At 65.5% G+C, this 113,459-nt stretch carries 106 protein-coding genes (1 of these 106 running past the window's edge); 55 read left to right on the forward strand and 51 right to left on the reverse strand.

Annotation, left to right across the window (positions count from 1 at the left end; all coding sequences use genetic code 11):
- Nucleotides 1–593 precede the first annotated feature (593 nt).
- Nucleotides 594–1,511, reverse strand: a complete 918-nt coding sequence (locus HH110_RS15245; protein WP_176990457.1) for an oxygenase MpaB family protein — start codon at nt 1,509–1,511, stop codon at nt 594–596.
- A 317-nt stretch (nt 1,512–1,828) separates the two neighbouring features.
- Between HH110_RS15245 and HH110_RS15250 the strand changes: the two genes are divergently transcribed.
- A complete protein-coding gene (locus tag HH110_RS15250; protein ID WP_176990458.1) occupies nt 1,829–2,443 on the forward strand; it encodes a hypothetical protein in 615 nt (204 codons plus the stop codon).
- Nucleotides 2,444–2,482: 39 nt separating this feature from the next.
- Here HH110_RS15250 and HH110_RS15255 read toward each other — a convergent pair whose 3' ends face one another.
- From HH110_RS15255 to HH110_RS15290, 8 genes are all read right to left on the reverse strand, one after another.
- On the reverse strand, nt 2,483–2,827 hold the full coding sequence (locus tag HH110_RS15255; RefSeq protein ID WP_176990459.1) for a hypothetical protein: 345 nt from the start codon (nt 2,825–2,827) through the stop codon (nt 2,483–2,485).
- Between the two features lie 22 nt (nt 2,828–2,849).
- A complete protein-coding gene (locus HH110_RS15260) occupies nt 2,850–3,623 on the reverse strand; it encodes a LytTR family DNA-binding domain-containing protein (protein WP_176990460.1) in 774 nt (257 codons plus the stop codon).
- The gene (locus HH110_RS15265; RefSeq protein WP_176990461.1) at nt 3,613–4,872 is read right to left on the reverse strand and encodes a histidine kinase; all 1,260 of its coding nucleotides are present in this window, start codon (nt 4,870–4,872) and stop codon (nt 3,613–3,615) included. The genes HH110_RS15260 and HH110_RS15265 overlap by 11 nt, the downstream gene beginning before the upstream one ends.
- A gap of 202 nt (nt 4,873–5,074) precedes the next feature.
- Entirely contained in the window at nt 5,075–6,724 is a 1,650-nt protein-coding gene (locus HH110_RS15270) for a M28 family peptidase (RefSeq protein ID WP_176990462.1), read from the reverse strand.
- A 69-nt stretch (nt 6,725–6,793) separates the two neighbouring features.
- Complete coding sequence (locus tag HH110_RS15275; protein WP_176990463.1) at nt 6,794–8,047, reverse strand: RNA polymerase sigma factor; 1,254 nt, start codon at nt 8,045–8,047, stop codon at nt 6,794–6,796.
- Between the two features lie 55 nt (nt 8,048–8,102).
- Complete coding sequence (locus HH110_RS15280; RefSeq protein ID WP_176990464.1) at nt 8,103–8,513, reverse strand: VOC family protein; 411 nt, start codon at nt 8,511–8,513, stop codon at nt 8,103–8,105.
- Between the two features lie 27 nt (nt 8,514–8,540).
- Nucleotides 8,541–8,963, reverse strand: coding sequence for a VOC family protein (locus tag HH110_RS15285; RefSeq protein WP_176990465.1), 423 nt, complete (start codon nt 8,961–8,963; stop codon nt 8,541–8,543).
- Between the two features lie 28 nt (nt 8,964–8,991).
- A complete protein-coding gene (locus HH110_RS15290) occupies nt 8,992–9,411 on the reverse strand; it encodes a YciI family protein (protein WP_176990466.1) in 420 nt (139 codons plus the stop codon).
- A 211-nt stretch (nt 9,412–9,622) separates the two neighbouring features.
- On the opposite strand from HH110_RS15290, the gene HH110_RS15295 reads away from it, so the two are divergent.
- Nucleotides 9,623–9,997: a YciI family protein gene (locus HH110_RS15295; protein ID WP_176990467.1), complete on the forward strand. Its 375-nt coding sequence runs from the start codon at nt 9,623–9,625 to the stop codon at nt 9,995–9,997.
- A 6-nt stretch (nt 9,998–10,003) separates the two neighbouring features.
- On the opposite strand, the gene HH110_RS15300 is transcribed toward HH110_RS15295, so the two are convergent.
- Complete coding sequence (locus HH110_RS15300) at nt 10,004–12,082, reverse strand: NHL repeat-containing protein (protein WP_241696594.1); 2,079 nt, start codon at nt 12,080–12,082, stop codon at nt 10,004–10,006.
- Between the two features lie 133 nt (nt 12,083–12,215).
- Between HH110_RS15300 and HH110_RS15305 the strand changes: the two genes are divergently transcribed.
- Entirely contained in the window at nt 12,216–13,742 is a 1,527-nt protein-coding gene (locus HH110_RS15305; RefSeq protein ID WP_176990468.1) for a hypothetical protein, read from the forward strand.
- 9 nt (nt 13,743–13,751) lie between these two features.
- Here HH110_RS15305 and HH110_RS15310 read toward each other — a convergent pair whose 3' ends face one another.
- Nucleotides 13,752–14,525 carry a lytic transglycosylase domain-containing protein gene (locus tag HH110_RS15310; protein WP_176990469.1) on the reverse strand — a complete coding sequence of 258 codons (774 nt, stop codon included), beginning with the start codon at nt 14,523–14,525 and terminating at the stop codon, nt 13,752–13,754.
- Nucleotides 14,526–14,797: 272 nt separating this feature from the next.
- Here HH110_RS15310 and HH110_RS15315 point away from each other — a divergent pair, with 272 nt between their 5' ends.
- Entirely contained in the window at nt 14,798–16,402 is a 1,605-nt protein-coding gene (locus HH110_RS15315; RefSeq protein WP_176990470.1) for an EAL domain-containing protein, read from the forward strand.
- Between the two features lie 9 nt (nt 16,403–16,411).
- Here the strand turns inward: HH110_RS15315 and HH110_RS15320 are convergent, their stop codons facing one another.
- Both HH110_RS15320 and HH110_RS15325 read right to left on the reverse strand, forming a co-directional pair.
- Entirely contained in the window at nt 16,412–17,359 is a 948-nt protein-coding gene (locus tag HH110_RS15320) for a polysaccharide deacetylase family protein (RefSeq protein WP_176990471.1), read from the reverse strand.
- Between the two features lie 106 nt (nt 17,360–17,465).
- Nucleotides 17,466–18,668, reverse strand: coding sequence for an MFS transporter (locus HH110_RS15325; RefSeq protein WP_176990472.1), 1,203 nt, complete (start codon nt 18,666–18,668; stop codon nt 17,466–17,468).
- 309 nt (nt 18,669–18,977) lie between these two features.
- Between HH110_RS15325 and HH110_RS15330 the strand changes: the two genes are divergently transcribed.
- Complete coding sequence (locus HH110_RS15330; RefSeq protein WP_176990473.1) at nt 18,978–19,880, forward strand: LysR family transcriptional regulator; 903 nt, start codon at nt 18,978–18,980, stop codon at nt 19,878–19,880.
- A gap of 174 nt (nt 19,881–20,054) precedes the next feature.
- Nucleotides 20,055–21,665 carry an ABC-F family ATP-binding cassette domain-containing protein gene (locus HH110_RS15335; protein ID WP_176990474.1) on the forward strand — a complete coding sequence of 537 codons (1,611 nt, stop codon included), beginning with the start codon at nt 20,055–20,057 and terminating at the stop codon, nt 21,663–21,665.
- A 9-nt stretch (nt 21,666–21,674) separates the two neighbouring features.
- On the opposite strand, the gene HH110_RS15340 is transcribed toward HH110_RS15335, so the two are convergent.
- Complete coding sequence (locus tag HH110_RS15340; protein WP_176990475.1) at nt 21,675–23,006, reverse strand: GTP-binding protein; 1,332 nt, start codon at nt 23,004–23,006, stop codon at nt 21,675–21,677.
- 70 nt (nt 23,007–23,076) lie between these two features.
- On the opposite strand from HH110_RS15340, the gene HH110_RS15345 reads away from it, so the two are divergent.
- Complete coding sequence (locus HH110_RS15345) at nt 23,077–23,448, forward strand: MerC domain-containing protein (protein ID WP_176990476.1); 372 nt, start codon at nt 23,077–23,079, stop codon at nt 23,446–23,448.
- Nucleotides 23,449–23,457: 9 nt separating this feature from the next.
- Here the strand turns inward: HH110_RS15345 and HH110_RS15350 are convergent, their stop codons facing one another.
- Nucleotides 23,458–23,757, reverse strand: coding sequence for a hypothetical protein (locus HH110_RS15350; protein ID WP_176990477.1), 300 nt, complete (start codon nt 23,755–23,757; stop codon nt 23,458–23,460).
- Nucleotides 23,758–24,030: 273 nt separating this feature from the next.
- On the opposite strand from HH110_RS15350, the gene HH110_RS15355 reads away from it, so the two are divergent.
- Together HH110_RS15355 and HH110_RS15360 are read left to right on the forward strand one after the other, a co-directional pair.
- Complete coding sequence (locus HH110_RS15355) at nt 24,031–24,468, forward strand: hypothetical protein (RefSeq protein ID WP_176990478.1); 438 nt, start codon at nt 24,031–24,033, stop codon at nt 24,466–24,468.
- Nucleotides 24,469–24,588: 120 nt separating this feature from the next.
- Complete coding sequence (locus tag HH110_RS15360) at nt 24,589–25,008, forward strand: hypothetical protein (RefSeq protein ID WP_176990479.1); 420 nt, start codon at nt 24,589–24,591, stop codon at nt 25,006–25,008.
- 148 nt (nt 25,009–25,156) lie between these two features.
- On the opposite strand, the gene HH110_RS15365 is transcribed toward HH110_RS15360, so the two are convergent.
- The gene (locus HH110_RS15365; RefSeq protein ID WP_176990480.1) at nt 25,157–25,642 is read right to left on the reverse strand and encodes a transposase; all 486 of its coding nucleotides are present in this window, start codon (nt 25,640–25,642) and stop codon (nt 25,157–25,159) included.
- A gap of 308 nt (nt 25,643–25,950) precedes the next feature.
- Between HH110_RS15365 and HH110_RS19615 the strand changes: the two genes are divergently transcribed.
- Nucleotides 25,951–26,442 (forward strand): SH3 domain-containing protein, encoded by a 492-nt coding sequence (locus HH110_RS19615; RefSeq protein ID WP_176990481.1) that lies wholly within the window; start codon nt 25,951–25,953, stop codon nt 26,440–26,442.
- Between the two features lie 183 nt (nt 26,443–26,625).
- Nucleotides 26,626–27,468 (forward strand): MnmC family methyltransferase, encoded by an 843-nt coding sequence (locus HH110_RS15375; RefSeq protein WP_176990482.1) that lies wholly within the window; start codon nt 26,626–26,628, stop codon nt 27,466–27,468.
- A 12-nt stretch (nt 27,469–27,480) separates the two neighbouring features.
- Here the strand turns inward: HH110_RS15375 and HH110_RS15380 are convergent, their stop codons facing one another.
- Nucleotides 27,481–27,657 (reverse strand): hypothetical protein, encoded by a 177-nt coding sequence (locus HH110_RS15380; protein WP_176990483.1) that lies wholly within the window; start codon nt 27,655–27,657, stop codon nt 27,481–27,483.
- 111 nt (nt 27,658–27,768) lie between these two features.
- A complete protein-coding gene (locus HH110_RS15385; protein WP_176990484.1) occupies nt 27,769–28,581 on the reverse strand; it encodes an alpha/beta fold hydrolase in 813 nt (270 codons plus the stop codon).
- Between the two features lie 533 nt (nt 28,582–29,114).
- On the opposite strand from HH110_RS15385, the gene HH110_RS15390 reads away from it, so the two are divergent.
- The 5 genes from HH110_RS15390 (at nt 29,115) to HH110_RS15410 (ending at nt 34,131) form a co-directional block, all read left to right on the forward strand.
- Nucleotides 29,115–29,510: a BlaI/MecI/CopY family transcriptional regulator gene (locus HH110_RS15390; RefSeq protein ID WP_176990485.1), complete on the forward strand. Its 396-nt coding sequence runs from the start codon at nt 29,115–29,117 to the stop codon at nt 29,508–29,510.
- Between the two features lie 29 nt (nt 29,511–29,539).
- On the forward strand, nt 29,540–31,072 hold the full coding sequence (locus HH110_RS15395) for a M56 family metallopeptidase (protein WP_176990486.1): 1,533 nt from the start codon (nt 29,540–29,542) through the stop codon (nt 31,070–31,072).
- A 157-nt stretch (nt 31,073–31,229) separates the two neighbouring features.
- Nucleotides 31,230–32,819 carry a serine hydrolase gene (locus tag HH110_RS15400; protein WP_176990487.1) on the forward strand — a complete coding sequence of 530 codons (1,590 nt, stop codon included), beginning with the start codon at nt 31,230–31,232 and terminating at the stop codon, nt 32,817–32,819.
- Nucleotides 32,820–32,974: 155 nt separating this feature from the next.
- Nucleotides 32,975–33,112 carry a hypothetical protein gene (locus HH110_RS15405; RefSeq protein WP_176990488.1) on the forward strand — a complete coding sequence of 46 codons (138 nt, stop codon included), beginning with the start codon at nt 32,975–32,977 and terminating at the stop codon, nt 33,110–33,112.
- Nucleotides 33,113–33,447: 335 nt separating this feature from the next.
- On the forward strand, nt 33,448–34,131 hold the full coding sequence (locus HH110_RS15410) for a hypothetical protein (protein WP_176990489.1): 684 nt from the start codon (nt 33,448–33,450) through the stop codon (nt 34,129–34,131).
- Between the two features lie 114 nt (nt 34,132–34,245).
- Here the strand turns inward: HH110_RS15410 and HH110_RS15415 are convergent, their stop codons facing one another.
- Nucleotides 34,246–35,391, reverse strand: a complete 1,146-nt coding sequence (locus tag HH110_RS15415; protein ID WP_176990490.1) for a YncE family protein — start codon at nt 35,389–35,391, stop codon at nt 34,246–34,248.
- A 195-nt stretch (nt 35,392–35,586) separates the two neighbouring features.
- Between HH110_RS15415 and HH110_RS15420 the strand changes: the two genes are divergently transcribed.
- Entirely contained in the window at nt 35,587–35,802 is a 216-nt protein-coding gene (locus HH110_RS15420; protein ID WP_176990491.1) for a hypothetical protein, read from the forward strand.
- A gap of 30 nt (nt 35,803–35,832) precedes the next feature.
- Here the strand turns inward: HH110_RS15420 and HH110_RS15425 are convergent, their stop codons facing one another.
- The 3 genes from HH110_RS15425 to HH110_RS15435 all read right to left on the reverse strand — a co-directional run bounded on the left by HH110_RS15425 (nt 35,833) and on the right by HH110_RS15435 (nt 40,963).
- Entirely contained in the window at nt 35,833–39,447 is a 3,615-nt protein-coding gene (locus HH110_RS15425; protein ID WP_176990492.1) for a zeta toxin family protein, read from the reverse strand.
- A 13-nt stretch (nt 39,448–39,460) separates the two neighbouring features.
- The gene (locus HH110_RS15430) at nt 39,461–39,787 is read right to left on the reverse strand and encodes a hypothetical protein (protein ID WP_176990493.1); all 327 of its coding nucleotides are present in this window, start codon (nt 39,785–39,787) and stop codon (nt 39,461–39,463) included.
- Between the two features lie 618 nt (nt 39,788–40,405).
- On the reverse strand, nt 40,406–40,963 hold the full coding sequence (locus tag HH110_RS15435) for a hypothetical protein (RefSeq protein WP_176990494.1): 558 nt from the start codon (nt 40,961–40,963) through the stop codon (nt 40,406–40,408).
- 243 nt (nt 40,964–41,206) lie between these two features.
- Between HH110_RS15435 and HH110_RS15440 the strand changes: the two genes are divergently transcribed.
- The 14 genes from HH110_RS15440 to HH110_RS15505 all read left to right on the forward strand — a co-directional run bounded on the left by HH110_RS15440 (nt 41,207) and on the right by HH110_RS15505 (nt 57,127).
- Nucleotides 41,207–42,070 carry a hypothetical protein gene (locus tag HH110_RS15440; RefSeq protein WP_176990495.1) on the forward strand — a complete coding sequence of 288 codons (864 nt, stop codon included), beginning with the start codon at nt 41,207–41,209 and terminating at the stop codon, nt 42,068–42,070.
- Between the two features lie 338 nt (nt 42,071–42,408).
- Complete coding sequence (locus HH110_RS15445) at nt 42,409–42,681, forward strand: hypothetical protein (RefSeq protein WP_176990496.1); 273 nt, start codon at nt 42,409–42,411, stop codon at nt 42,679–42,681.
- A gap of 40 nt (nt 42,682–42,721) precedes the next feature.
- A complete protein-coding gene (locus tag HH110_RS15450) occupies nt 42,722–43,582 on the forward strand; it encodes a hypothetical protein (RefSeq protein ID WP_176990497.1) in 861 nt (286 codons plus the stop codon).
- A 100-nt stretch (nt 43,583–43,682) separates the two neighbouring features.
- A complete protein-coding gene (locus tag HH110_RS15455; RefSeq protein WP_176990498.1) occupies nt 43,683–44,549 on the forward strand; it encodes a hypothetical protein in 867 nt (288 codons plus the stop codon).
- Between the two features lie 26 nt (nt 44,550–44,575).
- A complete protein-coding gene (locus tag HH110_RS15460; RefSeq protein WP_176990499.1) occupies nt 44,576–45,895 on the forward strand; it encodes an XVIPCD domain-containing protein in 1,320 nt (439 codons plus the stop codon).
- Between the two features lie 115 nt (nt 45,896–46,010).
- Nucleotides 46,011–46,790, forward strand: coding sequence for an NYN domain-containing protein (locus HH110_RS15465; protein WP_241696595.1), 780 nt, complete (start codon nt 46,011–46,013; stop codon nt 46,788–46,790).
- A gap of 295 nt (nt 46,791–47,085) precedes the next feature.
- Complete coding sequence (gene dcm / locus HH110_RS15470) at nt 47,086–48,336, forward strand: DNA (cytosine-5-)-methyltransferase (RefSeq protein ID WP_176990500.1); 1,251 nt, start codon at nt 47,086–47,088, stop codon at nt 48,334–48,336.
- Nucleotides 48,337–48,338: 2 nt separating this feature from the next.
- Nucleotides 48,339–48,770 carry a very short patch repair endonuclease gene (locus HH110_RS15475; protein WP_176990501.1) on the forward strand — a complete coding sequence of 144 codons (432 nt, stop codon included), beginning with the start codon at nt 48,339–48,341 and terminating at the stop codon, nt 48,768–48,770.
- Between the two features lie 19 nt (nt 48,771–48,789).
- Nucleotides 48,790–50,127 carry a type II restriction endonuclease gene (locus HH110_RS15480; RefSeq protein ID WP_206677559.1) on the forward strand — a complete coding sequence of 446 codons (1,338 nt, stop codon included), beginning with the start codon at nt 48,790–48,792 and terminating at the stop codon, nt 50,125–50,127.
- A gap of 616 nt (nt 50,128–50,743) precedes the next feature.
- Nucleotides 50,744–52,396, forward strand: coding sequence for an ATP-binding protein (locus HH110_RS15485; RefSeq protein WP_176990502.1), 1,653 nt, complete (start codon nt 50,744–50,746; stop codon nt 52,394–52,396).
- 2 nt (nt 52,397–52,398) lie between these two features.
- Entirely contained in the window at nt 52,399–53,214 is an 816-nt protein-coding gene (locus HH110_RS15490; protein WP_176990503.1) for an HNH endonuclease, read from the forward strand.
- Between the two features lie 43 nt (nt 53,215–53,257).
- The gene (locus tag HH110_RS15495; RefSeq protein ID WP_176990504.1) at nt 53,258–55,036 is read left to right on the forward strand and encodes a DEAD/DEAH box helicase; all 1,779 of its coding nucleotides are present in this window, start codon (nt 53,258–53,260) and stop codon (nt 55,034–55,036) included.
- Complete coding sequence (locus HH110_RS19620) at nt 55,033–55,458, forward strand: EcoRII N-terminal effector-binding domain-containing protein (RefSeq protein ID WP_176990505.1); 426 nt, start codon at nt 55,033–55,035, stop codon at nt 55,456–55,458. The genes HH110_RS15495 and HH110_RS19620 overlap by 4 nt, the downstream gene beginning before the upstream one ends.
- A gap of 112 nt (nt 55,459–55,570) precedes the next feature.
- On the forward strand, nt 55,571–57,127 hold the full coding sequence (locus HH110_RS15505) for a hypothetical protein (protein WP_176990506.1): 1,557 nt from the start codon (nt 55,571–55,573) through the stop codon (nt 57,125–57,127).
- A gap of 264 nt (nt 57,128–57,391) precedes the next feature.
- On the opposite strand, the gene aceE is transcribed toward HH110_RS15505, so the two are convergent.
- Nucleotides 57,392–60,079, reverse strand: a complete 2,688-nt coding sequence (aceE, locus tag HH110_RS15510) for a pyruvate dehydrogenase (acetyl-transferring), homodimeric type (RefSeq protein WP_123731337.1) — start codon at nt 60,077–60,079, stop codon at nt 57,392–57,394.
- Nucleotides 60,080–60,548: 469 nt separating this feature from the next.
- On the opposite strand from aceE, the gene HH110_RS15515 reads away from it, so the two are divergent.
- From HH110_RS15515 to HH110_RS15525, 3 genes are all read left to right on the forward strand, one after another.
- On the forward strand, nt 60,549–61,052 hold the full coding sequence (locus HH110_RS15515; RefSeq protein ID WP_176990507.1) for a PadR family transcriptional regulator: 504 nt from the start codon (nt 60,549–60,551) through the stop codon (nt 61,050–61,052).
- 91 nt (nt 61,053–61,143) lie between these two features.
- Nucleotides 61,144–61,941, forward strand: a complete 798-nt coding sequence (locus HH110_RS15520; protein ID WP_176990508.1) for a siderophore-interacting protein — start codon at nt 61,144–61,146, stop codon at nt 61,939–61,941.
- A gap of 57 nt (nt 61,942–61,998) precedes the next feature.
- The gene (locus HH110_RS15525; RefSeq protein ID WP_176990509.1) at nt 61,999–62,436 is read left to right on the forward strand and encodes a hypothetical protein; all 438 of its coding nucleotides are present in this window, start codon (nt 61,999–62,001) and stop codon (nt 62,434–62,436) included.
- Between the two features lie 184 nt (nt 62,437–62,620).
- Here HH110_RS15525 and HH110_RS15530 read toward each other — a convergent pair whose 3' ends face one another.
- Both HH110_RS15530 and HH110_RS15535 read right to left on the reverse strand, forming a co-directional pair.
- Nucleotides 62,621–63,322, reverse strand: a complete 702-nt coding sequence (locus tag HH110_RS15530; protein WP_176990510.1) for a YceI family protein — start codon at nt 63,320–63,322, stop codon at nt 62,621–62,623.
- Nucleotides 63,323–63,407: 85 nt separating this feature from the next.
- Nucleotides 63,408–63,998, reverse strand: a complete 591-nt coding sequence (locus tag HH110_RS15535) for a malonic semialdehyde reductase (protein ID WP_176990511.1) — start codon at nt 63,996–63,998, stop codon at nt 63,408–63,410.
- Nucleotides 63,999–64,127: 129 nt separating this feature from the next.
- On the opposite strand from HH110_RS15535, the gene HH110_RS15540 reads away from it, so the two are divergent.
- From HH110_RS15540 to HH110_RS15560, 5 genes are all read left to right on the forward strand, one after another.
- Nucleotides 64,128–65,102: a mitochondrial fission ELM1 family protein gene (locus HH110_RS15540; RefSeq protein WP_176990512.1), complete on the forward strand. Its 975-nt coding sequence runs from the start codon at nt 64,128–64,130 to the stop codon at nt 65,100–65,102.
- An 83-nt stretch (nt 65,103–65,185) separates the two neighbouring features.
- A complete protein-coding gene (locus HH110_RS15545) occupies nt 65,186–66,049 on the forward strand; it encodes a DUF2145 domain-containing protein (protein ID WP_176990513.1) in 864 nt (287 codons plus the stop codon).
- Between the two features lie 67 nt (nt 66,050–66,116).
- A complete protein-coding gene (locus tag HH110_RS15550) occupies nt 66,117–66,644 on the forward strand; it encodes a hypothetical protein (RefSeq protein WP_241696597.1) in 528 nt (175 codons plus the stop codon).
- The gene (locus HH110_RS15555; RefSeq protein WP_342589248.1) at nt 66,641–67,183 is read left to right on the forward strand and encodes a hypothetical protein; all 543 of its coding nucleotides are present in this window, start codon (nt 66,641–66,643) and stop codon (nt 67,181–67,183) included. Before HH110_RS15550 ends, HH110_RS15555 begins: the two co-directional genes overlap by 4 nt.
- A gap of 76 nt (nt 67,184–67,259) precedes the next feature.
- Nucleotides 67,260–67,814 (forward strand): queuosine precursor transporter, encoded by a 555-nt coding sequence (locus tag HH110_RS15560; protein WP_176990514.1) that lies wholly within the window; start codon nt 67,260–67,262, stop codon nt 67,812–67,814.
- Between the two features lie 213 nt (nt 67,815–68,027).
- Here the strand turns inward: HH110_RS15560 and glnE are convergent, their stop codons facing one another.
- Entirely contained in the window at nt 68,028–70,868 is a 2,841-nt protein-coding gene (gene glnE / locus HH110_RS15565) for a bifunctional [glutamate--ammonia ligase]-adenylyl-L-tyrosine phosphorylase/[glutamate--ammonia-ligase] adenylyltransferase (protein WP_176990515.1), read from the reverse strand.
- A 375-nt stretch (nt 70,869–71,243) separates the two neighbouring features.
- On the opposite strand from glnE, the gene HH110_RS15570 reads away from it, so the two are divergent.
- Nucleotides 71,244–72,758 (forward strand): acetyl-CoA hydrolase/transferase family protein, encoded by a 1,515-nt coding sequence (locus HH110_RS15570; RefSeq protein ID WP_070471520.1) that lies wholly within the window; start codon nt 71,244–71,246, stop codon nt 72,756–72,758.
- A gap of 96 nt (nt 72,759–72,854) precedes the next feature.
- Here the strand turns inward: HH110_RS15570 and HH110_RS15575 are convergent, their stop codons facing one another.
- The 9 genes from HH110_RS15575 to HH110_RS15615 all read right to left on the reverse strand — a co-directional run bounded on the left by HH110_RS15575 (nt 72,855) and on the right by HH110_RS15615 (nt 83,851).
- Entirely contained in the window at nt 72,855–74,222 is a 1,368-nt protein-coding gene (locus HH110_RS15575; RefSeq protein ID WP_176990516.1) for a VOC family protein, read from the reverse strand.
- Between the two features lie 150 nt (nt 74,223–74,372).
- Nucleotides 74,373–74,921 carry a hypothetical protein gene (locus HH110_RS15580; RefSeq protein ID WP_176990517.1) on the reverse strand — a complete coding sequence of 183 codons (549 nt, stop codon included), beginning with the start codon at nt 74,919–74,921 and terminating at the stop codon, nt 74,373–74,375.
- Entirely contained in the window at nt 74,918–75,670 is a 753-nt protein-coding gene (locus tag HH110_RS15585; RefSeq protein WP_176990518.1) for an HAD family hydrolase, read from the reverse strand. The genes HH110_RS15580 and HH110_RS15585 overlap by 4 nt, the downstream gene beginning before the upstream one ends.
- 107 nt (nt 75,671–75,777) lie before the next feature.
- Nucleotides 75,778–76,194, reverse strand: coding sequence for an EF-hand domain-containing protein (locus tag HH110_RS15590; RefSeq protein WP_176990519.1), 417 nt, complete (start codon nt 76,192–76,194; stop codon nt 75,778–75,780).
- 219 nt (nt 76,195–76,413) lie between these two features.
- On the reverse strand, nt 76,414–76,791 hold the full coding sequence (locus HH110_RS15595) for a hypothetical protein (RefSeq protein WP_176990520.1): 378 nt from the start codon (nt 76,789–76,791) through the stop codon (nt 76,414–76,416).
- A 43-nt stretch (nt 76,792–76,834) separates the two neighbouring features.
- A complete protein-coding gene (locus HH110_RS15600; RefSeq protein WP_176990521.1) occupies nt 76,835–77,572 on the reverse strand; it encodes a M15 family metallopeptidase in 738 nt (245 codons plus the stop codon).
- Nucleotides 77,526–79,052, reverse strand: a complete 1,527-nt coding sequence (locus HH110_RS15605; RefSeq protein WP_241696598.1) for a serine hydrolase — start codon at nt 79,050–79,052, stop codon at nt 77,526–77,528. Before HH110_RS15605 ends, HH110_RS15600 begins: the two co-directional genes overlap by 47 nt.
- Nucleotides 79,053–79,295: 243 nt before the next feature.
- Nucleotides 79,296–82,322, reverse strand: a complete 3,027-nt coding sequence (locus tag HH110_RS15610) for a TonB-dependent receptor (protein ID WP_176990523.1) — start codon at nt 82,320–82,322, stop codon at nt 79,296–79,298.
- Nucleotides 82,323–82,372: 50 nt separating this feature from the next.
- On the reverse strand, nt 82,373–83,851 hold the full coding sequence (locus HH110_RS15615; RefSeq protein ID WP_176990524.1) for a transglutaminase-like domain-containing protein: 1,479 nt from the start codon (nt 83,849–83,851) through the stop codon (nt 82,373–82,375).
- Between the two features lie 173 nt (nt 83,852–84,024).
- Here HH110_RS15615 and HH110_RS15620 point away from each other — a divergent pair, with 173 nt between their 5' ends.
- The 7 genes from HH110_RS15620 (at nt 84,025) to HH110_RS15650 (ending at nt 91,340) form a co-directional block, all read left to right on the forward strand.
- Entirely contained in the window at nt 84,025–85,443 is a 1,419-nt protein-coding gene (locus HH110_RS15620; protein ID WP_342589249.1) for an SH3 domain-containing protein, read from the forward strand.
- The gene (locus tag HH110_RS15625; RefSeq protein WP_176990525.1) at nt 85,444–86,550 is read left to right on the forward strand and encodes a dipeptide epimerase; all 1,107 of its coding nucleotides are present in this window, start codon (nt 85,444–85,446) and stop codon (nt 86,548–86,550) included.
- Nucleotides 86,551–86,671: 121 nt separating this feature from the next.
- Nucleotides 86,672–87,520: a MurR/RpiR family transcriptional regulator gene (locus tag HH110_RS15630; RefSeq protein WP_176990526.1), complete on the forward strand. Its 849-nt coding sequence runs from the start codon at nt 86,672–86,674 to the stop codon at nt 87,518–87,520.
- 17 nt (nt 87,521–87,537) lie between these two features.
- A complete protein-coding gene (locus HH110_RS15635; RefSeq protein WP_176990527.1) occupies nt 87,538–88,296 on the forward strand; it encodes a L,D-transpeptidase in 759 nt (252 codons plus the stop codon).
- Complete coding sequence (locus tag HH110_RS15640) at nt 88,293–89,594, forward strand: amino acid permease (RefSeq protein ID WP_176990528.1); 1,302 nt, start codon at nt 88,293–88,295, stop codon at nt 89,592–89,594. The genes HH110_RS15635 and HH110_RS15640 overlap by 4 nt, the downstream gene beginning before the upstream one ends.
- Nucleotides 89,595–89,699: 105 nt before the next feature.
- Nucleotides 89,700–90,047, forward strand: a complete 348-nt coding sequence (locus tag HH110_RS15645) for a hypothetical protein (RefSeq protein WP_176990529.1) — start codon at nt 89,700–89,702, stop codon at nt 90,045–90,047.
- 144 nt (nt 90,048–90,191) lie between these two features.
- Nucleotides 90,192–91,340 (forward strand): PQQ-dependent sugar dehydrogenase, encoded by a 1,149-nt coding sequence (locus tag HH110_RS15650; RefSeq protein WP_176990530.1) that lies wholly within the window; start codon nt 90,192–90,194, stop codon nt 91,338–91,340.
- A 49-nt stretch (nt 91,341–91,389) separates the two neighbouring features.
- Here HH110_RS15650 and HH110_RS15655 read toward each other — a convergent pair whose 3' ends face one another.
- The 5 genes from HH110_RS15655 to tsaD all read right to left on the reverse strand — a co-directional run bounded on the left by HH110_RS15655 (nt 91,390) and on the right by tsaD (nt 97,241).
- The gene (locus tag HH110_RS15655) at nt 91,390–92,037 is read right to left on the reverse strand and encodes a hypothetical protein (RefSeq protein WP_241696599.1); all 648 of its coding nucleotides are present in this window, start codon (nt 92,035–92,037) and stop codon (nt 91,390–91,392) included.
- Nucleotides 92,038–92,155: 118 nt separating this feature from the next.
- Nucleotides 92,156–94,330, reverse strand: a complete 2,175-nt coding sequence (locus HH110_RS15660; protein WP_176990531.1) for a glycoside hydrolase family 3 N-terminal domain-containing protein — start codon at nt 94,328–94,330, stop codon at nt 92,156–92,158.
- Between the two features lie 136 nt (nt 94,331–94,466).
- Nucleotides 94,467–95,741 carry a mechanosensitive ion channel family protein gene (locus HH110_RS15665; protein WP_176990532.1) on the reverse strand — a complete coding sequence of 425 codons (1,275 nt, stop codon included), beginning with the start codon at nt 95,739–95,741 and terminating at the stop codon, nt 94,467–94,469.
- A 26-nt stretch (nt 95,742–95,767) separates the two neighbouring features.
- Nucleotides 95,768–96,136 carry a dihydroneopterin aldolase gene (gene folB / locus HH110_RS15670; RefSeq protein WP_176990533.1) on the reverse strand — a complete coding sequence of 123 codons (369 nt, stop codon included), beginning with the start codon at nt 96,134–96,136 and terminating at the stop codon, nt 95,768–95,770.
- A gap of 79 nt (nt 96,137–96,215) precedes the next feature.
- Nucleotides 96,216–97,241, reverse strand: coding sequence for a tRNA (adenosine(37)-N6)-threonylcarbamoyltransferase complex transferase subunit TsaD (tsaD, locus tag HH110_RS15675; RefSeq protein WP_176990534.1), 1,026 nt, complete (start codon nt 97,239–97,241; stop codon nt 96,216–96,218).
- A 167-nt stretch (nt 97,242–97,408) separates the two neighbouring features.
- On the opposite strand from tsaD, the gene rpsU reads away from it, so the two are divergent.
- The gene (rpsU, locus tag HH110_RS15680) at nt 97,409–97,624 is read left to right on the forward strand and encodes a 30S ribosomal protein S21 (protein ID WP_002808376.1); all 216 of its coding nucleotides are present in this window, start codon (nt 97,409–97,411) and stop codon (nt 97,622–97,624) included.
- A gap of 136 nt (nt 97,625–97,760) precedes the next feature.
- Nucleotides 97,761–98,207, forward strand: a complete 447-nt coding sequence (locus HH110_RS15685; RefSeq protein ID WP_176990535.1) for a GatB/YqeY domain-containing protein — start codon at nt 97,761–97,763, stop codon at nt 98,205–98,207.
- Between the two features lie 68 nt (nt 98,208–98,275).
- Here HH110_RS15685 and HH110_RS15690 read toward each other — a convergent pair whose 3' ends face one another.
- Nucleotides 98,276–99,211, reverse strand: a complete 936-nt coding sequence (locus tag HH110_RS15690) for a hypothetical protein (RefSeq protein WP_241696600.1) — start codon at nt 99,209–99,211, stop codon at nt 98,276–98,278.
- A 146-nt stretch (nt 99,212–99,357) separates the two neighbouring features.
- Between HH110_RS15690 and HH110_RS15695 the strand changes: the two genes are divergently transcribed.
- The 4 genes from HH110_RS15695 (at nt 99,358) to HH110_RS15710 (ending at nt 103,647) form a co-directional block, all read left to right on the forward strand.
- Nucleotides 99,358–100,272 (forward strand): YihY/virulence factor BrkB family protein, encoded by a 915-nt coding sequence (locus HH110_RS15695; RefSeq protein ID WP_176990536.1) that lies wholly within the window; start codon nt 99,358–99,360, stop codon nt 100,270–100,272.
- Nucleotides 100,273–100,335: 63 nt separating this feature from the next.
- Nucleotides 100,336–102,066, forward strand: a complete 1,731-nt coding sequence (dnaG, locus tag HH110_RS15700; RefSeq protein WP_176990537.1) for a DNA primase — start codon at nt 100,336–100,338, stop codon at nt 102,064–102,066.
- A 71-nt stretch (nt 102,067–102,137) separates the two neighbouring features.
- Nucleotides 102,138–102,611, forward strand: a complete 474-nt coding sequence (locus HH110_RS15705; RefSeq protein ID WP_342589251.1) for a sulfur transferase domain-containing protein — start codon at nt 102,138–102,140, stop codon at nt 102,609–102,611.
- 52 nt (nt 102,612–102,663) lie between these two features.
- A complete protein-coding gene (locus HH110_RS15710; protein WP_176990539.1) occupies nt 102,664–103,647 on the forward strand; it encodes a bile acid:sodium symporter family protein in 984 nt (327 codons plus the stop codon).
- A 111-nt stretch (nt 103,648–103,758) separates the two neighbouring features.
- On the opposite strand, the gene cyoE is transcribed toward HH110_RS15710, so the two are convergent.
- The 4 genes from cyoE to HH110_RS15730 are packed head-to-tail and all read right to left on the reverse strand — an operon-like array spanning nt 103,759 to nt 107,214.
- Entirely contained in the window at nt 103,759–104,649 is an 891-nt protein-coding gene (cyoE, locus tag HH110_RS15715; protein ID WP_176990540.1) for a heme o synthase, read from the reverse strand.
- Nucleotides 104,650–104,653: 4 nt separating this feature from the next.
- Complete coding sequence (locus HH110_RS15720) at nt 104,654–105,865, reverse strand: heme A synthase (RefSeq protein WP_176990541.1); 1,212 nt, start codon at nt 105,863–105,865, stop codon at nt 104,654–104,656.
- Between the two features lie 11 nt (nt 105,866–105,876).
- Complete coding sequence (locus HH110_RS15725; protein WP_176990542.1) at nt 105,877–106,452, reverse strand: hypothetical protein; 576 nt, start codon at nt 106,450–106,452, stop codon at nt 105,877–105,879.
- 27 nt (nt 106,453–106,479) lie between these two features.
- On the reverse strand, nt 106,480–107,214 hold the full coding sequence (locus HH110_RS15730; RefSeq protein ID WP_176990543.1) for an SURF1 family protein: 735 nt from the start codon (nt 107,212–107,214) through the stop codon (nt 106,480–106,482).
- A gap of 57 nt (nt 107,215–107,271) precedes the next feature.
- Here HH110_RS15730 and HH110_RS15735 point away from each other — a divergent pair, with 57 nt between their 5' ends.
- Nucleotides 107,272–107,490, forward strand: a complete 219-nt coding sequence (locus HH110_RS15735) for a twin transmembrane helix small protein (RefSeq protein WP_019185993.1) — start codon at nt 107,272–107,274, stop codon at nt 107,488–107,490.
- Between the two features lie 40 nt (nt 107,491–107,530).
- Here HH110_RS15735 and HH110_RS15740 read toward each other — a convergent pair whose 3' ends face one another.
- The 6 genes from HH110_RS15740 to HH110_RS15760 all read right to left on the reverse strand — a co-directional run bounded on the left by HH110_RS15740 (nt 107,531) and on the right by HH110_RS15760 (nt 112,255).
- Complete coding sequence (locus HH110_RS15740) at nt 107,531–108,406, reverse strand: cytochrome c oxidase subunit 3 (RefSeq protein ID WP_176990544.1); 876 nt, start codon at nt 108,404–108,406, stop codon at nt 107,531–107,533.
- Between the two features lie 20 nt (nt 108,407–108,426).
- Nucleotides 108,427–109,017 carry a cytochrome c oxidase assembly protein gene (locus HH110_RS15745; RefSeq protein WP_176990545.1) on the reverse strand — a complete coding sequence of 197 codons (591 nt, stop codon included), beginning with the start codon at nt 109,015–109,017 and terminating at the stop codon, nt 108,427–108,429.
- Nucleotides 109,014–109,148, reverse strand: a complete 135-nt coding sequence (locus tag HH110_RS19525; RefSeq protein ID WP_257018790.1) for a hypothetical protein — start codon at nt 109,146–109,148, stop codon at nt 109,014–109,016. The genes HH110_RS15745 and HH110_RS19525 overlap by 4 nt, the downstream gene beginning before the upstream one ends.
- A gap of 8 nt (nt 109,149–109,156) precedes the next feature.
- Nucleotides 109,157–110,767 (reverse strand): cytochrome c oxidase subunit I, encoded by a 1,611-nt coding sequence (ctaD, locus tag HH110_RS15750; RefSeq protein ID WP_019185997.1) that lies wholly within the window; start codon nt 110,765–110,767, stop codon nt 109,157–109,159.
- A gap of 64 nt (nt 110,768–110,831) precedes the next feature.
- The gene (gene coxB / locus HH110_RS15755; RefSeq protein ID WP_241696605.1) at nt 110,832–111,692 is read right to left on the reverse strand and encodes a cytochrome c oxidase subunit II; all 861 of its coding nucleotides are present in this window, start codon (nt 111,690–111,692) and stop codon (nt 110,832–110,834) included.
- A gap of 86 nt (nt 111,693–111,778) precedes the next feature.
- Nucleotides 111,779–112,255 carry a DUF2244 domain-containing protein gene (locus HH110_RS15760; protein ID WP_176990547.1) on the reverse strand — a complete coding sequence of 159 codons (477 nt, stop codon included), beginning with the start codon at nt 112,253–112,255 and terminating at the stop codon, nt 111,779–111,781.
- A gap of 276 nt (nt 112,256–112,531) precedes the next feature.
- On the opposite strand from HH110_RS15760, the gene putA reads away from it, so the two are divergent.
- Nucleotides 112,532–113,459 carry the beginning of a bifunctional proline dehydrogenase/L-glutamate gamma-semialdehyde dehydrogenase PutA gene (gene putA, locus HH110_RS15765; protein WP_176990548.1) on the forward strand. Its footprint extends 2,297 nt past the window's final position, so 928 of the gene's 3,225 nt are visible here — the first part of the coding sequence; it begins with the start codon at nt 112,532–112,534; its stop codon lies off the right edge, out of view.

Consider the following 113,459-nt stretch of genomic DNA (forward strand, 5'->3'; position numbering starts at 1 on the left):
GGGGTGTCGGGACCCGCTGCAAGTACGTCCATGTAAGCTCGTATGCCGCCATCCATGGCGGCATACGGTCCCGCCACCCCACCCATGCCCACCCTTTGACAGTGGGCTGGTGCGTAAGGGAAAAGCGGACCCTGGCTCCGCGACTGCAGCAGTGACTGGGTTTGTTTTGCCGTCCAGCTTCGTTATGTGGCGTTGCCGCTCGGCTTCGTAGAGCAACACAGCGCCGCTCTGCTGTTGTGCTCTGCTGTTGTGCTTTGCTGCTCCTGCTTTGCTGCTCCGCACTTCTGCACTTATGTGCTGCTTCGCCGTTTAGCTGTTTAGCTGCCCAGCACCGCCACTCTGATCCACTGGTTGGCACTGCAACTTAATCTGCTGCCTAGCGCTGCTACTCTGCGCTGCCGCTCAGCTCCGCTTACTGGCTTTTGATCTCAGCATGGCCACCAGCCAAGTGTCGGGGGGCGGGCACGTGCAGGCTGGAGGGACCGTATGCCGCCATGGATGGCGGCATACGAGCTTACATGGACGTACTTGCAGCGGGTCCCGGAAGCCTGTGCGTGCCCGACCCAACCAGCGGACACAGGGCATTTGCCGCTTCAAGGCCAATCAGCGAGCACGCTGGCAGGAACGCCCATCCGGGTGCATGCCCGTGTCGCCAGGCCATCCTGCAGTGCACGCCGGAACAGTGGCGCCATGCCTTTCAGCATCACCGCGGACGCCCGCGACTGCGCACGTTGCATCGGGGTGCGCTCGATCATCGCCGTCGCCCAGTCAGGCAACAACGCAGCGCCGGCACCGAGGAACAGCTCGCGCGAGAGGCCCGCCATCGGCACCGGCAGGCGGATGCCTGACAGCACCGCCAGCACCTCGCGCGAGCGCGCATCGAACATCAGGTGCGATTGCTGCTGCGCGAAGTACGCGTCCACCTCCGCTTCCGACGCGGGCACATCGGCAGCCCCGAGCGCTTCGGCCACGCGCTTGTACTCGCGGTAATACTGATCGGCGATGGCGGCGGGCACGTCGCGGCAATAGCGCCGGCAGCCCTGCAGGAAACCGTAGGCCTCGGTCACGTGTACCCAGGTCAGCAAGGCGGGATCGTCGGCGGAATACGCGCGCCCGTCGGCGGTCTGCCCGCGCACCTGCGCGTGGATGCGCGCCACTTTGCTGATCAACGCCTCGACTTCCGCGGTCGGTGCGTAGGTGGTGCCGGCGACGAACGCGGTGGTGCGGCGCAGGCGGCCCACGAGGTCATCGCGGAAGTTCGAATGGTCGTACACGCCGGCCAGGGCGAGCGGATGCAGGGTCTGCAGCATCAGCGCGCACAGGCCGCCGGCGAGCATGCCGGGGAACTCCGAATGCACGCGCCAGGTGATGCTGTCCGGGCCGAACCAGCCTGGGTCGCCCAGCGGTTGGTCGTAATCGATCCCGCTCTGGCCGCGGGGAAAGGCACCCAATACCCAGCGGCGGATCGGGGCGGTGGCGGGACGGGCAAGCGAACGCAGCAGGGAAGACATCAACAGTACCGAGGCGGAGCGGACCGGCGTTTTGCGCGGATGCGTCAATTCTGCGTGATACCGGCGGGGCTGGCGAGGACGCTGCCGCCAGGGGGCTGCCCATTGTGCATGTGCAGCATGAACACCCCCACGCAACCCCTATTTACCCGGTGATTTACGTGCCGCAATGCGCAAATCCGCTGCGGGCTTCCCCATTCATGCAGGAATGACGCCGGATCTTTGCGCTTTGCCCATTGCCAAGCGCCGTGAAAGTGCTAGAACTGGACCTGCCACAACGTCGTCCAATGCGCTGCCGCACGTTCCAGAAGGAGCTCGTCATGATCGCTTTGTTCAAAGGTTTGGGTTTGCTGTTGCAGGACAACGAGCTGTACAACAGCCCGTTCGAAAAACAGGTCGCGCATTGGCGTAACAAGAGTGAACAGCAGATCCGCGAGGAAGTCGCGGTGCTCGCCAAGGCCAAGGGCCAATGGCTGATGGCCTCGATCGTAGGCTGGCAGGCGTCCTCGCTGCTCATCCTCGGCCTGATCAGCAACTACCTGTGGAAGGATGACTTCCATATCACCTTCACCCGCGTGGTGATCGTGTTCGGTTCGTGGGTCTCGATCCTGTTCGTGATCTGGTTCATGGCCAACATGTTCGATCACACCGCCGGCTTCGAGCGCTGGATGAAGGCCTTCAACAGCCGCGCCCGGATCACCTCCGATGCCGATACGGTGGAGTGCGTGGCCGAAGCACTGGACATGGCCCAGCACTACCCGGAAGTCCTGGATTACAAGCAGGCGGTGAGCGCGAAGCGCGAGCTGCGCCACGAGGACATCCGCATCATGCGCGAGATCGGCCGGATGAAGCAGCACACCGAACTGGTCGGCCAGCTCAACCATGTCGGCGAGCAGCCCAACGGCACCAACCTGCATCTGCAGCCCGCGTTCTGACCCTACTGCAAAGCGGGGGGAGCCACGATGCCACCGTGATCACTCACGGTGGCATTGTTCTTTCTGGACCGCGCTGACGCAGTGCTGGAAGCCAGCCGGCAAGCCCGCCATCTGCTCGGTCTCGCCGACCGCCACGGCCAGCCGGTGCAGCGGCGGGTAGGCACAGTCCTTGTCCTTGGCGCAGCGCGCATCCAGCACCAGGTAATGGCATTGGCCGCTGCTGCTGGCGATGCAGGCGAAGCTGGCCACGCCGTTGTCCACGGTGGTCCTGCTGTGCAGCGTATCCACGCCATTGGCGCGGATGCGGGTGACGGAGGTGTTGCTCGATTGCTGGCAGGCGGCCAGCATCACGACGCAGAGACTGGCGGCAACGGCAATACGCATGGCAGGCTCCAGAAAAAGGCGGTTACATCCCGCGGAACAGACTCATGAAGGGCTGGCTGACGTTGAGCACTTCGGTCCGGTGCTTCAAGCGCAGCTGACCGCGGCCGGTGTCATCGCGGGTGACCGCGGCGACCGCTTTCATGTTCACGATAGTGGAGCGGTGGATCTGGCGGAAACGCTGCGGATCGAGCGCGTCGAGCAGTTCGCGCAACGAGGTGCGCAGCAGGCTTTCACCCTGTTCGGTGACCACGGTGGTGTATTTGCTGTCGGCCCGGAAGTAGATCACGTCTTCCAGCATGATCAGCTGCGTGTCGCGCCCGTTACTGGCCGTGATCCAGGCCAGCGGCGGGGTGCTCGATGCGGCGGCGGGCTGCTGGCCGAGGCGCTGCAGCAGCTGCTCGAGCGTGCCACTGTCAGGGCGGCCCAGCTGCATGCGCGCCAGGATGCGCTCGCGCGTGGCCAGCAGGCGCTCATCGCTGACCGGCTTGAGCAGGTAATCGATCGCGCCCTGTTCGAACGCGTCGATGGCGTACTGGTCGTAGGCGGTGACGAACACTACTTGGGTACGCGGGCTGATCTCCGGCAGCGCGCGGGCCACTTCGATGCCGGTGATACCGGGCATGCGGATGTCGAGCAGGGCCAGGTCCGGCTTCAGCTCGGCCAGGCGCTCCAGCGCGCTGGCACCGTCCTCGCATTCGGCCACCAGTCGCAGTTCCGGCCACAGACGCTGCAGCTGGGCGACCAGCGACTGCCGCAGCAGGTCTTCGTCTTCGGCAATGAGCGCATCAAGCTGCATGGATCGCCTCACGGGCATCGCGCGGCAGGGTGATCGTCGCCGCCACGCCGCTGGGGAAATTGGACACGATCGCCACGCCGGCGCGTTCACCGCAGGTCAGGCGCAGTCGTTCGCGCAGGTTCTTCAGGCCGATGCCGGAACCACTGGTGCCTTGGCCGAAGCCGAGGCCATCGTCGGCCACGGTGAGGGTGACATGGTCCTCGAAGGCGCGCGCGATGATCCACACCGTGCCGCCGCCGGGCTTGGGCTCCAGACCGTGCTTGATCGCGTTCTCGACCAGGGTCTGTAGTGCCATCGAGGGCAGTGCCAGCCCGAGCAGCGCCGGCGGCACGTCCACCTGCAGGGCCAGGCGCGCCCCCATGCGGATCTTTAGGATCTCCAGGTAGGCCTGGGTGCGCTCCAGCTCCACGCCCAGGGTCGACATCGATTCCTCCACGCTGGGCAGCGAGCTGCGCAGGTACTGGATCAGGTGCCCGAGCATCTGGTCGGCGCGGGGCGGATCGGTGCGGGTCAGCACCTGCGCGTTGGCCAGCGTGTTGTAGAGGAAGTGCGGCTCGACCTGGGCATGCAGCAGGTTGAGCTTGGCGACGGACAGCTCCTTCTCGGTGGCGGTCTGCTCGGCAGCGGCCTGCTCGTCGCGGCGCTGTTCGGCGACGCGACGGGTGATCGCGCGGCTGACGGCCTCGGCATTTTCATGATTGCTGCCTTCGTCGACCGCGAGCAGGTCCGCCCAGACCCCGGCATCGGGTTCGAACAACAGCGTGACGCTGCTGGTGCCCTGCCCCGGGGTGACCGTGGCGAGCACGCTGTTGCGCCGGATCGCCACGCGCGCGGGCAGATTCCAGCGCGATGGCGGGCGGCCGTTGTAGGCGTCCACGCGGCGCACGTACGCACGCACCTGCAGGCTGCCGGGCGCGCTTTCGATGTCCTCCACGCGGGGCAGCTCGGCGATGGCCGCTTCGAGCAGGGCGAACGCCGGGCCGGCATCCATCGGCAGCTCGATCTGGCGGCGCTGGCGGCTGGACAGCGTGGTGGCATCCAGCCGCCCGGCGACCAGCCAGACCCGGCGGATATGGGTGATGCAGCTGCCCACCGCCGTCACCATCACGAACAGGGCCAGCAGGCCGAAGACCCAGCCGGGACCATCGTTCATGCCGCTGAAGATGCCACTCCAGACGAATCCCGCCACCACGATGGCGGCGGCCCAGGCCAACAGGATGCGGAGGATCAGAGCGAGGCTGGCGAACACGGCGGCGTCATCACATAGGGAGTGAGGCGAGCATAGCCCTGCCGGCAGCGGGAACAAGCGGCATGCGACGAAGGCGGGGTTTGGTGGGACGAAGCGGTGTAGAGCCACCCCATGGGTGGCTGGTTTTCGTTCCGGGACCGCGAAGCCACGCATGGCGTGGCTCTACAGCGGGGTCCGGCCGGCGTGCCGGCCGGACGCGGTCTTATTTCCGCTCGGCGGCGCTGGCATCGCGCGGGGCGCGGAACTGGGAGTCGGTGCTCCAGTTCGGCCAGGCACGCGAGTTGGCCAACTGGTTGCCCAGCGTGTACAGCACTTCCAGATCGCGCGAGGCGCCGGCGAAGGTCCAGTCCGGCTGCCACTCGTCGCCCTGCTGGTGGTAGCGCTTGGCGGTGTAGTCATCGGAGGCCGCCTTGCCGGCCGCGACGCCACCCTCCACCCAGTCCTGGCCGGCCGAGTACGACACCGCCGGCACGCCGCGCTTGGCGAACGGGAAGTGATCGGAGCGGAAGAACAGGCCGGCTTCCGGCTTGGGATCCGGGGTGTAGCGGATGTCCCAGCCCTTGGCGACGTCCTTGAGCTGGTCCAGCAGTTCCAGCTTGGCCGAGCCGTAGATGCCGAAATCACGCGACGGGCTGAAGGGCGCCATGCCGTCCATGTTGATCAGCGCCACGGTCTTGCCCAGCGGGTACAGCGGGTGGCTGGCGTAGTACTCCGAGCCCAGCAGCCCCTTTTCCTCGGCGGTGACGGCCAGGAACAGCACCGAACGTTCCGGTCGCTTGGCCTTGGCGAAGCCGCGGGCCAGCTCGACCAGCGAGGCAGTGCCACTGGCGTTGTCCAGCGCGCCGTTGAAGATGGTGTCACCGTTCGCGTCCGGCTTGCCGACGCCGATGTGATCCCAGTGCGCGCTGTAGATCACGGTCTCGTCCGGATGCTTGCTGCCTTCCAGGCGCGCGGCCACGTTGTGCGAGGTGATCACCTCGGTCTTGACCGCGTACTTGGCCGAGAAGGTCTCGCCCTTCAGCTCGACCGGCTTGAAGTCACGGGTCTGCGCCTGCTTCTTGAGCGCCTCGAAATCCAGGCCCGAGCGCTTGAACAGTTCCACCGCCAGATCGCGCTGGATCCAGCCTTCCAGCAGCGGATGCGCTTCGGCCGGATTGTCGCGGACCACGTCGAACATGGTGTTGGTATTGGAACCGGCCACGGTGGCCCAGCCGTAAGAGGCGGGTGCGGTTTCGTGCACGATCAGCACGCCGAGGGCACCCTGGCGCGCGCCTTCTTCGTACTTGTAGGTCCAGCGACCGTAGTAGGTCATGCCCTTGCCGTCGAAGTCGCCCTGGCCGGTCTCGAAGTCCGGGTCGTTGATCAGCACGACGGCGATCTTGCCCTTCAGATCGACGCCCTTGAAGTCGTCCCAGTTGCGCTCACCGGCCTTGACGCCGTAGCCGAGGAAGACCAGCGGGGCGTTCTTGATGTCGACTTCGCTGGCACCGTTCATCGCGGCGCGCACGGCGATTTCCTTGCCCTGGCTCAGCGTCTGCGGCTTGCCCTTGCTGCTCAGCGACAGGCTCGGGGTGCCGACGATATCGCCCTTGAGCAGCGGCACGGCCTGGGTCCACAGGCGCTTGCCGTCCTTGAGGTCGCCGCCCGGCTGCAGGCCGGCCGCCGCGAACTGCCTGCTCAGGAAGGCGATGGTCTTTTCTTCACCGGCCGTGGCCGGCGAGCGGCCCTCGTAGGCATCCGAGGCCAGTTCCTTGACGTCGGCGGAGATCCGCGCGCCATCGAATTTGGGGGTGGCGGCCATCAAGGCCGACGACACCGACAACGCCAACAGGCTGATTACCACACGCTTCACGCTGCACCTCATGACTGACCGACAATCGCCCGAGTGTAGGCCAGAGCCGCCGCCCGGTGCAGTGCCGGTCTACACAGCCGCCGCGCGTGCCAACAGCAGCGCCTTCTCACGCGCGTTGGCGGTCAGCGTGGCCGCGCGGACAAAGGCGGCGCGAGCTTCGGCGCTGCGACCCAGCTGGGCAAGGAGGTCGCCCTGGACCGCGGCCAGCGGCGCGTAGTCGCGCAGCCGTGCGTCGCCAGCGAGCGCATCGACCAGGGGCCAGGCCGCGGCCGCACCCTCCGCGCGCGACAGGGCGACCGCATGGTTCAAGGCGATCACCGGCGACGGCTGGCGCTGGGCCAGGCGCGCATAGAGCGCCGTCATCCGCGCCCAATCGGTGTCTTCGGCACGGCGCGCGCGCGCATGGCACTCGGCGATGGCCGCCTGCAGGACGTAAGGATCCTCGCTGCCCCCCAGTGCCACCGCCTGCTGCAGCGCCGCCTGTCCACGGCCGATCTGCAGCCAGTCCCAGCGCGCGCGGTCCTGCTCGGGCAGCAGGATCGGCGTGCCGGTGGCATCCGTGCGCGCGGCGGTGCGCGAGGCCTGCAGTTCCATCAGGGCGAGCAACCCCTGCACCTGCGGCCAGGTCGGCAAACGACTGGCCAGCACGCGGCCCAGCCGCAGCGCTTCATCGCACAGCGCCGGACGCATCCAGTCATCGCCGGCACTCGCGGCGTAGCCTTCGTTGAAGATGAGATAGACCACCTCCAGCACCGACGCCAACCGCTCCGGCAACGCCGCCTGGCGCGGCACTTCGAACGGCACCTGCTTCTGCGCCAGCGTGCGTTTGGCGCGCACGATGCGCTGGGCGATGGTCGGCTCGGGTGCGAGGAAGGCCCGTGCGATCTCGTCGGTGGTCAGCCCGCCCAGCAGGCGCAGGGTGAGTGCCACCCGCGCGTCGGCCGCCAGTACCGGATGACAGGCCACGAACATCAGCCGCAGCAGGTCATCGCCGATGTCGTCTTCCAGCGCGTCGCTGTCATCCGGCGCAGGCAACGGCAGCGGCTCCAGTTCACTGCCGTACTGCGCGTGCTGCCCGGCGACGCGCTGGTGCTGGCGCAGCACATCGATGGCGCGGTTGCGCGCGGTGGTCATCAGCCACGCTCCGGGATTGTCCGGTACGCCCTGGCTGGGCCAGCGCTCCAGCGCGGCCAGCCAGGTGTCCTGGACCAGCTCTTCGGCACGGCCGACATCGCCACCGAGCAGGCGGGTCAGGCGGGCGGTCAGCACTGGCGCCTCCATGCGCCAGATCGTGTCCAGTCGTTGCGTCAGTGCCGTGTCCATGCGGCCGATCAAAGCACCGGTGCGGCCGGGGCACAAGCCGCACCGCGCCGTGCCATCATCCCGGTTCGCCGTCCATGTGTGCGATTTCCCACAGATGGCCATCCAGGTCCTGGAAGCCGCGCTGGTACATGAAGCCGTAATCGCGCGCCGGCTGCGGTTCGCGGGCACCCGCCTTCAGCGCAGTGTCCACCAGCGCATCGACTGCCTTGCGGCTCTCGGCCGACAGGCAGGTGATCACCTCGGTCTGCCGCCGCGCATCGCTGATCGGCTGGGTCGTGAACTGGGCGAAGAAGGACTCCACCAGCAGCATCACGAAGATGCTGTCGCTGATGATCATGCAGGCCGCGTTCTCATCGGTGAAGGTCGGGTTGAAGCTGTAGCCGAGCGCGGCGAAGAACGCCTTGGAGGCCTCCAGGTCGCGCACCGGGAGATTGACGAAGATCATCTGTTGCGTCGCGTTGGACATGCGTGCGTTTCCTGTTGGACGTAGGGATCAGGGCTGCTTCATGCAATTGACCATCCACGGCTTGCCGTAGCGGTCGATCAGAAAGCCCCAACGATGGGCCCAGAACGTTTCGGTGATCGGCATCTTGATCTCGCCGCCGTCGGCCAAGGCCTTGAACACGCGCTCGGCCTCCTCGATCGAGTCGACATCGATGTTGATCGTGGTGCCGCCCTGCCCTTCCGGAGACGGACCGTCGGCGGCCATCAGGATCGCCGGACCGACCTCCAGCTGGCTGTGCGCGACGTGGTCCAGTGTCTCCGGCGGCATCTCGCCACAGCCTTCCTGGCTTTCCATCGGTGGCATGTCGCGGTACTTCGTTTCCGAGGTGACCTTGCCGCCAAGGACCTGCGCGTAGAAGGCCATGGCTTCATGGGTCTTGCCGTTGAAGCCGAGGAACGGAATCAGTTTCATGGGAATGCTCCAGGGGTGAGGGGGTGGGTCAATCGGCCGCGCCGATCTGGTCGCGAAGACGCTGTTCCTGCGCCTGCAATTCGGGGGTGAAGGCCGCGCCGAAATCCTCGGCGCTGAGAATCGGGCGCAGCTCGACCACGTCGCCCGGTGCGAACGGGGCCCGCTTCAGCCATTCGGTGGCTTCGTCCAGCGAACGGACCTGCCAGAGCCAGAAGCCGCAGACCAGCTCGCGGGTTTCCGCGAACGGGCCATCGATCACGCGCGGCGGTTCGCTGCCGAACGCCACCCGGCGCGCACGCGAGGTCGGGTGCAGGCCCTCGCCGGCCAGCATGATCCCGGCCTGGACCAGCTGTTCGTTGTAGGCGCCCATGGCGCGGATCTCCTGCTCGGTCGGCAGTTGTCCGGCCTCGGTGGCCGCGGTGGCCTTGACCAGTACCATGACTTTCATCGGTGTCTCCTTCGGGGCCGGCCCGTCTCTGGGCCGTTCAAGGGATACAACGTTGCAGTGCGCCGGAAATCGACACGCCCGCCAAAAAAAATGTCGATGCCGTCGGCCAGCCGTCGCAGACAGCCTGAACAGGCGCGTCCTGTCGCGCTGCAACACGGCTGCCGCGTGGCCTGGGGCATGATGATGGCCCTGCCCATTCCCTGGCCTGGCCATGCAATTCCTGCTGCTGATCTACATCGACGAGGGCCTGTTGCAGGCCCTGCCAGGCGAGGAGTACGACCGCCTGATGCACGACTGCCTGCGCCACGCCGATGCGTTGCAGGCCGAGGGCACGCTGGTGCTCGCCCAGCAACTGGAACCGGTGGACAGCGCGCGCACGCTGCGCGTGCGCCAGGGCCAGGCCCGCATCACCGATGGCCCGTTCGCCGAGACCCATGAACTGCTGGCCGGCTTCAACCTGATCAACGCCCCCGACCCCGCCGAGGCGATGCGCATCGCCCAGCAGTTTCCGTGGTCGCGCTTCGGCAGCATCGAGGTACGGCCCCTGGCCGACATGGACGCCGAGCGCGTGCGCGTCGGCGCCTGATACCGCTCAGGGCAGCAGCGTGATCTTCAGATCGCGCGGACCGATCGCTTCATTGCCGCTGTAGTCGCGTGCACTGCCACGCAGGATGTAGTCACCGGCCGGCAACGCATCGGGCTGCCAGCGTGCGGTCTCGACCAGGCCATCGCGCACGGTGTTGGTGACCAGATAGCGGAACCGCGTAATCGCACTGCCATGCACGGTGATGCCACTGTCCGGTGCATAGGCCACGCGGGTGGCGCTGTCTTCGCGCGGCATCCGGTTGAACACGATGTTGAAGCGTGGCTGCTCGTAGCCCGCCAGCGGCCGGCCCTGCGCATCCAGCACCTGGTAGCCGACCTGGTACAGGCCCAGCCGACGCCGCGGCAGGTTGCGGTCGACCTGGTCCCAGGCCTCCACCACGATCTGCACTCCCGGGCCCTGGCGCGGTATCGCAACGCGGCCGTCGGCACCGGCCGTGATCGGCTGGTCGAGATCGTCCAGTACGGCCACCTCGGTGATGCGCGGCGCGAAGGCATCGGCGTAACCGGTGAAACCCAGCGCCACCGCATTGCGTTCGAAGCCGCTGGCACCCACGCTCAGGTGCACGTGCGCCATGCGGTTGATGGTGCCGAGCGCTTCACCTGCGGCGAAGCGGGTGCCGCGGCGCACGCGGATGCGCTGCAACCTGCCATCCTCACCGGACAGCTGCTGCCAGCGCGCATCGAACGGACGGTCGCGCGGATCGCGGCCGACCTTCATGTGGATGTACCTGAGCGACCCCAGCGACAGGCCCTCGGCCTGCCCGCCCACCGACCACGCCGCGAACGGGGTGTCGACCTTGCCATCGGCGATCGCCAGCACCGGCTGGCCGACATCGCCGCGGATATCAAAGCCGCCGTGCAGATGATGGCGGCTCTCCCCCTTGAAGTCGCCGCGCACTTCACCCAGCGTGCCGACCACTTCATGCCACCCCTCCTGCGGGGCCAGCGGCCAACGGCCGGCGGTGGCGGGCAGCGGGGCGTCCGGCGCCGGGCCGATCAGGGCCGGCGGTGCGGTCTGGCCTGCGGCCAACGGACTCAGGCGATGCACACGGTAGGACGCGGCATCGGCCAGATACAGCCCGCCGCCCGCATCCAGCGCGAGTGCGGTGGGGCGGGCGAAGCGTGGCTGCGGCGGCACCCCGGCCAGCGCGAGCTGGTGGCCCTGCGCCGAAATCTGCACCACCTTGCCATTGATGTCGCTGGCATAGATCACCCCGTCGTGGGTCACCGCCAGGGACAGCGGACCGCTGAGCAGCCCTCCATCGGCGACGCGCGTACTGAGCGTGCCATCCGGGGCGAGCTGGCGGATCGCGTTGTTGAACAGGTCGGCGATCAGCAGGTTGCCGTGCGCATCCAGCGCCAGCGCCACCGGCGTATCCAGCCGCGTGAGCGCACCGTTCCCATCGGCGTTGCCCGGGCGTTCGCCGCCGGCCACGGTATGCACCCGCCCACCGGGCTCGATCACGCGGATGCGATCGTTGTAGGTATCGGCCACGTAGACACGGCCCCCCGCGCCCACCGCCACGCCCATCGGCCCATCGAAACGCGCCTGCGCGGCCGGCCCATCGACGAACCCCCGCCGGCCATCGCCAGCGAGCGTGCTCACCGTGCCATCCGCCGCGATGCGCCGGATGACATGGTTGCCGGTGTCGGCGACGAAGACTGTGCCGGCGGCATCCACTGCGATCCCGGACGGCGTGTTGAACTGCGCCTGCAACGCAGTGCCATCGCGCCAGCCTTCGCCTTGCCCGGCGAGGGTGTCCACGCGACCATCGGGATGCACGCGACGGATGCGGTTGTTGTCGCCGGCATCGGCGATGTAGACCACGCCGTGGGCGTCGACGGCCAGCCCATACGGATCGGCGAAGCGTGCCTGGGTGGCGGGGCCGTCTGCAATGCCGCCGACGCCGTCGCCGGCGATGCTGTCGATGCGGGGGGACCAGCCCAGCACGGTGGGCAGCGGGCCGGCGGGCGGCGATGGCGGCGATGGCTCACGCAGGAAGGTCCATGCCAGCACCGCAGCGGTAGCCGCCGCGATCATTCCTGCCCATGCGTTGCGTCCCATTGCGATCCCTGCATTCCAAAGGGCATTGACGATACGGCCTGCGCGCGGATCTGCAAACCCTGACACAGGTCGCTTGTGCCGCCACGGCCCGCCGGGTTCCAATCAGGATTCACGCCATGGAAGGAAGCGCCGCATGCCGCACCTGCGACCCCACCGCATCGCCCTGTTGATCGCCCTGGTACAAGCCGTTGCCGCGCCGGTGCAGGCATCGGCCGATACCCGCGCGCCAGCCGACAGTGCGCACGTACAAGCACTGCAGGACGCGCTGGGCGACGCCGCGCAGCAAGGCGAGCAGGGTGACACGCTGGGCGCACTGATCACGTTCGAGCGGCTGCTGGCGGATCCCGGCCTGGCGGACATTCCCGATGCTGAGCGGGTCAACGCCTACGTCGTGGCCGGCTGGGTGGCATTGCAGGCTCGCCAGCATGCACCAGCGCGCAGCTATCTGGAGCTTGCCCGACACGAGACACCCGATGAGCCGCGCGCGCTCTATCTGCTGGGCGTGCTGGATGCGGAGGATGGCCGCCACCTCGAGGGCGCGCGTCTGATCACCCGCTCGCTGCAGCTGTCCGATCAGTTCCTGCCCGACATCAGCATGTCCATGGCCGGATCGCTGGGCCAGCAGCTGCAGGGCCACGATAGCGACTACCGGGACTTCCTGCAGGCGCTGTTCGACCAGGGCTGGAAACCCGAGGCTATCGAGCCGACCGATTTCTGGAAGCGGCTGGCGGTGTTGCAGATCGACAGCGGCCAAGACGACCGGGTCGCCGCGACACTGGAACGTATCGACAGCCCGATGGCCATCCTCGCGCTGCGGGCGGACAAGCGGTTCGACCGCTTCATTGATCGCGACAGTCCGCGCTTCGACCCGCTGCAGTCCGCACAACGCGAACTCGATGCATTGCGCGTGGGTAACCTGCTGGCACCCGAGGAGATCCGCAATCTCGTGGAGATGAGCTATGCGCTGCTGGCGCTCGGGCGCCATGAAGAGGTGGTCGCCATGACCGGGAAGGTCGCTGGCGCGGCGGCCGATCCCAGCCTGCCGCGCAGCTTCGAGCACTCCGGGGATATTGCCTGGCTGCTCAACAACCGCGCCATCGCACAGCGCCGCCTCGGCGATGCGCATGCCGGGCTGGCGACCTTGGAAACCGCCGCCGCGTTCCACGAGGAAGGCGCGGCCAACGTCAGCCAGCAGTTGAACCTGGCGTCGTGGCAGGCGTCGCTGCTACGGCCGCGCGAGGCGCTGGAGACCCTCGAGAAAACCGGCAGCAACCTGAGCCCGTACGGTGAGGCCGTGCAGCAGTGGGTGCGCTTCTTCGCCTACCGCCAGCTGGGCGATATGGCGCAGGCCGCCACCGCCCAGCGCTGGTTGGAGGATCACAAGGACATCGCCGAAGACTATGTGGTGGAAACCCTGCTGGAAGACAATGCGCTGGACCAGGCCGCCGCACAGCTGGTCGCACGGCTGCACTCGACCGAGCATCGCAGCGAAGCACTGATGTCCATGCAGCAGCTGCTGACCGTACCTTCACTGCCCGGTGACGCCGAGCGCGATCGCCGATGGCGGCAGGTCGTCGCGCGCGCCGACGTGCAGGCGGCATTGGACGCTGTCGGACGCAGCGAGCACCACCCGTTGTTCAATACCGGTTCCTCGCGCTGAGGCACCGGCCTACTTCGCCGGCGTCTCCACCTTGAAGCCCATCGCCTCGCGATACCGTACATACAGCGCGCTGACCTTCTCCACGTAGGCCAGCGTCTCGGCATACGGGGGCACGCCCTTGTACCGCGTCACCGCACCGATCCCCGCGTTGTAGGCGGCGGCGGCCAGCACGCGGTCGCCTTTGTAACGGCGCAGCAGCGCCTTCATGTAACGCGCACCACCACCGATGGACTGCTCGGCCGAGAGCGGATCGGCCACGCCGTATTCGGTGGCGGTATCGGGCATCAGCTGCATCACGCCCTGTGCGCCCTTGGGCGAGATCGCGCCGGCGTCGAAGCCACTCTCGGCATGGGCGATCGCCCGCAGCCAGGCATCGTCCACCCCGGTGGCTTTCGCCGCGGCCTTGAACTGCTTGGCATGCCGGTTCAACTGCGGCGTACCGACCTTGCCCAGGCCTTCATGCGCCGGTTCGCCCGGCGGCGTGGCGACAGTGAACTTCAGGAACACGCGCGAGCCCGGCAGGTTGCGGGTCGAGTAGACCATCGCACCGTCCTGCTCGCGTTCGTACAGGGTGCCGCTGAAGACGCCCATGTTGCCCCACAGGTTGGGCGTCTGCACGGCGTTGTCGTCGATCTGCTGTGGGGTGCAGCGGGAGCCCGGCTCGGGCGCGGTGGCCAGGCTGACCGTGTTGCTCTGCACGCAGCGATAGACCGTGCGCGCCGATGCCAGGCCAGGCAGCAGCAACGACAACAGGGCCAACACGGCAGGCAGGGTCGGGTTCATCGGCTCGGATCGGGGGCACGGAAGGGTGCGGCGCGATCATCCGGCCGGCGGCGCGAACCGAAGGTGAATGCCGGGCCTGCACCGGCGGGCTGCTGACGGGATCAGCCAGTTCCGTCCGCGATCAGAGGCCTGCCCCGGTCGGCCGGGCGGGCGCCCCGGACGCACTGGTATCAAATCGACCGCACTGATGGTCATATAGCGCCTGGGGCCGCGACCGCCCTGGCCCGCCGGGCTGCCATGGAACCCCCTTTCGACGAGGCATCGAGATTCGCTTGAACCGCGCCAGGATCATCGCCGTTACCGTCCTGCTGGCCCTGCTCGGTGCCTTGGTGCCGATTGCTACCGTGTTCTATTTCACCTGGAGCCGCGCCAGCGAGTCCGAGCAGGTACGGCTGCAGACCACCGCGGAGCGTACCCTGCAGCGCGCGCACCGCGCCTACGAGGGGGCGTTGAACGCCCTGCGCCAACTCGACCAAAGCACATTGGCGCCCTGCTCTCCCGAGCATCTCCACTTGATGCGCAGCCTGGTGATGAGCACCCATTCGGCCGAGCAGATCGGCTACTTCGAGAACGGTCGGCTGGCCTGCACCTCGTGGGGGCCGATGGACGCCGAGGTCGCGCAGCCGACACCCGCCTACGTCACCGCGGAAGGCGCCGGCATCACGCTGGGCGTGCACGCACTGGCCGGCAGTGGCCAGCAATCTCTGCTGGCCTTGGGCTACGGCCATTACGACATCCTGATGGACCCGGCACGGCTGATCGACGTGATCGTCGATCCCAACGTGCGGCTGGCCGTGGCCAGCCCTGATGGACGGCTGATCGCCCAGCAGGACATCCAGGACCAGGCATTGCTGCAGCGGCTGCTGCGCGAGCCGGCCACCGGCATGGAAGGGCAGACCCTGTATGCCACCGCGCAGGACCAGGAGTGGCTGGCGATCGCCACCGCACCGCGCACCGATCTGGTCGCCGCGTTCCGCCACCAGATCGGCCAGTTCATTCCGCTGGGCGTACTCGGCGCGCTGGCGGCGATCGGCGGCGTGGTCTGGCTGTCGCGTCGGCGGCTGTCGCTGCGCGGCGAACTGGCCACCGCGGTGCGCAAGCGTGAGTTCTTCATGCACTACCAGCCGATCATCGAGCTGGCGACCGGCATCTGTGTGGGCGCCGAATCGCTGGTGCGCTGGCGCCGTCCCGATGGCAGCCTGGTGCGCCCGGACCTGTTCATTCCACTGGCCGAAGAAGCCGGACTGATCGATGCACTGACCGACCAGGTCATCGACCACGTGATCGCCGACATGCGCACCCTGCTGGTGCAGGATCGCAGCGCGCACATCGCGATCAACCTGGCCGCCGAGGATGTCAGCAGCGGGCGGGCGCTGAAGGTACTGGCGGCCAAGCTGCACGGCACCGGCATCCATCCCCAGCAGATCTGGCTGGAAGCGACCGAGCGCGGCTTCATGGATGTCCGCCGCGCGCGCACCCACCTGGCCAATGCACGACGCATGGGCCACTGCGTGGCGATCGACGACTTCGGTGTCGGCTATTCCAGCCTGCAGTACCTGCAGCAGCTCCCGCTGGATGCGTTGAAGATCGACAAGTCGTTCATCGATGCGATCGGCACCGACAGCGCGACCAGCCCGGTGACCTCGCACATCATCGAGATGGCCAAGACGCTGGGCCTGTTCACCGTCGCCGAGGGCGTGGAAACCCCCGCGCAGCTGGCCTATCTGCAGGCTCGCCAGGTGGAGTTCGGCCAGGGCTGGCTGTTCTCCAAGGCACTGCCGCCGGTGGAGTTCGTGGCGTTCCACGAGCAACGCAAGCAGCAGTACGGGCAGGCACCGGAGAACATGCAGAACCCCAACGGCGACACGCCCGACTGAGCGGCCTCCCTACTCTGCATCGAGTCCGGCCAACGTCATCACCCACGCCGGCACCTGGGGTTCGCCCGCGTAGAAGGCCTTGGGCCTGTTCTCGGCCATGGCCCAGCGCTGGATCCAGCTGATGCCGCCGGCACCGTTGTAACCGTCGGCATGCTGGTAGGCCGGATCCTGCAGGGCGGCCTCCAGCGAAACGAAGCGATAGCCGCGCCGACGGGTGGCCGCGACCAGTTCCTCCACGCAATCGGCGCTGAGCGCATTGGCGTGGATCAACCACACCTGCGCCGGCAGCCGGCCCTGCAGCTGCTGCCCCTGCTGCTCGTAGTAATCCAGCTTGTTGAGCATGTACGGCACATAGCCGCGGCGCAGCTGGCGCAGGCGGGCCTCGCGCGCGATGGGATCAGTCTCGGTATCGCGCACGTGGTCGTAGGCGAACGCCCAGATCCACTCGCTGTTGTCGACCGTGACCGGCGCCACCCGATACCCGTGCTGCTGCAGGAACACACCGAGCGCGGCACGTTCCTGCGGCGACTGCCCGGCCCGCAGATAGGGATGCCGGAACCACCGCGGCGCCTGCCCGGTCTCGGCCAGCAGCGGGCGCAACGTCGCTTCACCGCGCAGGATGTCCTGCTCATACGCGGCCAGCCCGATCGCATGCAGATCGACATGGCCGAAGGTGTGGTTGCCGAGCTCGAACCCGGCATCGCGCCAGTCCCGCAGCATCTGCACGCGCGCCGGCTGTATCCGGCCATCCACCTCGAGCTTGACCTCGTTGACGAAGCCCACCACCGGCACGTCCGCGTGCTTCAGGGCCGCGATCAGCTGCGCATGGCGCGCAGCAAGCTCGGGCTCGGCGCGTTCGTCCAGACGCTGCCAGGGCAGATCGTCGATGGTCAGCGCGATGCGCCGATCCGGCGCCGCCGCGTGGGCGATGCCGGCCAGGCACAGCAGTGCCAGCACAGCACTTCGAAGAACTCCCTTGCGCACCCGCTGCTCCCATCGCGATACCCGGCCCCAGCATAGCGCCGGGTATCGCGGCCCACCTTGCCGTGTGCGGCGGCTGGGCTCAGTGTGCGATCGGTTCCCATGCCCGCGGCTGGCGCAGCACCACGACCAGCGTGGCCAGCAGCAGCACCAGCAGGATCGTCGGCAACCAGCGTTCGCCGACGGTTTCCAGCATCACTCCGCCAAGGATGCCGGCCAGCGCGATCGCCAGGTTCCAACCGGTCACCACGAACGACTGCGCGATGTCACCGGCCTCGTCGGCGCGGCGCGCCACGGCGGTCTGGAACTGGGTGGCGACGCCACCGAAGGACACGCCCCACACCACCGTGCCGGCCACCAGCACCCACGTCGAACCGGGCCACAGGCCGAACGCCACCGCCGAGAGCGCGAAGGCCACCGTGCTCGCGATCACCAGTTCGCGCAGCCAGCGGTCCACCAGCAGGCCGGTGATCCAGATGCCGCCCAGCGCGGCCACGCCGAACACCAGCAGCAGGCGATCCAGCCATGCGGCCGCGCCGGACAACGCTGCGAACGGTTCGATGTAGGTGTAGAGCACGTTGTGCGCCAGCACGTACAGGAACATCGTCAGCAACGCGGTGCGCATGCCGCGCAGGCGCAGCACGCTGCCCAGTGGCTGCTGTGCCGCCGCGCCCGGTGCCGGCAGCGGCGGCAAGGCCAACCGCGCCCACACCAGCAGGCCCACGCTGAGGATCGACATCAGCGCGAACGCCCAGCGCCAGCCGATGGTCTGGCCCAGCAGGGTGCCGGCCGGAATGCCCAGCGACAGCGCCAGCGGTGTACCCACCATCGCCACCGCGATCGCCCGGCCCTGCAGCTGCGGCACCACCATGCGGCTGGCATAGCCGGCCACCAGCGACCACAGCAGGCCGGCGCTGATCCCGGCGCAGAAACGCGCGACCAGCATCACCCCGTAGTGGTGGCTCATCGCGGTGATCGTGTTGACCACCACGAAGCCGGCGATCGCGGTGAGCAGCAGCGGACGCCGCGGCCAGCGCCGGGTCAGCGCGGTCATCGGCAGTGCCGCGACCAGCGAGCCCAGCGCGTAGATCGTGACCAGCTGTCCCACCAGCGCGCGGCTGACGCCGAGATCGGCGCTCATCGGCGACAGCAGCCCGGCGGGCAGTGCCTCGGTGAGGATGGTGATGAAGCCCGCGCAGGCCAGCGCCAGCAGGCCGCCGAGCGGCAACCGGGTGGCGGCGTCGGCCACGGGGACGGCGGTGGGATCGAGCGCATGCCCGCTCATGAGGAGGCCACCGTGCACGCAGCGGTACGGGGGGCGGAGAGCGAGGCAGGGGCGTGGCGAGCAGACATGGGGAGCGGCCGGAAGGAGGGGAGCGCCACCGTAGGCGCTGCGCGGCCGGGGAAACAGCGGGGCGGCGCTCCGCACATTCCGGACTGCGGTGGCGGCAATCGGCAAGGTGCCCGCCCTGCAAGGTCCTGCGCCCGAACCCGTCAACGGCGCACCGCAGTGTTGCGGGCCGATGCGTGCGCCCGTGCTCCTCCGCACCCCGATGGCCGCTAGAGTGGCCGCTTCCCTCCTCTGTGGCCGCCCATGTCAGCCTTGGACAACCTCGGCAATCTGCAGACCTTCGTGCATGTGGCCGATACCCGCAGCTTCGTCGAGACCGGCCGCGTGCTCGGCATCTCCGCTTCGGCCGCCGGCAAGACCGTATCGCGGCTGGAGCAGACGCTGGGCGTGCGGCTGTTCCATCGCAGCACCCGCAGCGTCACCCTCACCGCCGAGGGCGAGCGCTTCCTGGTGCGCTGCCGGCGCATCCTCGACGAGCGCGATGCCGCCCGCGATGAGCTGGTCCAGCAGACCGAGGCGCCGACCGGCGTGCTGCGGGTCAGCCTGCCGCTGGTCGGCGACATCTCGCTGCCGCTGCTGACCGAGTTCATGGCCGCTTACCCGGGCATCCGGCTGGAGCTGGATTTCGACGACCGCCTGGTCGATGTGATCGAGGAAGGCTTCGACGCCGTGCTGCGGGTCAGCGAGCCGGCCGACTCGCGCCTGAGCGCGCGGCAGCTGGGCGAATTCCCACGCTATCTGGTGGCCTCGCCGGACTACCTGGCCCGCCGCGGCACCCCGCGCCTGCCCGAGGACCTGCTGCTGCACGACTGCCTGCACTACCGCTTTCCCAGCAGCGGCAAGCTGGAGTGTTGGCCGCTACCGCAGACCCCGGGCGCCGCGCCGCTGGTCCTGCCGATCTCAATGGTCAGCAATACGATCGAGGCGCGGCTTGCTTTCGCCTTGGCCGGGCGTGGCATTGCTTACCTTCCCGAGCACTCGGTGCGCGACGCGCTGGCCGATGGCCGCCTGCAGCGGGTGCTGGCCAACCGCATCCACGCCTGCGGCAGCTTCTACCTGCTGTGGCCCTCGGGCCGCCATGTGCTGCCCAAGCTGCGCGTCTTCATCGATTTCATCAGCGCGCGGCTGACCGGGGTGAGCTGCTGAGCAGGCCGCGTTCATCGCCCGGCCGTCGGGCGGTTTTATACTGGCCGCGCGACAGCCAGTCGCCTTTGTTGCCGAGGTAGGCCTACATGCGCCATTGATGCCGCCGTCGTCTGACGGCCTGTCTCCACCCGCCTGTCCTGCAGGAGGGGAGTCCTTGGCATCCATGGAGGTCGCATGACCGCATTCGCCCTCACGCTCGATCGCGTGACGCATACCCTGCCCGACGGCCGGGTCCTGTTTTCCGAACTGTCCGCCGCGTTCGACGGCACCCCGACCGGCCTGGTCGGGCGCAACGGCGTGGGCAAAAGCGTGCTCGCCCGCCTGCTCAGCGGGGATCTCACACCCACGTCCGGCCGCATCCAGCGCAGTGGCCCCGTGCACCTGCTCGCGCAGCACAGCGGCGTGCCCGCAGGTCGCATCGCCGATCTGGCCGGTGTCGGCCCGGTGCTCGATGCACTGCATCGCATCGAGGCCGGCAGCGTCGACCCGGACGACTTCACCTGCGTCGGGGAGCACTGGGACCTGCGCGAACAACTGCAGGCGCAGTGGCACCTGCTGGGCCTGCCAGCGCTGGATCCCCTGCTGCCGGCCGCCACGCTCAGCGGTGGCCAGGCGGTGCAGGTGGCGCTGGCCGGCGCGTTCCTCTCCGGTGCCGAGGGTCTGATCCTGGATGAGCCCAGCAACCATCTCGACGCCGCGCATCGCGAGCGCCTGATCGCGGCGCTGCAGCGCTGGCACGGCGGCCTGATCGTGATCAGCCATGACCGTGCCTTGTTGAACAGCATGGCGCGCATCGTGGAGCTGTCACCGGCCGGACTCCGTCACTACGGCGGCAACTACGCGCTCTACGCCGCGCAGAAGCAGGACGAACGCCGCAGCACGGACGCGCAGCTTGCCCTGCGTAAACGCGAGCGCCGCCAGCAGCAGAACGAGATGCGCGACCAGCGCGAACGGATGGAACACCGCCAGGCGCGGGCGACACGCGATGCACGCACCGCCAACCAGGCACCGATCCTGCTCGGTGGCATGAAGAACCGCAGCGAGCACAGCGCGGGCCGCTGGCAGGCGCAGCAGAGCGAGCGCCGTACCGAACTGGACGCGCGCGTGCGCGAGGCCGCCGGCGAGGTAGAGCAGGACATCGAGATCGCCCTGCTTGCCCCGGTGATCAGCCAGCCGGGCCCACAGCGCGTGGCCGAGCTCGTCGCTGCCGGGCTGCCTTGGGTGCAGGCGCCGTGGAGGACTCTCAATCTCACCCTGCAGCGTGGGCAGCGGATCGGCGTGCAGGGCCGCAACGGCAGCGGCAAATCGACGCTGCTGCGGTTGTTGGCCGGCACGCTGGCACCGGTGTCGGGGCATGTGGAGGTGGCGGCCAGCGTCGCCCTGCTCGACCAGTCGCTGACGATGCTGCCGGGCGATGCCTCGGCGCTGTCACTGCTGCAGCGCGCGCATCCGCTGGCCAGCGAAGGCACGTTGCGCACGCAGTTGGCGCTGCTCGGGCTCGATGCCGAGCGCAGCCTGCGGCCGTTGGCCACGCTCAGCGGTGGCGAGCGGTTGAAGGCCGCACTGGCCTCGGTGCTGTACGCGCAGACGCCACCGCAGCTGCTGTTGCTGGACGAGCCGGGCAATCACCTCGACCTGCCCTCGCTGACCGCACTCGAGCAGATGCTCAACCAGTACACCGGCACGCTGATGATCGTCTCGCACGATAGCGCGCTGCTGGACGCGGTCGGCCTGACCCACACGCTGCACGCGGCCGACGAGGGATGGCGGCTGACGCCGATGTAACGCCGGCGGTCAGGCCCGTGCCCACGCCGGAAACGCATCCGGCAACAGCTGCCACAGCAGCGGGCCGGCGCGCAGCTCCTCATCGTTGAGCAGGCAGGCATCCAGCTCGGCGCGGACCGCGTGCTCGTCCATCGCCACCCCGATCACCGCCAGCTCCTGGCGGCGGTCGCCCCACCAGGGATGCCACAGCCTGCGCATGGCCTGGTACTCACCGGCATCGCCGACCTGCTCGACGCTGGGCATCGGCGCGGTCCAGCAGCCCGCCTGCTGGCGGGCCCAGCCCATGTCGGTATACGGCACGCGCGTGGGCGGCAGCGTCGGCGCGGTGTTGTCCAGCCCGGCCTCCATGCGCTCGCGCGAGGCGTACCAGAACCCCGCGACCGAGGTCTGCGTCGCCGCACCGACGCTGGAGAGCTCCCCCACCGAGTCCATGCGGTTGGCCAGCCAGAAAAAGCCCTTGCTGCGGATCACGCTGCCCAGCCCGGTGTCGAGCAGCTGTGCGAAACGCTGCGGATGGAACGGCCGGCGCGAGCGGTAGACGAAACTGGTGATGCCGTATTCCTCGGTCTCCGGCGTGTGTTGGCCGCGCAGTGCCTGCATCCACCCTGGTGCCAACTGCGCTTTGACGAAGTCGTAGCGGCCGGTATCAAGCACCTCGTGCAGCGGCACGTTGCCGTGTTCGGCCAGGACCAGCCGCGCATCGCGGTTCATCGCACGCAGCACGGCCAGCGTGGACTGCAGCGTGTCGTCGTCGATCAGATCGCACTTGCTCACCACGATCACGTTGGCGAACTCGATCTGCTCGGCAAGCAGGTTGACCACACCGCGGTCGTCGTCTTTACCAGCCTGCTGGCCGCGGTCGATCAGCCGATCGCTGGAGCCGAAGTCGTGCAGGAACCGCGCGCCATCGACCACCGTCACCAGCGTGTCCAGCCGCGCGATGTCACTGAGGCTGAAGCCCTCTTCATCGCGCACCGAGAAGGTCGCCGCGACCGGCATCGGCTCGGCGATCCCGGTCGACTCGATCAACAGGTAATCGTAGCGGCCCTCGGCCGCGAGCCGGCGCACCTCCTGCAGCAGGTCATCGCGCAGCGTGCAGCAGATGCAGCCGTTGCTGAACTCCACCAGCGTCTCCTCGGTGCGGCTCAGCGCAGCGCCGCCGTCGCGGACCAGCTGCGCGTCGACATTGATTTCGCTCATGTCGTTGACGATCACCGCCACCCGGCGGCCCTCGCGGTTGCGCAGCAGCTGATTGAGCAGAGTGGTCTTGCCGGCGCCGAGGAAGCCGGACAGCACCGTCACCGGCAGGCGGGAATCACGAAGGGCAGGAGAGGCAGTCATGGCGGAGCAGGTCAGGACGGGGAATGAAATGTTACTATATAACATTCACGGACCAAGACCCCTACGCCCCATGAAGCGATCCTCTGCCCTGTTGGATGCCGGCGCCATCGCGCTGTCCGGCCTGTGCCTGCTGCACTGCCTGGCCCTGCCGCTTCTCGCGGCAATGCTCCCGCTGATGGGCGTGTGGGCCGAAGCCGAGTGGGTGCATGCCCTGTTCGTGGCGATCGCCGCGCCCCTGACCGGCTTCGCGCTGTGGCGCGCGCACCGCCAGCACCCGCTGCCCGCGTGGGCGATGGCCGGCGCGGCGGCAGGGCTGTTGTTGCTGCTCGCCGGCGCCCTGGGCTGGCCGAGCCACGAGGCCGAGACCCCGATGACCGTGGTCGGCAGCCTGCTGCTGGCCAGCACGCATGTGTGGAATGCGTGGCGGCGGCACCGGCACTGAGCGCACGGCTCAGTGCTTGAACATCATCCCGACCAGGAACAGCACCAGCGGTGCTGCACTGAGCACCGCGCCGATGATGCCCAGCCACGGCCAGCGTTCCTGGCGCACGCGCGAGCCGACGGTGGCGATGAGGCCCACCGCGGCCGAGGCGAGTACGCCGATGGACACGCCGGTGGTGCTGGCGCCCGCGGTGACACCGTGATTGGCGGCGGTGGCGATGTGTGCGGCGAAGGCCCCGATGGGGAGGCCGAGGAAACTGACGAGGCCGAGCAGCGGGAGTCGCTGGCTACGCGATTCAATCCGTGCCATGGAGCGAGCAGGGTTGGTTTTTTCTTCTTGCACGCGCATGTCTCGTGGAGTTCACCAACAACGTACACCTTTCGGTGCGCCATGCCGAGCACCGGCCACGCCTTGGTCAGCACGACATTCCGCTGCCATGGTCATTGACCAAGCTGAGTGGACGAACGGATTCGATGAGCAATGCCAACAGGTGGGAGCGCGGAAGCCAGAGGTAGCGCACAGCCGGAAAATACCGGAGCGTGGAAGCTGGGCGCTTCTGCCGGCCCCCACATCGAGTTCGTCATGCGCCCCCCCTTCGTGCTTTTCCTGACCACGTTGCCATTCTCGTCAGCGCTTCATGCCCAGGAGCCTCATGACAGAATCGAGTTCACGGCCGACGGCCACCGCATCGTCATACGCACGAGCTGCTGGCCGGATCAGAATGGCGGCACGGTGCCGGTCCAGCAGCGTTTGCAAGTCACTGCCGATGGATATCTGCGGTATGACTTCCACGACCAGCGCGCAGAAACCCGCGCCTACCATGAGGCGCTCTGCGCAACATCAGGCATGGAGCCCATGAGAGACGGAGAAGCTCTCATGGTCGGCAACAGCTCAGGCTGGGGCTGCCACCGCAGTCACGAGTACACGCCGGATGCACCTCTTCCTGAGCTCGATGTAAGCGCGGGCGTGGTCCCGCTGGCAGACTGCTTCATCAGAGATGCGCCGGGCAGGACGAAGTAGGCGCTGACGGAGGTTGCCATCTGAGGGGCAGCTTTCGGATCGACAGACCCGGCCGGCTTTACACGGGCTTGCGCCGCGCGGTGCCTACAATGCCCTCACCACCCGCCGTCAGGATCCGCCATGCGCTTGTTGCCCAGCCTGCTCCTCCTGGCCCCGCTCCTGCTGACCGGCTGCGGCAGCGACAACAGCGCCGGCGTGTTCTCCTCCGATCCGATGCTGGGCTGCTATGCCACCCACGCACGCAAGCCGGCCGAGTTCCGCATCGAGCAGCAGAGCGGCCAGTACTACGTGTCCTTCAACCGCGATGAGCAATGGCAGCGCGACGCGACGCCGCTGCAGGAATCCAGCCGCGCCGAGATCGCACAGTTCTTCCGCGACGATGCGGATCAGATCGACAAAGCGCTGGTCCGCCCCGGTGGCGGCTTCGGCATCTTCAAGTTCAATCCGGGTGCCACGCTCAAGGGCAAGGCCAAGGACAGCGACTACATGGCCCTGGTCCTGATCGGCGCCGGCCCGGTGTTCCCGGTGAAATGCCCCTGACCCTCCGCGTTGGATACCCCCACCCGCCGGACCACCGGCGGCAGGCAGCGATCACCGCCCGCCCGCACCGGTAGCCCGGCCCGCAACACCCATCCCCGACACCGCCCCACCCGCAGGCCTACACAGACGGGCATCCCCTCCCCGTACTTCAACATGGCGTCTCCGGATCACGGCGACCGCGATGGATCGAGCTGTACGGCCACTGCGTCGCATCGCGCACATGCCCGTGCTTGACCGGGTTGTGGTGGACATAGGCCACATGCCGCTGCAGGTCGTCGGCGTCCACGATCCGATGCTCGCGGAAACCGTTGTGCCACAGCGGCCGCAGACTGCGATCCCGGCGCAGCTGCAGGCGCGGCTCGGCCACCGGCAGCTGGCGGTCGAAGATCGCCTGGATCTGCGACCAGCGACGATGGCCCTCCTCATCGCCCTCCGGCAGCGTCCACACCCCATGCAGGTGATCCGGCAACACCACGATCGCGTTGATCCGGAACGGCCTCGCCTGCTGCGCCACCCGGAACGCCAGCCGCAGGACCTGTGCCTGCTCCACCAGCAGGCTGCTGCTGCGATCGCGGAGGTGCGCGCTGAAAAAGTACGCGGTGCCGGTGGGCCAGAGGAGGTGGTCGTAGGACATGGCCCCAGTGTGGCTGGCGCCGGCATCGGGTGGCGATCAGCTCTCTACACAGGCTATGGTCCTCCACAAACGGGGAAGTGGGTCAGAATTGCACCCGCTGTGCAGTCGTCCAAGTTCCGAAACTAGCCTCCACGTGGCGCGGGAACATGGCACCTTTCTTCCTCGGGAAGAGCGTTTGCGCAGTTCTGGATGTGAATGCGTCAGCGGCGTGATGGATGGCAGCTGACACCTCAAGGTCACGACTGAAGGAAGATAGACAGATGACAAGGACGAGATCTGGAAACGGGCTAGGACTTGTAGTTGTTGCGATGTTTGCCGTGCTGGTCGGTCTATGCGGCCGAAAGAGTGACGACGTGCCGCGAAGCGTTTCCGCACCACAGCAGGCGGTTGCAACTACTCAATCGCCACCCGCTGCCCCACCCGATTTGGAGGAGCGCTACGTTAATGCTGACGCTCTCAACGTTCGTTCATCACCGAACGGAAAAGTAGTGGGAAAACTCAAGCGCTCGGACAGCGTCACGGTGCATGGTCGAGATGCATCTTGGGTACGCATATCGGGAGACGGCCAGCCGACGAGATGGGTCTCATCTGAGCGCCTATGCGGCACCCCCAGTTGCGCTGCCAACACGACCGCGCGTGCAGCTCGCAGCGCAAGGTCCGCAGTTCCAGCACCCAGTGGTGCCGCCAGGTCGTCATTCTCTTCCAGCAGCAGCTGCCCTTGCTCCTCTTCTAACAACTGCTATGGACCCAGAGGAGGTCGATACTGCATAACTTCAGGCGGAAACAAACGCTATCGATAGCTGGCCCGTACGCTTGTCGGTGGCACCTCTTAGTCTGGCAGTCTTCGCAGCCTACTGAGAGCTGACGTAAGGTGCCGAGACGCACTGCGGAGGCCCAGTCAGGCGACGTCTCAGCCTTCTCAGGTACGATGCCCACCCCTGACTTCCATACCGTCCGGCGCTCGCGCCGCGGCCTTAGATCCCGTGCCCCATTACACCGGCCCCCTGCTGACCCGCCCGCTTGCCGAGACCCTGACCCGCGCCCGCGATGCCGGCACCGGGGAATGGACGGGCTCGCTCGACCTCGGCCGCTCCACCGGCACCGCCCTGCTGGCGGCCGACCACTGGCAGTGGAAAGGCGAGACCTATGCCTATCCCGGCAAGACCAAGGACCGCACCCTGTACTACTGGGACGGCGAGGAGTTCCTGGCGATCTCGCGCTTCGGGTCGGCACTGATAAAGCTGGTGCCGACCGACTGGGACGCGCCGACCTTCGAGATCGACGGCATCAAGATGCTGCCCAGCGCGCAGGTGTCCCCGTTCGAGGATGCCCGCCGCAAGGTCGCGCTGATCGCCCCGGCCGGCAAGACCGTGCTCGATACCTGCGGCGGCCTGGGCTATTTCGCCGCGTGCTGCCTGGAAGGCGGCGTCACCCGCATCCGCTCCTTCGAGAAGAATCCGGATGTGCTGTGGCTGCGCACGCTCAACCCGTGGTCGCCAGACCCGGACGCGGAGAGCAGCGGTGGCCGGTTGTCACTGAGCCAGGGCGACGTGTCGCAGGAAATCGAAGGGCTGGGGAGCGCTTCGGTCGACGCGATCCTGCATGACCCGCCGCGTTTCGGCATTGCCGGCGAGCTGTATTCGCAGGTGTTCTACGATCAGCTCGCACGCGTCATCCGCAAGGGCGGCCGGATGTTCCATTACACCGGTGCGCCGAACAAGCTGACCAGCGGCCGCGATGTGCCGCGCGAGGTCGCCAAGCGGCTGGAGAAAGCGGGGTTCAAGGCCGAGCTGGCGATGGATGGGGTGGTCGCGGTCAAGCGCTGAGCTGGGGTCCGATCAACTGCCGCGTGGCAGTTTGGCCGCCCACATGTTGTCGACCAGATTGGGATAACGCCGCCCGTTTTCCTCGGCGCGCTGACGGGCCGCGCTCTTCTGCGCTTCAGAGAGCGGCTGCGACTTCTTCTGTCCGTTGGGATTGGGCTTCTTCCACGGCGGTGTCTCGGGCTGGCGCATGGGCGGTCTCGTGCGGAGTAACGCTGCATTCCCGCTCAGCGAGTGCAGCTTACAAGAACGCCCGACACGTGATCGCAACGTGCCGGGCGCTATCTGCGGACGTCCTGCGACTTACTTCTTCAGGAAGTCCAGCAGCGCCCTGTTGAACGTCTCGGCATGGCTGGCATTGCACCCGTGCGGCGCATCCTTCAGCACCACCACCTCACTGCCCGCGATGGCCTCATGCGTGCGCTTGCCCGAACCTTCGAACGGCACCGTGCCGTCGCTGTCGCCGTGCAGGACGAGGGTCGGCACCGTGATCTTCTTCAGGTCGCCACGGAAGTCGGTAGTGCCGAAGGCCTTCATGCAACCCAGCGCCGCGGCCTGGTCGGACTGCTTGCACAGCATGATCGCGGCCTGGCGCTCTTCCTCGCTGACCTTCAGCTCGCCGTTGGCGCTGAAGAAATCCTTGGTGAAACCATCGAAGAACGTATCACGATCCTTCTCCAGGCCCGCGCGCATTTCATCCGCTTTTTCCTTTGTCAGCGGGCCCTCGGGGTTGTCGCTGGTCTTGAGCATGTAGGGCGGCACCGCCGAGGCGAACACCACGCTGTGCAGGCGCGATTCGCCATGTTTGGCGACATAGCGCGCCACTTCACCACCGCCCATCGAGAAGCCGACCAGAGTGGCGTCCTTCAGGCCCAGATCCTCGATCACACCGGCCAGATCATCAGCGAGCGTGTCGTACTCATAGCCATCGGCCGGCTTGTCCGAGCGCCCGAAGCCCCGGCGGTCATACGCGACCACGCGGTAGCCCGCATCGCGCAGCGCGGGAACCTGCGCCTTCCACGATTCGGCCGAGAGCGGCCAGCCGTGGATCAGCACCACCGGGCGGCCGGTACCACCGGAATCTTCAACGTGCAGGCGAACGCGGGAAGCAGCCATGGGAACTCCTTGGAGCGATGGGGAAGGAAGGATCGATCCTAGGCATGCGAGGTTGCGCAGGCCGTGAACGATTCCGCGGCATCACTGACGTGACGTGCACAGGCCTGACTGACATCCGCCAATGGGTTCAGCGACACGACGGCGGGATGACGCGGTGCGATCTCAGCTTCTGAGACAGCGCCCGACGATAGTTGCCGTGGGGCATCGTCGACGCTGGGAATCGGTACATGGACTGTCATGAGATCACGCCGGACGTTGCCACCCGCGGCGCCCATCCCGCCCGACGGAGCCTGTTGCGGGCTCGCCATCACGTTGCTGCTGCATGGGCTCGGTGCACACCCCGCGTCCCGCGCGGCATTGAGCGCCGCACTACGGCAGATCCCGTTGACCGAACGGTGTGCCAGCTGTGCGCTGCTGCGTCGCCACGCAGACCCGTAGAGGGCTGCCAGCGACCCATTACTAATTACATAGTTGACACCGCCGATCCGGCGGGCGCACGATGCGGCCATCAACTAACGAACCAGTAGACAGCCATGGCCCGCCCCGTCTCGCCCGCCCTGACCGACGCCGAACGCCGCATCCTGGAGGTGCTCTGGAAGAAGAAGGAGGCGTCCGTGCGTGAGGTCGCCGACGAGCTGTCCAGGAAGAAGCCGGTCGCGTACACGACCGTGCTGACCATGTTCAAGGTGCTGGACAAGAAGGGCCTGGTCCACCATCGCAGCGAAGGGCGCGCCTTCATCTACAGCGCCGCGATCACCCGCAGCGAAGCGCGCAGGCAGGCGCTGGAGAATCTGCTCAAATCCTTCTTCAACGATTCGCCCAGTGTGCTGGCCCAGCACCTGATCGATGAGCACGACATGGACGCTGACGAGCTCAAGGCCCTGCAGCAGCGCGTGGATGACGCATCTCCCTCGAGGACGCCCAAATGACCGTGCATTGGACCCAAGCCCTGGCGACGATGGCAGTTCAACACCTCTGGCACAGCGCCCTGCTGTTCGCACTGGCCGCACTCGTGTTGGGGCGAAGCCGGCTCAGTGCGGAAGCGCGCTCCTGGGCGTTGTGCGCCGCCTTCGTGCTGGCGGCGGCGTCACCGCTGCTGGTCCTGCTGCCGCGCAGTGCGCCGACGCCGATTGCCGTCGCGCAGCAGACCGTGTCGCCGCCCACCGCGAACAGCGCGGTGCAGGTTATCGCGCCGAAGCCGGCCTACGTTGCCCACGCGATGACTACCTCCACCACCACACCGACCCTGCTGCACGGCGTTGTCGTGATGTGGCTGCTGGGCACGCTGTGGGGGCTGGGTCGACTGGGCCAAGGCGCCTGGCACGCACGTCGCCTGCATCGCAGCGCGCGGCGTGCGCCCGCGTTGGAGTCACTGCTGCGCGGGGAGCTGCCGTCTGGTGCCCGCATTGCGCTGTCCGACAGGGCCCCCGGCCCGATGGTGGTCGGCCTGTGGTCGCCGCGCATTCTGGTGCCGACCACAATGGCATCGACCCTGCCCCCGGCCGCGCTGCGCGATCTGCTGCTGCATGAAGCCGCGCATATCCGTCGGCACGATCTGTGGATCTGCGCCGCACAGCGCGCACTGCTCGCCGTCTACTGGTGGAGCCCGTTCCTGCGCCTGCTGGGCCGCCGCCTGGATCTCGCCCGCGAGATGGCCTGCGACGAGCGTGCCGCACTGCGCAGCGGCAGCGGCAGTGGCCGTGGCTATGCCGACTCCCTGCTGACGGGCATCGCCGGACTGATCCAGCAGCGCGATCGCAGTGTGCCCTTGGCCGTGGCCATGTCCGCCACCCGCACTGGGCTGCGCCAGCGCATCGATGGGCTGCTCACCCTGGATACACGCCCTGCCCGCTGGACGACGCGCCTGGGCTGGGGCGCCCTGTGTGCAATTGCATTGGTCGCGCACGTTGGCGTCACTGTTGCGGCCACGCCGCGGTTGGGCAAGGCCGTCATCCTTGTCGAAGACGCGCCTGCAGCCTCGCCGCGTGGCGCCTCGCCGCAGGCCGAGCAGTTGCTCAGCGCTGCCGGCACTGGCGACGTCTCCCGCGTGCAGCAGCTGGTCAAGACGGGGGTTGCCGTGGATACACAGGTCAGCGGCGACGGCACCGCACTGATCATCGCTGCCAAACAGGGCGAGCTTGCGATGGTCGACGCGCTGCTCGTCCTCGGCGCGCAGCCCGACCTGGCCTCGCGTGGCGATGGCAATCCGCTCATCGCTGCAGCACGTCGCGGTCATCTGCCGGTGGTCGAGCGCCTGGTCGGTGCCGGGGCCGACGTCAACCGCATCGTCGCCTACGACGAAACCCCGCTGATCAACGCGGCCCGCTCCGGCGACGTCGACACCGTCGCTTATCTGGTCGAGCACGGCGCCGACGTCAACCTGGGCGTAGTCGCCGATCAGGGACAGTGGCGCTCGCCGCTGAACCAGGCGCGCAACGATCGCGTCCGTGACTACCTCACCCAGCGTGGTGCGATCGCCGGCAGACGCTGACCGGCCACACTACCCGCGGGTGACGCTGATCCGTGCGATGGCGCCGCGGCCGTCGCCCGCCATGCAATGCCCTCCTTCGCTGCACCGTATCGCCCCCTCACTGCGGCGTGCACGCGCACGCCTGTCTTTCGCGCATCGCCCCCTCATGAGGTATCGCATGGCTTACGCATCCACTCCGCAGGCACCCCTACATTCGCGAACCCGCAGCGTTCAGGTCGGCCTGCTGCGCGCGTCGCTGTGTGCCGCGCTGGTACTGCTGCTTGTCGGCCCCGCGGCGGCGGCGGACCGCGAAGACGCGACGATCCGTAAGGCGCTCACCTCCGGCCTGCGCCCCACCGTGGTGCCGGCCGACGGCGCGCTGCCGCACTGGTCGCTGCAGGAACGCATGGCCCAGCACCATGTCCCTGGCGTTGCGATTGCCGTCCTGCGCGACGGCAAGCTCGTGCACAGCGCCGGCTACGGCACACGCGAGGCGGGCACCCAGGCTGCCGTGAATGCCGTGAATGCCGACACGCTGTTCTCGGTCGGTTCGGTCAGCAAGGTGGTTACGGCCGCCACATCGCTGCGACTGGTCGCAGACGGCACCCTCGCACTGGACCAGGACATCGCGATGTATCTGCGCAGCTGGAAAGTGCCGGCTACCCCGTCGGTACCGGCGCCGCGACTGACCCTGCGCATGTTGATGTCGCACACCGCCGGGCTGGGCGTGCATGGTTTCGCCGACTACCTGCCCGGCGAACCGCTGCCCACCCTGCTGCAGACACTGGATGGCATCGCCCCGGCCAGAAACAAACCCGTGCGCCTGATCCACCCGCCCGGCGAGCGGGGCGATTACTCCGGCGGCGGCGTGATGGTCGAACAGCTTGTGCTCGAAGACGCGACCGGCCAGCCGCTGGATACGCTCGCACGCAGGCAGGTCTTCGAACCACTGCATATGCAGCGCAGTCGTTTCACCGATCCACCCACCAACACCGACAACGTCGCCAAAGCGCATGACGGCGACGGCAAGCTCACCGCCCTGCCGCGCGGCTGGCAGTCCTTCCCCGAACAGGGCGCGTCCGGCCTGTGGACCAGCGCCAACGACCTGGCCGCGTTCGTGGCTGCTCTTACGGCCAGCTACCGTGGCCAGGGCGACTTCTTTCCGCGGCCCATCGCGACCGACATGATGACCGAGGTGTCGCCGAGCTGGCACGGCCTTGGCCCGCGCCTGGACGGTACCGGGCAGACCCGGATTTTCCACCACGGCGGCTCCAACGACAGTTACCGGGCGTGGATCGAGGGGTATCTGGAGACGGGCGACGGCTTCGTGATTCTTACCAATGGCGAGAATGGCGCCGCGCTGGCGACGGAGATCCGCAATGCGCTGTCCGATGCGATCGGGCGTGGGGTGAATCCCGCCGTACGCACGATTGCGCTGGACCTGCGCGAGCCGCGGTATGCGGACTATGCCGGGGTGTTCGAGCAGGACGAGAGCGTGCCGATGGCACAGCGCCGTGCGTTGGCGGACATCTTCGATGTTCCGGCGCTGCAGGTGAAGGTGGCTGATGGGGAAGTGCGGGTGGGTGTGGCGGGCACGAACCGCGATGGACGGGTGCTGCCGGTGTCGCCGAATCGGTTTGTGTCACCGGATATCGATGGGCTGGAGATCGAGTTCCATCGTGATTCGTTTGGAAAGGTGGACGCGTTGAGTGTGGTGTTTGGGGAGGGGCGGGGGTATTACGTGCGGCGGAAGCTAGCAACGCAGTAGCCGCCGGATCGATCTTTATCTGTTGAGACAATCGCAACTACTCCATTCTTTGACGCAGTGCATTGCGATAGGCTGGTTCCAGCGAATCCAGGATTCGCATTGGAGTTGGTTGCGCCATGGTGGAGCACTCGACAGACAGTGAGCTGGAGGCAGCAGTGGATGACTACCTCGATATGTTGACCGATGAGTTGAACGGCCGCCGCGTCCTCAAGGCGCACGCCTATCGGGAGCTGTCCGAGAAGGCCGGGAGGAATGCCGAGGTGTGGGAGTTCCGCATGCACAATTGCCGTTGACCCTGATGCGCGGACGGTTCTGATCGCTCCTAGCTTGCGCGCTTCAACCTAGGCGTCGCTGGAGGGATTTTCGCTATCGACTAAGGCAACAGCAGCTGATAGCGCGAGTCATCACGCACTCGTCTACCACCGAGCAAAGTGCAAGTGGTGATCGGCTATTTGATAGCTACCGCTGAATAATCGAACTCGCTTCGTAAGCGTCAGGCTCGACTGCTGTGAGCAACGCCAAAGTGGGAGAACTCTGAAGATCCTTGGCATTTGACCTTGATCACTGATCTAGGCCTCGGCATCGGTGACCCTCACACCTCCATTCAACGAAACGTGGAGGTTTCGACATGAAGATGAAAAGGGTTGCAGTGGCATTCTTACTCTCGTTGGCTATGGCTGCGCAGGCCTCAGCTACCGAGTCTTCATCTAGCACCGATCAGTTTGTGACAGATGCTAATGGAGATACTCACGTCATCAGACGCAGTCAGTGGAGCGACTTCAATGGAGCATCTGTGGCCGTCGAGCAGCTGCTGAAGTCGGATGGCTATGGTCGCCTTATCTATCGCTACGATGAGCAAACAGAAGCGACGAAACTGTACCACCAGGCGATCTGCGAATCGGTTGGCATGACACCGTCTTCAGGTGAAGGGATTGCAGGCGGCTCAGCTAGTGGCTGGGCATGCGAAGGAGAATCCGTGGAAGGCGAGCTTGGTCATCAGATAGCTCCTAAAAGTGTTGACTGGGTTACGACGACCGCACCTAGTGGGCAGGTTCCCGTCGGCGTTACCTATCACTCTACTGGTCAAATGAGGATGCAGAGCTCTGTAGGGGGGCAACGACGAGCTACGGTTGGCGTCGACAATGGTCGTTGCACCTACACAGACGTTAAACACTTCTCAGGTGCATTCACCGACAGCGGCCAAGTGTTTGTGGCCTGCATCGTGCACCAGTCGAGGTTTGTAAACACCTCCATGGATGTGTGCATTCCCAGGCGCTGCGGATCTCACAGGGGCACGCAGTTTGCTCGGTAGCTCAGACATTTACCACACGCTGGCGCGGGCCGAGCAGGACAAAAAAAGCGAAATTGAGTGCAAAAGTGAAACCGGCCGCAGAATGCGGCCGGTTTTTGTTCTAGCCGCAGAGAGTTACAGCGCAATCCGAGCAACAGACTCTTCGCTGCCCTTCGGCTCGCTGTCACCGTTCTTGACGGTCACGTACAGCACATTCTTCTTGGCATCCAGCGCCAGACTGTTCGGGTGCGTCGGCACCGCGTACGTCGCCACCTGCTTGTAGGTGTCGCTGTTGTACGCGGTCACGGTGCCGCCATCGCGGTTGGTCACATACAGGCGCTTGCGCGGTGCGTCCAGGAGGATGCCCAGCGGGCCGGCGTCGGTCGGGATGCTGGCCAGTTCCTTGCCGGTGGTACGGTCCAGCACCAGCACGCGCTGGCCCGGATGCTTCGATTCAAAGCCCGAGCTGCTGGCCTGGTAGTTGCGGATCATCTCCGAGCCCTGGTCGGTCACGAACAAGCGCTTGCCAGCTGGATCCAGCGCGATGTTCATCGGCTGCTCCGCGCTGACCTTGAAGCGCTGCTCGACCTTGCCGCTATCGGTGCCGACGGTGACGAGCTCGGCCAGCAGGTTGGAGGTGTACACGCGCTTGGCCTTGGCATCCAGTGCCAGCCCCGGCGCCTTGGCGTTGCCCAGGCCCGGAATGGTGTTGATGACCTTCAGCGACTTCGTGTCCACCACGAACAGCACGCTGCCCTCACCCGAGTGGCCGGTGACGTACAGACGGTTATTGGCGCCGTCGACGACCAGCTCGCGCAGATCGTGGGTGTAGGCGGCCTTGCCATCCTTGCCGACCTTCTTCTCCATCAGCTGCACGATGCCGACCGACTGATTGGTGGCAGTGTCGACCACGGTGACCGAGGTATCGACGGTGTTACCGACGTACAGGCGGTTGTTGGCATCGTCCAGCACCACACCGAAAGCCTTGCGCTCCAGCGGAATGGTGGTCTCGATGGCCAGCGTTTCCGGATTCAGGCGCAGGACCTGCGACGGACCGGCTGCATCACCGAAGCCGCCCGAGGAGGCGACGAACACGGCATTCTGCTTGGGGCTGAAGGCCAGCTCGTACAGGCCTTGGGCGACGGCCTTGCGCTGGACGGCGGCGTTGGTGGCGGCTGCGGCGGCAGTGGTCGGCTCAGCAGCAAGGGCCGACGGAGTGCCGAGAGTCAGGCTGACGGCGAGGGCCAGGGCGGCCGAACGAAACAGGGAACGAGGGTGCATGCGAGCTTCCTTGGATGGGCACGGGAGGTGTCCTGGCTCGCGGGCCGCTGGAAGCGGCCGACCACTATCCGAAGACGTGGACAGGCTGGCTGGCGGGCCATCTTAACAGGCGCGGCCAAGGGTGTCGGGTTCGGCCCGATCCCAAACGGTGAGACGGCGATGGGCGATCCTGCCGTCCGCTCTGGAGAATCCCTCATGAACAAGATCGACACTGACTGGCTGGAAGAATTCGACGAGGCCATGCTGGGCCTGTTCGCCATCAATCACAGCGATGCGGGCATGGACGAAGCCCTGCTGGTGAGCTATTACGACCTGGAGCCGCGCGAGGCGGCGCTGGCGTTCGGCAACGACTACGACCTGGACCGCGCGTATGTGGTGTGGCCGCCGGTTGGGCTGCTGCTGAACAGCTGAGCCAGGCGCCGACGCCGGCAGGTGGGTGAGCTAGCCGCCTACGCTGGCGGCCGCAATCTGCATGTCATGCTGCACGCGGTCATCTTCAAGCTGCCGCTGGAGGTTCACTTGCTGGTTGCGCTGTTCCTGCTCGTGCGCGGCCACGTCAAACTGCTCCAGCGATTCCTCAAAAGGGGTCTTCACCGCCTGTTCCGTTGGCATGCCCGCGCGTAGGTGACCGGGGTTGCCCATGTCGCCCTGCACGACGAATACGGTATGCGCGCCGGGCTGCTGGGCCGTGGGGTTGCTCAGCGCCACGTGGTCCACCCGGTCCAGACCGTTGCTCTTGGCCAGCACCAGCAGGCTGCCGGTGAGGCGCTCGCTGGTCTGGTCGTAGCTGCGTCCGTGCGACTCGTCCAGCCTGGCGACTTCCTTGCGGATCTGCTGGTAGAGCGCATGGTCCGGATGGTGCGGGTTGACGGGTGTCCAGGGTGCTGCTTCGTCGGGTGGTGCTGGCGTCTCGGTCAGGGCTTCCTGTGGTGGAGGCACTTCCGTTGGCGCCACCTGTGCGTTGGCAAGCTCTTCGGAAGATTGGTCATTCTCGGGCGCCGCAAGCCGTTCGTGCTCCGCTGCATCGGTCGGAGACGGCTCCGCGTTGAAGCGGGCTGCCTGCAGCTCCGCGGTTTCAGTTGTGTGAAGCCTCTGACCTTCGGTCTCAGGCTCGACACTCGCTTCGCTTGTGGCCGTCGGGAGCTGACGGGTGATTTCGGCATTTTCGTTGCGGGCTGGGGCTTCGTTGCGGGATCTCAGCAGCTCTGCTTCCTGCGCGTGGCCGGCCGCGGACGCGCGCTCCGGCGCCTCAGTTGCCGGCAGCACTGTTCGTTCTGATCGCTCTGGCACAGAGACGAAGTCCGCCGCCTGCTGCGCGGGTTGCTGTTGACGATGCAGCGCATTGTCTTCCCGGTGCAACTGGTCTACATGCTCAGCGTTGCGGGCATTGTCTTCCCTGCTTCGCTTTTGCTCCGCCGTGGCAGCGGCGTCCTGCGTGGGCGGCCGCGGCGCTTCGGTACGCTGCTTGGGCTGTGTATCGTGATCAGGGAGCGCAGGCGCGGCGGCGATGGCAGCCGCTGCGATCTGCGCGGGCGCGGCTGTTGCACTCGCTGCGGCAAATGCCTGCAACGGGACGGCCTGGACCACATCCTCGGGAAGCTGGGGCGCTCGCGCCTCGTCGACGTCCGCACCACCTGCAGCCATCGCCGCGAAAGTGGCGGCTTGCTGCGCTTCGGCAGTGGAGGCACCTTGGCGGTTCGCCTCGCGCAAGGCTTGTTGATGCGCTTCCTGTTCTCGAGGAGAGAGCCTGTCGATGCGGAGTTCAGGGGTGTCTGGAAGCGGTGCGCGGTCCAACGCCTGCGCTTGAAGTTCGGCGTGAGCTCGTTGAATCTCTTCAGTACTTGTGAAGGCAACACGCTGTGCTACACCGTCCGGCCCGGTCTGATAATGCACGATGGCGCTATCCGCGCTGTACAACCCGGATTCGGCAGGCTGCAACTCTTGTATCGTGCGGCCAGTTACCCCCTGCGCCTCACGTGTACGTTGCGTAGCCAGCTCGATGGCCGGCAAATAGTCCTCGGGCACGCGAACGTTGTAAGTCTGATAGCGGTGAAGTACCTCGTTCCGGTCTACCTCGGCGGCAGTCGGTGCCGAGCGTGCCAACGTTGCGTACAACGACGCGTCGAACTGCTCAAGCGAGGGCTGGCGAATCGCTCGGGTCAGCTCCAGCTCCAAGGCGCGGTTTCCGTGCGCCGCAACGCCCTCGTGGGTCCACTGCTCCGCCGCATCCCGTCTGTAGAGCCGGTCGTCTGAGCCACGCGCCACATCCGCCTTGGCCCTCGCGAACTCCACCGCTGGTGGAACGGCGACGTAGTCCTGCGAGCGGAGCGCAGCGTGGTTCTCAACGTAGGCTGCCACCACGGCCTCGCGACCATTGGCGATGTTGTCCTTGGTGCGCGCGACCGCTTCCTGGTCCAGTTCCTTCGCACGCTCGGGGCTTGCCACTTCCTGGGTGTAGCTGCCACGGTCGTTCGCACCCGAGACGCCGGTCTTGACCTGGCGCACCCATCGCTCGGTCTGCGCGTCACGCAGCCAGTTTGCGTTGTCCAGGCCGCGCTGGTCACTGGGGCGAGCAGGCACGTTGAATGGATCCTGGGGAGCGGGCACCTTGCCCAGTTCGAGTGTTACCGCACGGGCACTTGCCAGCGCGTTCAGTTCCCGCGTCTTTTCGTAGGTGGCGCTTACGTCCTGCTTGATGGGGTTGGCCACCCCGTCCTGCGTTCGGTCGAGCGACGCCTCCCGAACCCATGCGTGTCCGTTGTGCTTCCAATCCGTTCCGGCCTTGTCTTGCTGGTTGTAGATGGAATGGTTTTCACGCAGGGTCGCGGCCTTTTCGAAGGCTGCTGAGAACAGATAGGCATCGGCAGCGATCAACGCCACCGGTGCGGCACCAGTGGTGCCTACCAGGCCTGCCGCCAGCGTTCCGCCTCCCCAGCCGCCTACGCCGCGGGCTGCGAAGTGGGTCAGCTCTGACTGCGCTGCTGGCAGGTTCTGCTCTTTCAGCAGCGAGCCGACGCGCGCGGCGGTTTCATGGGCATCGTACGCGCTGGCGGCCGCGCCCAGGACGGTGGCGCCCATTCCCAACCCGAACCGTTTCAGATCTGGTGCTTGTGGCTCACGAACGACGACGGCGGGTGGGGCGCCGGAACGAATGATCTCGTCAAGGCTTGCGCCAACCTGTGCTTGAACTCTTGCCTTCTCGACCAGGCCCTCCGACCCCTGCTCGCGCACCAGCTGGGCGTGGCTGGCGCGATCCATGCCAGGGATATCGTTGGTGCGCTCAGGTACCTTTTCGTGCCAATCCAACTGTTCGGCACCTTGGCTACGCAGATTCTGCGTTACCGATGGGTTTCGAAGTCGGTTAGTGCGCTCCTCCTCAAGTGCTTGTCCAGCTGGCCGTGGATCGACGCGGCTGCCGTAAAGGAGCTCACCTTCCCGGTTGTAGATGAGAATCGGGACGTTCGTCTTTGCCTGCAGGATATCCAAGCTGCGCGGAATGCTGTCATAGATCGCGTCGCGCGCGGATTTCGGCACATGGCGACCGTAGCCGTCAATATCGATGCCTTTGGTGAAGCGCCTGTCTACGCCGAGCTCGCTTTCCAGTTTGTGAGTAGCGACCACTCGCACTTCTACTTCGTAGCCGCGCCGCTGGAGGTCTTTGATCAGTTCGACCGCCCGCTCACCGTTGGAAAGAGTCTTATCCAGGATAAGGTTCTTATTGCCGCCGGATGCGATTTCAAAGGTCTCATCGGCCCATGCACTTGCATCAGGGTGAGTCCGGCCGGACCAGATGACAGGGTTCTGGCTCCGAAAGTCGTCGATGGCCGGGTGAAAGTTGCGTAGCCGATCCGGATCAATTACTGCAACATCGTGACGGACCTCAGCTTCCGCAACCTCGCCGATCCCACCCTTACCGGCACCAGGCTGACCAGCGAGGATGATTGCCCTGGGCCGCTCATGAGAGGTCAGTGAGTCAAAATTGCTGTTTGGGAGTATCTCTTCCCGCAGGATTCGAGCGTGCTCCTCCCTGCTCAGCTGGTCAGCCTTGCTACTCATTCAACAAGTCCTTTTACTTGCCGAAGTAGTCCATGAGCTCCCTGTCTCCAGACCAAGGTGCCTGAAGGACCAGCTTGCCCATGGTCATCTCCTTGGCCTTAGTCTTTGCGATCAGATCGAGGTCCCCCTTCTCCTTCGCGGCCTTCGACTCGGCCCTTGCCTCTTGGAGAAGCCTGCCGGCTCTACTTTCCAGAGCCCATATGAGCTCCTCATAACGCGACGGAACAGCACGTTCTCCAGCAAACGAAGCCATCAGCTCCTGAAGGTTGGTCATCTGTTCGGGATAGTCTTTCAGCATCTCCCGAAGTCTGACGGGAACCTGCGGCAGGGGATCTGTCATAACTGGCCTCCTATCTTGGGGTGCTGCTAGCAAGTATTTGGGGTATTGACCGCCCTTGGGGTCTTGGACCGAGCTTCCACGCTCGTCCCGAGCGGCGATTCCATCATCCCTTTGGTTCTGGAAGCGGTGGAGTTCTGATGGAACGCTGCCCATCAAGAATGGCCTCCGCCGGCGCCGGGCTACACTACAGGCTGCCACATGCGGCCTGTTTGGACTATCGGAAAATTCTGACTTACTCCTCTGGAGCAAGAAGAAAGGACAGTGACTCAGCAGCACCCGTCTCGCTGCGTAAGGCCGCCACTGCATCAAGAGAGCAGATCACATCAGCGGCACCAGCAGCTGGGGCCTACCCAGGCTGCAGCGTAGTCGGCGGGAAAAGCGTAGCTGCGGATGGGCCCGGCGCTTACCGCTCGCAGTAGGGGCCTCTGCTCCACCCGTGCTGCCGCCGCCCCATCTCATCCAGATCCCGGGCCACCGCATCTGGTACGTGGTTCGTCGCTATGGCTACGGCGCAGGGAGCGTAGCCGGCCGGGGAGTTCTGTGCGGGATCATTGCCGTCCTGCTGCCAGTGGGAAGACCCGGAACCACGCCTGCTTGGCGCCTCCCGGATTCGAGTCGCTACAGCCGTACCTCCGCAGAGCGCTTGAAATGAAGGTGAACGCCCAGCGCCTTTTCCACTTCGGCCTGGCGCGCGCGGTACGCCTTGAGGGTGTCTGGATCCACAACGCTAATGTCGATGCGGCTCTCTGCAGCGTTCACGCCCATCCCGCCGGCGTTGGGAAAGTAGGACCGCAATCGGTTGGACGCCACGATCTGCTGCAGGTCCTTGCTTGAATGCCGTGCCCCCGGTACAAACCGCACCTGGACAGGCCCCATGGCTGTGGTCACGATGCGGCCAGGCACGGCGCCGGCGCCTTTCAGGTGCACTGTCATCCTCAGGGGATCCCGCGTGATCACGCGCCCTGCGTAACGGTCGCCGAACTCCTGCACCAGTGCCGCGTTCACGGGCGCCAGCGCCCTTCTCTCAGCGATGCGCCGGCTTGCTTCTGCCTCGTCGACGGCCTCTGAAGACGTCACGCGCTTCACGGCAGCGTTCAGTGGTGGCGCAGGTGGCTCTGCCGCCCCCAAGCGAGTGGCGATGAAAAGCAGATTGCATGCGAGTGTTAGTGTTTTCATGCGCTTCTATCTTTTCGTGCAGGCTCCAACCGATGTCAGTTGCTTGCTGCAGACCGTACCACCTGAGAGGCGGCGCATTCTGTTAACCCGTTCACCTGACCCCAGCGGCACGACAATCTCTCGAACCGTATCCTCTTGAATTTTGCATGCGCATTCTTCACGTGCGTTCAACACCTCGAGACCAGCTGGAGCCCTACCGGCACCTCCTCTATAGTTGCCCCATCCAATGCAATGGAATGGCCCATGAGCGTGATGTCATCCGGGCGGTGCCTCACGGCTGCACTCGCCGTTGTCCTGAGCGCCAGCGCCTGTGCACGAACGCCGCCTACAGATCAGAAAGGGAACTCGAAGAGGTCGGAAGCGACTGAAACCGGTCGAACCATCAATGGACATACCTACACCGATGCGCCGGTAGATGTGGAGCTCGGGCCGAGTATCTTCCGGATTCCGGCCAACTACCTGGATAGCCAGATTGCGCCGTGGCCCGGTGGAGGCGTGAGCCTGATCCTTGAGTGGCCGGACATGAGGCCCACTGCGCCAGGCGCTCGGGCAGATCCCCGGACGAATGACTTCCGCAAGGAGATCGCGGTCTCGATCGATTACATCGACAGCGCTCCCATTGAAACCTCACTGGAACGGCTATCCTCCAATGAGGCCGTCACCGAGGCCGACTCGGTGGAGCGTGGAAATCCGAAGGATCGCCTGGACCTGCGCGTTGCCCAATCTGAGACGATGGGGCTGACTCCCTACGCCATCGACGAAGCGAAGATGGCCGTGTACTCAGGGCAGTACGAAGCCCGCTACCGCAAGCCGCATGCCCGCAATCCCGGCTTCGAGGATGACTGGTACGTGGCACGCGGCCCGGCCGGCAACCTCACGACCTTCATCAAGTGCGACAGCACCACCTTCCGCGAAGATGGTGTACGGCTTGAAGGTGATCAGGTCATCCATGAGCAGGGCACCGTTGCCGCCGGGTGCATCCATTACTTCGCCGATGTAGAGAACAAGCTCTCCATCACCCTCGACTACAGAAGGGCGTTCCTGAAAGACTGGAAGCGCATGGAAGACGCAGTGCGGGACCTCTTGGCACGGACCAAGGCCAAGTAACGCGCACGTACAGGAATCTGCAGCGGCCGGACGTGACAGGGCAGCCAGCGGGGTCAGCGTGAGGTTGAGCCGCAAAGTATGCGGATGGAGTGATTTTCTTTTGAAGGGATACCAATGGCCAATACTTCTCAGCAGGAAACACGCTCCTCCATCGAGAACGAGAGTGGCATCAGAATCGTGCTGTCGAGAGTGCAGGGCGCGTTATCGGATGGTAGCGATCCCGCCCAGTACGAGTACGTGCTCCTTAAGGGCAGCGAGAGGGTCGGGGCCCTGGGTCTAAGCGGGGGTGAAGATCGCTTCAGCTTGAACCGCGGCGGGAATGGACCTACTCGCTGGACATGACCCGTGTGGCGACATTGAAGTCCATGCTTGAAACGAGGTTCGTATTCAAGAGTGCCGAAGGCGACTTCGAGTTTCTTTGCTCTCTTGCGCACGGTCTTCTCTTCTCTGCACAAGCGCGCGGAGAGTCCTCTGACGATGTCCGCTACATCGCAATTACCACGCCCACAGCCTTGGCAGGTGCCGGCATTCTTTCCCCTCCCGGCGATGCCGTTTCGTCCGATGGCACCGTCGTCCTGGCAGAGATATTCATCCCTGGAACCGCCACCTGACTGCGTCAGCTTCGCTCTGCTAAAAGCAATGGAGCTACCCATGAGTGTGATGTCGATTTCGTCCGGACGGTGTATGGCAGTTGTACTCGGCGTCGTGCTCAGTGCCAGTGCCTCTGGACAAACGCCGCCTACGGAGCAGGAAGGAGCGCCGGCTGCAACAGAGGCCGGTCGAACCATCAATGGGCACACCTACACCGATGCACCGGTAGAGGTGACGTTGGGACCGAACACATTCGAGATTCCGGCCAACTATCTGGACAGCCAGATTGCGCCGTGGCCTGGTGAGGGTGTCTCTTTGGTCATCGAGTGGCCGGACATGAAGCCGACGGCACCGGGAGCGCGCGCCACCCCCCGTACAAATGATTTCCGAAAGGAGATTCGCGTGCTCGTCAGCTACGTCGACAGGGTTCCGATCGACAGCGTGTTGGAGCGGCTCTCTTCCAACGAGGCGATCACAGAAGAAGACTGGCTGGAGCGGCGAAATCCTGCCGATCGTCTGGATCTTCGGGTTGCCCAGCCAGAGCGACTAGGCCTGACCCCATACGCCATCAACGAATCACTGATGGATCAGTATGCGCGCGCGTATGAAGCAAAATATGGCCGCCCTCTTCCGCGCAACCCGGCGTTCGAGGACGACTGGTACATCTCGCGCGGAGCGGGTGGCGCGCTCTCCAGTTTCATCAAATGCGACAGTCCGAAGCATTCGGGCGATGGCTTGGCGATCAAGGGCAAGGACATCATTGATGCCCCGGGTAGAACAATTGCAGGTTGCACGCACTACATCGTGGATATTGAGAACAGTCTGTCCATCAGCCTCAACTACAACCGTGTGTTTCTCAGAGACTGGAAGGCGATGGAGCAGGCCATACGTGATGTCTTGAACCGCACCAAGGTCCGTTGATGGCGCAAGCTGAGCCGCCCGGCTCAGATCGATGCGGTTCTTGTTCGAATGCCAACACTATCCCTATAGTTGAACGTACTCAATGCAATGGAATGGCCCCATGAGCGTGATGTCCTCCGGCCGGTGCCTGACGGTTGCACTAGCCGTCGCCCTCAGCGCCAGCGCCTGTGCGAAGGTTCCACCCACGGAAAAGGGAGAGAAGGAAGCTGCCATGTCTGAAGATTCCAGCCAGAGCCGCACGATTGACGGCTACACCTATACGACGGCGCCAGTAGTGGCCAAGCTGGGCCCGCATCGCTATGCCTTCCCGGCGAATCTTTATGACGACCAGATCGGCCCCGCCATTGGTGGCGGCGTTGGGCTGACGCTGATGTGGCCCGAACTGCAGGCTGCGCCGCCAGGAACGCGCTCGTCGCGCACCATGGCTGATCACCATCGGGCGATTTCGATGGCAGTGGACCACATCGACAAGGTGCCCATCACCGAGTTGCTGGGTCGCCAGACCAGCACCGACGCCACCAGCGAGGAAGGCTCGATTTACAGGAAGGACCCGCGCCGTCGCCTGGATCTGCGCAGACCGGGCCCCGAAACGCTGGGGCTGACGCCGTACGCCATTGATGAAGAGCAGATGGCCGTGTTTGCCAAGGCCTACGAGCTGCAGATCGGGTTGCCGGCCAAGCGCAACCCGAACTTCGAGGATGACTGGTACATCGCCCGCGATGCTGGCGGCAAGCTGGAAACGTTCATCAAGTGCGGCAAACTCAAAGATGGCCGCGATGGGTTGGCCCTGGAGGGAGACCAGCTTGTGATCAACGAGAGAACCGTGGTTTCCGGCTGCACCCACAACTTCGTGGATACCGACAACAGCCTGTCTGTATCCCTCTCCTACCCTCGGATCTTTCTGAAGGACTGGAAGAAAATTGAAGGTGCCGCGCGCCAGGTTCTGTCCCAGTACAAGGTTGAGTGAATCGGGCCGTTCAGGAGGAACACCGCGTGAGTGGACTGAATCAGAAGGATATCGACATCCTGCGTGCGTATGCCGACCAAGGCAACCGCGAGCTCTATTGGAACTATCTGGCGCAGAAGCCAGGTAATGATGGCTACGGCCTGCTGGCGCTGGGCGTGGTTCGCAACGACAACCTTCCCGGGCAGGTGGCCAACGCCTATGCCCAGCTGGAAGCAAGCGACCAGCACGATCGCAACCCCGGCCTGCGCAACCGCGTACTGACCGAGCGCGACTGGGAAGCCTTTGGGCAGACGCTGTTGAAGGAGGATCTGGAGCGCCGTGAGGAATGGGTGGGCGCGGGCGAACCTGCCAGGGCACTCAACCTGCCTGGGCGCGATGTACAGCAGGCCCATGATGAGGCCTTCAAGCTGCACCATCTGGACCCGAACTGCTGGACCCCGCGCATCCTGCTGGAAGCCACCCGCAAGAATGTGAGCGAGGACGCCGCCGAGAAGGTCTGGCAGGAGATGCTCAACAACGACAACCGGGGCCTGAGCCGCGCAACGAACACAGTGGGCCATGCCTACGCCGCCATGCCCTGGGGACAGGCAACGGCCTACGTGGCCAAGCTCGGGTTCTATGAAGCAACCATGGCTGCTCAGGCCCTGCCTGCCACCAATCCGAATGTGATCGGTATACGCAGTTCGTACCACGTGTATGACGAGAAGGCTGGCACGTGGCACCACCACCCCCAAGGTGGCTTCCCGATCCAGGAGCGCAATGCGCGGGTGCTCGAGGGACTGAACGAAACGCGCGAGGTGCGCCTGGAGCGCGAGCAGAAGGCGACCCAGTTCCATCCCGATGATTCCTACCGGCAGCGGATCGAAACACCCAAGGTGGTGCTCAACGACCTGCCCGGGCAGGAGCCGGAGACCCGTTTGGCCGGGCTTCGTCCAGGCGATGCCCACTACCCGCTGTACCAGCAGATCCGCGGACATGTGGCCTCGCTCGACGCCAAACATGGGCGCAGCTTTGACGAGACCAGCGAACGGCTGACGGCCAGCCTTACCGCGCTTGCCGTGGAGAACGGACTTGAGCGCGCCGACCATGTAGTGCTGAGCCAAGGCACCGCCGATGGCCCTGTTGGCCGAAATGTCTTTGTTGTCCAAGGCGAACTGGCCGACCCGGCGCATCGCCGCGCTTCAATGCCGACCGATATCGCTGTGCAGACGCCGGTGGACCAGTCCATGCGGCAGCTGGACGTCGCCGGCCAGGAGCGGCAGCAGCAGGCCTTGGCACAGACCACGCAGCAGGAGCTGGACGCCCGCGTTCGTGAATGCCAGAGCCAAGTGATGCGTATGGGGTGATGCGGCTCGGTTACGGATCGTCCAGCGGCCCTTGCCAGACTCCAGCCGTGGCCCGACCCCAGTTCCAGGTTGAGTAAGCTACGCAGACGCACCCCTGCCCAGACAAGGAACGGTAATGGCCCATCAGTCACAGGAAGCAGCTGTCGCCGTCATGATTGATTGCGACAACGTGTCGCCGGATATCGTTGATTTCGCGCTGCTGATGGCTGCGCAGGCGGGAAGAGTTACGGTCCGCCGGGGTTACGGAAATCGGACCACGCTTGGCAACAGCTGGGAACAGACGCTGGTACGGCAGGCATTTACGCCCTGCCTTCAGTTTCAGTACGCCTCGAAGAAGAACACGTCCGATATCGCTCTGGCGCTCGACGCACTTGAGACCCTCTTCGACAAACGTGCTGACACGTTCTGCTTAGTAACGAGCGACAGCGACTTTGCTTACCTCTGTCGCAAGCTGAGAGAGCGCGGGGCCACCGTCTACATTGTCGGCGAAGCCAAAAGTCCGGATGCCCTGCGCAATGCGTGCGACCGCTTTTTCGAGTGGACGCCTGAGGCCCAGAGTGATGCCAAGGCCAAAGACCTGGATACTCCTGAGGCCGCTCCCTCAACACCCGTCCTGAAGCAGGAAACGAAACCTGCGCAAGCGGGTCCGCTTCCGAAGCGGCGGCCGCGCTTTGTTGTAGAGGCGGTTGCGCTGCTGGCTTCGTCCAGCCCGGATGGCCGGGTGACATTGAACTCTCTTGGGCAGTATCTGAAGCGTGCTGACCCGGCGTTCAATCCTACTGTTTATGGCCACTCCGGATTGTTGAGCATGGTCAAGACATACGATCTGCTGACCCCACATCTGGAGGAAGGTGGTCAGTGGACGGTGAGCTTGGCGCCGAAGATGGAGCCGTGAGCTGTTGGCTTAAGCTCCCTCGTCAAGCAGACACTTCTAATGGGAGGTCGGTGCCAGAGGAGTTCCCACGCTACGGGAACATCATTTGGGATGGTGAAGAGCTTTGGAATTCGCTTTTTCTCGTGGCCACCAAAGCTCCATGGACTGCGCCAGTCGCGGTCGCAGTCTTTGAGACTGCTCAGTGTCAACGTCCCACCCGGGCTTCCCTGACCCCCCAGTGCTGCCTCCAGCGATACCCCCTCTTCACCCACGGGACGAAATTGGACATACTGTCCACTGAATTCCCGGAGCATCCATGAATACGTACGAGCTGATCGACCTTTCCCTCCAGCGCTTTTCAACGAAGGAGGTCGCCCAAGCCCTTGGAGTTGATCCGAAGACCGTCAAACGCTGGCAAGTTCGCGAGACCGAGCCCAAGCCCTACATTGCGGACGCCATCCGCCAGCGCCTGCTTCCCTTCGGCGACCCGCCGACAGGCGAAGGAAAGTTCCGCTTCATCGACCTGTTCGCCGGCATCGGCGGCATCCGCACGGCCTTTGAGAAGCAGGGCGGACGCTGCGTCTTCACCAGCGAGTGGGACCCCTATGCTGTGAAGACCTACAAGGCCAATTTCCATGACGGCCCAGGGCACACTTTTGCCACGGATATCACCAAGGTTCATGAGAGCGACGTGCCGGACCATGACGTCCTGCTGGCAGGCTTCCCTTGCCAGCCGTTCTCCATTGCAGGTGTTTCGAAGAAGAACGCACTGGGTCGACCACATGGCTTCTCCGACAAGACGCAGGGAACGCTGTTCTTTGACGTGGCCCGCATCATCGCCGAGAAGAAGCCGCGCGCGTTCCTGCTTGAGAACGTGAAAAACCTGATGAGCCATGACAAGGGTCGCACGTTCGCCACCATTATCGATGTGCTGCAGAACGAGCTGGGCTACCAGGTCAAGCACAAGGTCATCAATGGCAAGCACTTCGGCCCTCAGCACCGCGAACGCATCATCATTGTGGGTTTCCGTGAGCCAAACGACTTCGACATCCACAGAGTCGAGCTGCCGAGCTTTGACGATGCTCCGAAGATGGGCTCCGTCCTCCACAGCCAGGATGGAACGGAAGCTGCTGACTCCCCCTACATTGACGGAGCGAAAGGCAAGGTGCTTGAGAAGTACACGCTCTCGGACAAGCTTTGGGAGTACCTTCAGAACTACGCTATCAAGCATCGCGACAAAGGGAACGGCTTCGGCTTCGGACTCGTTAACAGCGAAAGCACCTGCCGCACGCTTTCTGCTCGCTACTACAAGGATGGATCAGAGATCCTTATCTCGCAGGGTGCCAAGAAGAATCCCCGCCGCCTTACACCGCGCGAGTGTGCGCGCCTGATGGGGTTCGATGACAACTTCCGGATTCCCGTTTCCGACACTCGCGCCTATAAGCAGTTCGGCAACTCGGTGGTCGTTCCCGTCATAAGTGAGGTGGCCCGCATCATGGCGCCTTACCTGGTTGACAGCGCGGCGGCTGAGCCGGCGAAGCCGGCAAAGAAGAATGCGAAGGCCTGACATTGGTCGACAGTCTCACTCCAGAGCAACGATCCGCGCAGATGTCCCGCATTCGCGGGACGAACACCAAGCTGGAGGTCCTCGTCCGCAAGGCCCTTTATGCCAGGGGATTCCGCTATCGGTTAGGTGGGGTTGGGTTGCCTGGGCGGCCAGATATTGTTCTGCCCAAGTACAGAACCGTGGTGTTCGTACACGGCTGCTTCTGGCATGGGCACAACTGCCCACTCTATAGGCTGCCAAAGACGCGACCAGAGTTCTGGGCAGATAAGATAGGAAAGAACAGGTCGCGAGACGAGCGGGTGGTTGTAGAGCTCGAATCGGCGGGCTGGCGGGTCCTGACGGTTTGGGAATGCTCCCTGCGCGGCAAGTCCGCGAGTGAGCAGGCTTCATTCCTTGATAGCTTGGCCAGAGAATTGCGAGAAGCCGCGCAGTGAAGAGGAGACAGGAGTGGAGATGAATTTCATGGAACAGACCTCAGACCAGTGGTCACTGGTAGACGCGCTACTCGCCCGCAGCGGCAGGCTGTTCCTGAAGAAGCTTTCGCGTAATGACTCTTCGTGGGCCAATGAGGGCGGGGGCCATCAGTACGGTTTCTATGTTCCCCGCGCTGTGCGCGAGTCTGGCTTCTTTCCCGAACTTCATGCGCGGGAAGACATCCCGCACATTCTCGAAGCCGAATGTCCTTCCTTTTGGCCTCAGACCGGAGAGATCAGACAGGATTCCCGCGTCAAGTACTACAGCAACAAGCAGTCCGAGTGTCACTTTACAAGGATTCCCCCAGAGCTGTTTAGGGGCCTGAATCCAGCTTCTTGGCTGCTGGGTGGAACGCTTACGGAACCCGAAGGAACCGCGCATCACTGGTTCATAGTGATCGACTCAACATCCGCTGAGGCAGAGCTTCTTGAAAGTCGCCTCGATATTCAAGCAGATTTTCATTTTACCCTCTTCAGCCCTTCCGATTTCAAGCGAGCGTCATCCATTGAGGCAGATGAGGCGGCCGAGCTGATCGAGGAGATCGATGCAGCACTTCGGAATGGCACGATTGAAGCCCTCGTCGCAAAGTACTCCAAGCTCCCTAGTCCGGACATGCTTGCGACCGCGGCGCGGGCAGATTTTCTCAGTTCGGGTAAAGCAAAGGCCTTTGATCCTTGGACGATCAAGAGGCCTGGCGACGCGCTTATGCGTGTCAGCCGGGACATCGAGTTCTCCATCTACCGAAGGTACGAGCTTCGCATGAGAGCAGTCGAAGTCGCCAAGGTACTGTCTGGGTATGAGCGCACTGCGACGGCCGCTGTGCGCGGCTTCCCCTCGATGGACTCCATATTTCTTTCTGCCAGCCAACAGCGAAAGAGTCGTGCAGGCAAGTCGTTCGAAGGACACTTGGCAGCGATGTTGACAGCTGGCGGAGTCCGATTCGAAGCGCAGGCGATTCTTGGGCAGCGACGCCCTGACTTCGTTCTTCCGGACCAGGCAACGGTCGCATTGGACAAGAGCCGGAATTTTGAAGATGCGGCCATTCTTTCCGCCAAGACCACCTTGCGTGAACGCTGGAAACAGATCACTCATGAGCGATTCAACTGCGCCATCTTCCTCGCGACCGTGGACGATCGCATCTCAAAGGAAGCACTGGCAGACCTTCAAAGGGCTGAGATCACCCTCGTAGTGCCGGAATCATTGAAGATGAAGACCAATGAGTCTCTCTACTATCAAGACTCAAACGTGATCTCCTTTCGTGAGTTCTTCGACGAAGAACTGGCACGAAAACGACCATCGCTTCTTCTCGCTGGCTGACCACCGGTGCAGCCTAGTCGTCCACTCGCTCATCCCCGTCTTAGGGACTGCGTTGGCCGCTGCGCGACCGCTGTGAGCCATTGATCCTGCGCGCAGGCATTCTCCGGTCATCAATCCGGCAATGAGCTTGTGGCCCACGGTATGGCTTCATGTATGCAGCGCTTGGTTCAGGCGGGGCCGACCGTAGGTGCGGCGACGCTGGGCCTGAATGCTCCAGAAGTTCCTCACCTAACCCAGCGCCAAGATCTGGCAAGGGCTCGGCCAGCCTTCGCAGATAGTTGTGGCCCGAGGCAGAAAGCGTCAGATAATTGGCACGTTCGGGGCACTGGACGTCGCCTAGCGTCCTGAATAAGGTTGGCGCTAACGGAACTCAACACGCTTGGAGCCTATACAGAACAGCAGAGGCAAAGCATCTACTCGCTGCACGATTTCATCTTAATCGCAGCTGAGCGTTTACGGAGACCCTATCCTTCACGAGCCGTCAAAGAGTAATGCATGCTTGAACTCAGCTGAATTGGCAATCAAGCGCGCAACAACATACAGCAACGCGCTGTAGTAAGAGTGCGCACCGCCCGATGAACCCTATAGAATCTTGCATATTATCAGGAACACACCCATGCGTGGAATCAGCAACCCCGACCTCATGAACCTTCCGGATCCCTCAAGACTCATCTTCGGGCTTAGGGATACTGGCTATGATTTCAATACAGCTGCTGCCGACATCATCGATAATTCGATCGCCGCGGGCTCTACCGAAGTAAACATTCAAGTCGACCTCGAACGCGACGGGAGGAAGTTTGTATATTTCGGGGATAACGGCAGCGGCATGGACGAAGCCCAACTGTTCAACGCAATGCGATATGGCGCACCGAAGAGGTCAAACATCAAGAGCCTAGGAAAGTTCGGGCTTGGCCTTAAAACTGCGTCCAGCTCCATCTGCCTTAAGTTCACTATAGTTACAAGGGCCTCCTCAGAAGCTTCACTTATTAAGCTGGCGTGGGATCTTGACCACGTCCAGTCCAACAACGCTTGGGAGATGCTGAAGGAACCAGTGACTCAGGATGATGAGCAAAGGTTTAATGACCTATGTGGCGATCACGGCACCTTGCTGATCTGGTCAAAATGCGATCGACTGCTATCAAAAGACTACGAGCAGGCAGGCGGCACGCAGGAGCGCCGTGCGGTCACGTCTCGAGTTGAGAAGCTGCGGGATCACATTTCGATGATCTTCCACCGATATCTCAACGCTTCCAATCCTGAGTACGCAAATGTAGCAATCTCGGTTAATGGGCAATGGGTGAAGCCATGGGACCCCTTCTTCACCGAGCGCTCTGAGCAAGTGCTGCCTGAGCACGCCCAGAGGATCTCAGTTCAGCTGGAGGATGGCACTACGCATGAGGCTCGCATGCGCGCTTGGATTTTGCCGCACAGCAAGGAGCTCAATGACGAGGAGAATGAAAGAGCAAGAATCTCTAGTCGCGCGCAGGGCTTCTACATTCATCGCGAAGGAAGAATCATCCACCACGGCGGTTGGCTAGGCGTATTCAGGTCAGACGATCCACACTACTCCCTGCTGCGAGTCGAATTTGACTTCGACCACAACCTGGACGAAGCCTTCAAGATCGACGTAAAGAAGTCCCGAATTCTGTTTGACCCGGCATTGGAGGAGTTCCTGAAGGCGCAACTCACGCCCTTCTGGAAAGAAGCCGATAAGCGCTATAGACGCAAAGACAAGGCGATCGCGGTTGGGCTCACGATGAACCACCAAAGTGCCAACAGAACAATTGCTGCGACCAACGCGCAAACCGCCGCTGTGGCATCTGTGGACGCGTCTACGCAGACGGCCACCGTGAACAACAATCACGGGCAGGGGATCAAGCTGCACGTTCCTGTTGAGAGCAATGTCAACCCAAAGTCAGTGTATGTCGAAACTGTCGATGACATCACGAGTGGGCATGTATGGGAACCTGCGATGCGTAGCCCTGGCCAAGCGGGACATAGCGTGGGGGTTCGCGTCAACAAACACCATGATTTCTTCCAGAAGATCTATTTCCGCGCTGCCTCTCAAGGTTACACACTTGATGGAATCGACTACCTGCTTTGGGCGTTTGCTGCTGCAGAAATTAACAACTCAAATCCCGAGTTAACGCCTGTATTCGAAGACCTTCGGGACGAGATCTCCATGAACCTTAAGAAGCTCTTGCGCGATACCCCTATTGCTGATGCCGGCGCCATCGCGGGCGCGCTCGACTCCGACGAGCAAGACTAAGCATGACGACGAGCAGAGCCGAGCTACTAAGATCAACCCTGCAACTGGGCGTAGGCGCAGCTGTTTCGGTTGAAGAGTTCACAGCCGGACCCCGATCCGGCTGGAGAGCTCATTTCACTGATCTCCGGAGCCTAAATGGGCCTACTTGCACAATCACACCCTACGGGCTGAAAAGGTACAAGGTGCGGCTTGCCTTTGGAGACTACGCTGGTTCGTGCATTAGACAGATGAGGATGGCGGGCGAAGAGCAAGTCATTAGTGCGAGAGCACTGCTGAACAGAATACCGTTGACCTATAGTCTGAGCATCACAGCTGGACAAGACCGTACCAACTGGCTCGTTACAGACGGCTTGTTCTCAGTCGATGTCGCTGGCAATGCAGTTTCGAATCATGGAACCGAAGCTGCTATCGCAGCTGTGGCAAACGAGGTTGCAGTTCCCCTTCTCGCCTCGATGGCTGAACTAATTGGCTATGACGAGGTTGGCACCAGCGTTGACGAGGGGAACGTAGAGGGCAACGCAATTGAGACTACATATCTTCGCAGGGAGAGGAGTCGGCGGAATCGATTCCTTTGCATGTCAATACATGGAAATAAATGTATAGCCTGCGGATTTGACCCTGTCGGCAACTATGGAGCGCAAGGCAACATCATTGAGGTTCACCATATAGAGCCGCTTTCCGCATTGGACGAACCGCGCATCTACTGCCCCGAGACCGACTTGATTCCTCTTTGCCCAAATTGTCACAGGATTGTTCACACAAGGCGACCCTTCCCATACTCTCTAATTGAGTTAAAGGCAATCCTCCAAGATGCGTAGCGATCAGATGTCTGACTGGCCAAATGACTTCGACAAGCTATGCATGTCGATCCCCGAAGGCTGGACTGTTCGATCAACAGTTGTTGAACCGGTACTGCGTGTAAGCAGAGTCGACTCTCGCTACTTCGTCAGCCTCGTTTCCATCTCCACCACCCGACGGGGCGGCGACTTGCTTCTGTCTGCACCCAGACTTGAATGCAACTGGGTTGCAGGCGACTCACTCATCTACCCGCTACCCATCGACTGCGGGGACACAGTAAGGGAGGCGCTCTGCGGCAGGGATCCAGAGGATTTGAGATTCTCTGGGGTTCTAGCATTACATGCCGCGAGTGGCGCGCACCTGCAGGTGGTTCTGGATGATTCGGTTACCGCATCGGCGAGTGAGATGGCTGAAGAGCACTCAGCTACTCAGGTCGTGCCTGGACTTCAAGCCAAGCTCTACCCTTATCAAGCCCAAGGAGTCGCGTGGATGAGGCAAGCAGTTTCCACCATGGGTGGGGCGCTGCTTGCCGACGAAATGGGACTGGGCAAGACAGTCCAGGTTCTATCACTGCTACTACTGATCCCCCCCTCAGGCACCGCACCCGCACTGATTCTCTGCCCAACAACTCTCATCGCAAACTGGATGCAGGAGATTCAAAAGTTCGCTCCTACGCTGACGGTGAAGATACACCGTGGGTCCGCTCGTGCAAACCTACCGCGAGAACTGCTTGGTACGGATATTGTTCTCACGACGTACGACACAGCTGTCAACGACCTTGTGCTGTTCCGCGCGATAGAGTGGTCATGGATCGTCTGCGACGAAGCTCAAGCCTTGAAGAATCCGGACTCGCAAAGACGCAGGGCGGTGAGCCAGATTCCAAGAAGACACATGCTGCCCGTTACAGGTACTCCAATGGAGGTCAAGCTGCTAGATCTGTGGTCTCTGATTGATCTTGCCATACCCCTTGCGCTTGGTCCGCGGACCAGCTTCGAATCCGAGTATCCAGACACGCCTGAGCGGGCAACGACGCTTGGCGCACTGGTTGCTCCTATTGTTCTACGACGCAAGGTCTCTGACGTTGCCACCGACTTGCCTGAGCGAACCGATGTAGCTGTTCCGCTTGAGCTAACTGACGACCTAGCGACGTCCTACGAGAAGACTCGTTCTTATGTCCTTGAGCGCTACGGTATGGCAGGAGCGCTAGTGGCAACTGGGCAACTTCAGCTGTTCTGCGCGGATCCGAGGCTCCTTCGACAGGTAGATAGCAATATCAACGTCGCTGGCGATCTCTCTTCCACTGAGCCCCCTCTTTCAAGCACAACACCAAAACTCGAGAGGGCGTCCGAGTTGATTCAAGAAGCTGTTCAGAATGGACGCAAGGTGCTCGTCTTTTCGAACTACAACGCCGTTGGCCCTATCCTCCGCGAGGCGGTGGCGTTTTCCTCAAATGGATACTGGAACCAAATCAACGGCTCAACACCCCACGCCGATCGCCAGGCAATCGTGGAGCAGTTCTCTGCGCATTCTGGCCCATCCGTGCTGGTACTCAACCCCCGAGCTGCTGGCGCTGGACTCAATATAGCGGCTGCCACTGTCGTCATACACTTCACACAGGTGTGGAATCCTGCGTTGGAGGCACAAGCAAGCGCTAGAGCACACCGCCGTGGACAGACGTTGCCCGTCACGGTCTATCACCTTTACTATCTAAATACCGTGGAGCAGGTGATGCTCGAAAGGGCTCAGATGAGAAGAGAGCTCGGAGACGGCGCCGTGCGGAGCAGCGCAGAGTTTGAAGATAACATGACCCGCGCATTGACAGTCAGCCCAATCAGACGATGACGAACAAGACCTTTGCGAAGTACCTGAGCGCGAATGATGCCGGCAAGACCGGAAGCCACCAAGCGGGCATTTTGGTTCCACGAACCGATCCCGAGCTCCTCAGCTTTTTCGCCTGCTTGGACCCGCGAAAACTCAATCCAGACGCATGGATTTGTTGCGTGGATGAGAGAGGAGAGCGCTGGCGCTTCAGGTACATCTACTACAACAACAAGCTCCACACGGCTAACGGTACTCGCAATGAATATCGCCTCACACACCTAACTAAGTACCTGAGATCGGCCGGCGCGTCCCCTGGCGACCGTCTAATGTTTTCTGCGACTCGGACGCCGGGTACATTTACGGTGGCGCTACAACCTCAAGGCGAAGTAGCTCTCCATCAACCACAGTCTGTCGTACTTAAAGGCTGGAGTAAGGTTCACTGATTTGGACTGCTCACTCTTCTACAGCGTCGACCCGACCATGTATCCTATCCCTCTCTCCCGCCTCCACTTGGGCGGCGCGGAGCAGCGGCTCGCGGGGGAAGGAGTCACCACCTTGGGGGGACTGCTTTCAAACATCGAGCTCGTTCCTAGCTACCTGAACAAAGTCCGCCGCCTCTCACATGAGGACGTTCTTTGCATCCGAAACAGGCTAAACACGGTTTCGATGACGCTCGATGGCATTGGCCTTATCGATTGGGACAGGTTTGATGAGCTCAGCGGGGTACAAAGCACTCACGCTGACTCGACCCCGACTACTCCGGACCATCTTGCGGAGAAAAAGTCCATCCAGGACGGATTGCATCTACTTCCCAGCGCCACCATCCAGAGTGGCGGGCAGTTCATCGATTCTCTTCCGGATGTACTAGCCGGTCTGATGCGTGTCCGTCATTCCCCGGTCGACGACCTGATACTAGAACAGCGGATTCTTAGGCTACCTGGCGAACGCCTGACCTTGGAAGAGATCGCTTCAGCTAGTCTTCCTGCCCTCACACGAGAACGTGTTCGCCAGAGGGAAGCTAAACTTTTGGAACACCTTTCCAGTTTGTTCCTAGGACAAACTGCGAAAGGTGTTGGGGCCCGGATTAGGCCCAGCTTCTCACTTTACTGGCAAAAGGCTGCTGAACAGCTATCGCACTCATCGCAGCTTACCGTCTATTGCTTCGTTGAAAGCTTGAGTAGTGCGTGGAACGTTGATCCGGCGGAGATATTGGCAAACCTTCCTTTGATTCTTGCGGTTCTAACGAGCAAGGCGACACTTCCCGCGGACGTCAGAACTCAGATCAACGAGGGGCCCGAGGTATTCTCTCCCATACCATCGGGCATTCAAGGCCTGTCGCTGACAGAGTTTCCCTGCGGAATCACGACCGGTCAGCTCGCGGCGTTAAGCTTGGGCACGGCGGACGATCTTTGGCGCTCCCTAAGGACAGGTCAAGCCCCTCCACCAACCACACCAATTGGCAAGGGCCTCCGCAATTTGGCACGCGCACTTTCTACCGCCAGCCTTTCCAATGAGATTGGGATCGACTGGTCAGTCTACCAAGCCTCAATGGAAATGGACTGCCTGCCAGAGGATGATCCATCTGATGCAAGTTGTTTCCTAAGCAACCTGCCGGAGTGGGTCGAACGCATCGTCGAGCGGATGAAGCTATCGTCAAAATCGCTTGAGATATACCGAGCTCGAATTTCAGTGGCGCGGACTTCGCGCCCGACTCTACTCATGTTGGCGCAGACCTTAGGAACGCATGGACCTTCCATCAAACGAGAGGAGTCAATCATGCTGCGCGCAATGAACGAGCTACTTGTGCAGCGTGAGCTTTGCTCGTCGGATGTCTGCATCGGCAGATCATTTCTCTCCTTCTGGACGAACGCTGCATCGTTCTTTGCGAAGTCGGACGGGGACTACGCTGCATTCGTCAGGAGCGCATCTATCTCGTGGGGAGTTTCGCGAGACTCGCGACCAGAGGCTTTTGAGGTGCTATGGGCAGTTCTCTCGCAATACCCTGGAGGGAGAATTAGACGACCAAGCTCCGCAGGAGACGCTAAGCAAACGTCCATGAACTCCGACACCGCTGGAACAATCACACTTCGCGGTTTTCACCGCCTACACTGATCAGGAATTCGCTTTCCATTCTTCTTCTTCGCTGCACCTCGCTGCGGAAATCAATCGGGCAGGAGGAGATGGCCCAAAGGCACGGCAGTTTTTGCCGCAACCAATCTTGGAGCTCCAACATCGCTAAGCAGCATCCAGCATCTAAGGACGTTTGTATTCAGGTGTAGCGGACCGACTGCAATCGCTGCGATGGGCTGGACGATAGGTGGATGCTCAATGGCGGATAGAAGAAGGGCGACTCGAGAGTCGCCCTTCTTCTATTATTCAAACCCCAACCGGATTAGCCTTCTCAGGATCAATCTTGTACTGCTTAATCGCCCGGGCAACATCCTTACCCGTCATCTTCCCTTCCTTCGCCAGCGCCGCAATCGCGGCATGCGCGATGTAGTACCGGTCAACCTCGAAGAAGCGACGCAGGTTCGCACGGGTATCCGAACGACCAAAGCCATCCGTGCCCAGCACCGTGTACGACATCGGCACGAACGCACGGATCTGGTCCGCATACGCACGCACATAGTCGGTCGCGGCAATCGCCGGGCCCTGGCGGCCTTCCAGCAGCTCGGTCACGTAGGCCTTGCGCGGCTCGGCTTCCGGGTGGAAGCGGTTGTAGCGCTCGGCATCGAAACCATCGCGGCGCAGCTCGTTGATGCTCGGGCAGCTCCAGATATCGGCGGTGACACCGAAGTCCTTGTCGAGCAGCTCGGCCGCGGCAATGGCCTCACGCAGGATGGTGCCCGAACCCAGCAGCTGCACGCGCAGCTCGCCCTTCTTCGGCTTGCCGGCGTCGGTGAGCAGGTACATGCCCTTGACGATGCCTTCCGCCGCGCCTTCCGGCATTTCGGGGTGGGTGTAGTTTTCGTTCATCAGGGTGATGTAGTAGTACTCATCAATCTGATCTTCCATCATGGCCTTGGTGCCGTGCTGCAGGATCACCGTCACTTCGAAGCCGAAGGTCGGGTCATAGCTGCGCACGTTCGGGATGCCACCGGCGACGATATGGCTGAAGCCATCTTCGTGCTGCAGGCCTTCACCGTTCAGCGTGGTGCGGCCGGCGGTTCCGCCGAGCAGGAAGCCACGGGTACGCATGTCTGCTGCCTGCCAGGCGATGTCGCCCACGCGCTGGAAGCCGAACATCGAGTAGTAGATGTAGAACGGCAGCATCGGCACGTTGGATACCGAGTAGCTGGTACCGGCCGCCATCCAGGAGCTGATCGCACCCGGCTCGCTGATGCCCTGCTGCAGCACCTGGCCACTCTGGTCTTCGCGGTAGAACATCAGCTGGTCCGCATCGACCGGCTTGTACTTCTGGCCGAAAGGCGCGTAGATGCCGATCTGGCGGAACAGGCCTTCCATGCCGAAGGTACGGGCTTCGTCGGCCACGATCGGCACGATGTGCGGGCCCAGTTCCTTGTCGCGCAGGGTGATGTTGAGGCTCTGCACGAAGGCCATGGTGGTGGAGTAGCTGCGCTCGCCGCTGCTCTTGAGCAGGCGCTCGTAGCTTTCCAGCTTCGGTGCGTTGAAGCTCTTGGTCGCCTTGCGGCGGCGCTGCGGCAGGTAGCCACCCAGGGCGGCACGGCGTTCCTGCAGGTACTTCACTTCCGGCGAATCCGGGCCCGGGTGGTAGAACGGCACCTGGCCATCGGCCAGCTGCGCGTCGGTCACCGGGATGTTGAAGCGGTCGCGGAAGTGGCGGACGGCATCGTCGTCCAGCTTCTTGGTCTGGTGGGTCGGGTTCAGTGCTTCACCCGCGCTGCCCATGCCGTAGCCCTTGACCGTCTTGGCCAGGATCACGGTCGGCATGCCCTTGGTGTTCACGGCCTGGTGGTAGGCGGCGTACACCTTGTGCGGATCGTGGCCGCCACGGTTGAGGCGCCAGATATCGTCGTCGGACAGGCCGGCGACCATCGCAGCGGTTTCCGGGTACTTGCCGAAGAAATGCTCGCGGGTATACGCGCCACCGAAGGCCTTGCAGTTCTGGTATTCGCCGTCGACGGTTTCCATCATCAGCTTGCGCAGGACGCCATTGGTGTCCTTGGCCAGCAGGGCATCCCAGTAGCCGCCCCACAGCAGCTTGATGACATTCCAGCCGCCGCCACGGAAGACGCCCTCCAGTTCCTGGATGATCTTGCCGTTGCCACGCACCGGGCCGTCGAGGCGCTGCAGGTTGCAGTTGACCACAAAGATCAGGTTGTCCAGGCCTTCGCGGCCGGCCAGCGCGATCGCGCCGAGGGTTTCCGGCTCATCGCTCTCGCCGTCGCCGATGAAGCACCACACCTTGCGGTCGGACTTCTCGATCAGGCCGCGGTTTTCCAGGTAGCGCAGGAACTGCGCCTGGTAGATCGCGGCGAGCGGGCCCAGGCCCATCGACACGGTCGGGGTCTGCCAGTAATCGGGCATCAGCCACGGATGCGGGTAGCTGGAGAGGCCACCGCCGTCGACTTCCATGCGGAACTTGTCCAACTGGGCTTCGTCGATGCGGCCTTCCAGGAAGGAACGCGCATAGATGCCCGGGGCGCTGTGGCCCTGGATGAAGAGCAGGTCGCCCGGGTGGTCTTCGCTCGGGGCGCGCCAGAAGTGGTTGAAGCCCACGTCATACAGCGTGGCGCCGGAGGCGAAGGAGGCGATGTGGCCGCCCAGGTCGCCCGGCTTGCGGTTGGCGCGCACGACGGTCGCCATCGCGTTCCAGCGGATGATGGAACGAATGCGCCATTCCAGTTCGGCGTTGCCCGGGCTCTTGGCCTCCAGGGTCGGCGCGATGGTGTTCACGTACTCGGTGGTGGGAGAGAACGGCAGGTAAGCACCCGAACGACGGGTCAGTTCCACCATGCCTTCCAACAGCTGATGCGCGCGCTCGGGGCCCTCGACATCAATAACGGCCTTCAGCGACTCGATCCATTCCTGGGTTTCCACAGGATTCGGGTCGTTGTTCAGCACCTCGTTCAACCAGTTCATTTGCGCTCCCATGACCGCACGCACGCGCGCGACTGTTTTAGATTTCTAGCCGCAAAGTGTAGCGCACCAAGGGGTTTGCTTACTTCGCTACGGTTGCGTATGGAACCATCCGGGCGTGTCCGGAAGGACAGCAGGCGACAGCGCGCGGGCCGGGCTTGAAGGTTCCACGCTGCATTTCAGCCTGCCCGGCGGCGATGACACCGGCGCGTCAGCAGGACAGCGCTGGACAGCGCAGCCGCTGCGGCAGAGGCGATTGGCGTGGATCGTGCGCGGCGGGAAGGCGTTCCAGCGTGCGTCGGCGTGGATCATCGGCCGCGTTCATCGGCCAGGAGGGCGCGCAGTGTTCCAACACAAGCACGCACCGTCGCACGCTGGATTCACCTGAACGCATCCCTGCCATGCGTGCGCCGCGGCTGGCCGAACGGGAGTTTTCGATATATCGTTCCGTCACTGCATTCGATATATCGAAATGACCTCTCCGCGCGATCTCGACCGCCCTGCCCGCCCGCTGACCGCCCGGCCGCTCAGCCGTGGCGACCTGCGCCTGCTGGTGCTGTCGCTGCTGGCCGACCAGCCGCGCCACGGCTATGAGCTGATCCAGCTGATCAGCGACATGTTCGTGCGGGTCTACACGCCCAGCGCCGGCTCGATCTACCCGGTGCTGGCGCAGTTCGAGGCGGCCGGCTGGGTCGGCGCGGTCGAGGACGGTGGGCGCAAGCGCTACGCGCTCAGCGCGCTGGGCCAGGCCGAGCTGGAGGCGCAGCGCGACGAGGTCGATGCCGCGGTGCACCGGGTGCGCGACAGCGCGCGCACGATCACCAAGGCCAACCTGCCGCCGTCCGTGCGCGATGCGCTGCGCGAGCTCAAGCACGCGCTGGGCCTGTGCCACGGCCGCTGGCAGGACGACAACGCCGCCGCCGTGGCCGAAGCGCTGCGCGAGGCCGCCGCGCACATCCGTGCGCAGGGCCGCTGACCTTCCCTCTTCGTTTCAGACCCAGCCAGCCACCGCCCGCCAGGTCCTTCTCTCTCAACGCCGCGCTGCGGCACTGATCCAGGTATTCCCCATGGCTCTGCATGAAAACCGACTGCTCCGTCATACCGTGAAGTTCCGCCCGCTGCAGGTGCTGCGCACCGAAGAGATCAGCCCGTGCATGCGCCGGGTGATCGTCGGGGGCGAGGCGCTGGAAGGCTTCGATTCGCCCTCGCCGGACGACCACGTCAAGCTGTTCTTCCCCAACGCCGAGGGCCAGTTCGTGGTCCCGACGATGACCCCGGAAGGCCCGCGCTACCCGGAAGGCCAGGCGCCCTCCCCCTCGCGCGACTACACCCCGCGCTGGTGGGATCTGGAGACCAACGAGCTGGCGCTGGACTTCGTCATGCATGGCGACGGCCTGGCTTCGACCTGGGCCGCCAACGCGCAGCCGGGCGATCCGATCGCCGTCGGCGGCCCGCGCGGCTCGCACATGACCGCCGATGACTTCGACACCTACGTGCTGATCGGCGATGAAACCGCGCTGCCGGCGATCGGCCGCTGGCTGGAGACGCTGCCGGAGGGCGCGAACGCCGACGTCTACATCGAGATCCCGGAATCCGGCGACCGCCAGGAGCTGGCGGAGGACGACCGCATCCGCATCTCGTGGCTGGAGCGCAACGGCTTCGACGCCGCCAGCAGCACCCTGCTGGAAGACGTGCTGACCGATTTCGAGGAACCGGAGGGCGACATCTTCTACTGGATCGCGGCCGAGTCGCGCCGGGCCCGGATGATGCGCAAGTACATCGAGGGTCACCTGGGCGTGCCGAAGGACTGGATCCGCTCGACCGGCTACTGGAAGGCCCACGGCAGTGAGCACCACGACGACTGAGCCCGCGACGGGCACCGGCCACGGATGCGACAATCGCGTTTTGTGCCGGTGCCTTTCATGCAAGCCTCTCCTCTTTCGGCACTGACCGATCTGATCGACCGCGCCGAGCGCGCCGATCCCGCGCTGGACGCCGCCCTGGCGGCGCTGGCGCCTTCCGTGGGCGGGAACATCGCCCCGTTGCGCACCGCCCTGATCCCGCTGGCCCGCGCGCAGGCAGCGCTGGTGCAGGCGAATATCGATATCGACCTGGTCGCCGACGAGCTGCGCCGTTACCAGAAGTACGCGATGCCCGGTAAGCCGAGCCTGCAGATCGTGCAGCTGCGCAAGCAGCAGGCCTCGGTGAAGCAGGCCGCGCTGCTGGCACGTCAGGCGTTCGCGCAGGCGACGCATGCATTCCTGCGGGAGAGCGGATTGAGTGCGCCGGCACGGCGGACGCCGACCGATTTCACCACGCTGTGGCTGGGCAAGGTGAGCGCGCAGGTGGCGGCGGGGTGATCATCGCCCTCGTGCATCCGCATCAGGAACGGTAGTGCCGGCCGCTGGCCGGCTCCCCCTTCCGTCCAGGATGATGAGGAGCCGGCCAGCGGCCGGCACTACGGGGTATCGACCGGTAGCCGCACAAAAAGAAAGCCCGCCGATTGGCGGGCTTTCTGCCTTCTCACGACGAGTGAGGAGAAACTCAGGCAGCCGGCTTTTCGCCAGTGGCCTCGGTGGTGATGCGGATGTTCACTTCATCGCTGACGTTCGGGGCGTACGCGCCGACGCCGAAATCGCTGCGCTTGATGGTGGTGGTGGCATCGAAGCCCGCTGCCGGCACCTTGGCCATCGGGTGCTCGCCGCCGCCGTTGACGGTGACATCCAGGGTCACCGGCTTGGTGATGTCCTTGATGGTCAGGTCGCCGGTGACGGTCAGCTTGTTGGTGCCGTTGGCCTCGACCTTGGTGCTCTTGAAGGTGGCGGCCGGGAACTTGGCGGCGTCGAAGAAATCGGCGCTCTTCAGGTGCTCGTCGAACTTGGCGGTGAAGCTGTTCAGGCCGGTCAGCGGCAGCTTCACTTCGACGGTCGACTTGGTCACGTCGGCCGCGTCATACACCAGGGTGCCTTCGGCCGCGCCGAAGTGGGCGGTCGGGTGCGAGAAGCCGAAGTGGCTCCACTGGACCAGCACGTCGGTGTGGGTCGGGTCGAGCTTGTAGGTGCCCGAGGCGATCTGGATCGCATCGGCCGCCGGGGCGGCAGCAGCAGCGTCCGCAGCCGGGGCGGCGGTTTCGGTGGCGGCCGGCGCGTCGGCAGCCGGGGCAGCGGGTTCGTCGGCCGGCTTGGAGCAGGCGGCGATGGCCAGGGTCAGGGCGAGCGGCAGCAGCAGTTTGCGGGTCACGGTCATGTCAGGTCTCTCTCGATTCGAAGGGAAAAGAAGCAAAGGTCATGCAGCCCATCCGCACGGATGGGCCACGATCCGGCGGTAACGCTTAAGCGATGCGGGCGGCTTCGTCGAACGACAGGCGAGGCAGCCGCGGGAACAGGCCCGAGGCGTCACCGTACCCCAGGTTGACGAGGAAATTCGACTTGATCGCGGTGCCCTTGAAGAAGGCTTCGTCGACCTTGGCGTTGTCGAAGCCGGACATCGGGCCGGCATCCAGACCCAGCGCGCGGGCGGCCAGGATCAGGTAGGCGCCCTGCAGGCTGCCATTGCGGAATGCCCCTTCGGTACGGCCTTCACGCGGGCCGTCGAACCACGCCTTGGCGTCGGTGTGCGGGAACAGGAACGGCAGCTTCTCGTGGAAGTCTTCGTCGAAGGCGACGATCACCGTGACCGGGGCGGCCAGGGTCTTGTCGTGGTTGCCTTCGGACAGGGCCGGGGCCAGCTTGGCCTTGGCTTCCGGGGACTTCACGAACACGAAGCGCGCCGGGCTGCCATTGGCGGCGGTCGGGCCCCACTTCAGCAGCTCATAGAGCGCCTTCAGCTGGCTGTCCTCGACCGGCTTGTCGAGGAAGGCGTTCTGGGTGCGGGCGGTACGGAACAACTGATCGAGCGCAGCATCGTCAAGGACGTGGGACATGAAGCCTCCGGAAACAAGGGGAATCGTTCGCGCATCAGCTACCGTGGCAGGGAGATTGCGCGATCGGCGAAGGCTGGCAGTGTAGAGTGTCGCGACAGTTGCAACACCCAGCCTGACTGAAACGAATTAATGCCATACGTGAAACGATGGAGTCCGCCCTGGACGATCACTGACGGCCGTGCCGGCAATGTGCGGCAGGCGGTGGCCCTGGCCACGGCATTGAAGCTGGGGGCGCATCGTCCGCTGGTACTCACGCCGCGCGCGCCCTGGCGCTGGCTGGCCCCGCGCTGGCTGCCGGGCGCCGCCGCCGGCTACGGCGAGGCCTTCACCGCGCTGGCCGAAGAGGTCCCGGAGCTGGCCATCGGCTGTGGCCGCCAGGCTGCCGGGGCGCTGCGCGAACTGCGCCGCCGTGGCACCCGGGTGGTGCAGATCCTCGACCCCCGCCTCAGCCCGCGCCACTGGGACCTGCTGGTCGTCCCCGAACACGACCGCCTGCGCGGCAGCAACGTGCTCACCCTGCTGGGCAGCCTCAATCCGGTCAACGATGACTGGCTGGCCTGCGGCCGTGCCGCCTTCGCGACGTTCAGCGCCCTGCCCGGTCCGCGCACCGCGCTGCTGGTCGGTGGGCCGACCCCGCACGCCCCCTGGCATGAGCCGGACATGGTGCAGGTATTCCAACAGTTGGCGTCGCAGCTGCGCGCGGAGGGCGGCAGCCTGCTGGCCACGACCTCGCGACGCACGCCCCCCGCGCTGGTCGGCGCGCTGCGCAGTGCGTTCGCCGATGTGCCGAACGTGATCTGGGGCGACGGCGGTGACGGCGTCAATCCCTATGCCGGCCTGCTGGGCTGGGCCAACCGCGTCGTGGTGTCGCCGGATTCGGTGAACCTGCTCTCCGAAGCCTGCGCCACGCGCATGCCGGTGGCCGTGGCGCTGGCCGACCAGGCGCAGGGACGGCTGGCGCACTTCCAGAGCGCGCTGCGCGAGCGTGGCCGCCTGCAGCTGCGCTGGCTGGACTGGCAGAAGGAAGGCCGCATCGAACCGCTGCGCGAGACCACACGCGTTGCCGAAGAGGTGCGCGCGCGGTTGGGGATTCAAGGACGGTGAACGGGAACTGCGTCGCGAGGACGCTGCACGCTGAGTCGGCGTTATGATGCGCCCGCGGCCGGTGCCGCCGGAGAACGTGTGACATGGAAGTACCCTTCGCTGCCCTGCGCCAGCGCCTGCACCCTGCCTTGCTGTGCGCGGTATTGCTGGGCGCTGCGCTGACCGCACACGCCGAGCCGCAATGCACCGAACGCTATCCCACGCCCGCCGCGCTGGCCTCGATGTTCGATGTGGCGCTGGCCACCACGGACGCCTTGGACGCCCTCGAGGGCGTGGACGTGGTGCTGATCGCCCGCGGCGGCCAGGACCTGAGCAAGTACGGCTTGCGCCACAGCCACCTGGCCTTCCTGCTGCGCGAGGAGGATGGCCAATGGCGCGCGGTGCATCTGCTCAATCCGTGCAAGACCGCGGAGTCGCACTTGTTCCGCGAGGGTGTTGCGACCTTCATCGGCGAGACCTCCAGCCATACCGATCTGCGCATCGGGGTGCCGACCCCGGCCGTGCGCGATGCGCTCAAGGCGATGCTCACCCAGCCGGCGATCCAGGCGAAGGCGCTGCACGAAGCACGCTACAGCGTGGTGGCCTATCCGTTCCGCACCGAATACCAGAATTCCAACCAGTGGGTGCTGGAAGTCCTGGGCGCGGCGATGGCGCAGGTGGAAGAGCGCACGTTGATCGTCAACCGTACCCAGGCGCAGGAATGGCTGCAGCGACACATGTACACGCCCAGCACGCTGCACATCGGCGTGGCCAAGCGGCTCGGCGCGCGCTTCTTCGTGCCCAATGCGGCCGTTACCGACCACCCGGCCAGCGAGCGCCTTTCCGGCAACTACTCGGTGGTGACGGTGGAATCGATCTTCGATTTCCTGCAGCTACGCAGCAGCCTGCAGCAGGAACTGGCCGTGCCGCATGTGCCGGTCAAGGGCATCGCGCCGCCCAAGCCATGAGGGTGCTGCGGCCTAACGCGGCGCAGGCATACTGTTTCCCCACGTCGATGTGACACAGGAGTTCCCGATGACACGGATTTCCCGCCTTGCTGTTTCGCCGTTGCTGGCAGTTGCGCTGTGCGCCTCCAGCCTGCCGGTATCGGCCCAGGAATTCAGTACCCAGCACCCGGTCGCCAGCAGCGCGATCGTCACCTCGGTGATGAGTGTCGTGGTGATCACCGCACCGGTCTGGCTGGTCTCGGCCGGTCTGAGCAAGGCCAGCGACGGCTCGGCCCGCCGCAGCCGCGCCCGTGCCGAGGCGAAGAAGGCCGCGCCCCTGCCACCGCTGACAGTGGAGAAAGTGGAGCGCACCGCCGAAGGTGGCGTGCAGCTGGCGTTGCAGAACCCGCAGTCACCGGACGAGCCGGCCGTGCTGGCCTGGCCGGCGCGCACCGACAACCCGGCGGAGACGGTCAAGGTCGGCGACGTGCTGGACCTCACGCCTTCGCCAGGCGGCGCCGGCTGGACGGTGGCCAACGCCGAAGGCACCGCGTTGGCGTTCCTGCCGACCGAGGCGGCTGCGGCGCAGTCCAGTCAATCGAGCGAACGCTGGTGAGCCGCGCCGGCCACCGAGGGATCGCGCCACTGGCCCGTGGATCGGCCCTCGCGCTGGCGTTGATGGCCACCAGCCTGCCCGCCGACGCCCAGAAATTCGGCTATGCCTCGCCGGTCACCAGCAGCGTCCTCACGACGTCGGTGGTGAGCCTGGCGGTGATCACCGCACCGGTCTGGCTCAGCGCGCTGGGCGTGAGCGGACTGCATGACGCCTCCATGCCGCACAACCGCGCCGCCCGGGCCGCGAAACGGCAGAAGGCCGCGCCGATGCCGCCCCTCACCGTGGAGCGCGTGACGCACCAGCCGGACGGCAGCTACGAGGTGGAGCTGAAGAACCCGCAGGCCCCGGATGCACCGGCGGTGGTGGCGTGGCCCGCGCGTGCCGACAACCCGGCAGCAGGCGTGAAGGTGGGCGATGTGCTGGATTTCACCCCGACCCCGGCCGGTGCGGGCTGGATGGTGGCCGACGCCCAAGGGGCAGCGCTGGCGTTCCTGCCGACCCACGATGCGGCGGCGACCAGCATGAGCGAACGCTTCTGACTGAACCGGCCCGGGCTGGCCCTGGGCCGGCCAAGCCCGGATAATCCGCTGTTCCCCCCGACTCTTCCGGCTCGCCATGTCCGCGCGTCCTGCCACTGCGTTTGCCCCGTTGACCCCCCGCTCGCTGCTGCTGGCGGTGCTGGCCATGGGCGCGGTGGTGCTGGGCTCGAACGTGCTGGTGCAGTACCCGATCAATGATTGGCTGACCTGGGGTGCCTTCAGCTACCCGGTCGCCTTCCTGGTCAGCAATCTGATCAACCGCCGCTTTGGTCCGGCGGCGGCACGGCGGGTGGCGTGGGCGGGTTTCGCGTTGGCGGTGCTGTTGTCGATCTGGATCGCCACGCCGCGGATCGCGGTGGCCTCGTGCCTGGCCTTCATCGCCGCGCAGCTGCTGGACATCACCGTGTTCGACCGGCTGCGCCGCGGGCACTGGTGGCGCGCACCGATGGTGGCGACGACCTGCAGCGCGACGCTGGATACGACGATTTTCTGGAGCATCGCGTTCGCCGGCTCCAGCCTGCCGTGGGTGAGCTGGGCGCTGGGCGACCTTGCGGTGAAGCTCACGATCGGCGTGTTCCTGCTGGCGCCGTTCCGCGCGTTGCTGTGGAAGATGGCGCCGCGCGCGGTGTGACATCTGCGCCGGCCGCCCGGTGTGGCGCTGTCGGTCGGAAGGCGCTGTCGGTGGGGCATCGCTGTCGGTAGTGCCGGCCGCTGGCCGGCTCTGCAGGGTTCATGGGAGCCGGCCAGCGGCCGGCACTACCGGTGCCCGAGCGATACAAGGTCGATGCCCGCGCGATGCAAGGTAGATGCCCGAGCAATGCGGTCCATGCCGGTCAAACAGCCGTCAGGGCGCGATGTCGATCCGCATCTGGAACGGCAACCCCGCTGCATCACTCGCCGCGATGATCATCGCGCGTGCCGCTTCGAGTGCCGGCGTCGGCGGTGCCAGGCGCGGGCGGCGGTCCAGCGTGCAGGCAAGGCCCACGTCCAGCAGCGCCGCATGCGCCTCGTGCAGCCCATCACGGGTGCCGCCGGGCAGCCACGCGATATCGGCCAGCGCGTCGATCAGGCTCGGGGTATCGCGCGGCAGCACCACCTGCGGATGCGTACCGGCACTGTCCAGCACACCGGTCTGCAGCAGGAATTCCAGATCGACGATACCGCCCGCGCCCTGCTTCAGATCGAGCCGCGCGGCGTCGCTGCGGTCCAGCTCGGCGCGCATGCGGGCGCGCATCTTCAGCACATCGGCGTAGAGCACCGCGTTGTCGCGCGGGCGCGCCAGCGTGTCTGCGCGCACCCGTTCGAAATCGGCCAGCAGCGAGGCATCGCCGGCAATCGCACGGGCACGCACAAGTGCCTGGTGCTCCCAGGTCCACGCGCGTTCGCGCTGGTATTCGGTGTAGCTGGCCAGCGACGACACCAGGGCGCCTTTGCCACCGTCCGGGCGCAGGCGCACGTCGATGTCGTACAGGCGGCCGGCGGCGGTGACCGCGCCCAGCATCGCCATCACCTTCTGCGCCAGGCGTGCGTACCAGCGGCCGGGATCGAGCGGGCGCGGGCCATCGCTGCTGTCCTGCCCGGCCGGGTGATCGTGCAGGAAGACCAGATCCAGGTCCGAGCCGAAGCCCAGTTCCAGTCCGCCCAAGCTGCCGTAGCCGATGATCGCGAAACGTCCGCCCGGTATGCCGCCGTGCTGGCGCTGCATGTCGGCCTGCACCAGCGCGAGTACGGTGACGACCACCGCCTGTGCGAGCTCGGCCAGCTGTCGGGTGGTGTCGACGGCGCGCTGGCGGCCGTCCAGCGTGGCCATCGCCATGCGGAAGCTCAGCGCCAGCCGGGTCTCGTTGAGCAGGCGCAGCGCGCCTTCAGGGTCATCGATGGTCAGCGCGACATCGCACTCGGCCTGCATGCCCGTGGCATCCGGCATCGGGCCGGAGACGCGCACGTCGAGCAGTTCGTCGAGCAGCAACGGGTAGGCGGCCAAGCGCTCGGCCAGCAGGGCGCTGCGCGCCAGCACGTCGACCAGCCGCGCCAGTGCGCTGGGTTGTTCGTCGAGCAGGGCAAGGTAGCTGGTGCGGCGCAGGATCGCCTGCAGCAGGCCGAGCACGCGCTTGAGCGCGGCATCCGGCTGCGGCGAGCGGGTGGCCGCGTGCAGCAGCGCCGGCAGCACGCGGTCCAGGCGCGCACGCGCGGCATCGGACAGCGACTTCACCCCGGAGCTCTGCGCGAAATCGCGCAGGGATTGATCGGCGCTGCCTGCATCGAAGAAGCCGGCCTCGGCCAGTACCTCGGCGCTGCCGTTGTCGGGCAGGCCCCGCCAGTAGCTGGCCAGTGCATCCGGCGCGGCCTGGCCGCGGCGCGGTGCAAGCAGGGCGGCGAACTCGGTGCTGACCCGCTCGCGCTGCAAATCGAGCGCGGCGACCAGCGCGTCCCAGTCCTCGAAACCTAGGCCGGCGGCGATGCGCAGGCGGTCGGTGGCATCGGTGGGCAGCGCGTGGGTCTGTGCGTCGCGCAGCATCTGCAGGCGGTTTTCCAGCCGACGCAGGAAGCCGTAGGCATGCAGCAGGTCGGCGCCGTCCTGCTCGGCCATCTGGCCCGACGCGACCAGCGCCGGCAGCGCGTGCAGCAGGCGGCGTTCGCGCAGCGGCGCTTCGCGGCCCCCACGGATCAGCTGCAGGGCCTGCGCGAGGAATTCGATTTCACGGATGCCGCCAGGGCCGCGCTTGATGTCGTCGTGCATTTCGCGGCGCGAGACCTCGGCGGTGATCGCCGCCTTCATCTCGCGCAGGCCATCGAGTGCGGTGAAATCCAGATAGCGGCGGTAGACGAATGGGCGCAGGGTCTGCAGCCAAGCTTCACCGGCGGCGATATCCCCGGCCACGGCGCGCGCCTTCAGCCAGGCGTAGCGCTCCCAGTCGCGACCTTCGCGCTGGAAGTACTGGTCCATGCCGGCGAACGACAGCGCGACACGGCCGGCATTGCCGAACGGGCGCAGGCGCAGATCGACGCGGTGGCTGAAGCCGTCCACGGTGGTGTCATCCAGCAGCCGCGCGAGGCGCTGCCCGAGGCGCGCGAAGTATTCCTCGGCCGCGAGCGGGCGCGCGCCATCGGATTCGCCGCCCTGCGGGTAGGCATAGACCAGATCCACGTCCGAGCTGAAATTGAGCTCGCCACCGCCCAGCTTGCCCAGCCCGAATACGACCAGCTGCTGTGCGCTGCCGTCGGCGGCCCGGACGACGCCATGACGGCCGGTGAATTCCTGCTCCAGCGCGGACAGCGCCAACTGCAGGCACTCCTCGGCCAGCCGGGTAGCGCCGGCCAGCGTGGCCGGGACGTCATCCAGCCCAGTCAGGTCGCGCCAGATCAACCGGGTGGAGGCGGCGGTGCGGTAACGGCGCAGGCGCTGCTGCCATTCGCTGGGTTGCAGCGGGTCCAGCTCGGGCAGCGGCAACGGCGGGCAGCCTGCCTGCGTGAGGTGCGGCAACAGCGTCGGCTGGCGGCACAGGGTGTCGATGGCGAAGTCGCTGGTGACGGCCAGCGCACGCAGCGTGTCCAGCACGGGGCCGGGGGGCGGCCAGTGGCCGGCATCGGTCAGCGACAGGGCCAGCCGCGCGAGCGCACGGTCGACCAGGGGAACAAGGGCGTCGGGGACGCGCGCGGGCGCGGCGAGGTCGGAAATCGGCATGAGGGGATTATGCCCGGCGCGGGTCGCCCTGCAGGGCAGAAGCGTGTTCACCGGTTGAGCGGTCATGCCCGGGCGCGTGTCGACGCGCGAAACCCCATCGGCGCCCCGATGTTCCGGAGGCGAGACATAAAAAAGCCCGCTTGCAGCGAACTGCCAGCGGGCTCTGCTCCCTCCCCCACGTCGGGATGCAGGTCGATCTTCTAGGGTCGGCGGAGAACTTGCACGCTGCACTGCAAAACAATACTTGCGGGTACAGAAGTAGGCCGGAAAGCTGAACAGGGAGGCGCCGATGTGAAAACGCCATCCCACCAAGGTAGAACCCCTGCCCCTGCGTGGATCGCCGATAATGGGGATCCCCCCAAAAACGTTGTCGTCATGTCTGTCGATCGCATTGCAAACGCGCGTCTGCGTGACCGCGTTGTCTCCGCCGAAGCTGCGGCCGCCCTGATCCAGCCGGGTGAAACCGTCGCCATGAGCGGCTTTACCGGTTCAGGCTATCCCAAGGCGGTGCCGGTCGCGCTGGCGCAGCGCATCGAGGCGGTGCACGCCCAGGGCCTGCCTTTCCAGATCAGCCTGATGACCGGCGCTTCGACCGCGCCGGAGCTGGACGGCGCGCTGGCGAAGGCGGATGGCATCGCGATGCGCATGCCCTTCCAGAGCGACCCGGATGCGCGCAACCGCATCAACGAAGGCAAGCTGGATTACATCGACATCCACCTCAGCCATGTCGCCCAGCACGTGTGGTTCGGCTTCTATGGCGACATCGACACCGCGGTGATCGAGGTCTCGGCGATCCGCGAAGACGGCTCATTGGTGCCCTCCACCTCGGTCGGCAACAACAAGACCTGGCTGGACCTGGCCAAGAAGGTGATCGTCGAGGTCAACGAGTGGCAGCCGGCCGGCGTGGACGGCATGCACGACATCTACTACGGCACCGCGCTGCCGCCGCACCGCAAGCCGATCCCACTGGTGCACGCCAACGACCGCATCGGCGAGACCGCACTGCGCTGCGACCCGGACAAGATCGTGGCGGTGGTGCGCACCAACGGCCCGGACCGCAACAGCCCGTTCAGCCCGATCGATACGACCAGCGAGCAGATCGCGCAGTACCTGATCGAGTTCCTCAAGCACGAAGTGGCCAAGGGCCGCCTGCCGGCCAACCTGCTGCCGCTGCAGAGCGGCGTGGGCAACATCCCGAACGCGGTGCTGGCCGGGCTGGCCAAGAGCGGCTTCCGCGATCTGAGTGCGTTCACCGAGGTGATCCAGGACGGCATGCTCGACCTGCTGCGCGACGGCGTGCTGAGCTATGCCTCGTGCACCGGCTTCGCGCTGAGCCCGCAGGCGAACGAGACCTTCAAGGAACACATCGATTTCTACCGCGAGCGCATCATCATGCGCACGCAGGAAATTTCGAACCACCCCGAACTGGTGCGCCGCCTGGGCTGCATCGGCATGAACGGCATGATCGAGGCCGACCTGTACGGCAACGTCAACTCGACCCACGTAATGGGCAGCCGGATCATGAACGGCATCGGCGGCTCGGGCGACTTCGCGCGCAACGGCTTCCTGTCTGCGTTCCTGAGCCCGTCGACGGCCAAGAACGGCAGCATCTCGGCGATCGTGCCGATGGTGAGCCACGTGGATCACACCGAGCACGATGTCTCAGTGATCGTCACCGAACAGGGCCTGGCCGATCTGCGCGGCCTGACCCCACGCAAGCGGGCGCGGGTGGTGATCGACAACTGCGCGCATCCGGATTTCCGCGACCAGCTGAACGACTACTTCGACCGAGCGAGCCGTGAGAGTTACGGCAAGCACACCCCGCACCTGCTGCCGGAAGCGCTGTCGTGGCACCAGCGGTGGCTGGATACCGGGACGATGAAGGCCTGATGCTGCACGGTACCGACGGGGATGACCGTTCGATACCCACCCGCGGAATTCACCGGTAGGCCACGACCGTTGGTCGTGGCGCACGCGACCCGGGTATCACGCGTTGCGCAGCGTTGTCAGCGATTCGGCCTGCAGCCGCTCGTAGATCGCGAACTCGTCCTCCACCTTCATGCCCAGCGCCTGCTCGAAGGCATCGCGGTTGGCATGCGCGGCGTAGGCACGTTGTTCGTCGCCGCCCAGGTTGGACTGGAAGATGCCCGCGGCGCTGACCGGCAGGAAATCCTCGTAGACGATCGGATCGGCACTGGCCAGGCCAGCGGCGATCAGCGCTTCGGCCGGCAGGTCACCCACCGCACCCGGGTTGGCACGACCGGCCTCGGTCAGGGCATAGCGGTAGTAACCCAGGCCCTCGCGACGCAGGGTGTCGTGGTCATCCGGGAAAGCGGTGAACGCCGCGGCCAGGCGGGTCGGGTAATCCTGGCCGGTGCTGCCGGCACCCCCACTGTCGCGCGCCTGTGCCAGCAGCTGGTCATACAGCGCGCGGCCCTTGGGCGTCAGGGCGAGGCCACGTTGTTCGATCTCACCGAAGCGCGCGGTATGCGTACCGGCATCGCCGGCGTCCCCCGAGGGGAAGTGCACGGTTTCTTCCAGCGCCTTGAAGCTGGTCTGGCGCAGGAGGATCGGGCAGCGGCGCGGTGGCGGACCTTCGATCACCGCTTTGGCGTCGATGCCACGCGCGAGCATGCCGGCCTGCGCGGCGTCGATGTCCAGCGTGCGCGGGGTCAGGTGGTTGATGTGCGGACCGCGGAAGCTGACCACGTCGGCGATCAGCCGGTGCGCGTCATGCAGCGCGTGATAGGTGCCCAGCGACACCGTGGCGTCGCCGTGCCAACGGAAGGTCTCCAGCGCCTCGATGACGAAGCGGCGCGCATCGGCTTGGTCGAGGCCGCCCTCGCGTTCGGCCTGCGCGATCAGGGCCAGTGCGGTATCAGTGAAGATCCGGCGCTTGGCGAGAATGGCAGCGGACTGCTCGCGCAGCGCGACGTTCTCGATCAGCTCCAGCCGCAGCAGCGAGGTGAACACCCGGAACGGATTGCGTGCCAGCGCCTGCGCGGTACGCGGCCGGAACGCGGTGGAATGCACCGGCACGCCGGCCACCGAGAGATCGTAGTAACCCACCGGGTACATGCCCATCAGCGCGAACAGGCGGCCCAGCGTGGCCAGTTCTTCCGCCGTGCCGACCCGGATCGCGCCGTGGCGTTCCTGGTCGAGGCGGGCACGTTCGTCAGTGCGGTCCAGCTGCTCGGCCAGCGCCGGGTTGGCGGTCAGCACGGCGTCGTTGATCTCGGCCACCAGGTCGACCAGGGTGCCGTACAGCGGCACCTCGGTGCGGTACATGGTGGACATCGCCTGGGCGAACAGGCTGCGGATATCGTCGGGTGAAACGAAACGGTCGGTGCTCATGACGTACTCGGCAACGGATCACGGGGAGGGACAGCAGTCCGCCATTGTCGCCGAGGCGGTCGCGCGCGGCGATCTGCACAGCAGCAAAGCGGGAGGACAGCGTAGATCCACGCCATGCGTGGCTGCGCTGCTGCGCGGTGCATCACCGCGTCAGCGCGTCGCCGCGTCCGCCGGGTTGGCCGCCGTGCGCTGCCGCTGCTCGCGGTTGCCCAGCTGGCGCTGCAGCGTGGCGTCGAGCTTCACCGGGCGGTCCCAGTGGTCGTGGCTGGCGACGATGGCGTGGCGCAGCGCGCGCCAGTGCAGGTTGGTCGGGGTGACCGGAAGCTCGGTGACCACCGCTTCCCAGCGTTTGGCTTCCCCCTCCTCCGGCACCGCACGCGACCACGCCCGAACGCTCTCGCGGCAGGACTGTTCGATCACGTGCGCCCAGAAACAGGCGAAGTAGATGTCGCCGGCCTGCCAGCCATGGGTGTGCATCAGCGCGGCGACGTAACCGCGCGAGACACCGGCATAGCGCGAGACTTCGTCCAGGAAGCTGTCCGGGTAGCGCTCGGCGTAGTGGTTGATGTCCTGCAGCTGGGTATCCACCCAGGCATCGCCGGTGTCCACCACGTAGGCGGCGGACTTCTCCGGGGTCTGCTCGGCCGCGGCCGCCCAGGGCAGCATCAGCAGCAGCGCGAGCAGGCCGGCGCGCATCATCCGGCCTGCGCGGCCTTGGCCTCGATGGTCCGCAGCGCCTGCGGCCAGTCGAAGGCGGTCGGCGCGTCGACCATGCGCGGTTCGTCGTCGGCCACGCCGTGCTGGGTCTCGTGCGCCCAGGTCACCGCGTACGGGGTGTGGATGCCCCAGCCGCCAAGGGTGATCACCGGCTCGATGTCCGAGCGCAGCGAATTGCCGACCATCACGAAGCGCTTGATCGGCAGATCGAACTCTTCCAGCACGCGCGCGTAGGTTTCCGGGTCTTTCTCGGAGACGATCTCGATGCGCGGGAACAGGTCGCGCAGGTTGGCCACCTTGATCTTGGCTTCCTGGTGGAACAGGTCGCCCTTGGTGATCAGCACGACCGGGTAATCGCGGGCGATCTCGGTGACCGACTCACGCACACCGTCGATCAGCTGGACCGGGTGGCGCAGGGTGTCATGGCCGATGTCCAGCATCTGCTGCAGGTCGCGGGCGCTGATGGTCTGGTTGGTGATCTCGATGGCCGCTTCGACCATCGACAGGGTCATGCCCTTCACGCCGTAGCCGAACACACCGAGATTGCGCTGCTGCACCTCCAGCAGGTGGCGCGCGGTCTGCGTGTCATGCACGTCGATGTAGCGCGACAGGATGTCGAGGTAATCCTGTTCGGCCTTGCGGTAGAAATCCTCGCTCTTCCACAGCGTGTCATCACCGTCAAAACCAACCAGGCCGATAGCGCCTTGCGGCGTGGGCAGGGAAGTCATCATCGGCCAAGGATACCAACAGCAGCCAAGCCGCCCCAAACGGCGACGCAAAAGAAAGGGCGGCCAAAGCCGCCCTTTCCCCCTCACTGCGCTACCGGTGTCCCCGGTTCTTACCTGCTCTGCTGGGCGCCGTTATCGGCGGCCTTGCCCTGCTGGGCGGCCACGTACGCCTTGTATTCATCCGGCGAGAGCTCGCCGTCCTTGTTGGTGTCGGCCTGGTCGAACACCTGGGCGAGACCCGCGTTCACCTGTGCCTCGGATTTGCTGATGGTGCCGTTGCCATCGGTATCGACGCTGGCCCAGGTCTGGCCACCGCCGCCGCTGGCCTGCGCGGAGGCCTGCGCTGCGGCATTGGCCGCGGTATCGGCTGCATCTCCGGCCTGCGCCGCCGCCTGCTGCGCCTGCGCGGCCTGGTTCTGGGCCTGCGCGGCACTCTGCTGGGCCGACTGGGCCATCGCCGGAATGGCCAGCACACTGCCTGCGGCGACGATCAGGGCGATCAGGGGCTTGCGGATGCGAGTAGTCATTGGGGTGGTCTCCTTGGTGGTTGTTGCGCGGCCTGTTGTTTCCGCACGGCCCCACACTGCCACCCCGTTTGTGAATCGATATTGCCCCTCGATCGCCCTGCGCACGCGGACTTAACCACTCGCAGGAATGCGTGCAGTACCGCGCTGGTTAGCCGCAGGTGAGCAGTTGGTAACACACCCATTCATTGCCGGCGGATTTAACCGGAAGCGAACGCAATCTCACGCCGCGTTGCTGTTTTTTTCGCCTGAGCGGGAACTGAACAAAAGCCATCCCAGCGCGACACCGCCGATCGCGCCGGCCACTTCCAGCACCACGCGTGAGCCGAGTTCGTTCGGATCGTGGATGCTGGCCAGGAACAGCCGTGCATACAGCGGCGACTCGAGCCGCATCATCCCCATGTAGAAGAGGTTCCAGGCATCGATGCCGGCCGAGGCCACCACCGCGATCACGCAGGCCCAGCCGATCGCATGGCCATCGGTCCAGCCTGCCCAGCGGCACAGCCGGTGCCACAACGCATACACCAGCAGCCCGACCAACAGCGCGATCAGCCCTGCCTCCAGCGTTCCCAGCAATCCAAAGTGCAGCGGCAGGTTCATCGTGGTCCGATCCGGCGGTCAGCGCACAGTGTAGCGGTGCGCCTCAGCGGACCGGCACGTCGTAGGCGGTGGTCGGCGCCGGCTCGGGCTGCAGGGTGAAATGCCACCACTCCATCGGATAGTTGGCGAAGCCCCGCCGGGCCATCGCCTGGCGCAGCTGCTGGCGGTGGCGGCGCTGCGCCGTGCTGATCTCCGGCGCATCGGTATGCGCGCGCGGGCCGAAGAAGTCGAACTCGGTGCCCATGTCCACGGCAGCGCAGGCGCCCTGGCGGCAATCGAGCAGGGTCAGGTCGACCGTGGCGGCCCGGCTGTGGCCGGAGGTCTCGGCGATGTAGCCACCGAGCAGGGCTGGCTTGTCGAGGTCGGGGTACTGCAGGGCCTTGCGCGACTGTTCGTGCGGATCGTGTGCCCAGGCGACGAACGCCTTCACCGCGTGGGCCGGGCGGTAGCAGTCAAAGAGGCGCAGCGCGAACCCTTCGGGACGCAGGTCGGCTTCCACCTGCGCCAGCGCGGTGGCGGCCGGGGCGAGCAGATAGCACTTGGGCGCGTCGTAGCCGGGGACGCGTTGCCCGGTGAAGTTGTCCGCGCCGGCGTAGCGGATGTCCTGTTCGATCGCCGGTGCCAGCGTGCGGATGTCGACCAGCCCGGCCGCGGCCACGTCGCGCGCGGGCGAGAGCGTCACCGCTGGCGCTGCCGCGTGGGCGCTCCCGACCAGCAACGCCAGCAACAGCGTGCTACGGGCAATCACCGATGCGGGTGAAGCGCAGGTCCTGGTAGTCATAACTGAAGTCGATCTCCGGATCGATTGCGGCCAAGGTCAGGGCGGGCGTGGCGCCGGGCTGCAGCTGCAACCACGGCTCGGCATCGGCCCCGAGCGTATCCCACTGCACCAGCCAGCGCGCGCCGAGCTGCATGACCTGGCCGCGCAGCATCGGCGACTTGACCACGCTGAAGCGCAGCGCGGCCTGCTCCGGACAGAGCAGGGCCTCGCCCAGCCACGGGTCGCGGTAACGGCCCTGCGCCGACACCGTGGTGCGGAGCGAAGCCGGCCGGCGCGCGCGGGTATCCGGTCGAACCTTGCCGTCACCCCGGCGGTCGGCACGCTCCTGTTCAAGCAGGGCCAGATAGTGGTCCACGTCGGCCGTGTCCTGCGCTGCGGTGTAGTGCTTCAAGGCCACCTGCACCAGTGCGGTGCGTGCATCCTCGGCGTCGCCGTTGATCAGGATCACCACGCCGACCTTGCGGTCCGGCAGCAGCGCGAGCGAGGAATACATGCCGGACAGCGTGCCGGTGTGCGCCACCTTCCACTGCCCGTCCATGTCCGACAAGCGCCACCCGTAACCATAGGCAGAGACATGCGCGTTGTCCCAGCGCCGCTGCCGCTCGCCCAGGGGCATCGGCATGTGCGCGGTCCACAGTGCGCGGCGCTGCGCCGTGCCCAGCCAGCCGGGAGCCCGTGCGGGATCGAGCAGCACCTGCATCCAGCGGGTCATGTCGCGCAGGCTGCAACGGATGCCGCCGGCCGCCATCGAGGTCAGATCGGCGCTGCTCCCGCCGTCGGCCCCCTGCACCACGTTGCGGCCGTCCTTCCGCGCGTGCGGCTGGGCGACGTTGCCGACCGCCGCGACCGACCACGCGCCGACCTGGCAGCGATCCATCCCCAACGGCACGAACACTTCCTCACGCAGCAGTTGATCGTAAGGCTTGCCACCGGCGGCAGCGGCGACCTCGCCCGCGACCACATACATCAGGTTGTCGTAGGCGTAGCCGCTGCGGAAGCTGGTGACCGGCCTGAGATGGGCCAGGCCGGCGATGATGTCCTGGCGGGTGAAACTATTGGGCTCGGGCCACAGCATCAGGTCGCCCGCCCCCAGGCCGAGGCCGCTGTTGTGGATCAGCAGGTCACGCACCTGCATCTGCTGCGTCACCCACGGGTCGTGCATGCGGAACTGCGGGAGGTACTTGATGACCGGGTCCTCCCAGCGCAGTGCACCGCGCTCGACCAGGCGCGCGAGCAGCGCGGCGGTCATCGCCTTGCTGTTGGAGGCGATCTTGAACAGGGTGTCCGGGTCGATGGGCTCGCCCTGCCCGGCGCGGCGCTCGCCGCGGGTGCCGATGAAGACAGTGTTGCCGTCTTCGACGACAGCCATGGCGATACCCGGCAGGTGTTCTTGGGCGACGGTCTGATCGAGCAGGCGATTGAAGGTGTCGGCGGGATCGGCTGCCCGTGCGCTGGGCGCGATGCTCAGGGCGCAGGCCATGCCAAGCGCGAGATGGCTGGATCGAATGTGCGTTGAAGCGTGTGACGGCATGGGTTCCCTCGTCATGACCGGAGGGCATGCAACCGAAGCCGCCCGTGGAAGACTCGTACCGACCAACGGTCGGTACCTGCCGGATGGCGGTGAAGGCAGGTGCCGACCCGCGGTCAATGGCGCGTGTGCACGCGGGATGGCGTTCGAAGCAGGTGCCGACGCACCGTCGGCACCTGCCACGCGCGGCCCGGATCAGAAGTTCCAGGTCACCATCAGCTGCGTGTAACGCGGCGCCTGCCAGCGGGTGCCGGTGTTGAAGGTATTCTCACGCACCTGGCCGGGCTGGGCTTCGTAGCGCTGGTGCACGTTGATGACGGTCTGGTTGTTGAACAGGTTGTAGACCGACAGGCGTGCGCTCAGGTCGATGCCCTCCACCGGCAGACGCCAGGTGACGTTGGCACCCATGGTCCAGGTCCACGGCAGGCGACCGAAGGCACCGCGCGGGCTGTACTCGAACTGGCGCTGGTTGTACGCCCCCGAGCAGTTGGCCACGCACAGCCAGCCGGTACCGCCACCGCTGCCTTCACTGGAGGTGCTGCCACCGGCCACGGTGTCGTTGGGCCACATCACGCCGAAGGCGGTGATCGGGCCACCGGACAACACCTGCAGCGTGGTGCCGAACGACCACTGCTCGTTCAGCGCGTAGGCTGCGCGGAACTTGAATTGATGCCGGAAGTCGTTGAACAGCGGGCCATAGCGCTGGTTGTTGGACGGATGATCCCAGTGCTGGACCATGCCGGTATCGCCGTAGTTGGTGTCCGAATTGACCGGACCTTCGAAGTTGCCATCGCTGCGCGACCACAGGTAGGAGGCGTTGAACAGCCACTTCTCATCCCACGCGCGATCGATCTGGAATTCCAGTGCCTTGTAGGTACGCTTGGGCTTGGAGTAGCCAACCACCTCCAGGCTGCCGCCCTTGCGGTAACCGTCCCTGGAGGTATCGATGGTGATCCAGCCCTCGGTGGCGCAGCCGATGCTGGAGTCGCCCCAGATCGTCAGGCTCTCGCCCGGGTTGGCGATCGGCCACAGGGTGGTGCCGGTCGGCCCGCACGGGGTGTGGTTGATCCGCATGTCATCCAGCGCGCGGTCCATCTTGCGGTAGGTCGCGTTGACGCCCCACGACCAGGCCTGGTTGATCATGGTCTGGAAGCCGAGGATGTACTCATCCTGGTAGACCGCCTTCAGATCCTTGTCCACGCTCTGGCGCAGGTCGGCCGCGCCGGTGTTCATGCGCGCATCCACCGGACCGATCTGCTGGCCGATGACCGGTGCCATGTACGGCGCCCCGGTGACCGGGTTGGCCTGCTGCTGCCAGCCATTGAGCACGTAGTAGGAGTACTCGTCGGTCAAGCCGCCAGCGAAGTTGACGTTGATGTTGTTGGTCACCGGCAGGTAATAGCGGCCAGCGTTGCCGAACAGCTTGGTGCTGCCGTCACCCTTCATGTCCCAGGAGAACCCGAAACGCGGCGCGATCAGGTCGTCCATCTTGATGAAGGCGTCGCCATCGGCGGTGCGGTTCTCGAAGCGGTCCCAACGCACGCCGAGGTTCAACATCAGGTTCGGGGTGATGTTCCAGATGTCTTCCAGGTAGAACGCGTTGGCTTCCGTCTCGAATGTGCCGCCGGACACGCGGTTGCGCGCACGCAGCATCTCGGTCACGCCGGCCGGCACATAGGCATTGGCGCCATCCCACACTTCATCGCCCGGGCGGGCCACGTAGGCGGTGTAGCTGAGCTGGGTCGGCCCCGGATAGCGGGTGGACTGCTCGGTCGTCATCAGCTCGCGGTCCACGCCGAAGCGCAGCAGGTGCGTGCCGAGCTGCCATTCGAAGTCCAACCGCGCGACCTCACGCGTATCGTCGCGTTCGGCAACGGCGGCGCCAGTGGGATGGCAGCCCGCACGCAGGCCGTTGAGCTGGCCCAGACGTGATGCATAGCTGGCGTCGGTGAATACCGGACTGCACGCCTCATCGAGCGAGGAATTGGTGAAGGCCCGCTGGTTGTTCTCGCCCACCATGGCACGCGCGGTGAAGTTCTCGCCGAAGTGACCGGTGTAGGTTGCCGACCAGTTCTTGCCACCGGTCTCGGTGACCGAGTCGCCGCCCCACGCACCGATCTGGTCGTCATCCCAATCGTAGTTGTATGACCCGTTGGTGATGTCGCCCTCATCGGAGAACGCCAGCAGCGCCAGACTGTGGTTGTCGTTGATGTTCCAGTCCAGCTTGGCGCCCCAGAAGCCGTTGTCGCTCTTGTTTTTGAACCAGCTCAGGGCATCTGACGAGGTGTTGTGGCCGGTATCGTTACGGTCTTCATACATCGCGAACAGGAACAGCTTGTCCTTGATGATCGGACCGGAACCCCACACGTTGGTCTTCAGGAACGAGTTGTTGTCGCGGCTGGCGTAGGAATGCGGCGTGCCGTCGCGGTGGAAATGGTCACGCGGGCTGGAGCGCAGCGCACTGGGCTCGGCAGTGACTTCCACGCCGCCTTGGAACTCGTTGGTGCCCGAGCGTGTCACCGCATTGATTACACCGCCGGTGGAACGCCCGAATTCCACCGAGTAACCACCGGTCTTGACCTGGAATTCGTTGAAAAAGCCGAACGGCGCGCTGGAGAAGCCACGACGGGTGTACATGTCGGTGACGTTCAGGCCGTTGATGAAGACCGCGTTCTCGGCCACCGAGGAACCGGCGAAAGACAGGCCACCGAACGAGGAGTTGCCACCGACCACGCCAGGCGCCAGCAGCGCTACGGCCGACAGGTCCTGCGCCACCGGCAGGCGCGACAGCTCTTGGCGGTTGACGTTGAACGAGGTCTCGGTGGAATACACATCCACGCGATTGACCACGCGGGCACCGATCACCTGCAGCGCATCGAGGTTGACCACATCGCCGCTGCTGGCCAGGTTGACGGTGGTGGTGCCGCCGACTGCGACGCTCACCGCGAATGGCTCGCCCAGCTTCTGGCCATCACGGCTGAGCTGCAGCTGGTAATCGCCGACCGGCAACTGACCCAGGCGGTAACTGCCATCGGCACTGGCGGTGACCGTACGGGTCAGGCCAGTGCCGTTGCTGACGACCGTCACCTGGTCACCGGCAGTCGCACGGCCGGCTACGGCACCACTGACGTTCTGTGCCGAGGCGCCCATCGGCACCAGGCTGCCCAGACACACCCCCAGCGCGGCGTACAACGCCGCACGCTTCAATCGATTTACGTTCATTCCCTGCTCTCTCCTGCAGATGTGGAATCGTGGATACCGCCGTGTATCGTTTACCGCTTGGCCCCCAGTGGCACCACGTGCGACTGGAAGTCGTAGTTCCATTGATCGAAGTACAGGTTGCCGCCGGACCATTCGGCTTCACCGCGCTGCGAATCCACCGTGTCCGAGCGGAAATGCTGCTTGGCCGGCACCAGCGGCTGGCCGTAGTCGTCGTTGAAGGCGATGCGGTAGGCATCCAGCCCGCCCAGATAGAAATCGCGCAGCGCCTGCTGCGGACTGTCCAGCCGCCCGGTGGTGACATCCATCGGCACCCAGCCATAGGGGGCCAGATACACCGCGCCCCAGTCGTGCAGGTTGTTGTAGCCGACCGCATCATCGGAATAGACCATGCCCGACTGCCAGCGCGCGGGAATGCCGTTCAGGCGCAGCAGGGCGATCAACAGCAGCGTCTGCTGGCCGCAGTCGGCGTGGCCGGCGTGCAGGGCGTAATCGCTGATGTTGGAGATCGTCGCGTACTCGCGCGCACCGGCCCACGGAATGGCGTCCACCGCGTCGAACAGCTTCTGCACGATCCGGTACGGATCGGTCTCCGTCCCGACCACCTTCGCCGAGAACGCGCGCAGCGCCGGGGTGAACACGATGTGCGGCGCCTGCTCGGCGAGGTACGGCTTCAGCGCAGGGTCTTCCGGCGTGGGCTGTACCCTGGCCGGATCGATCTCGATATGCCGCGCGTACACAGTCACTGCGTAGCGGATCTGGAACTCGGTGGGCGTGCCGGCCACTGCCTTGCGCTCCAGGTAGGCGGTGCGCTGCAGCGTGGCTTCGGGAGCCACCTGCGCGCCGGCCGGCGTACTCGCCATCCAGGTGATGTCTTCCTGCTGGCCGGCAATGGCGCGCGGGTACGGAATCCATGCACGGATGGTTTCGCCGGCAGGCACGGCGTCGGGCTTGACCACCAGCGACTGGGTCACCTCGACGCGGCGCGGCACGAGACTGGTCGCGCCGGTGGCGCGGGCGGCCGCGACGATCTCCTGGTGGTGCGGGTGCAGATGCTCGTAAGGGCCATCCTTCGGCACCGCGGCATCGGGTGCGCGCCGGGCGCGCGCCTCGGCACTGAGCCGGAACAGGTTGGACGGCGCGCGTTTGAAGTAGCGGCGCTGGCCATCGATATCGAGGTGTTCGATCAGGCCGGCGGCATCCCAGCGCGCGAATTCGTCCTCGCGAAGATCGGGAATCTGCTTCCGCAGCTGTGCTTTGGCGCCCTCTGCATCCAGGCTGAAGTCCAGGCGCATGCGGCGCATCCGCTCGCGCTGGTATGCGTAGTCCCGGCGTGCGGCCTCGTCGAGCGTGCTGTCGTGCAGCGCGGCATCGATCTGGGCGTCGGCCGTGGCGAACGCACCCCGGTCGACCTGGGCGATCACCTGCGGCAGCGGCGACACTGCCGCCACCGCGTAAAGTGAGGGCAGCGCCAGCAACAGACAGCCCGCCGCACGGCAGCGCGCGGTGTGGAGCGAGAACGGTTTGCGCATCACAGGATCCACGGCGACACTTCCCAAGGTGCGGGTGGGGTAATCGCTGTGTAACACGGGCCTGATAGCCGGTCAATAATTTATTCTTGCTTTCGCCGAAAAAAGGAATAAATATTCCTGACGTTTCCGAGGAGGGTGACCGCGTGACGATCCAGGCTTCCCCCCACCGCCCCGTGCGGTCCCGCCGGCTGTCGCGCGCCGTGCTGGCTGCACTGCTGGTCATCAGCCTCGCGCCAGCGTGGGCCGAGGCGCCGCGTGCCGCGCCCCGCGCTGATTTCGGCGGGGTCATCGCCCTGCGCGAGGCCTACCTCAGCCCCGGCTTCTGGGCCGATCGCCTGCCCGATCCGGACCGCGTGATCCTCGATCGCGCCGGTATCGCGGCGCAGAACGCCCGGATGCGGGCCGAGGATGCCTCGATCCATGACCTGCGCGCGTTGCCGGCGCAGCTGCCCCGCGCTCAGGTGCTGGGCAGCATCCAGTCGCTGTCCAAGTGGCCCGAGCGCACGCTGTACGGCCAGGATGGCAAGGCCATCAGCGACCGGCAGCGCAGTGAGACGCTGGCCAACCTCGCCGTTGAGTCCATACCGGCGCAGCGCCCGCTGCAGTACGGCCTGGTGACCCATCGCGCGGCGCTGCGGGCGTTCCCGACCGCGCTGCGGGTGTTCAGCAGCCAGGGCGACACCGACATCGACCGCTTCCAGGAGTCGGCGCTGTTCCCCGGCGACGCCGTGGCGGTGCTGCATGAAAGCGCGGACGGACGCTGGCTGTTCATCACCAGCGAGCGCTATTCGGCGTGGATAGAGAAGCGCTTCGTCGGCATCGGCGATGCCGACACCGTGCTCGGCTACGGTCAGCACGGGCCGTACCGGGTGGTCACCGGGGCCACGGCTTTCACCGCGTATACCCCGGAAGAGCCGCGCGTATCGCGGCTGCAGCTGGACATGGGCGTGCGCCTGCCGGTGCTCGCCGACTGGCCGCTGGACAAGACGGTCAACGGCCAGCAGGCCCATGCCGCGCATGTGGTGCAGCTGCCGGTGCGCGAAGCCGATGGTCGCCTGGCACTGATCCCGGCGCTGCTGCCGCGTTCGCAGGACACCGCCGACGACTACCTGCCGCTGACTCCGCGCACGCTGCTGACCCAGGCCTTCAAGTTCCTCGGTGAGCGCTACGGCTGGGGCCACGATTACGATACCCGCGACTGTAGTGGCTTCATCTCGGAGATCTACCGCAGCGTCGGCGTGCTGATGCCGCGCAACACCAGCGCGCAGGCGATCAGTCCGGCGCTGGACCGCATCGCGTTCACCGCCAAGGACGGCAAGGCCACGCGCGACGCCGCGGTGAAGCAGCTGCAGGTGGGCGACCTGATCTATATCCCCGGCCACGTGATGATGGCGATCGGCCATATCGACGGCCGCACCTGGCTGATCCACGACACCGCCGGCGGCGGCTGGCTCGGCGCGGACGGCACGCGCGTGCAGGCACATCTCAACGGCGTGTCGGTCACCCCGCTGGAGCCGATGATGGCCAGCGATACCGTGAGCTACATCGACCGCATCACCAACATCCAGCGCCTTCGGCCACAGAACCCCTGAATGAAGATCACCGACATCGAACTCGGCATGCTGCGCGTGCCGTTGAAGACCCCGTTCAAGACCGCGCTGCGCACCGTGGACACCGTCGAAGACGTGGTGGTGCTGATCCGTACCGACAGCGGCCACACCGGCTACGGTGAAGCGCCGGCCACGGCGGTGATCACCGGCGACACCCACGGCTCGATCATCGAGGCCATCGACGGCTTCATCAAGCCGCGCCTGATCGGCGAGGACGTGGCCAACCTCAACCGGCTCTGCGGCCTGATCCAGACCTCGATGGAGCGCAACACCAGCGCCAAGGCGGCGGTGGAGATCGCGGTCTACGACCTGTGGGCGCAACTGCACAACGCGCCGCTGTACCGCATGCTCGGCGGTGGCGACCCGGTGATCACCACCGACATCACCATCAGCGTGGACTACATCGACAAGATGGTGGCCGACTCGCTCTCGGCGATCGAACGCGGCTTCGAGTCGCTGAAGATCAAGGTCGGCAAGGACATCGGCCTGGACATCGAGCGGGTCAAGGCGATCCATGCCGCGGTGCAGGGTCGTGCCCTGCTGCGGCTGGATGCCAACCAGGGCTGGACCGCCAAGCAGGCCGTGCATGCGATGCAGGCGCTGGAAGAAGCCGGCGTCGTGCTGGAGCTGCTGGAGCAGCCGGTCAAGGCCGCCGACATCAGCGGCCTGAAGTACGTCACCGACCGGGTCAACACGCCGGTCATGGCCGATGAAAGCGTGTTCAATCCCGGCCAGGTGTTCGACCTGATCCAGCAGCGCGCCGCCGACATCATCAACATCAAGCTGATGAAAACCGGCGGCCTGTCCAATGCGATCCGCATCGCCGACATCGCCGCGATCTACGGCGTGCCGTGCATGATCGGCTGCATGATCGAATCGAGCATCTCCGTGGCCGCCGCCGTGCACCTGGCGGTCGCCAAGAGCGACATCATCACCAAGGTGGATCTGGATGGGCCGTCGCTGGGCCAGTTCAACCCGGTCACCGGTGGGGTCAACTTCAACGAATCGGAGATCACCATCAGCGATGCGCCCGGGTTGGGCATCACCGAAGTACGTGGGCTGGAAATGATCACGCCGCGGCGGTGGTGAGCGTTGTATCCGCCTCGCCGGTCGCCTACGGTAGAGCCACGCTCTGCGTGGCGGCCGTTCGCGCAATCCCACCTGCCGCAGCCCCCCATGGGGTGGCTCTACCGGACCTGACCCCCTCCCCATGCCGCCCCTGGTGAAAATCCGCTCCGAGCGTGACCACATGTCGGCGATCGAACGTCGCATCGCCGACTTCATCCTCGACAACGCCCACCTGCTGCGCGACTACTCGTCCCAGCAGCTGGCGAGCGCGCTGGGCATCAGCCAGTCCAGCGTGGTCAAGTTCAGTCAGAAGCTCGGCTTCAAGGGCTACCCCGACCTCAAGTACTCCATCGGCGAGGCGGTCGCCCGTGCCGGCAACGATCCGCACAGCCGGCCGCCCGCGCCCGAGGCCGCCGACGACTACGCCCAGATCGCCGAGCGCCTGCGCGTGAGCAAGGCCGCCGCTGAAGAGGAAACCTGGCTGGCCAATCCGCAGGCCGACATCGAAGCCATCGTGCAGCTGATCGATGGGGCGCCCAAGGTGTTCGTCTATGGCCTGGGCGATGACGGCCTGTACGCACGCGAGTTCGCCATGCGCCTGTCGCTGCTGGGCATGCTCACCGTGCACCACGCCGACCCGATCCTGATGATGGCCAACCTCTCGGCGGCACGCACGGGCGATGCGATGCTGGTGTTCTCCGAGTTCGGCAAGCTGCCGCAGCTGTTCCAGCTCTCCCGCCAGTTCCAGGACATGGGCGGCAAGGTGGTCTCGATCACCCGCCACAGCGCCAATCCGCTGCGCGCGCATGCCGATGCCAGCCTGGTGCTGTGCGCCCACGACCCGGCGCCGCACGTGGCGCAACTGCTGTACCGTTCTTCCCTGCAGTCCCTGCTGGACTTCGTCTTCGTCCTGCTGTGCCACGCCAACCCGGACCGCCACCGCCAGCTCGGGGTGAACCTGGAACGGATCGAACACCTGATCGACAGCTGATCCCGGAGTCCACCACGATGATGCCGCTGCTCCGTTCCGTCACCACCGCCGTGTTGCTGGTCATCACCGCGCCTGTCTTCGCCGTCGCGCTGGAGGGCAGCACGCAGCTGGTCGTGGTCACCACTGAACGCTGGGATGCCACCGAGGGCAGGCTGCAGGCGTTCGAACGCACCGCGCAGGGCTGGCAGCCGCACGGCGCCGCCTTCGACGTGGCCGTGGGCCGCAGCGGCAGCGCCTGGGGCAAGGGGTTGCACCCGGCGCAGCCCGGGATCCCACAGAAGCGCGAAGGCGATGGCCGCAGCCCGGCCGGTATCTTCGCGATCGGACCGGCCTTCGGCTATGCGCCCCGCCTCACCAGCGGCCTGCCCTACCAGCCGATGCGCGACACCAGCTACTGCATGGACGTGCCGGATTCGCCGTACTACAACCGCATCGTCGATGCCGACGTGGTCGGCGCCGAGGCGGTGGCAGGCTCGACCGAGCCGATGCGGCTGGACCTGCACAACAAGGGCGACCGCCGTTATCGCGAAGGGTTCGTCATCGAGCACAATCCGAAGGCGACACCCGGTGGCGGCAGCTGCATCTTCGCCCACCTGTGGCGCACCCCCGGTGAGGCCACCGCCGGCTGCACCGCGATGGAGCCCGCGCGGATGACCACGCTGCTCACCTGGTTGAACGCAAGCGCGCAGCCGCGCTTCGTGCTGTTGCCACGTGCGGAGTACCAGCGCCTGCAGGCCGACTGGCAACTGCCCGTGCTGGCGGGGAGCGTGCAGTGAGCACCGCCCCGCCCGATCCGCAACTCGAACGCGCGGTCAGCCGCTGGCAGATCGTCGGGCTCTCGATCAACGATGTGATCGGCAGCGGCATCTACCTGCTGCCCGCCGCCACCGTCGCCCTGCTCGGCCCCTTCAGCCTCTGGGGCGTGGTCGCCGCCGGCATCGTGGTCGCGCTGCTGGTGCTCTGCTACGCGCAGGCGGCCAGCTACTTCGACGAGCCCGGTGGCAGCTATCTGTATGCGCGCGAGGCGTTCGGCCGGTTTGCCGGGTTCGAGATCGGCTGGATGATCTGGCTGACCCGTATCAGCTCGGCGGCCGCGCTCAGCAACGCGCTGGCCGATGCGGTGGCGCGGTTCTGGCCCTGGGCCGGGCATGACATCGGTCGCATCGCGATCATCGTGGTGTCGCTGGGCTTCCTCACCGCGGTGAACGTGGCCGGCGTGCGTTCGGCCGCACGCACCGGGGTGATCCTGGTGATCGGCAAGCTGCTGCCGCTGCTGCTGTTCGTGGCCATCGGTGCGTTCTACGTCGATACCGACCTGGCCTTCTCCGGCGTCCGCCCGGACCCGCACGATCTGCAGCGCATGGGCGAGGCCGCGCTCCTGCTGCTGTATGCCTACGCCGGCTTCGAGAACATCCCGGCTGCCGCCGGCGAGTACAAGAACCCGCGCCGCGATATTCCCTTCGCGCTGATCACCATGATCATCACCGTCACCGTGATCTACGGCGCGGTGCAGTTCATCGCACAGGGCACCCTGGCCGGGCTGGCCACGTCGCCGACGCCGCTGGCCGATGCCGCCGCCAGCTTCGGCGGGCTCACGCTCGCCTTGATCCTCACCGTCGGCGCGACGATCTCCATCCTCGGCACCAACAGCAACACGATGATGATGGGCCCGCGCTTCCTGTTCGCCTTGGCGCGCGACGGTTACGGGCCGAAGATCCTGGCGCAGGTGCATCCACGCTTCCGCACGCCGGCGGCGGCGATCATCGCGCAGGGCCTGATCGCGCTGGCGCTGGCCTTGTCCGGTTCGTTCGTGCAGTTGGCGCTGCTGTCGATGACCACGCGCCTGTTCGCCTACATCGGGACGGCGGCGGCGGTGCTGGTGTTGGCGCGTCGCTTCCGCGATCGCCCGGGCGCGCTGAAGCTGCCGGGTGGCCCGTTGATTCCGATTCTCGCGCTGGTGCTGTGCCTGGCCTTGTTCGCCAGTGCGAGCTGGCAGAACATCGCCGCGGCAGGCATCGCGTTTGCCGTCGGTGCGGTCATTTACAGGTTCCCGCGCCGCGATCACGAGGGCTGAGAAGCTGCGCAGGTGAATGGCGCTTGATGTGTCATTCACCTCGCGGGTCCATGGCGTTAACCCGGCCTTGGGTACGGTGAAGCCTCACCCAACCGGAGCCAACACATGAGCACTGACTATCAGATTCCCGGCCGGGTGCCGGAAGACGGTGTCCCGCGCCAGGCCGTATCGGACTATTGGCGTGAACGCTTTCCGAGCGAACCGTATTACGACAACAACCAGTTCTTCGATGACTATGAGCCGGCCTACCAGCTGGGCCATCGCACCCGCGCCGACGACATGATCCGCGCCTACGAAGAAGTGGAAGCCGAGCTGCAGACCCGCTGGGCGCAGGAACGTGGCCAGAGCAAGCTGAGCTGGGAACAGGCACGCAACGCGGTCCGCCGCGGCTGGGATGAATCCACCGCGCTGCGCCAGGCGCATCTGGACAAAGGCGTGCCGCGCGGCACCTGATCGCGCCTGCTTTGAGCCACGGCACATCGACGACGGCGGCCTTCGGGTCGCCGTTGTCGTGTCCGCAGGACGTCTGGTCCACGCGCCGTTGATGGGCATGGTGTACAACAAGGGCTGGCCATTGCCTCCCCGACGGAGACTTCCATGACCCGCAAGCTGTTGCTCACCCTCGCCATCAGCCTCACCCCTGCCCTGTTCACCACCGCCTGCGTCGCTGCAGACAACGCTGCTGCGCCCGTCGTGGCGAAGGCACAGTGGCCGTTCGCCGCTACCGAGTTCGCCCGATTCGACGAGCCCTGGGCGATGAGCTTCCTGCCCGACGGCAGCCTGCTGGTCACCGAGAAGAAAGGCGCGCTGAAACACTTCAACGTGCAGACCCGCAAGACGGCCACCATCAGCGGCGTGCCCAAGGTGGCGTACGGCGGCCAGGGCGGCTTCGGCGATGTGCTGCCGCACCCGGACTTCGCGAAGAACCAGCTTGTCTATCTCAGCTACGCCGAGGAAGGCGACGGCGATACCCGTGGCGCCGCGGTGGCGCGTGCACGCCTGGCGCTGGCCGCCGATGGCAGTGGCACGCTGGAAGACCTCAAGGTGATCTGGCGCCAGACCCCGAAGGTCAGCGGCAAGGGCCATTACGGCCATCGCCTCGCGTTCGGCCCGGACGGCAAGCTGTGGATCACCTCCAGCGAACGCCAGAAGTTCGATCCGGCCCAGGACATGAGCGGCAACCTTGGCAAGCTGATCCGCCTGAATGACGACGGCAGCGTCCCCGCCGACAACCCGTTCGCCTCGCAGGGCGGCGTGGCCGCACAGGTGTGGTCGCTCGGCCACCGCAATGTGCTGGGCATCGCCTTCGATGCGCGCGGCAAGCTGTGGGTGCATGAGATGGGCCCGGCCGGCGGTGACGAGCTGAACCTGATCCAGCGCGGCGCCAACTACGGCTACCCGATCGTCTCCAACGGCAATCACTACGATGGCCGTGACATTCCCGACCATGCCACTCGCCCGGAGTTCGCGGCGCCCAAGGTGAGCTGGACGCCGGTGATCTCCCCGGCCGGCTTCATCATCTACAGCGGCAAGCAGTTCCCGAAATGGAACGGCAGCGGCTTCATCGGCGGCCTGTCGTCCAAGGCGCTGGTGCGCGTGGCCTTCGATGGCGACAACGCCCGCGAGGCCGAACGCTTCGACATGGGCGAGCGCATCCGCGAGATCGAACAGGGCCCGGATGGGGCGATCTGGCTGCTCGAAGACGGCAGCAACGGCAAGCTGCTCAAGCTCACGCCGAAGGCCTGAGCCACACAGGCTGCCGGCACACCGCCGGCAGCCTGCATGACATCCGTGCTTACTGGATGGTCACGACCTTGACCTCGGTGCGGCTGCACGCCTGGTCCAGGCAGGTGCCGTTGAGCCAGACCTGGCCATCGCCGATCATCACGCCCTGCTGGTTGACCATGACATCGTCGAATTTCTGCGCGGCGATGGCCTTGCGCACGGCCGGAGTCAGGATGCGCTCGTAGTTGCGCTGGAACTCGCCGGGCCCGGTGATCTTGGCGCCATTGGCGATGTTCAGCGGGAAGCGGACTTCCTCGACCACGGCGGCGCGATCGCCGCCATTGACGGCCTTCTGGAAGGCGTTGAAGACGGTCTCGTACTGGGCCGCATCGCCGAGCACCTGCTCGATGCGCTGACGGACATCGCCATTGGCTGAAGCCGGTGTGTCGGCAGCACCTGCCGTGGGGGGTGCGGCATCGCCCGCAGCAGGCGCAGCGGCATCCGGCGCCGGGCTGCCCGCAGTAACCGCATCCGGTGACAGGCCCGAGGACGGCACGGTCTCACCGGGTGTCGGGCGGCCTTCGGGAATGGCGGTGGCGGGCCCCTGTGCGGGGTCTGCAGCCGCGGTATCGGCCGGCGGCGGCGCCGACGGGCTGCAGGCGGCCAGCCACAACGGGCTGGCCAGGGCCAGCAGCAGGGGGGTACGGGACAGACGCATGGGGAGGCTCCATCGATTTCACGAGGGAGCCAGCGTACCCGCCGAAACGTCAGCCGCCGATGATGGATCACGATGGTGCCGGCCAGCGGCCGGCACTACCGGGTGACGCCGTGCCGGCTCAGGCGGCCAGCAGCTCGAAGATCACCGGCTCGCCGCTGGCCGAAGAGGCGCACACCCACAGCTCGAACTGGCCCGGCTCGGCGCGGAACACGCCGTCGCGACCGGTGAAGCCCAGCGCGTGGCGATCCAGCGTGAACTGCACCTCGGTGCTCTCACCCGGCTGCAGGGCGATCTTGTCGAAGCCCTTCAGCTCGCGCACCGGCCGCACGCGGCTGGCCACGCGGTCGTGGATGTACAGCTGCACCACTTCCTCACCCGCCACCGCACCGGTGTTGGTCAGGGTGGTGGTGATGGTCAGGGTGTCGTCCCAGGCCAGCGTCGCGCTGCTCAGCTGCGGCACACCGTAGGCGAAAGTGGTGTAGCCGATGCCGTGGCCGAACGCATACGCCGGCTCGTTCGGAATCTCGCGCCAGCGAGCCTTGAACTCGGACATGGTCGGCAGTTCCGGGCGACCGGTGCGGGCGTGGTTGTAGAAGTACGGCTGCTGGCCGGACACCTGCGGGAAGCTCACCGGCAGGCGGCCGGACGGGTTGTAATCGCCGAACAGCACATCGGCCACGGCGTGACCGGTCTGCGTGCCCAGGTACCAGGTGATCGCCACGGCATGCGCATTGCGCACCGCGCCCTGCAGCGCGAGCGCGCGACCATTGCGCAGCAGCACGACCAGCGGCTTGCCGGTCATCGCCACTGCTTCGGCCAACGCCTGCTGCGCGGGCGGCAACGTGATCTCAACGCGAGACTGCGCTTCACCGCTGTAGCGCTGCGGCTCGCCCAGGGCGAGCACCACCACGTCGGCACGCAGCGCGGCGGCCACGGCCTGTTCGATGCCATCCTGCACGGCCGCTTCCAGATCGCAGCCCGGCACGATTTCCAGCAGTGCTTCATCGCTGATCGCCGCGCGTACGCCGGCTTCCAGGGTGACGTAACGCGACTTGTCGCCGAACAGGGTCCAGCAGCCTTCGATGTTCTCGCGGTCCTGCACGAACGGCCCGATCAACGCGATCTTCTGGCCGGTCTTCTTCAGCGGCAGCACCGAATCCGCGTTCTTGAGCAGCACGATCGAGCGGCGCGCGGCATCGCGCGAGAGTTCGTCATGCGCGGCGATGTGCGAGGTATCCGCTTCGCGCGCCAGGTCCAGCGAGCGGTAGGGATCGTCGAACAGACCGATCGCGTCCTTCAGGCGCAGGATGCGGCGCACCGATTCGTCCAGCGTGGCCATCGGCACTTCGCCGCTCTCGATCAGGCCCGGCAGGTGCTCGGCGTAGAAACCGCTCTGCATGCTCAGGTCCAGGCCGGCGGTGAAAGCCTTGGCGGTGGCATCGCGGTCATCGGCGGCATAACCGTGCGCGACCAGTTCCATGTCGGCGGTGTAGTCGGAGATCACCACGCCCGGGAAGTTCCACTCCCCGCGCAGGATGTCGGTCAGCAGCTCGGCGTTGGCGCTGGCCGGCACGCCGTTGATGTCGTTGAAGGAGGACATCACGGTCAGCGCGCCGGCGTCGAAAGCGGCCTTGAACGGCGGCAGGTGGACGTCGCGCAGGGTCTGCGGCGAGATGTCGACCATGTTGTATTCCATGCCGGCCATCACCGCGCCGTAGGCGGCGAAGTGCTTCGGCGTGGCCAGCAGCGCATCGGCGGCGCGCAGGTCCGGGCCCTGGAAGCCGCGCACGCGGGCGGCGGCGAACGCACAGCCCAGCACCACGTCTTCACCGGCGCCCTCGGCACCCCGGCCCCAGCGCTGGTCACGGGCGATATCCACGGCCGGTGCGTAGGTCCAGTGCAGGCCGGCGGCGGTGGCTTCCACCGCGGTGGCGCGGGCGGTGCGCTCGGCCAGGTCCGGCTCGAAGCTGGCGGCCTCGCCCAGCGGGATCGGGAACACGGTGCGCATGCCGTGGATGACGTCCGCGGCGAGGATCACCGGGATCTTCAGGCGGCTTTCTTCCAGCGCGACCTGCTGGATGCGGCGACCGGCTTCGACGCCGACACCATTGAACAGCGAGCCCACCTTGCCCTCGCGCACCTGCTGCAGCACCTGGTCGGCGTTGAGCACGTTGGCTTCCGGGTTCACGTCCGGGGCGAACGGGCGGACCATGTCGGCGAACACACCCAGCTGGCCGACTTTTTCTTCGACGGTCATCTGGGCAATGAGGGTTTCGATACGATCGGCGGCCACCGGCTGTCCTTATGAAAACGTTTACAAGCCCGGGATTCTAGCGTTCCCGAGGCGGTTGTGAATGACTTTTGCGTTCATTTTTCTTCCCGGGGGAAGATCTCCACCCCCGCCGGCACGCCGACGGGGGCACAGGAGCTTACTCTTCCGCCGCCAGCCGCTGCTGCCCGGCCATCAGCATCGCATCGCTGGAGGCCTGGAACACGCGCAGCCCGAACGCCGGCAGGATCGCCAGCAGGTGATCGAACACGTCCGACTGCACGCCTTCGTACTCGCCCCAGGCGGTGCTGCGGGTGAAGCAGTAGATCTCCAGCGGCAGGCCTTCGGTGGTCGGCTGCAGCTGCCGTACCAGCAGGGTCATCTCCGTATGGATGCCCGGGTGCTGCTTCAGGTAGCGCTCCACGTACGCACGGAACGTGCCCAGGTTGGTGACGCGACGCGCGTTGACCGCCGCCATGCCCTTGGCCTGCAGCCCGGCGTTGTACTGCTGCAGCTCGGCCTGCTTCTCGCGCAGGTAATCGCCGAGCACCGCGAACTGCTGCAGCTCGGCCAGCATCGGCGCATCGACGAAGCCCACGCTGTGCTGGTCCAGGAACAGCGCGCGCTTGATCCGGCGTCCGCCCGCCTCCTGCATGCCGCGCCAGTTCTTGAACGACTCGGTGACCAGCTTCTTGGTCGGGATGCTGGTGATGGTCTTGTCGAAGTTCTGCACGGTGATGGTGTGCAGCGCGATATCGATCACGTCGCCATCGGCGTTCTGGCTGGGCATTTCGATCCAGTCGCCCAGCCGCACCCGTCCATCGCCGCTGATCTGCACGCTGGCCACCAGCGACAGGATGGTGTCCTGGAAGATCAGCATGAATACCGCGGTGGCCGCACCGAGGCCGGTGACCAGCGGGCCGAGCTTCACGCCCAGCAAAGTCGCCACGATCGACAGGCCGGCGATCACGAAGACGATGATCTTCACGACCTGCAGGTAGCCCTTGATCGGTTTGTTGCGCGCATCCGGGCGGCGCTCGTACAGATCATTCGCAGCATCCAGCGCATGCGAGACGGCCAGCGCCACGGTCAGCACTGCCCACGCTTGGCAAGCGCCGATCACGAATGCCACCAGTTCCGGCGGCAGGTCCGGCACGATCCGGATGCCGGCCGCGATGACCATGCTCGGCACCACGTTGGACAGCCGCGAGATCACCCGCAGGTTGTTGCCGCCTTCATTGCCCGCGCTGTGACCGGGCAGGCGGCTGACCAGCTTGCGCAGGCCGCGCAGCAGGATCTTCTTGGTGACGAAGTTGGCCAGCCAGGCCGCCAGGGCCAGCGCGGCCAGCACCACCAGGGTGTAGGCCCAGGGCCAGGGTTCGAGGGTCCGCTGGACACTGTCCAGCCATCGGGTTGCCACTACCGCATCCAACATCGTGTATCGCTCTCCTATCGGGGGTATCAGGGCGTTGCCAGGTCCTGCCGGGTGCGCTCGATGATCACGCCGACCGCGCGCGCGCCGCGCACCGCACCGGGCTTGCTGAGTTTGAGACGCAGCCATTGCACGTTGAATTCACGCAGCACGATCTCGGCGATGCGCTCGGCCAGGGTCTCGACCAGGCCATAGTCCGAGTCACGCACGAACTGCTCGATGCGCTTGCTGACGGCTTTGTAATTGAGGGTGTCGGCGATGTCGTCGCTGGCCGCCGGGCGGCGGTTGTCGAAGCCCATTTCCAGATCGAAACGCAGGGTCTGGCGGATCCGCCGTTCCCAGTCGTAGATACCGATCAGGGCATCGATCTCGAGCCCTTCAATGAATACCTTGTCCATAGCCATGCCACGTGGAAGATGGCGACCATGGTAACGGGGCTGTCCGGAATGTGCCGGGAACCGGGCGGTGGGGCGCGCCTCACACCGCCGGCAGCGTCGCCATGTCCCAGCGCGGCGTGACCTGCACCTGCGGCGGGTTGTGCTGGCCGGCTTCCAGGCGCAGGGCACCGGCGAAGGCGATCATCGCGCCGTTGTCGGTGCACAGCGCCGGGCGCGGGAAGCAGGCACGCCCACCGCGGCGGGCGGCCATCTGCTGCAGCTTGGCGCGCAGGCGCTTGTTGGCCCCCACCCCGCCGGCCACCACGATCACATCGGTGCCCGCCGCATCCAGCGCGCGCTCGCACTTGATCGCCAGGGTGTCGACCACGGCATCTTCAAAGCCCCGCGCGATATCGGCGCGGGTCTGCTCGCTCTGGTCACTGTCGCGCCAGGCCAGCAGGACCTGGGTCTTCAACCCGGAGAAGCTGAAATCCAGCCCCGGGCGATCGGTCATCGGGCGCGTGAACTTGAACCGGCCCGGGGTGCCGCGCTCGGCCAGCGCGGCCAGCTGCGGGCCGCCCGGATACGGCAGGCCCATCAGCTTGGCGGTCTTGTCGAAGGCCTCGCCGGCGGCATCGTCCAGGGTCTCGCCCAGCAGGCGGTACTGGCCGATCCGGTCCACCGCCACCAGCTGGGTATGCCCGCCGGACACCAGCAGGGCCACGAACGGCGCCTGCGGCGGGTCGTCTTCCATCAGCGGGGCCAGCAGATGGCCCTCCATATGATGTACACCGACCGCCGGCACCTCCAGCGCCCAGGCCAGCGAACGGGCCACGCCCGCCCCTACCAGCAGCGCGCCGACCAGCCCGGGGCCGGCCGTATAGGCCACCCCATCGATGTCGGCGACCGTCATGCCGGCCTCGGCCAGGGTCTGCCGGATCAGCGGCAGCAGCTTGCGCACGTGGTCGCGGCTGGCCAGCTCGGGCACCACCCCGCCGTACTCGGCGTGAAGGGCGATCTGGCTGTAGACCGCATGGGCGCGCAGGGCGTCGATCCCGGACAGGGAAGTGTCATACACCGCCACGCCGGACTCATCGCAGGAAGATTCGATACCAAGGACTCGCATACGGGGTATTATGGACCTCTTCAGGCCCCGGCAGACGTACGCTGGCCTGTCTCTGCATCACCCGTGGCCAAGAAGTTCGCCGGGGTGGGTTGCAACTTCTTTTCTCGCCGCTATAATGTGCGGCTCTCACCGGGCGAGACCCGGTTCTACTGTGTCCCGGAGATTCCATGCCCAGCGTTAAAGTCCGCGAGAACGAGCCCTTCGAGTTTGCGCTCCGTCGCTTCAAGCGCACCTGCGAAAAGGCCGGCGTGCTGGCCGAAACCCGCAAGCGCGAGTTCTATGAAAAGCCGACCCAGGAGCGTAAGCGTAAGGCTGCCGCTGCTGTGAAGCGTCAGCTGCGCCGTTCGTCGCGCGACGTCACCAAGCGTCAGCGCCTGTACTGATCGGACGCAACTTCGATACGGCAGGCCTTGGCCTGTCGTGACGGAGCCGAAGCCGGAACGCGCGAGCGTTACCGGCTTTTTGCGTTCCAGCGCTTCGGCGCCCCGCTTTCCTTTTCCACCGACACGAGGTGTTCCCATGAGCCTGAAGCAGCAGCTCACCGATGACATGAAGGCCGCCATGAAGGCCGGCGAGAAGCACCGCCTGGGCGTGATCCGCCTGATGAACGCCGCGATCAAGCAGCGCGAAGTCGACGAGCGCATCGAGCTGGACGACGCCGCCGTGCTCGCCGTGCTGGAGAAGATGGTCAAGCAGCGCAAGGACTCGGTCACCCAGTTCGAAGCCGCCAATCGCGAAGACCTGGCCGTGATCGAGCGCGAGGAAATCGTGGTGATCGACCAGTACCTGCCGGCCAAGCTGGGCGAGGCCGAGATCGTGGCCGCCATCCAGGCCGCCATCGCTGAAACCGGTGCGACCACCCCGGCCGACATCGGCAAGCTGATGGGCGCGCTGAAGCCGCGTCTGGCCGGCCAGGCCGACATGGGCCTGGTGTCCAAGCTGGTCAAGCAGCAGCTGGCCGGCTGATCCCGCCGCCATGCCGCAGTGAAAAGGCCCGCATCATGCGGGCCTTTTCCGTTTCAGCAGGTGCGGTGTTACGTGGCCTGGCGACAGTTGCGCAGCGTCATCGAGCTTTCCTCGATCGAGCTGATCTCGCCTTCCAGCTTGGCCCAGTCGCGCTCGCGCAGCATGGTGAAGTTGGCGGCCTGGTCCGACGCGAATTCGCAGCGGATGGTGTAGTTGTTGCTGTTGAACGTATCGTTCTGGCGGACGCGCAGCAGGCCGCGGGTCGGGGTGACCAGATAGTTGATCGAGCCGACGTCGCCGGGCTTGGTCGAATACGTGTTGGTGTTGACCGTATAGATCTGGCCGTCGATCTGATAGCGCCGCCCCACGTACTTCGCGTACAGCGGCAGGAAGGTCGCCGAGCGGTCGCCCTTGTCTTCCTTGTTGGTGGTGGTACCCAGCAACATATCCTTGAAGGCACCGGCACTGCGGTACAGCGCCATCGTGTCCTTCACTTCCTTGCCCATCTTCTTGGACAGGTCCGGGGCAGCCACCGCCTCGACGGCCGGCATCGGGTACTGGGCGCGAGCCGCCGCCGCGAGCGTGTCGCCCTGGCTGCCACCCTTGAGCTTGCCCAGCATCTCGCACATCGACTGCTTTGCCGCCTGCGCGTCGACCGACTGGCCGCGGGCGAGCTTGGTGGCCAAGGTGACGCGGCCGGTGCGGTCGGCGGTGGCGACCATCACCAGCGGGGTGCGCAGCCCTTCGCGCTGGACCAGGTACTGGTCGCCGCTGTCGCCGTCCACCAACTGGCCGCCGACCTCGAACTTGTCATCACCGCCGATCTTGCGCAGCTGATCCAGCGCACTCTGTACCTTCAACCCCGGTACGGTGAGATCGGCCATGTACAGCGCGCCGTTGCGCGGATCCCCTACCGTCTTGAAGGCCTTTTCGCAGGCCGGGGAAGCCGCCGCCGGCCCTGCGGCCGCCAACAGCACCATCGTCGTGTAGACCATTCCTTTCATGAAGCGTCCTTTCTGCTGTGAAGGTGGAAAACCGGGCAGAAGAATAGCGCGATATCCGTCAAGGCCACGCCGTGACCGGACCACTTCACCCGCTGCAGCCCGGCGATTTGCTAGAACGGGGGCCTCGCCCCGATCCGACGCCGTCAATGCACTCGCCAAGCCACTCCCTGTCCAAGGTCCGCAAGCACATGGCGCGGCTGGAGAAGAGCTTTCCTGCCGTGCTGCTGCGCCGCTTCATCGATGCGGACGTCATGACGCAGGCCGCCGCGCTGGCTTTCTACGCCCTGCTCTCCATGGCGCCGCTGCTGGTCCTGCTGCTGTGGCTGACGGCCTCGCTGTACCCGCCCGCGCAGGAGGCGCTGCTGGGCCAGATCAACGATGTGGCCGGCACCAGTGCCGCCTCGGTGGCGGAGACCGTGCTCAGCAATGCCAACAACCAGCCGGACATCGGCACGCTGGCAGGCGTGTGGAGCACGCTGCTGCTGTTCATCGGTGCCACGGCGGTGTTCGCCCAGCTGCAGAACGCCCTGAACCTGATCTTCAACACCAGCGGCGAGCGCCTGGACGGCATCGTGCCGTGGCTGCGCAAGCGCGTGTTCTCGTTCGGCGTGGTGCTGGCGCTGGGCTTCCTGCTGATCCTGTCGATGACCGCGACGACCATGCTGCAGGTCGTCTTCGCGCACCTGCCCTCGGTGCTGCCGGCGATCGGCTACCTGACCAGCCTGGCGCTTTACACCGTGGGCTTTGCCTTCCTCTACCACTACCTGCCCGACCGCCGCGTGGCGTGGCGGCAGGCCTTCATCGGCGGTGCGATCACCTCCGCCCTGTTCGCACTGGGCCGCTATGGCATCGGCCTGTACATCGCCACGGTTGCGCCCGGCAGCGCGTATGGCTCGATGGGCGCCCTGGTGATCTCGCTGGTCTGGATCTACTACGCCACCGTGGTGTTCTTCGTCGGTGCGTTGATGACTTCGGTGATCGACGAGCGCCTGCGCGCCCACGCCTACCTGGCCCAGGCCGGTGTCGAGCCGCCGAAACCGGGCGAACCGGCCGGCACCTAGTAGACTAGCGGTACCCCCGCTTCCGCGCGTGGCCGTGACCGGCCATGCCCCTGCCTGCTGCCCATGGCCCGTATCCCCGACGCATTCATCGACGACCTGCTGGCCCGCTCCGACATTGTCGAGGTAGTGGGCAGCCGCGTGCCGTTGAAGCGCCAGGGCAAGGAATATGCGGCACGCTGCCCGTTCCATGACGAGCGTTCGGCGTCGTTCACGGTCTCGCCGACCAAGCAGTTCTATCACTGCTTCGGCTGCGGCGCGCATGGCACGGCGATCAGCTTCCTGATGAACTACGACCGCCTCGAGTTTCTCGACGCGGTCGATGAGCTGGCCAAGCGCGTCGGCATGGAAGTGCCGCGCGACACCCAGCCGCGCACCGCGCAGCAGCAGGACGACAGCCGTGATCTGTACTCGGCGCTGGATGCGGCCACGCGGTTCTTCCAGACCGCGCTGAAGGGCAGCGACAAGGCGCGCGCCTACCTGGACCAGCGCGGTGTCGATGAAGAGAACCGCGAGCGCTTCGCCATCGGTTACGCACCGGACGGCTACAGCGCGCTGAAGGATGCGCTGGGCAAGGACGAGCGGCGGATGAAGCTGCTCGACCGCGCCGGCCTGTTCTCCAAGAACGATCGCGGCCACGTCTACGACAAGTTCCGCGACCGGGTGATGTTCCCGATCTTCGACCGCCGTGGCCGCGTGATCGCGTACGGCGGCCGTGTGATGGAGAAAGATGACGGCCCGAAGTACCTCAACTCACCCGAGACCGCGCTGTTCCACAAGGGCCGCGAGCTGTACGGCCTGTGGCAGGTGCGCCAGGCCAACCAGAAGATCGAGCGGCTGATCGTGGTCGAGGGCTACATGGACGTGGTCTCGCTGTTCCAGTTCGGCGTCACCCAGGCGGTGGCCACGCTGGGCACGGCGACCACGCCGGACCACGCCGAGCTGCTGTTCCGCAACGCGCCGGACGTGTTCTTCTGCTTCGATGGCGATGCCGCCGGTCGTCGCGCCGGCTGGCGTGCGCTGGAGTCGGTGCTGCCGCGCATGAAGGACGGCCGCCAGGCCTTCTTCCTGTTCCTGCCCGATGGCGAAGACCCGGACACCATCGTGCGCAAGGAAGGCCGCGAGGGCTTCGATGCACGCCTGCAGCAGGCCACGCCGCTGTCGCAGTTCTTCTTCGACGAGCTCACCCGTGAAGTCAACATGGGCACGCTCGACGGCAAGGCACGCCTGGCCGAACGGGCCAAGCCGATGCTGGCGCAGATTCCCGATGGCGCCTTCGGCGACCTGATGAAGCAGCAGCTGACCACGCTGACCGGCCTGGGTGCCAAGCCGAGCGCGTCCGCGCAGCCCTCGCGCCAACCACAGCGCGCGGTGGCGCCGGCACAGCGCCGCAGCCTGGTGCGCGCAGCCATCGCGATCCTGCTCCAGCAGCCCTCGCTGGCGATGACGCTGGAGGGCCACCATTTCACCGGCCTGCGCCTGCCCGGCATCGATCTGCTGACCGAGCTGCTGACCCTGGTCGAGCAGCGCCCGGATATCAGCACGGGCGCGCTGCTGGAGCACTTCGAGGGCCGCGAGGAGCAGGAATCACTGCACAAGCTGGCCGCGCAGACCCTGCCCGGCGATGAGGCGATGTGGACCCAGGAGCTGCATGACGCGGTTGCCCAGCTGGAGAAACAGCTGCTGATGCAACGCCTCGATGAGCTTCAGGCAAAGCAGAGCCAGCAGGGTCTGGACGATACTGACAAGTACGAGCTGCGCGAACTGCTCAAGGCGCGCAGCACCATCCGCTTCTGACCGACGGAGCAGTCGTGGCTTCCCACATCGTGAATCCTGCCGCATCGATCGTCCGCCTGCTTCGCCTTGGCATCTTCGCTGCGCTGTTCGCGCTGGTCCTGCCCGCCGCGGCAGGGGAACTGCCGTTCGCGCAGCCACGACCGCAGCTCTACACCGCCGGGCAGCCCAGTGCCGCTGAGCTGCAGCAGGCCGCCGCGGCCGGGGTCACCACCCTGATCGACCTGCGCCAGCCCGACGAAGCGCGTGGCTTCGATGAAACCGCCGCTGCCGAACGCCTCGGCCTTCGCTACGTGCGCATCCCGGTTGCCGGTGCCGCCGGCCTGACCGAGGCCAATGCGCAGGCCCTGCGTACCGCGCTCGCACAGAGCCAGGGGCCGGTGCTGCTGCACTGTGCCTCCGGCAACCGCGCCGGTGCGCTGCTGGCACTGCTGCAGGCACGCGAGGGCGCCTCGGTGGATGACGCACTCACGTTCGGCCGCGCCGCCGGCATGACCTCGCTGGAAGCACCGACCCGTGTCCTGCTGGAGCAGGACGCCGCGCGTTGACCCTGCCCTTCTTCCCCCGCTTACTTCCCTGCTCTACAGGAGCCTGCCCACCATGACCCGCTGGTGGTCGCGCCTGCGACCGGACAACTTCACCCTCGCCCTGCTCTGCACCGTGCTGCTGGCGTCCTTCCTGCCGATGCACGGTGCCGCCGCGATGGTGCTCGACGATGTCACCGACGTCGCCATCGCCGCGCTGTTCTTCCTGCACGGCGCCCGCCTGCCACGGGAGTCGATCGTCGCCGGCCTGCTGCACTGGCGCCTGCACCTGACCATCTTGGCCTGCACCTTCGTGCTGTTCCCGCTGCTGGGGCTGATGTTCAAACCGCTGGATGGCTGGCTGCTGACCCCGGAGCTCTACATCGGCGTGCTGTTCCTGTGCGCGCTGCCGTCCACCGTGCAGTCCTCGATCGCGTTCACCTCGATCGCGCGCGGCAACGTGCCGGCGGCCGTATGCAGCGCCTCGCTGTCGAGCATCCTGGGCGTGTTCCTGACCCCGCTGCTGCTGGCCCTGCTGGCCGGCACCGAGGGCGGCATGCACAACCCCGGCCAGGCCATCATCAGCATCATGCTGCAGCTGCTGGTGCCGTTCGTGGCCGGCCACCTGCTGCGCCCGTGGATCGCCCGCTGGGTGGAGAAGCAGCGCGCGCTGCTGCGCTACACCGACCAGGGCACGATCCTGCTGGTGGTCTACTCCGCCTTCGGCGAAGCCGTCAGCGAAGGACTGTGGAGCAAGACCCCGCTGCTGTCGCTGGTGAGCGTGGCGGTGGTGGCAGCAGTGCTGCTCGGCATCGCGATGCCGCTGATCCGTTTCATCGCACGCCGGTTGGGCTTCAACCGCGAGGATGAAATCACCATCCTGTTCTGCGGCTCCAAGAAGAGCCTGGCCACCGGCGTACCGATCGCGAAGGTGCTGTTCGCCGGCGGCAGCCTCGGTGCGATCGTGCTGCCGATCATGATCTACCACCAGATCCAGCTGATCGTCTGCGCGATGATCGCGCAGCGGTATGCGCGTGATCCGGTGGAGCCGCAGGACTGAGCGCACACCGCGCCTGCGCGCGTCACGACCAACGGTCGTGACCTACCGCGGGTGGGGACGCGAGCGCCATCACCGCCCCGGTAGGTACCGACCGTTGGTCGGCACGGCACCCTACAACCAGGGCAGCATCCAGTGGTCCACCATCAGGAAGGCGAACAACGCCATCAGGTAGACGATGGAGTAGCCGAACATCTTCATCGAGAACAGTTCGTCCGGCGGGTTGAGCATGCGCCAGGCGTACCAGAGGAAGACCGCGTTGAGCACGATCGCGCCGCCGAGGTAGAACATGCCGCTCATGCCGAACACGACCGGCAGGATGCTGACGATGGCCAGTGCGATCGAATAGACCATGATCGACTTGCGGGTATACGCCACGCCATGGGTCACCGGCAGCATCGGGATTTCCGCCTTGGCGTAATCCTCGCGGCGGAAGATCGCCAGCGCCCAGAAGTGCGGCGGGGTCCAGATGAAGATGATCAACACCAGCAGCGACGCGTAGGCCCAGTCCCACGGGCCCTGCATGCCGGTGATCGAGGCCCAGCCGAGCATCGGCGGGGTGGCGCCGGCGAGGCCGCCGATGACGATGTTCTGCGAAGTCGCGCGCTTGAGGTACACGGTGTAGATCACCGCGTAACCGATTAGCGAGGCGAAGGTGAGCACGGCGGTGATCACGTTGACCCACACCACCAGGATCGTCATCGACAGCGCGATCAGCAGGCCGGCGAAGACCAGTACCTGCCAGGGCTTGACCTTGCCCACCACCAGCGGGCGCCACGAGGTGCGCGCCATCTGCGCATCGATGCGCGCGTCCAGCAGCTGGTTGATCGCCGCGGCGGCCGAGGCGGCCAGCCAGATGCCGAGGAAGCCGAGGGCGCCGTCCAGCGCCTGCTGCGCGGTGGGCACGCCGGGGATGGCCAGGAACATGCCCACCAGCGCGGTGAACACGATCAGGGCGACGACCTTGGGCTTGGTCAGATCCCAGTACTGACGGTAACTGGCCATGCCGTCAGCCTGCCTGCACGGCAGGGGACGCAGCGCTGGCCTTGCCACCATCCGCATCCGGCGCACGCAGGCGCGCCAGCAGCGTCACCAGTACGAACAACAGCGCCACGGCGCCACCGCTGTGCGCGACGGCCACTTCCAGCGGCACCGCCAGCTTCACATTGAGGATGCCCAGGCTGATCTGCAGCACCACCAGCAGGCCCAATGCGCTCGCCCAGCCGCGCATGCTCGGCAGGCGGAACAGGCGCACGGACAGCCACAGCAGGTAGACGGCCACCACGATCGCCATCAAGCGGTGCGCCATCTGGATCGCGATGCGCGACGCGCCATCGAGCACGCCCCCTTCGTAATCCACGCCGATGCCGCGCCACAGAGTGAAGCCTTCCTTGAAGTCATGCGGCGGCCACCACTGGCTGACGCAGCGCGGGAAGTTGTCCAGCGAGGCGCTGCCGCCACCGCAGGCGAGTGCGGCGTAGTTGGCGCTGACCCAGCCGCCGAGGGCGATCTGCGCGACCAGCACGGCCACGCCGGCGCGGATCAGCCATTTCAGCTTCGGCGCTTCGGCCAGGGTGATCGGCATGTGCGTGGCGCGCCACGCCATCCACACCAGCAGGCCGAACATCAGCATGCCGCCGAGCAGATGGCCCATCACCACGATCGGCTTGAGCAGCCAGGTGACCGTCCACATGCCGAGCAGCGCCTGGAAGATCACTACCGCCAGCGTCAACAAGGCCGCGCGGGCCAGGTCGATGTTTGTCCATCGCAGTGCGGCGATCAGCAGGATCGCCTCGCCGATGATCGCCAGGATGCTCGCCGGAACGTGCATCCCCATCATGTACAGCGGTATGCCGGTCGCCACCAGCACACAGGCGGTGATCACCGCGGTGCTGCCCCAGCGACGACGGCGCGTGGCCAGCAGCGCCAAGGTGAGGATCTCGATGCCGAGTGCGCCGGCCAGGAAACGGTGCACCTGCTCGCGCCACGCCTTGTGCGTCTCCAGCGGGCGGATCTTGGCGGCCTCGTGGCCGATGACGTCCGCGGCGTGCTGCGGCCAGGTGACGCGGCCATAGCAGGTCGGCCAGTCCGGGCAGCTCAGGCCCGCATCGGACAGACGCACGAACGAACCGAACATGATCGTGCTGGCGGTCATGATCAGCGCAAACCACGCCAGACGGTGGAAATTGCGGTGCAGCACCGGGCGTGCGGAGAGGCTCATCTAAACGGAACTCACTTCAGTTTCAGCAGCGTGGCCAGGTCTTTGCGCAGACCGGCCATATCGAATCCCGGCGCGTACCGCATGATCACGAATCCATTGGGATCGATCACATACACAGGCGTGCCGGCGGCGTCATCCACGGCGGGCAAAGCGGCACGCAGGTCCGGTTGGGCGCGCAGCGCGCGCAGTGCGGGCATGCCCTGGACCTCGGCCGGCGGCGTGCCCAGCCACAGGATCTCGACATTATCGGCGTTATGGCCGAACAGCTGCCACACCTTGCCCAATCCCTGCGACAAAGTGACGCACTCGCTGGTACAGCTGGCAGACGGGGCAACGAGGATCCGCCAGGTGCGATCGTTCGGGTTCCACGGGTACGGCTGACCATCGGCCAGGGTGGGCGGCAGCGCGCGCAGATCGGCCGGCGGCTGCAGCAGCGCCCCGGTATTGCGGTGCGAGGTCGGCTGCCAGCCGGAGAAGCGCAGCACGCCCGCCAGCGCCATGGCGCCGAAGAACACGCCGAACAACGCGATCAGGGTCCAGCGGCCGCGTGAACGGGACGGCAGCCGTGCCGGGGAAGTGGCATTCATGGGCGGCATTTTCTCATGTTGAGCCGGTCAGCGCCGGGGAGTGCCACGCCGGCGGCGATGGCGACGGAATTCCAGGACCAGCGCGACCACCAGCACGGTCAACGCCAGCCCGAACCATTGCACGGCGTAGCCGAGATGGCGACTGGGCGGCAGGGTATTGGGCAGCAGCTCCAGATCGCGCGCGTAACCACCAGGCAGCGCCGGATCCAGCCGCAGCACGCGCACCACCAGGCTGCCCGGCGGCAGCGACAGCGCTCGGGCCATGTCATCGGGTGGCATCCGGCTGGCCAGCCACACGCCCGCCTGCGGTACCGGCGACAGCGCCGGCCCCAGGGCCAGGCCGGTGGCCGGGGGTGGCGCCAGCAGGCCGCTGATGGCCGTGTGGCCGGTACGCGGGGTGATCGACGGCACCACCCGATCAGGCGGCATCGGCAGCCAGCCGAGATCGACCAGCACCTGTGCGCCGTCATCACTCTGGAACGGCTGATAGACCTTGATCCCGGCGCGGCCTTCGCGGGTCTGGTTGTCGAGCAGGATCGTGCCGGGCAGGAAGCGACCGCGATCCTCCACCCAGCGCAGCCGCGGCGGCGCGGTCTGGGCCTGGCGCAGCGTGAGCGACTGCGCGCGCGCGGGCACCTGCTGGGCCAGCAGCGCCTCTTTCTCATGCATGCGCTGCAGTTGCCAGCGGCCCAGCTGGCAGAACGCGAGGATGACGAGCAGCGCGGCGATCCAGCCGATCAGGCGTGTGTGCTTGCGCATCATGACAACGCCGGCAAAACGCGGTGATATAGGCACACCCGCCACGCCATCGAGCCGCGCATGAATGATTCGTTGAAAACCCTGCTGGTAATCGCGTTTCTGATCGTCATCGTCTGGAATCTGGGCGCCGGGCTGTATTACCTGCTGGTCGATCGCGGCCAGACCAAGCGCACCGTCAATGCCCTCACCCGCCGCATCGCGGTGTCGGTGGCGCTGATCGTACTGGTGGTCATCGGCATCTACAGCGGTTGGATCAAGCCCCACGGCATCGGCGGCTGAGGCCGCACCGGCGTCGATGCGGCGGGACGTCGCGCCGACGCTACAGCACGTAGACGAACAGGAACAGCATCAGCCACACCACGTCGACAAAGTGCCAGTACCACGCGGCGGCTTCGAAGCCGAAGTGGTTGTCGCGGGTGAAATGCCCTTTCGACGAGCGCAGCCACATCACCGCCAGCATGATCGTGCCGAGCAGCACGTGCACGCCGTGGAAGCCGGTGAGCATGAAGAAGGTCGAGCCATAGATGCCCGAGCCCAGGGTGAGGTTGAGTTCCTTGTAGGCGTGGATGTACTCCTCCGCCTGCAGGGTGAGGAAGCCCACGCCGAGCAGCACGGTGATGCCCAGCCAGACCAGCAGCTGGCGGCGGTGCCCGGCCTTGAGCGCGTGATGCGCGATGGTCAGGGTGACGCCGGAGGTCAGCAGGATCAGCGTGTTGATCAGCGGCAGGCCCCAGGCCGGGATGGTCTGGAAGTGCCCACCGATCGCGCCGGGGCCATTGGTCGGCCATGCCGCCGAATAGCCGTCCCACAACAACTCGTTGGTCATCACCCCGTCGCCCGCACCGCCCAGCCACGGCAGGCCCAGGTTGCGGGTGTAGAACAGCGCCCCGAAGAACGCGCCGAAGAACATCACTTCCGAGAAGATGAACCACACCATCCCCATCCGGAACGAGCCGTCCACCTGGCGGTTGTAGCTGCCGGCCTGCGATTCGCGCACCACGTCGCTGAACCACCAGAACAGGGTCAGCACCAGCATCGCGATACCGGCGTAGAAGGTCCACTTGCCCCAGCCCGAATCGTTGAGCCAGCTGGCCACGCCGACCATGGTCACCATCATCGCGATGGAACCGATGAACGGCCATTTGCTGTGCGTGGGCACGAAGTACACGTTCGCATCGGGGCTTTGCTGGGCCATGGTCTTGGGTCCGGTCCGGATCAGGGAGCTGCACGCGCGCCGGTCGGCAGGCTGGCCGGGGCCAGCTCCGCGGACAAGGCGTCGTTCTTGTAGAAGGTGTAGGACAGGGTGATCGTGGTGATGTTGGCCGGCAGGTCGGGATCGACGATGAAGCGCACCGGCATGTCGCGCTTCTCACCGGCCTGCAGGGTCTGCGCGGTGAAGCAGAAGCACTCGGTCTTGCTGAAGTAGCCCGACGCCTTGGCCGGCGCCACCGAGGGCACCGCGCTGCCGACCAGCGCGCGGTCACTGTCATTGCGCGCGAAGTACAGCGCTTCGTTGAGCTCGCCGGGCACCACGTCCATCGTCAGCTGCTCGGGATGGAAGGCCCAGGGCAGCTTGGAATTCACCCCGCCATCGAACTCGACCCGCACCGTGCGCTTGCCGGTGGTCGCCGCCGTGGACGCAGCGGCGCCGGGGCCCCGTTCCAGGCGCACGCCGAACACCTTTTCGCAGGCGATGCGGTACAGCGGCACCAGCGAGAAGGTCAGCACGAATACCGCCAGCGCCACCCCGATCAGGCGGGGCAGGCCCGCATGACGTGCGGGGGCGGCCGGGCGCGGATCGCTCATCGCCCGATCACCCCGCTGAGGATGAAGCCGGCATAGACCATCACCGCGACGATGCCGACCGCCCACGCGGTGCGATGCGCGCGGCGACGCTGCAGGGCCTGCTCATCCGGCGTGCGGGTCGTGCTGGTCATGAGCGGCCTCAATGGGTGATGTCGTCATGGGCCAGATCACCCGGACGGATGGTCGGCGGCGTGGTGAAGGTGTGCGCCGGTGCGGGCGAGGGAATCGTCCACTCCAGGCCACGTGCGCCTTCCCAGCAGCGGTCGGCGGCCTTCGCGCCGTGGCGCAGCGAGTGCCACAGGATCGCGGCCATCATGAAGGGCGTGACGAACATGCCGAACGCACCGATCGAGCTGATCAGGTTCCAGTCGGCGAAGGCCACGCTGTAATCGGGGATGCGTCGCGGCATGCCGGCCAGGCCGAGGAAATGCTGCGGGAAGAACAGCAGGTTCACGAACACGATCGACCACCAGAAATGCACCTTGGCCCAGGTTTCGCTGTACATGCGCCCGGTCCACTTCGGCCACCAGTAGTACACCGCGGCGATCAACCCGAACACCGCACCGGTGACCAGCACGTAGTGGAAGTGCGCGACCACGAAATAGGTGTCGTGGTACTGGAAGTCGGCCACCACGATCGCCAGCATCAGGCCGGAGAAGCCTCCGATGGTGAACAGGATCACGAACGCCACGGCCCACAGCATCGGCGCTTCGAAGGTGAGCGAGCCGCGCCACATGGTGCTGACCCAGTTGAACACCTTCACCCCGGTCGGGATGGAGATGAGCATCGTGGCGAACATGAAGTAGATCTCGCCGCCCAGCGGCATGCCCACGGTGAACATGTGGTGGGCCCAGACGATGAAGGACAGGAAGGCGATCGCGGCGATCGCGTAGACCATGGCCTGGTAACCGAACAGCGGCTTGCGGCTGAAGGTCGGGATGATCTCGCTGACCACGCCGAACGCCGGCAGGATCATGATGTAGACCTCCGGGTGCCCGAAGAACCAGAAGATGTGCTGGTACATCACCGGGTCACCGCCACCGGCGGCATTGAAGAAGCTGGTCCCGAAGAACTTGTCGGTGAGCAGCATCGTCACCGCACCGGCGAGCACCGGCATCACCGCGATCAGCAGGAACGCGGTGATCAGCCAGGCCCAGCAGAAGATCGGCATCTTCAGCAGGTCGATCCCGGGGGCGCGCATGTTGAGCACGGTGGCGATGATGTTGATCGCCCCCATGATCGAGCTGATGCCGGCCACGTGGATGGCGAACACGCTGAAGGCCACGTTGTAGCCACCCTGCAGCGACAGCGGGGGGTACAGCGTCCAGCCACCGGCGGGGGCGCCGCCCGGCAGGAACAGGGTCAGCAGCAGCAGGCTGAAGGCCACCGGCAGCAGCCAGAACGACCAGTTGTTCATGCGCGGCAGGGCCATGTCCGGCGCGCCGATCTGCAGCGGGATCATCCAGTTGGCCAGGCCGACGAAGGCCGGCATCACCCCACCGAAGATCATCACCAGCGCATGCACGGTGGTCATCTGGTTGAAGAACTCGGGCTTGACGAACTGCAGGCCCGGTTGCGCCAGCTCAGCGCGGATGATCACGCTCATCGCCGCGCCGATGATGAACATGATGAAGCTGAAAAGCAGGTAGAGCGTGCCGATGTCCTTGTGGTTGGTCGAGAAGAACCAACGCTCGAAGAACCCCTGCTGATGCCCGTGATGCCCGTCGTGGTCAACTGCGGAATGCGCCATCGCAACTACACCTCACTGTATCCGGTGGTACCCGCATCCGCCGGCTGGCGGACGCGGCTCGATTTCAGGCGTTGCTGTCTGTTGCTGCAGCGGCCGGCTCGCTGGCCGGTGCCGGGGTGGCCTCGGCCGGGGCGGCCGGCGCAGGGGCCGGAGCCGCCTCGGGTGCGGGTGCCGGGGCAGGCTTCTTCGAGGCCAGCCACTTCTGGTAGTCCTCCTTGGAGACCGCCTCGACCACGATCGGCATGAAGCCATGGTCCTTGCCGCACAGCTCGGCGCACTGGCCGCGGTACACGCCGACCTGCTCGATGTTGGTCCAGGCCTCGTTGATGAAGCCGGGGATCGCATCCTGCTTCCAGCCCAGCGCCGGCACCCACCACGCGTGGATGACGTCGTCGGAGGTGATCACGAAGCGCACCTTGGTATCGACCGGCAGCACCAGACGGTTGTCGACATCCAGCAGGTAGTGCGGATGGCTGTCGCGGGTCGGCACGACGCCACTCTGGCGCACGCGGTCGGACTCACGGTCCAGGCGGCTGGTGAAGCTGACGTTCTCGCCGAGGTATTCGTACTTCCACATCCACTGATAGCCGGTGACCTTGACGGTCATTTCCGAATCGCGGGTGTCGTAGAACTTGATCAGGTTGGCCGTGGCCGGCCATGCCATCACCACCAGGATGATCACCGGGATCACGGTCCAGATGACCTCGGCCTTCGTGTTGTGGCTGAAGGTGGCGGCGACCGCGCCCTTGGATTTGCGGAACTTGAAGATCGCGTAGAACAGCGCGCCGAACACCAGCACCCCGATCACGGTACAGACCCACAGCGAGAACAGGTTGGACTCCCACGCCAACCGCGAGCTCTGGGTCACCCCCTTGCCCATGTTCAACTGCCACGGTTTGGGGTCGGCCGCCTGGGCCCACGCCATGGCCGGCGCCAGCAGCGCGACCCCGCTCAACACTGTCTTCCCGAACGTCCTGCCCCACTTTCTGCATTGCTTCATTGCCTAGACCCTTAGCGTCGTCGGTTGCGGCCGTCATTGGCCGCGAGCAAGCCTTCTAGTTTCTGAGCCAGTACCTGGCGTTCGGCCGGTGCGAGGAAACTCCCCACGTCCACCTGCCTACCGCTGGATGCCAGCCGGACTCTGCGTTCATCGGCGATCAGCCTCACCCAGTGCGGGTGCGCGCTGAACACCGGCGAATGCCCGGGTGCGGGAATCACTTCCACGCACGCCGGCACTACCCGGATCTCTTCCTGCCGTTCTCCACTGCGCCACACCGTGCGCAGCGCCACTGCCAGCAACGCGCTGTACAGCAGAGCAAACACGGGGGCGAATACGTTGCCGGTGAACCAGCCCAGGCCGGCCGCCAGCCACATCACCCCCGCCAACACCACAAACAACAGGACGAACTGCCGGGCATCGAGCGCCCGTGGGGGACGCAGCCGCAGTTGCGTCCCTGATCCGTCCGGAGCGATGAGCACCTCGATCATGTCGCAACCGCGTTTTTCCTGCCGCGGGAAACGTCTCGATGGTAGCCCTGCTCTCCAGCGAGTAGCAAGGGTCCATTCACAGTTTTAGGAATGGTGCAATACAGCATCGACTGCGGCGGCCGTTTTGACGAAAACAGCACAATAAATGGCAGGCGGGTCGAATCCGCCGAATCCCCCTGTATGAAAGGCTATGCGCTGGATGCGGACTGCCACGGAAAGCACTTGACTCGCCCAAAAAACGATTAAAATGGTCAAGTTCTCCACGAGCCGACCGGCATGACTGCATCCTCTGTCCTTCCCCCTGCCCCGGCATCGTCCGGCGCCGCCCGCCCGCCGCTGCTGTCCCCCGAGCTGCCGGCCGTTCCCAATGCGTTCCGCCAGGCGATCACCGATGCCTGGTTGAAGGACGAGGCCACCCATGTGCGCGAGCTGCTCGAGCAGGCACGCCTGCCGGCCGCCGAGCAGGCCAAGGTGCAGGCCACTGCCGCCGACCTGGTCAAGCGCGTGCGCGTGCGTGCCCAGGACCAGGGCGCGATCGAAGCCTTCATGCGCCAGTACGACCTGGGCAGCGAGGAAGGCGTGCTGCTGATGTGCGTGGCCGAAGCCCTGCTGCGCATTCCGGACCAGGAGACCGCCGACAAGCTGATCCGCGACAAGCTCGGTGATGCCGACTGGAAGAAGCACATGGGCGGCAGCGACTCGGTGCTGGTCAACGCCTCCACCTGGGGCCTGATGCTGACCGGCCGCCTGGTCCAGATCAACGATTCCACCCGCGCTGACGTGCCGGGCGCGTTCAAGCGCCTGATCGGCCGCGTGGGTGAGCCGGTGATCCGCCTGGCCGTGCGCCAGGCGATGAAGATCATGGGCCACCAGTTCGTCATGGGTCGCACCATCGACGAAGCGCTGTCGCGCTCGCACAAGGGCGACAACGCCAGCTACCGCTATTCGTTCGACATGCTCGGCGAAGGTGCGCTGACCATGAAGGACGCCAAGCGTTACCTGGAAGACTACCGTCGCGCGATCCATTCGATCGGTAGCGACCACAAGGCCCGCGGCGGCCGTCCGGACGGCGATGTCAATTCGGCCCCGGGCATCTCGATCAAGCTCTCCGCGCTGTACCCGCGCTACGAGCACGCCAAGCGCGCACGCGTCATGGCCGACCTGGTCCCGGGCGTGCTCGAACTGGCGCAGCTGGCCAAGTCCT

It is taken from the genome of Stenotrophomonas sp. SAM-B, assembly GCF_013387485.1.
GTDB classification, from domain to species: Bacteria; Pseudomonadota; Gammaproteobacteria; order Xanthomonadales; family Xanthomonadaceae; genus Stenotrophomonas; species Stenotrophomonas maltophilia_AA.

Excerpts from the sequence above, each read along its gene's own strand:
- HH110_RS15245 (WP_176990457.1), bottom strand. The coding sequence starts at position 1,511 with ATGTCTTCCCTGCTGCGTTCGCTTGCCCGTCCCGCCACCGCCCCGATC.
- HH110_RS15250 (WP_176990458.1), top strand. The coding sequence starts at position 1,829 with ATGATCGCTTTGTTCAAAGGTTTGGGTTTGCTGTTGCAGGACAACGAG.
- HH110_RS15255 (WP_176990459.1), bottom strand. The coding sequence starts at position 2,827 with ATGCGTATTGCCGTTGCCGCCAGTCTCTGCGTCGTGATGCTGGCCGCC.
- HH110_RS15260 (WP_176990460.1), bottom strand. The coding sequence starts at position 3,623 with ATGCAGCTTGATGCGCTCATTGCCGAAGACGAAGACCTGCTGCGGCAG.
- HH110_RS15275 (WP_176990463.1), bottom strand. The coding sequence starts at position 8,047 with ATGGACACGGCACTGACGCAACGACTGGACACGATCTGGCGCATGGAG.
- HH110_RS15280 (WP_176990464.1), bottom strand. The coding sequence starts at position 8,513 with ATGTCCAACGCGACGCAACAGATGATCTTCGTCAATCTCCCGGTGCGC.
- HH110_RS15285 (WP_176990465.1), bottom strand. The coding sequence starts at position 8,963 with ATGAAACTGATTCCGTTCCTCGGCTTCAACGGCAAGACCCATGAAGCC.
- HH110_RS15290 (WP_176990466.1), bottom strand. The coding sequence starts at position 9,411 with ATGAAAGTCATGGTACTGGTCAAGGCCACCGCGGCCACCGAGGCCGGA.
- HH110_RS15295 (WP_176990467.1), top strand. The coding sequence starts at position 9,623 with ATGCAATTCCTGCTGCTGATCTACATCGACGAGGGCCTGTTGCAGGCC.
- HH110_RS15300 (WP_241696594.1), bottom strand. The coding sequence starts at position 12,082 with ATGGGACGCAACGCATGGGCAGGAATGATCGCGGCGGCTACCGCTGCG.
- HH110_RS15305 (WP_176990468.1), top strand. The coding sequence starts at position 12,216 with ATGCCGCACCTGCGACCCCACCGCATCGCCCTGTTGATCGCCCTGGTA.
- HH110_RS15310 (WP_176990469.1), bottom strand. The coding sequence starts at position 14,525 with ATGAACCCGACCCTGCCTGCCGTGTTGGCCCTGTTGTCGTTGCTGCTG.
- HH110_RS15325 (WP_176990472.1), bottom strand. The coding sequence starts at position 18,668 with ATGAGCGGGCATGCGCTCGATCCCACCGCCGTCCCCGTGGCCGACGCC.
- HH110_RS15330 (WP_176990473.1), top strand. The coding sequence starts at position 18,978 with ATGTCAGCCTTGGACAACCTCGGCAATCTGCAGACCTTCGTGCATGTG.
- HH110_RS15335 (WP_176990474.1), top strand. The coding sequence starts at position 20,055 with ATGACCGCATTCGCCCTCACGCTCGATCGCGTGACGCATACCCTGCCC.
- HH110_RS15340 (WP_176990475.1), bottom strand. The coding sequence starts at position 23,006 with ATGACTGCCTCTCCTGCCCTTCGTGATTCCCGCCTGCCGGTGACGGTG.
- HH110_RS15345 (WP_176990476.1), top strand. The coding sequence starts at position 23,077 with ATGAAGCGATCCTCTGCCCTGTTGGATGCCGGCGCCATCGCGCTGTCC.
- HH110_RS15350 (WP_176990477.1), bottom strand. The coding sequence starts at position 23,757 with ATGGCACGGATTGAATCGCGTAGCCAGCGACTCCCGCTGCTCGGCCTC.
- HH110_RS15355 (WP_176990478.1), top strand. The coding sequence starts at position 24,031 with ATGCGCCCCCCCTTCGTGCTTTTCCTGACCACGTTGCCATTCTCGTCA.
- HH110_RS15360 (WP_176990479.1), top strand. The coding sequence starts at position 24,589 with ATGCGCTTGTTGCCCAGCCTGCTCCTCCTGGCCCCGCTCCTGCTGACC.
- HH110_RS15365 (WP_176990480.1), bottom strand. The coding sequence starts at position 25,642 with ATGTCCTACGACCACCTCCTCTGGCCCACCGGCACCGCGTACTTTTTC.
- HH110_RS19615 (WP_176990481.1), top strand. The coding sequence starts at position 25,951 with ATGTTTGCCGTGCTGGTCGGTCTATGCGGCCGAAAGAGTGACGACGTG.
- HH110_RS15380 (WP_176990483.1), bottom strand. The coding sequence starts at position 27,657 with ATGCGCCAGCCCGAGACACCGCCGTGGAAGAAGCCCAATCCCAACGGA.
- HH110_RS15385 (WP_176990484.1), bottom strand. The coding sequence starts at position 28,581 with ATGGCTGCTTCCCGCGTTCGCCTGCACGTTGAAGATTCCGGTGGTACC.
- HH110_RS15390 (WP_176990485.1), top strand. The coding sequence starts at position 29,115 with ATGGCCCGCCCCGTCTCGCCCGCCCTGACCGACGCCGAACGCCGCATC.
- HH110_RS15395 (WP_176990486.1), top strand. The coding sequence starts at position 29,540 with ATGGCAGTTCAACACCTCTGGCACAGCGCCCTGCTGTTCGCACTGGCC.
- HH110_RS15400 (WP_176990487.1), top strand. The coding sequence starts at position 31,230 with ATGGCTTACGCATCCACTCCGCAGGCACCCCTACATTCGCGAACCCGC.
- HH110_RS15410 (WP_176990489.1), top strand. The coding sequence starts at position 33,448 with ATGAAGATGAAAAGGGTTGCAGTGGCATTCTTACTCTCGTTGGCTATG.
- HH110_RS15415 (WP_176990490.1), bottom strand. The coding sequence starts at position 35,391 with ATGCACCCTCGTTCCCTGTTTCGTTCGGCCGCCCTGGCCCTCGCCGTC.
- HH110_RS15420 (WP_176990491.1), top strand. The coding sequence starts at position 35,587 with ATGAACAAGATCGACACTGACTGGCTGGAAGAATTCGACGAGGCCATG.
- HH110_RS15425 (WP_176990492.1), bottom strand. The coding sequence starts at position 39,447 with ATGAGTAGCAAGGCTGACCAGCTGAGCAGGGAGGAGCACGCTCGAATC.
- HH110_RS15430 (WP_176990493.1), bottom strand. The coding sequence starts at position 39,787 with ATGACAGATCCCCTGCCGCAGGTTCCCGTCAGACTTCGGGAGATGCTG.
- HH110_RS15435 (WP_176990494.1), bottom strand. The coding sequence starts at position 40,963 with ATGAAAACACTAACACTCGCATGCAATCTGCTTTTCATCGCCACTCGC.
- HH110_RS15440 (WP_176990495.1), top strand. The coding sequence starts at position 41,207 with ATGAGCGTGATGTCATCCGGGCGGTGCCTCACGGCTGCACTCGCCGTT.
- HH110_RS15445 (WP_176990496.1), top strand. The coding sequence starts at position 42,409 with ATGACCCGTGTGGCGACATTGAAGTCCATGCTTGAAACGAGGTTCGTA.
- HH110_RS15450 (WP_176990497.1), top strand. The coding sequence starts at position 42,722 with ATGAGTGTGATGTCGATTTCGTCCGGACGGTGTATGGCAGTTGTACTC.
- HH110_RS15455 (WP_176990498.1), top strand. The coding sequence starts at position 43,683 with ATGAGCGTGATGTCCTCCGGCCGGTGCCTGACGGTTGCACTAGCCGTC.
- HH110_RS15465 (WP_241696595.1), top strand. The coding sequence starts at position 46,011 with ATGGCCCATCAGTCACAGGAAGCAGCTGTCGCCGTCATGATTGATTGC.
- dcm (WP_176990500.1), top strand. The coding sequence starts at position 47,086 with ATGAATACGTACGAGCTGATCGACCTTTCCCTCCAGCGCTTTTCAACG.
- HH110_RS15480 (WP_206677559.1), top strand. The coding sequence starts at position 48,790 with ATGAATTTCATGGAACAGACCTCAGACCAGTGGTCACTGGTAGACGCG.
- HH110_RS15485 (WP_176990502.1), top strand. The coding sequence starts at position 50,744 with ATGCGTGGAATCAGCAACCCCGACCTCATGAACCTTCCGGATCCCTCA.
- HH110_RS15490 (WP_176990503.1), top strand. The coding sequence starts at position 52,399 with ATGACGACGAGCAGAGCCGAGCTACTAAGATCAACCCTGCAACTGGGC.
- HH110_RS15495 (WP_176990504.1), top strand. The coding sequence starts at position 53,258 with ATGTCGATCCCCGAAGGCTGGACTGTTCGATCAACAGTTGTTGAACCG.
- HH110_RS19620 (WP_176990505.1), top strand. The coding sequence starts at position 55,033 with ATGACGAACAAGACCTTTGCGAAGTACCTGAGCGCGAATGATGCCGGC.
- aceE (WP_123731337.1), bottom strand. The coding sequence starts at position 60,079 with ATGAACTGGTTGAACGAGGTGCTGAACAACGACCCGAATCCTGTGGAA.
- HH110_RS15515 (WP_176990507.1), top strand. The coding sequence starts at position 60,549 with ATGACCTCTCCGCGCGATCTCGACCGCCCTGCCCGCCCGCTGACCGCC.
- HH110_RS15520 (WP_176990508.1), top strand. The coding sequence starts at position 61,144 with ATGGCTCTGCATGAAAACCGACTGCTCCGTCATACCGTGAAGTTCCGC.
- HH110_RS15525 (WP_176990509.1), top strand. The coding sequence starts at position 61,999 with ATGCAAGCCTCTCCTCTTTCGGCACTGACCGATCTGATCGACCGCGCC.
- HH110_RS15530 (WP_176990510.1), bottom strand. The coding sequence starts at position 63,322 with ATGACCGTGACCCGCAAACTGCTGCTGCCGCTCGCCCTGACCCTGGCC.
- HH110_RS15535 (WP_176990511.1), bottom strand. The coding sequence starts at position 63,998 with ATGTCCCACGTCCTTGACGATGCTGCGCTCGATCAGTTGTTCCGTACC.
- HH110_RS15540 (WP_176990512.1), top strand. The coding sequence starts at position 64,128 with ATGCCATACGTGAAACGATGGAGTCCGCCCTGGACGATCACTGACGGC.
- HH110_RS15545 (WP_176990513.1), top strand. The coding sequence starts at position 65,186 with ATGGAAGTACCCTTCGCTGCCCTGCGCCAGCGCCTGCACCCTGCCTTG.
- HH110_RS15550 (WP_241696597.1), top strand. The coding sequence starts at position 66,117 with ATGACACGGATTTCCCGCCTTGCTGTTTCGCCGTTGCTGGCAGTTGCG.
- HH110_RS15560 (WP_176990514.1), top strand. The coding sequence starts at position 67,260 with ATGTCCGCGCGTCCTGCCACTGCGTTTGCCCCGTTGACCCCCCGCTCG.
- glnE (WP_176990515.1), bottom strand. The coding sequence starts at position 70,868 with ATGCCGATTTCCGACCTCGCCGCGCCCGCGCGCGTCCCCGACGCCCTT.
- HH110_RS15570 (WP_070471520.1), top strand. The coding sequence starts at position 71,244 with ATGTCTGTCGATCGCATTGCAAACGCGCGTCTGCGTGACCGCGTTGTC.
- HH110_RS15575 (WP_176990516.1), bottom strand. The coding sequence starts at position 74,222 with ATGAGCACCGACCGTTTCGTTTCACCCGACGATATCCGCAGCCTGTTC.
- HH110_RS15580 (WP_176990517.1), bottom strand. The coding sequence starts at position 74,921 with ATGATGCGCGCCGGCCTGCTCGCGCTGCTGCTGATGCTGCCCTGGGCG.
- HH110_RS15585 (WP_176990518.1), bottom strand. The coding sequence starts at position 75,670 with ATGATGACTTCCCTGCCCACGCCGCAAGGCGCTATCGGCCTGGTTGGT.
- HH110_RS15590 (WP_176990519.1), bottom strand. The coding sequence starts at position 76,194 with ATGACTACTCGCATCCGCAAGCCCCTGATCGCCCTGATCGTCGCCGCA.
- HH110_RS15595 (WP_176990520.1), bottom strand. The coding sequence starts at position 76,791 with ATGAACCTGCCGCTGCACTTTGGATTGCTGGGAACGCTGGAGGCAGGG.
- HH110_RS15600 (WP_176990521.1), bottom strand. The coding sequence starts at position 77,572 with ATGACTACCAGGACCTGCGCTTCACCCGCATCGGTGATTGCCCGTAGC.
- HH110_RS15605 (WP_241696598.1), bottom strand. The coding sequence starts at position 79,052 with ATGGCCTGCGCCCTGAGCATCGCGCCCAGCGCACGGGCAGCCGATCCC.
- HH110_RS15610 (WP_176990523.1), bottom strand. The coding sequence starts at position 82,322 with ATGAACGTAAATCGATTGAAGCGTGCGGCGTTGTACGCCGCGCTGGGG.
- HH110_RS15615 (WP_176990524.1), bottom strand. The coding sequence starts at position 83,851 with ATGCGCAAACCGTTCTCGCTCCACACCGCGCGCTGCCGTGCGGCGGGC.
- HH110_RS15625 (WP_176990525.1), top strand. The coding sequence starts at position 85,444 with ATGAAGATCACCGACATCGAACTCGGCATGCTGCGCGTGCCGTTGAAG.
- HH110_RS15630 (WP_176990526.1), top strand. The coding sequence starts at position 86,672 with ATGCCGCCCCTGGTGAAAATCCGCTCCGAGCGTGACCACATGTCGGCG.
- HH110_RS15635 (WP_176990527.1), top strand. The coding sequence starts at position 87,538 with ATGATGCCGCTGCTCCGTTCCGTCACCACCGCCGTGTTGCTGGTCATC.
- HH110_RS15645 (WP_176990529.1), top strand. The coding sequence starts at position 89,700 with ATGAGCACTGACTATCAGATTCCCGGCCGGGTGCCGGAAGACGGTGTC.
- HH110_RS15650 (WP_176990530.1), top strand. The coding sequence starts at position 90,192 with ATGACCCGCAAGCTGTTGCTCACCCTCGCCATCAGCCTCACCCCTGCC.
- HH110_RS15655 (WP_241696599.1), bottom strand. The coding sequence starts at position 92,037 with ATGCGTCTGTCCCGTACCCCCCTGCTGCTGGCCCTGGCCAGCCCGTTG.
- HH110_RS15665 (WP_176990532.1), bottom strand. The coding sequence starts at position 95,741 with ATGTTGGATGCGGTAGTGGCAACCCGATGGCTGGACAGTGTCCAGCGG.
- folB (WP_176990533.1), bottom strand. The coding sequence starts at position 96,136 with ATGGACAAGGTATTCATTGAAGGGCTCGAGATCGATGCCCTGATCGGT.
- tsaD (WP_176990534.1), bottom strand. The coding sequence starts at position 97,241 with ATGCGAGTCCTTGGTATCGAATCTTCCTGCGATGAGTCCGGCGTGGCG.
- rpsU (WP_002808376.1), top strand. The coding sequence starts at position 97,409 with ATGCCCAGCGTTAAAGTCCGCGAGAACGAGCCCTTCGAGTTTGCGCTC.
- HH110_RS15685 (WP_176990535.1), top strand. The coding sequence starts at position 97,761 with ATGAGCCTGAAGCAGCAGCTCACCGATGACATGAAGGCCGCCATGAAG.
- HH110_RS15690 (WP_241696600.1), bottom strand. The coding sequence starts at position 99,211 with ATGAAAGGAATGGTCTACACGACGATGGTGCTGTTGGCGGCCGCAGGG.
- HH110_RS15695 (WP_176990536.1), top strand. The coding sequence starts at position 99,358 with ATGCACTCGCCAAGCCACTCCCTGTCCAAGGTCCGCAAGCACATGGCG.
- dnaG (WP_176990537.1), top strand. The coding sequence starts at position 100,336 with ATGGCCCGTATCCCCGACGCATTCATCGACGACCTGCTGGCCCGCTCC.
- HH110_RS15710 (WP_176990539.1), top strand. The coding sequence starts at position 102,664 with ATGACCCGCTGGTGGTCGCGCCTGCGACCGGACAACTTCACCCTCGCC.
- cyoE (WP_176990540.1), bottom strand. The coding sequence starts at position 104,649 with ATGGCCAGTTACCGTCAGTACTGGGATCTGACCAAGCCCAAGGTCGTC.
- HH110_RS15720 (WP_176990541.1), bottom strand. The coding sequence starts at position 105,865 with ATGAGCCTCTCCGCACGCCCGGTGCTGCACCGCAATTTCCACCGTCTG.
- HH110_RS15725 (WP_176990542.1), bottom strand. The coding sequence starts at position 106,452 with ATGAATGCCACTTCCCCGGCACGGCTGCCGTCCCGTTCACGCGGCCGC.
- HH110_RS15730 (WP_176990543.1), bottom strand. The coding sequence starts at position 107,214 with ATGATGCGCAAGCACACACGCCTGATCGGCTGGATCGCCGCGCTGCTC.
- HH110_RS15735 (WP_019185993.1), top strand. The coding sequence starts at position 107,272 with ATGAATGATTCGTTGAAAACCCTGCTGGTAATCGCGTTTCTGATCGTC.
- HH110_RS15740 (WP_176990544.1), bottom strand. The coding sequence starts at position 108,406 with ATGGCCCAGCAAAGCCCCGATGCGAACGTGTACTTCGTGCCCACGCAC.
- HH110_RS15745 (WP_176990545.1), bottom strand. The coding sequence starts at position 109,017 with ATGAGCGATCCGCGCCCGGCCGCCCCCGCACGTCATGCGGGCCTGCCC.
- HH110_RS19525 (WP_257018790.1), bottom strand. The coding sequence starts at position 109,148 with ATGACCAGCACGACCCGCACGCCGGATGAGCAGGCCCTGCAGCGTCGC.
- ctaD (WP_019185997.1), bottom strand. The coding sequence starts at position 110,767 with ATGGCGCATTCCGCAGTTGACCACGACGGGCATCACGGGCATCAGCAG.
- coxB (WP_241696605.1), bottom strand. The coding sequence starts at position 111,692 with ATGGCGTGGGCCCAGGCGGCCGACCCCAAACCGTGGCAGTTGAACATG.
- HH110_RS15760 (WP_176990547.1), bottom strand. The coding sequence starts at position 112,255 with ATGATCGAGGTGCTCATCGCTCCGGACGGATCAGGGACGCAACTGCGG.